The sequence below is a fragment of the Brevibacillus sp. FW301-21C12A genome, assembly GCF_058788915.1.
The window spans coordinates 1-83,725 of sequence record NZ_JBYTBG010000020.1; the positions used below are offsets into that span (position 1 = coordinate 1).

Here is an 83,725-nt window from a genome sequence, read left to right on the forward strand (position 1 = left end):
CAAGAAAATGTCTGGGCTGGAAGACCGCTTACGAATCATTCATGGAAGCTCTGTCGCACTTGTCTTGACAATTCGTCGTCAGGCTCTTCTCGCAAAAATGTAGCTATTGACATCGTTCTGCAAGCATTGGCAAACTAAGGGTAGTTGTCTTTAGGGGAACGTTTGTTGCTGTTGCATGCCTGCCTGAATCGGGATGGCGAAGCTGTCGGTCAATTCGTGGCTATCGCCAAACGGCCATCTGTACGAAAAGAGGATGAAGAATAAGCGCAGTTACTTTCTTTCGGGGAACGGAATGGAGTGGAAAATGATGAAGCAAGCCAAAACGAATGCGATGCGGATTTTGGACAAGGAAAAAATCGACTACACTATGCTGACGTACCGGACCGACGACGGGAAAATTGACGGCGTCTCGGTGGCGCAAAAAATCGGCCGGGAAGCTGGAGTCGTCTACAAGACGCTCGTTTCGCAAGGCACGAGCCGGGCGTACTACGTCTTCGTCATCCCGGTGGAGGCGGAGCTGGATTTGAAAAAAGCGGCGAAAGTGGTCGGGGAGAAAAAGATCGAGATGATCGCTGTGAAAGACATTACCGCCGTAACGGGATATGTGCGGGGCGGCTGTTCTCCGGTGGGGATGAAAAAGCTGTTCCCGACCGTCATTGACAGCCGCGCGGAGCAAATGGAGCGGATCATCGTCAGCGGAGGGAACATCGGCGTGCAGATCGAGCTTGCGGTTGACGGGCTGCTGAAGGCGACAAAGGGCCGGCTGGCTGACGTTTCTACGCTGCCAACCGCATGAGGCCGGTTTTTTTGGAGCGGATGCATGGCGGTGAAATGAACCCTGCCGAATCTGGTGCGCGGACGCGGGTTTTGCCAGCCGGGCCGGGCTGATTTTCGCAAAACCTTATTGACACATCGGAATAATAGTAATAATCTGGAGGAAGAAAACCCATTCCTGCCGATTGGTCAACCAAAGGCTCCTGTGCTTGTACAGGGGCCTTTTTGTGCGTTCCAAAACTGACGGTTGCGGGCGTTGGCGGCAAGCCGTTTGGGATCGAGGAGGAGATAAGATGGCAAAGAAAAGGCAACTGAGGCTCGGAGCCATGATTCACGGAATCGGCGGGCATATGGGCGCATGGCGACACCCGGATGCGCAGCCGGACGCCAGTGTTAGCTTTGCGTTTTACACGCAGCAGGCGCAAAAGGCGGAGGCCGGGAAGTTTGATCTCGTCTTCGTCGCGGACGGGCTGTACATCAATGAAAAATCGCTCCCGCACTTTTTGAACCGCTTCGAGCCGCTGACGATTTTGTCGGCCTTGGGCGGCGTCACCAGCAAAATCGGCCTGGTCGGGACGGTGTCGACTTCGTACAGCGAGCCGTTTACGGTAGCGAGGCAGCTCGCCTCCCTCGACCAGATCAGCGGCGGGAGGGCAGGCTGGAACGTCGTCACCTCGCCGCTGGAAGGCTCGGCGAAAAATTACGGCAACAAGCAGCATCCTGACCACGAGCTGCGTTACCGGATTGCCGAAGAATATTTGACCGTGGCAAAAGGGCTGTGGGATTCGTGGGAGGACGACGCCTTCGTCCGGGATAAGCAGTCCGGGGTGTTTTTCGACCCGGCGAAGATGCATCGGCTCGACCATCAGGGGGAGTTTTTCGCGGTGCAAGGGCCGTTGAACATCGCCCGCTCCCGACAGGGCCAGCCGGTCATTTTCCAGGCAGGCTCGTCGGAAAGCGGAAAGACATTGGCAGCCAAATCCGCCGATGCGGTCTTTACCGGACAAGAGACGCTTGCCGATGCGCAGCGCTTTTACCGCGATGTCAAGGAACGGGCAGCCGCCTACGGGCGAAGCTCCGCCGACATTCTCATTTTCCCTGGGATCAGCCCGATCATCGGGCGAACGGCAGAGGAAGCGAAGCGCAAGCACGAAGAGCTGGCCAGCCTGGTCAGCATCGAGCAGGCGCTGCATTTCTTGGGCCGATTTTTTGACCATCACGACTTTTCCCAGTACCCGCTGGACGAACCGTTCCCGGATATCGGCGAAGTCGGCAGCAACAGTTTCCGCAGCACGACGGACAAAATCAAGCAAAAGGCCAGGGAGCAAAAGTGGACGCTCAGGCAGACCGCGCTCTACACCGCGACGCCAGAGAGCGAGTTCATCGGCACGCCCGAGCACGTGGCGGATTTGATCCAGCGCTGGTTCGAGGAAGAGGCGGCAGACGGATTCATCCTCCAGTCAAACGTGCCGCGCGGGCTGGACGATTTCGTCGATCGGGTCGTTCCGATTTTGCGGCAGCGCGGCCTGTTCCGCACGGAGTACGAGGCCGACACGCTGCGCGGGAATCTCGGACTGCCGTTCCCGGTCAATCGGTACGCGCAGCCGAGAAAACCGGAGCCGCAAGGGGTGAATGCGCCGTTGTAAAAACAGGGGAGGGGCGTGGGCGTTTGTTGCTCTGAGGGGGCGAGCAGGGGGGGCTTTTGGTTCTCTCGGAAAAACAGGGCTTGCGAGCAGTCCGCCCGACAAATAGCTGCCTGGCTGCCTGCATGAAAAGTTGCCCACCGTGTAAAGCTCTGTTCTAACAGCATGCTGCTCAAAGAAACGGAGTTGTTGTACAACAAAACCCGCCAAGGACTGGCGGGTTCTTTTTGGCGAGGTAACGATCGTCTCCCGTCAGCTTAATCGGAACTCCATTTAAACATGGTGCATAAGCTTCCTTCCGATTCCCTTTTTCCTCAGCGTATCCGCCACACATAAACTGTTGACAAGCAAAACTTTCCGCGCATTCACAAATGAATTTTCCCGAATGTCTTCTTCCTGCAAAACAACGACGCCAACGATTTCCATACCGAGCGTAGCCACAAAAATATGTTGCCGATCATCGTGTAGCTGGTCATGAAACAACGCTTCCTCCACTGGAGTCGCATTCTTTTTGTAGAGGTCCGGCCGTTCGAAAACGTGCAAATCATGAACTTGCCGAAACAAAGGCAATAACGCCGCGTAATCATCTTGCTTAGCACTTCGGATCGTAATATCCATGCTTTCTCCCCCCGCCAATGGTTGCAAGCTGCATCGCTTGAAAAAAACTCCCGCTGTTTTGGCTGCGGACATTCAGCGAGATGTTCCTGTCGCTTGAGTCAATTCGCTACAGCTATTTTCGCTGATGCAGACGAATGTTTCCATTCATCATAATACAGCGATCATCTTGCGAACAGAGCCTCAAAAAACAGCCCCGCCAACTGTGGAGTCATTCCACAATCAGGGGGCTGTGCGAGGGGGACTGCGCTGTCCAACGCTGCGGAACCGCCAGCCACGTTTTTTTGCGCAAATGCCGAATGCCAATCGGCAGTCGCCAAACGCATCACTCAAGTAACGCTTAGCTCAGCAAACGCTTCGTGCAACAGTTCATAGGAGAGAAGCCGCTTGGCAAAATGTTTGATCGGAGTGTGGATCACCAGCTCTCCCACCTGATAGGTACGCGCCAGCTCCAGCAGCCGCTCGCGCACGGACTCCTTCGTTCCGGCGATGACGTTGGCTTCCTTGACCTCGATCCGAAACGATTCGTCTGCCTGCCGCCCGTATTCCTCCGCCTTTTTCAAGCTGGTGACGGTGACCGTTTTGCCGCTTTGCAGGTGGATTTTGGCGATTTTCGTTTCCGCGGCCAACTGCAAGGCTTCTTCCTCCGTCTGGGCGACGATGACGGAGACGGCCAGGATCGGGAGCGGCTTTGCCCGTTCGCCTGGCTGAAACTGCTGGCGGTACACGTCAAAAGCTTCCCGGCAGACCGCTTCGTCCTGACTGATAAAGAGGGCAAACACGTACGGAACACCGCGCTCTGCCGCAAGCTGCGCGCTCGCTGCACTCGTGCCGAGCAAATAAATGCCGACTGGCTCGCTTGGCAGGGGCACGGCGGTCAGACCGTACAGCGGATGAGTGGGGGGCAGCTCGTTGCGCAGGAACAGCGCAAGCTCCGCGAGCTTTTCTTCCAGCGATGCGCCAGGCGAACCCGTGCCGCTGTGCGGCTGTAGCGCTTTCGTCGAGAGGGGAAGCCCTCCCGGCGCGCGGCCGATGCCGAGATCCACTCGTCCCGGAGCCAGGGCGGCGAGGACATGAAAGTTTTCCGCTACTTTATAAGGACTGTAATGCTGGAGCATGACCCCGCCGGAGCCGATGCGGATGCGCTCTGTTTTCGCCAAAAGATGAGCGATGAGCACCTCGGGGGAGGAGCCGACCACATGATCGAGGTCGTGATGCTCCGCCACCCAGAAGCGGTGATAGCCCCAGTCTTCCGCCTTTTGCGCCAGCCGAATCGTATGCTGGAACGCTTCGGTCGCCGTTTCTCCTTCTTGAATCGGACTTTGATCGAGAATGCTCAATGTCAATGCCACCATGTCTCTCCCCTAACCGTGTCGAAGTACGCACAAAAAGCCCCTCAGTCATAGATCGGCAATCCGATCGGCGAAGGGGCTTCTGGTGGTCCAGTCAGCTATGCAAGCATGAAGTTGTCATCTGCTGCACTTTTAAATCTCATTTACTTAGTTGTTTACTCGGATTTTAACGATATCGCTCCGGGCTGTCAATGGGGGCAGGCAAAATGAGGCCGGACAAAAATCGCGGAAAACATCGTGGAAAAAATCCGTTGACGAGAAAGATGACGAATGATAATATCCCTAGTAATCCGATATGAATTTAAAAAGTCATCGACCAGACCACTGGAGAGACTTCCTGCTCGAGCTGTGCCAACGAGCAGGGAGTCTTTTTCTTTGCCTGGGAACAGCGTCGGAAAAATGGGGGAGGGAAAGCGAGTGGCAGAAACACAAACGAAAAAAGTCGTGGTATGGGGAAGAGAAGGCTGCTCCTATTGTGAAAACGTCAAAGCCATATTGGAAGAGCAAAACCGCCCTTACGAATGGATTGACGTAGCAGGAAAAGACGTGCTGCGCGATGTGCTGGAGGTCAAATACGGCACGCGCCTGATCCCGCTCGTGGAAATTGGCGGCGACGGCAAATACGAGGCGCTGCTCTACACCCAATTGGATCGGCTCGCAGCGCTTTTGGCCGAGTAACGAGTACAAGGTAAATACGCGGGCTGCGCCCAAGCGCTTGCGAAAAAAGCGCAGCCGGTTAACGGGCAGGCAGGCCGCTGTCTGCCCGATAAAGTTTCGCTTGGCTAGGAGGAGATTGTATGGGAATCGGAGCTGCGGCCGTGGAAGACCATCCGCCGTATGGCATCCCGGGTGAGGCGAAGGAGAGCATGATCGCCTTTCACGGCGTATCGAAGACGTTTGAGAGCGGGGGCCAGACGATTGAGGCGTTGAAGGGCGTCACCCTCGACGTGAAAAAAGGCGACATTTTTGGCGTCATCGGCTTTAGCGGAGCCGGAAAAAGCACGCTTTTGCGGACGGTCAATTTGCTGGAGCGTCCGACAGCAGGCAGCGTCATCGTCGCTGGCAAAGACTTGACGAAGCTCTCGGTCAAAGAGCTGCGAAGCGTCAAAAAGAACATCGGCATGATTTTTCAGCAGTTCAACCTGCTGGCGACGAAGACCGTTTTTGACAATGTCGCCATGCCGCTTCGACTCGGCGACACGCCGAAAAAGCAGATTCAGGAGCGAGTCGACGAACTATTGTCCTTCGTCGGCTTGACGGACAAAGCGACGAGCTACCCCGACCAGTTGTCCGGAGGCCAGAAGCAGCGAGTCGGCATCGCCCGTGCGCTCGCGACCAATCCGTCCATCCTGTTAAGCGACGAAGCGACCTCGGCGCTGGACCCGCAAACGACCGAGTCCATTTTGCAATTGCTTAAGCGGGTGAACCAAGAGTACAACGTTACGATTTTGATGATTACGCACGAAATGAACGTCATCAAAGAAATTTGCAACCGGGTGGCGGTCATGGAGCATGGCGCCATCGTGGAGCAGGGCAATGTCCTCGACGTGTTTGCGAATCCGCAGACAGAGGTGGCGCGCAATTTCGTCAAATCGGTCGTACGCGACGACATCCCGCCAAGCGTGCGCAAGCTGCTCGCGACCAAGCGCGGCAAATCGAAAATTCTCAACATCCACTTCATCGGGGAAAGCACGGGCCAGCCGCTGCTCTCCCAGGTGGCGAAACGCTTCAACAGCGACGTGAACGTCCTGTTTGGCAGCATCACCGAGCTTGCGGGCGTGCCTTTTGGCAATCTGATCGTCGAGCTTACCGGCAATGAAGCGGAAATCGTTCGCGCGTACCACTATATCCAGCAGCAAAATGTGACCGTGAAGGAGATTGTTTCGTGATGGAAGTCAGTTCTGCGCAAATCTATCAGGCATTGTACGAGACGCTCTACATGGTGAGTGTATCGTTGCTGTTTGCGACCTTGATCGGCCTGCCGCTCGGCGTCCTGCTGGTCGTGACGCGCAAAGGGCACATTTTGGAAAATCCGTTGATCTTTTCGGCCTTGAACCCGGTTATCAACGTGCTGCGTTCCGTCCCGTTCATCATTTTGCTGGTGGCGATCATTCCGTTTACGCGGTTCGTCATCGGAACCTCCATCGGAACGACGGCGGCAATCGTGCCGCTGGTCATTTACAGCGGTCCGTACATCGCGCGGCTGGTGGAAAATTCGTTGCTGGAAATCAATCCGGGCATCATCGAGGCAGCCGAAGCGATGGGGGCCACCCCGATGCAAATCATTTTTCGGTTTCTCATTCCCGAGACGCTCGGCTCGCTCATTCTCAGCATTACGACGGCGACCATCGGCCTGATCGGCGCCACGGCGATGACCGGGGCAGTCGGCGGCGGCGGGATCGGCGACCTGGCGATTACATACGGGTACCAGCGCTTCAGCACGATTACGATTGTCGCTACCGTTGTGATTTTGGTCGTGCTCGTTCAAGGGATTCAGTCGCTCGGCAACGTGCTCGCCCGCAACATTCGCAGAAAATAACCATCTTTTGCCCAAGACAGAAGAGAAGAACGAGGAGAGAAAAAACGGATGAAAAAGCTCGCCATTTCCTTGCTGCTCGCCTTCGTGACGATTGTCGCGGCGGGTTGCGGAACGGAACCGGAACAAACAGGCTTGAAAATCGGCATTCGCGGCTCGGAATCGCGGACGTGGGAGTTCGTGAAGGAACAGGCGGCGAAGCAAGGTCTCGCCATTGAACTGGTGCAGTTCAATGCAAACGTCAACCCGAATACGGTCTTGCTGGAGGGCGATATCGACGCGAATGCGTTCCAGCACGTCGCCTTTTTGGACCAGTTCAATACGAAAAACAACTCGGACATCGTTCCGGTCGGCTCGACGATCATCGCGCCACTGGGTATCTACTCGGACAAGTACAAAACCATCGCGGAAATTCCCGACGGCGCGAAAATCGCCGTGCCAAACGACGATTCCAACTGGGGGCGCTCCTTGCTTTTGTTGCAGGAAGCAGGCTTGATCCGGGTCGTGGACAACTTTGACGGCTTTGGCGGCGCGGACAAAATCAAGGAAAATCCGAAAAACCTGGAAATCGTTCCCGTCGATGGGGCGACGACCCCGCGCGTCATGAAGGACGTAGCGGCGTCGATCATCAACAACGGGGTGGCGGTCGAGGCAGGCTTTTTGCTCAAGGACGCGATTTTTCACGAAAGCAAAACCGCCAAGCCGTATATCAACGTAATCGCGACGACCAAGCAAAACGAAAACCGCGAAGACTTGAAAAAGCTCGTCGCCATTTACCAGTCCAAAGAGGTGTCGGACTTCATCACCGAAACGTACAAAGGCAACTACATCCCGACACAAGTGACCGTCGAGGAGCTGAAAAATTTCAAAGAGGCGTTTGCCAGCAAGCCGTGACGGCTGCGTGACGGACGCACTCATGCTTAGCGGAAGATCGGAAGGGGAGGGGCACCATGCCGCAAAAAAGACAGATTCACTTATCCGCTTATTTGGTCGGAACGGGCATTCACGTTGCCTCGTGGCGACTGGCCGAGGCGCGGAAAAACGCCAGCATCGACATTGACTACTACAAATATTTGGCGCAGACAGCCGAGCGCGGGAAGTTCGATATCGCGTTTATCGCCGACAGCCTGGCGGTCAACGAAGATTCGCACCCGAACATTTTGAACCGGTTTGAGCCGACGACCTTGCTCGCCGCTCTGGCTGGGGCGACCAGCAAAATCGGGCTGGTCGCCACCGCGTCGACGACGTATCACGAGCCGTACAATCTCGCCCGGCTGTTCGCTTCCGTCGATCATATCAGCAATGGCCGCGCAGGCTGGAACGTGGTCACGACGGGAGACGCCACCGGGGAGACCGGGCGCAACTTCAGCCGCACCGAGCATGTGGAGCACGATCACCGCTACGAGCGGGCGGAGGAGTTCATCGACGTCGTCCAAGGCTTGTGGGACTCGTGGGAAGACGACGCGTTTGTCCAGGACAAGGAAACCGGCGTGTTCTTCGATCCGGCGAAAATGCATCGGCTGAACTACAAAGGCACGTACTACTCCGTCCAGGGGCCGCTCAATATCGGCAGATCGAGACAGGGGCAGCCCGTCATCGTGCAGGCGGGAGCATCCGAGCCAGGACAGCGGCTGGCAGCGCGCACCGCAGAAGTCGTCTTTTCGCACGTAAAAGATTTCGAACGGGCAAAAGCGTTTTACAAAAGCTTAAAAAGCAAGCTGCCCGACTACGGGCGCACGCCTGACCAGTTGCACATTTTGCAAGGCATCTCCCCGATTGTCGCGGATACGCAGGAAGAAGCGGAAGCGATCCACCGCAAATTGCACGATCTGCTTTTGCCAGAGCAAGGGCTGCGCTTTTTGTCCGGGTACTTGGGCAAGGTCGACTTCAGCCGCTACTCGCTCGACACCCCGGCGGCAGAGGTGGAGTTCCCGCAGGACAACGGGATTCAAAGCCATTTTGAATGGATGACGGAGCTGATTCGCAAGCAAAACCCGACTTTGCGCGAGCTGTACGCTTTGCTCGAAGGCGGTGCAAACCGCGAGCTGATCGGCACGCCTGCGCAGATTGCCGACGTGCTGGAAAAATGGTTTGTCGAGGAAGCGGCGGACGGCTTCATGTTCATCGCTCCGGTGCTGCCGCAAGGGCTGGAGGCGTTCGTGGACAAGGTGATTCCGATTTTGCAGGAGCGGGGCTTGTATCGGCTGGATTACGAAGGAGACACCTTGCGCGAGCATCTCGGTCTGGAAAAGCCGTACAACCGCCTGGCCGTGCGCGATAGAGCGCTCTCGGAGGTGGAGTCGTAGAACAGATGCCAGCGCAAAAGCAGACAGAGAAAGGAGAGGTTCGGGTGCATACAGGAACGCAGGAGCTGGCAGGGACTGGCTTCGAGCAAAAGCTGATCGCCATTCGCAGGCAGTTGCACCAATACCCGGAGGTGGCCTACGAGGAATATGAAACGACGCGTTCGATTCGGGACTGGCTGACGGAAGCGGGGATTCGCCTCGTCGAGCTGCCGCTGGAAACGGGCGTCGTGGCAGAGGTGGGCGGCCAAAACGGCGGGCCTGTAATCGCGCTGCGGGCCGATATTGACGCTTTGCCGATTCAGGAGCAAACAGGCTTGCCGTACGCGTCCACGGTCGTCGGGAACATGCACGCGTGCGGACACGATTTTCATACCGCCGTCATCCTGGGAGCCGCTTTTTTGCTGAAGCAGCAGGAGGAGCAGTTGCCAGGAACGGTGCGCTTTCTGTTCCAGCCCGCAGAGGAAAAAGGCACGGGTGCGTCGCTCTTGATCGAGAAAGGGGCGCTCGCAAACGTCACGGCGATCTTCGGCCTGCACAACAAGCCCGATCTCGCAGTCGGGACCGTCGGGATCAAGCCGGGAGCGCTGATGGCGAGCGTGGACGGCTTCGAGATCGAAGTGGAAGGCTTGGGCACGCATGCCGCAATTCCGCACGCTGGCATCGACCCGATCGTCGCCGCCTCGCAGATCGTCACGGCGCTGCAATCGATCGTCAGCCGCAACGTCAGCCCGCTGGAAAATGCGGTGGTGAGCGTGACGACTATCCATGGCGGTACGACCTGGAACGTGATCCCGGACAAGGTCGCGCTCGGCGGTACGATCCGCACGTTTCAGGAAGAGGTGCGCAGGCAAATACCCGGGCGTCTTCAGGCGATCATCGAGGGAGTGGCTGCGGCATACGGGGCCAAGGCGAGCGTGCGCTGGTTCAAGGGACCGCCCTCCGTGCAAAACGATGCCGCGCTGGCCAGGCTGGCCGCTACGACAGCAGAGCGGCTCGGGTTGCAAGTCGTCACGCCGGAACCGTCTCCGGCTGGCGAAGATTTTGCCTACTACCAGAAGCACATTCCCGGCTTGTTCGTGTTCGTCGGGACCTCCGGGACGAACGAGTGGCACCATCCGGCCTTTACCGTCGACGAACGAGCGATTGCGCCTGCTGCACACTACTTTGCCAACTTGGCCGCAGATGCATTGAAAGGCGGGTGAAAACAGATGCTGCACATTTCCAATTTGAGCAAATCGTACAAAACAGCCAAAGGCATTGTGCCTGTTTTGCAAAACGTCAATCTGCACATCCAAAAAGGAGACATTTTCGGGATCATCGGCTTTTCCGGGGCGGGCAAATCGACTTTGATCCGCTGCCTGAACCGGCTGGAAGAGCCGGACGCGGGCACGATCGAGATCGGCGGTAAGGTGATTACCGATTTGCCGGAAAAAGAGCTGCGCCGGGCCCGGCAAAAAATCGGGATGATTTTTCAGCAGTTCAATCTGCTCGACGCGCGGACGGTGTTCCAAAACGTCGCTTTTCCGCTGGAGGTAGCCGGGCATCCGAAGCCGTACATCCGCAACCGCGTCCGCGAAATACTGGATCTCGTGCAGCTTGGCGACAAGGAAAACGTCTATCCGTTCCAACTGAGCGGCGGACAAAAGCAGCGCGTCGGAATTGCCCGGGCGCTGGTCAACCAGCCTGATCTGCTGTTGAGCGACGAAGCGACTTCTGCGCTCGACCCGCAGACGACTTACGCCATTTTGGAGCTGCTGCGCGAGATCAACCGCCAGCTCAACCTGACGATTGTGCTCATCACGCACGAACTGGACGTGCTGCAGCACGTGTGCAACAACATGGCCGTGATTGAAAACGGGCGAATTGTCGAAACCGGTACGGTGGAGAAGTTTTTCCTCAACCCGGAGAGCGACACGGCCAGACGGTTTGTCCACATTATCGATCATTACCGCGATAAGCGAAATGTCATGGAAGGAGTCGGAGCAGGGATATGAACAGCGATCTGATTGACTTGCTCTGGGAAGGGCTCCTGGAGACGCTCTACATGGTGTTCTGGTCGTCCCTGTTCGCGCTCGCCATGGGGATTGTCCTCGGCGTCACGCTCGTCGTCACGGAAAAAGGCGGCATTCTCGAAGCACCAAAGCTGCACAAAACGATCGGCACGATCATCAACAGCGTCCGGTCCCTTCCTTTGATTATTTTGATCGTGCTGCTTTTGCCCTTGTCGCGCCTAATCGTCGGCACGACGCTGGGGCCGACCGCTGCCATCGTCTCGCTTTCGATTGGCGCCGCGCCGTTTTTGGGCCGGATCATCGAAAGCGCGCTGAAGGAAGTCAGCGCCGGGAAGATCGAAGCGGCCAAATCGGTCGGGGCCACGCCGTTTACGATCATTTTTCGCGTGCTGATCCCCGAGGCGATGCCCGCTTTGGTGCGCGGGATTACGATCGGAATTATCGGGATTACCGAGTTTACCGCTGTAGCGGGGGCGATTGGCGCGGGCGGACTCGGCAGCCTGGCGATTCGCTTCGGCTACCAGCGCTTTCGCGAGGACGTCCTGATCGCCACCGTCCTAATCATTATAGTTTTAGTTCAACTGATTCAATGGTCAGGCGATTTCCTCGTCAAGTCGATCAACAAAAAGCGTTACAAGTTTGAGTAAGATCCAACTTTAAAAACAGAGGAACCAGGGGAGTGGAAACGATGGGAAAGAAAAAAGGTCTAGGCGTCATTTTTAGCGTATTGGTGGCATTCAGCATGCTTGTGGCAGGTTGCGGCTCAAGCGGCTCTGGCAGCCAGTCGCCCGGCTCCGGGGCACAAGCGCCGGCGACGAACACAGCGTCGACACAGGCCAGTGGCGGACAGGCGGCGGAACCGCCAAAAGAAGTGACGCTCAAAGTAGGCGCGGCCCCTGTCCCGCATGCGGAAATATTGGAATTTATCAAGCCGAAGCTCAAGGAGCAGGGCGTGAATCTGGAGGTCGTCGTCCTCGATGACGAAGGGCAGTTGAACCCGGCTTTGCACGACAAGCAGATCGACGCGAACTTTTTCCAGCACGTGCCTTACCTCGATTCGGTGAAAACCGAGAAAGGCTACGATTTCGCCGTCACGACAAAAGTGCACGTCGAGCCGATCGGCTTTTACTCCGACAAGCTCAAATCGAAGGACGAACTCAAGGAAGGCGACAAGATCGGGATTCCGAACAACCCTTCCAATGAATACCGCGCCCTGATCTTGCTGCAGGAGCAAGGCTTAATCAAGCTGCGCGACGGCCTGACAACCTACGAGGCTACGCCGAAAGATATCGCGGAAAACCCGAAAAAGCTGGAGTTTGTAGAAGCGGAAGCCGCAACCTTGCCGCGGGCGCTGCCTGATCTCGCGGGCGCCGTCATCAACACAAACGTCGTGCTGGAAGCGAAAATCGATCCGAACAGCGCCCTGTTCCGCGAAGGCGCCAACTCTCCTTACGCCAACGTGATTACCGTCCGCAAAGGCGACGAGAACCGCGAAGAGATCAAAAAGCTGGATGCGGCCCTCACTTCACCGGAGGTCAAAAAGTTTATTGAAGACAAATACGGTGTCGCGGTTGTCCCTGCTTTTTAAGCCGGAAAAAGGGAGGAGAAGCCGACGATGAAGGCGAAGCAGCAGAGAGACATTTGCATTCGCGATGCGAATAGCCAGGACCGGGAGCGGATCAAACGGCATCTGCTCGATGCTTACCAGCAGTATGAGCAGCATTTGTCGGTGGACAGATGGACACGGTACAAGGAGGAAATCGCAGAATCGGCAGAAGGACGCCAGACGATTGCGTTTCTCGTCGCGGACTGGGGCGGGGAAATCGTCGGCAGCGTCCAGTTGTTCGCTTCGTCCCAGGCGGCTTACGACCGTCCGGAGCTGGAAATTCACTCGCCGATCATCCGCTTTTTGGCCGTATCGCCGCAAGCGCGGGGCAACGGGATCGCTGCCCGGCTGATCGGAGAGGCTGTCCGCCGTTCGCGCGAGCTGGGAGCAGCCACGCTGCACCTGCACACGACAGACATGATGGAGGCGGCGGTGAAGCTGTACGAGCGGCTTGGCTTTGCCCGCGCGGCCGACAAAGACTTTTTCAACGGCGAGACGCACGTCAAAAGCTACTGGCTGCGGCTGGACGAGGCGCGCGTGAGCTGACGGCAGCTTTGCGAGTTTGGCGGTTCAGCGAGGCCAGGCAGGGGCTTTATCTGCGGCCCGGCAGCAGGTGACGTAGCGACCGCGAGTCCTGTGAACATCATACGAAAGCTATACAAAACCCACATAAAACCAACGGAAAATACACGAAAAATCACGACAATCCACACAAAGCAAGCCCTGATGACAACCGATCATCAGGGCTTTTCCCCGTGCCAAAACGCACGACTTTTCGTCATCTGTACCTGCATGACTCACTCCCCGCAGCAAGCGTTTTTCGGGAAAGCCGTTTAGCAAAAAAGCGGTCGCACCACTGTGGCGACTCTTTCTGTGGCGACTCTTCCTGCGGCGCTCTTCCTCTCGATACGACTAGCTGTACTTGCTCAATACGTCGAAAAACTCCTTCAAAAAATGGTAAAACAGCTTTTCGGAAGGCGGCAGCTCCCGGTTGTTCGGAATGATGATGCCGACGGTTCGCTGCACGAGCGGCTCGCTGATCGGGACTTTCACCGTTTCGCGCGGCACATTGTCGGTCAAGGTCAGCTCTGGCAGCAACGTGACGCCCAGACCGGCGGCGACGAGTCCCTTAATCGCGTCGATATCCTCGCCCTCGAAGGCGGTTTTGGGCGCGAAGCCCATTTGCGCACAGGCGTTCACGGCGATATTGCGCAGGATGAACCCCGGGGGAAACAAGACAAACGTATCGTCCTGCAGTTGGTTCAGCCGCAAGCTTGGCTGCTTGGCCAGCGGGTGCTTCGCGGGCAGCAGCGCGACGATGTTCTCGGCGAAAAAAATATGGCTGCGCACGTTTTTTTCCTGGGTCGGAACCGGGCCGAGAAAGGCGAGGTCGATTTCTCCGTTAATCACGGAGTCGATCAGCCCCTGGTAAGAGCCTTGCCGAAGCTGGAAGCCGATGTCCGGGTACCGCGCGCGAAAGCCGGAGATGACAGTCGGCAGAGGATTCGCGGCCAGACTGCTCGTAAACCCGACGCGAATCGTCCCGCGCTCCGGATCGAGAAACTCGTCAATTTTTTGCTTCGCCTTTTCAATCTCGTTGACGGCCATTTCCACGTGCTGCAAGAAAATTCGGCCTACTGCCGTCAGCTTGACGTTGCGGCCTTCGCGGATGAACAGGGAGACGCCAAGCTCTGCCTCCAGGTTGGCGATTTGCCGACTCAGGGCGGATTGGGCAACATGCAGGTTGTGCGAGGCTTCTGTGAAGTGCTCGCGCTTGGCCACTTCAATGAAGTATTGAATCTGTCGTAGCTCCATGAATACCCCCCATTCCCAATTGATCTCGTTTTGAGATTAATATTGAGTAAATTATATATTGTTTGTATCGTTTCACTCAATCTAAAATTGAGTTAACAGAGAGAGCAAAGGGAGTGGAGATAAATGACGAGAACCGGAATGCCTGCGAAGCAAGGACTATACGACCCGATGTTCGAGCACGACGCTTGTGGAATCGGTTTTATTGCGAATTTGAAAGCAAAAGCAACGCACGATATGGTGAAAAACGGACTGAAAATTCTTTGCCAGCTCGAGCACCGCGGCGGGCAAGGCAGCGACCCCGAGACGGGTGACGGAGCGGGAATCTTGACGCAAATCCCGCATGCCTTTTTCAAAAAGGCCTGTAAGGAGCTGAACATTCAACTGCCAGCGCCAGGCAAGTACGGTGTCGGCATGTTGTTTCTGCCGATGGAGGAGAGCCTGCGCAATGAGTACGAGGCGAAGCTGGCCGCGATTATCGAAGCGGAAGGGCAGAAGCTGCTCGGCTGGAGAACCGTCCCTGTCGATGCGACGAAGATCGGCAAAACCGCGGCAGCAAGTCAGCCTTTTATCCGCCAAGTATTCATCGGGGCGAGCGCACATGTAGCGGACCAGATGGCCTTCGAGCGGAAGCTGTACGTCATCCGCAAGCAGATGGAGCACGCAGCAGGCGCTGACTTCTACGCCGCCTCCATGTCTTCGCGCACAATCGTTTACAAAGGCTTGCTCACGCCAGGCCAGGTGGATGCTTTTTACCTGGATTTGCAAGATAATTCTTACACTTCTACTTTTTCCGTCGTGCACTCGCGCTTCAGCACGAACACGTTCCCGACGTGGGAGAGAGCGCATCCGAACCGCTATTTGATTCACAACGGCGAAATCAACACCTTGCAGGGCAACGTGAACTGGATGCGGGCGCGCGAAAAAATGTTTGAATCCAAGCTGTTCGGCGCGGATTTGCAAAAAGTCGTTCCTGTCATTGATATGCAAGGCAGCGACTCGGCTATCCTCGACAACTGCGTGGAATTTTTCTCGCTGGCGGGCAGATCGCTGCCGCACGTCGCGATGATGATGATTCCCGAGCCGTGGGATCAGGATGAGCAGATCGACGCGAACAAAAAAGCGTTTTACGAATACCACAGTTGCCTGATGGAGCCATGGGATGGCCCGACGGCGATTTCCTTTACCGACGGCCGTCAGATCGGGGCGATTCTCGACCGCAACGGATTGCGTCCGGCCCGCTACTACGTGACGACGGACGATACGATCATTTTCTCATCGGAAGTAGGCGTTTTGGAAGTACCGGAAGAAAAAATTGTGCAAAAAGGCCGCCTCAGCCCGGGCCGCATGCTGCTGGTCGACCTGGAGGAAGGCCGAATCGTCTCCGATGAAGAGATCAAGCAAAAAATCGCCAGCGAGCAGCCGTACCGCGAGTGGGTGAAAAACAACCTGCACGCGCTGGAGCAGCTTCCACAGGCAGGCGCTGCCGAGGAGCTTGACGGAAAAGCGCTGCTGGCGCGGCAAAAGGCGTTTGGATACACGCAGGAAGAGCTGGACAAAGTGCTGGTGCCGATGGTCGCCGAGCAAAAAGACCCGATCGGCTCCATGGGTGTCGATACGCCGCTCGCCGTCCTGTCGGATCGTCCGCAGCTTTTGTACAACTACTTCAAGCAATCGTTCGCACAGGTGACGAACCCGCCCATCGACTCGCTGCGGGAGGCTTGCGTGACCTCGACGCACACGGTGCTTGGCGCGGAAGGAAACTTGCTGGAGCCTGCAGCGAGCCATTGCCGCCGCATCCGCTTGACCAATCCGCTGCTCGCAAACAAGGAGCTGGCCCAGTTGCGCGCCAATCCGTACCAGGAGTTCAGGGCGAAAACGCTGCCGATCCTGTTTGCCGCAGACGGGGGAGAAGCCGCGCTGGAGCAGGCGTTGGAGCAGTTGTTTGCCGCAGCCGATGAAGCGATTGCCGCAGGCTACACGCTGTTGATCCTGTCTGACCGCGGCATCGGCGAGAAGCTGGCAGCGATTCCGGCCTTGCTTGCCACGAGCGGCCTGCATCATCATCTGGTGCGCTCCGGTACGCGGACAAAAGCCAGCTTGATCGTCGAGTCGGGCGAGCCGCGCGACGTCCACCAGTTTGCCATGCTGATCGGCTACGGGGCAGACGCTGTCAATCCTTATGTCGCCATTGCCTCTGTGCTCGACCTGATCGCATCCGGCAAGCTGAAAGACATCGCGGCCGAAGACGCGATCGAAGCCTATTTGCAAACCGCAATCGAAGGCGTCGTCAAGGTCATGTCCAAAATGGGCATTTCGACCGTCCAAAGCTATCGCGGGGCACAAATTTTTGAAGCGGTCGGGATTCACGCCGACGTCATTGACCGCTACTTTACCCGCACGCCATCGCAAATTTCCGGAATTTCGCTGGACGTGATCGCGCAAGAGACGCTGATTCGCCACGCGCAAGCTTTTTCGCCGGAACATTCCGAAGAAAAGCTCGATCCAGGCAGCGACTTCCAGTTCCGCCGCGACGGCGAGTACCACCTGTTCCAGCCAAAAACCGTTCACGCTTTGCAAAAAGCTTGCCGGGAAGGCAGCTACGAGCAGTACAAAATTTACGCGGAAATGGCAGGGGAGCAACCGTTTTCCGCCCTGCGCCATCTGCTCGACTTCAAGTCGGACCGCAAGCCGATCCCGCTCAGCGAAGTCGAATCGGTCGACTCCATCGTCCACCGCTTCAAAACGGGAGCGATGTCCTACGGCTCGCTCAGCAAGGAAGCGCATGAGACGCTGGCAATCGCCATGAACCGTCTGGGAGCTAAAAGCAACAGCGGCGAGGGCGGAGAAGATCCGGCCCGCTACACGACAGATGAAAACGGCGATTTGCGCCGCAGCGCGATCAAGCAGGTTGCATCCGGGCGCTTCGGCGTATCCAGCCACTATCTGGTCAATGCATCCGAAATCCAGATCAAAATGGCGCAAGGGGCAAAGCCGGGAGAAGGCGGACAGCTTCCAGGCAGCAAGGTGTACCCGTGGATTGCCGAAGTGCGCGGCTCTACGCCAGGCGTGGGCCTGATTTCTCCGCCGCCGCACCACGACATTTACTCCATCGAGGACTTGGCCCAGTTGATTTTTGACCTGAAAAATGCGAATCCGCGGGCGCGCATCAGCGTGAAGCTCGTCTCCAAGGCAGGGGTCGGAACGATTGCGGCAGGCGTCGCCAAAGGGCTGGCGGACGTGATCGTGGTCAGCGGCCACGACGGCGGTACGGGCGCTTCGCCGAAGTCGAGCATCAAGCATGCGGGGCTGCCGTGGGAATTGGGGCTTGCGGAGACGCATCAGACGCTTTTGCTCAATCAACTGCGCGACCGCGTCGTGCTGGAGACTGACGGCAAGCTGATGACCGGACGCGACGTAGTCATTGCCGCTCTGCTCGGCGCAGAGGAATTTGGCTTCGCCACCGCGCCGCTCGTCTCCATCGGTTGCGTCATGGCGCGTGTCTGCCATCTCGATACGTGCCCGGTAGGGGTCGCGACGCAAAATCCGGAGCTGCGCAAACGATTCAAAGGCGACCCGCAGCACGCGGTTAACTTCATGCGCCTCGTGGCTCGCGAAGTGCGCGAGATCATGGCTCAGCTCGGCTTCCGCTCGCTGGAGGCGATGATCGGCCAAAGCCAGGTGCTGACCGTGAGCGAACGGGCAAAAGCGCACTGGAAAGCAAAGCATATTGATCTGTCCGCGCTTTTGTACCAGCCGGCGGTATCCGCAGAGGTCGGCAAATACCATCAGCGCAATCAGGACCACAAGCTGGAAGAGACGCTGGACCGTCAAATGTTGCTCGCCTTGTGCAAGCCAGCGCTGGAGAAGCAAAAGCAAATCCAGGCGAGACTGCCGATCAGCAACACGAATCGCGTAGTCGGAACGATTCTTGGCAGCGAAGTGACGAGAAGATACGGCGTCCACGGCCTGCCGGAAGACACGATTCGCCTGGAGTTTTACGGTTCCGCCGGACAAAGCTTTGGCGCGTTTGTTCCACGGGGCATTACTTTGCAGCTTGAGGGCGACGCGAATGACTACGTCGGCAAAGGGCTGTCCGGCGGGAAAATCATCGTAGCACCGGCGAAAAAGAGCACCTTCTCGCCAGAGCGCAACATGATTATCGGAAACGTCGCGTTTTACGGCGCGACCTCCGGCGAAGCGTACATCAACGGGCTTGCGGGTGAGCGCTTCTGCGTCCGGAACAGCGGAGTCACCGCCGTCGTCGAAGGAGTGGGCGACCACGGCTGCGAGTACATGACAGGAGGACGCGTCGTCGTGCTCGGTCAGGTGGGCAAAAACTTTGCGGCCGGGATGTCAGGCGGTACGGCCTATGTGCTGGCAGAGGACCATGAGACGTTTGCCGCCCGTTGCAATCAGGAAATGGTGCTTCTGGAGAAGCTGACCGATCAGCGGGAGATTGCCGAAGTCAAGCGGCTGCTGGAAAACCACGCCGCCTACACAGGCAGTCCTCGGGCCCAAGCCTTGCTCGCTTCGTGGCCGCAGACGATCGCCAAGTTCGTCAAAGTCATTCCAAAAGACTACAAGCAAATCATCTCGACGATGGAGGAGCTGGAAAAGTCCGGCATGAAGCGCCAGGAAGCGATTTTGGCAGCGTTCGAGCTGAACCAGAAGAAGAGCGCAGACAAGAAGGCCCCAAAGAAAAAGGTGCCTGAGCAGATCGGAGTATCGGTAGGCAACTAAAGAAGCAGGACGGCAACTCGTGCAGCGGGTTGCCGTTTTTTTACACATACCAATGGATAAGCTGCTTATCCAGTATCGTGCAGCATAGCGAAACTTCGGGCAGGGAGAAAGCAGGCGCTGTGCTTTTTGGGTACGGACGAAGGCATTTGCCTATTTACTGGCTTGAGGCAACCGAGTTTTCTGAGCAATCGAGAATGTTGTTTCCGTGGCGAGTTGTGGGGATCAAGGCGGATTGTTAGCTTGAAAAACGGTTGATCGTAGCGGTAGTGGTGGGAGGAAACAGGAGAAAGCGCTACAGGTACTTGGGCCTCTAGCGGGGGAGCGAAGACTGTCCGCCTCCGGGGAAAAAGGAAAACCGCGTCAAAAGTAGAGGATTCAAAAGAAGGAGGTTCAGGTTGACGCTTAAAAGCGTGTTTTCCTTTTTCCCCGGAGGCTGGGTAGGAGTCCCAAAGACCTTCGCTGGCTTTCTCCTGTTTCCTCTACGAGCTGTGTCTGTCGTTCGGGGGTGGTTTTTGTGTGTAGGTCAGGAAGCAAGGTGTCCAAGACAAAAAGAATCTCAAAAGCAGTTTTTGTATTGTCAAGCGGGTAGCGTTCATTGCTCGCCAGAAGAAAGGTCCGCGAGAATGCCGCCCCCCGTTCTTTAATTGTAAAGTTTTTTGTCCTGTCTTTTCTTTCCACCTCCGACCATCCCCCTTGGCCCCTGACGAGGAAAGAGACGAAATCCGCGAAAGCTCTTTGGGCTCCCAACCGAGGCGGAGGGGAAAAAGCGAAACACGTTTTCAGCGTCCAACTCTGAGAAGCTCCCTGAATCGACCACTTTTGGACGCGGTTTCGCTTTTTTCCCGGAGCCGGGCAGTGATACCCCCAGCAGGGAGCCCAAGAAGCTACAGCGATTTCGTCTCTTTCCTCGCCACACCAAAAGCGCCGATGAAGGGGCTTTTAAAAAACAATCAACCCCAAGCTCCATCTGACTCATCCTGCCACGAACACCGCATTTCTTCTTTCACTTTCAAAAAAACGCTATTCAGCAGCTTGGCAGACGAAAAAGGCTCATTCCCCTCGGAGCGCCGAGGGAAAACCGGCCTTTTTCTGTCGTTTCAACTGCCAGACGGTTCTGTCCACTCATCCCGCAGCAAGGAGAAAATCAGCAAGTCCACAAACTGACCGTTCGACTTTTCATACTGGCGCAGCAAGCCTTCTTCCACGAAGCGCAATTTGCTTAGCACACGGATCGAGCCGCGATTGTCAGGCTCGACCTTGGCCTCCACCCGGTTTAGCCCAAGCTCTGAAAAGCCGTAGCCGATGACGGCGCGGACGGCTTCCGTGGCGTAGCCTTTTCCCCAGTAGGGAGAGCCGAGATCGTAGCCAATTTCTGTCCGGCCGTGCTCGAAATCAAACGAATTGAAGCCACAGGAGCCGACCATCTCTCCCGACTCCTGCAAGACGATCGACCAGCGGATTGCCTGATCCTCCGCACACAGCTTGTTGATGAGAAAAATCATGTCCTCCGCCTGCTTGATGCGGGTCATGGACTCGATGTTCATATGCTTCGATACGTTTGGATCAGACCAGAAGGAAAACAAGGCGGGAGCGTCAGCAGGCTGCATCCGCCGCAGCAGCAAGCGCTCCGTGGTGATGGTGTTGATCTGCATAAACGAAGCCTCCAGGAAACTCAAGTTTGCTTGCACCTGATTTGTCTGTAGCCTACGACAACAAGGAAAAGGGAGCGTTGCCCAGCCAATAAAAATCCAGGCTGGTCAACAGGATGCCCCATAGCATGAGGGCAGAGCCAATCGCGAGCGCCAAACAAGCGAGCAGCTTCCACATTCCATAAACCGAGCGTTTTCGTAAGCTTATCCGGCTCCATAACACCATCCACAGCCCGACGAATGTCTCGACGTGCTGCAAGACAGGGGAGGCGACCAGCACGAGCAAACCAGTGAGCGAGCCTAACAGCAACAGCTTTGCAGTGTGAGTCATTTTCGAGTCCTTTCCCGTTTTCTCTCGCATGGAAGACGCAAACCCTTTTTGCAATCAGGCTCTTGTTCGCAAAAAAGGCTGCTATAGATATAGCTTGAAACGGATTGGCAAAGTAACGATAGTCCTTTATGGAAGAACGCTTGTTGCAGTGAATGCATGCCAACATCGCATGGGGACGATGCCGATCGACTCACAGGCTTTTCGGAACACAACACTCTTTACGAAAAGAGCATACAATAAAGCAGGCCGAATGGAAAGGATATACAGATTTTTATCAATCATCAAACGAGATGGCTGTCTGTTCAAAAAAAGGACATCCCGCCCACGCATGGTGGATGGAATGTCCTGTTCTTTTGCCAATCGGTGCAAGCCGGTTAGATCACCAGGCTAAGCCCCATGATTAAAATGATCGCGACGACTGACAAAATCGTCTCCATCACGGTCCACGATTTCAGTGTATCTTGCACCGTCATGTTGAAGTATTCCTTAATCAGCCAGAAGCCGGAGTCGTTTACGTGCGACAGGATCAGGGAGCCTGCGCCTGTTGCCAGTACCAACAGCTCAGGGCTTGTCCCCGGCACTTGCAGGGCGATTGGACCGACGATGCCGGCTGCGGTCATCATGGAGACGGTCGCAGAGCCGGTCGCGACGCGAATCAACGCTGCGATCAGCCAGCCGAGGAAAATCGGGGAGATCGCGGACGCTTTGGCCAGCTCGGCGATGTAGTCGCCAACGCCACTGTTCAACAGCACTTTGTTGAACGCGCCGCCCGCACCGATCACGAGCAGGATGGTTGCCGTAGGAGCGAGGCAGTCGTTCGTAAATTTGAGAATGTCGTCTTTGGAAAAGCCGCGGTTGTAGCCGAGCGTCCAGAACGAAATGATAACAGCGATCAACAGCGAAGTGATCGGGCTGCCGATGAAGTCAGCCCATTGGCGCAGCATGTCTTCCTTCGGCAAGGTCACGTCTGCAACCGTTGCCATCAGCATCAACAGAACAGGCAGGAGAACGGTAAAGACCGTAATGCCGAAGCCCGGCAGTTCGCGCTCGTCCTTTGGCTCTGCCAATTGCGAAGCGAGGTCAGGCGAGATGCTCGTTTTGACGCGTTTGCCAATCCAACTGCCGTAGAGCGGTCCGGCAATGATCGCGGAAGGCAGCGCGACGATGATCGAGAGCAGGATCGTTTTGCCGACATCGGCCTGGAACAGATCAACGGCCGCCATCGCCGCTGGGTGCGGCGGCACAATGCCGTGTACGATGGACAAGCCTGCGACGAGCGGAATCCCGATTTTCAACAGCGAGACGCCTGTCTGTCTGGCGATTGTGAAGACGAGCGGAATCAACAGAACAAAACCTACCTGGAAAAAGACCGGAATCCCGACGATAAAGGCGACGAACATCATTGCCCAGTGTACATTTTTTTCGCCAAACAGGTTAATCAGCGTGCGGGCGATGCGTTCGGCTCCGCCTGATTCTGCCATCATTTTTCCGAGCATGGTGCCCAGCGCAAGGACGATGGCGATGAATCCGAGCGTTCCGCCCATCCCGTCCTTGATCGAGTCGACGACCTTGACGAGCGGCATGCCGGACGCGATTCCGACAAATCCGGCGGCGAGCAGCAGGGCGACAAACGGATTCACCTTGAAACGCGTAATGAGAATGAGGAGGAAAATAATGGATAGTAACGTAATGAGAAGTGGCATGAAAGACCCTCCTTATGGTGTCTCTAGTTGGTCAACTGCTTTTGGAACTTGGCGATCAGCTTGTATTCCTCAAGCAAGTTGTAGTAGACGCGTTCGTAAATGTAAAACAGCTCCAGATACATGCTGGATCGCTCCAAATCCGGCTCGTGCCGGTGGGAGATGTGAATCATCTTTTTCACATCGCGCAAGTCGTCGAGGGCGCCGAGCGCGTGCATCGCCAGCAGGGCAGCGCCGAAGCTGGAGCTTTCATGGCTCTCGGGAATGAGCACCTCGTAGCCGAACATGTCAGACATGATCTGCCGCCATTCTTTGGAGCGGGCAAAGCCGCCCGATGCGCGAATTTCCTTGGCTCCGCCTGCCAGGTCGCGAAGCGCGATGCCAATGCTGTAGACGCTGAACAAAATGCCTTCGAGCACGGCGCGGATGAAATGCTCGCGCTTGTGATGCAGCCCGATGCCGAAAAAAGAGCCGCGCGCCTGCGAATTCCAGTACGGAGCGCGTTCCCCGGACAGGAAGGGGAGGAAGAGCAGCCCGTCTGCGCCAGCGCGTACGTTCTCTGCTGCCTGGATCATGACGTCGTACGGGTCGACGCCAAGCTGCTTCGCTTTTTCCACTTCCGGCCAACTGAACTCGTCGCGGAACCAGCGCAGCATGATGCCGCCGTTGTTGGATGGCCCGCCGATGACCCAATGCTTTTCCGTCAGCACGTAGCAGAAGGTGCGGCCTTTCGGATCGGTGATCGGCTCGGGAACGACGGTTCTGACGGCACCGCTTGTCCCGATCGTGATCGCGACCTGGCCGTTTTCAATCGCTCCGATGCCGAGATTGGCCAACACGCCGTCACTGGCCCCGACGACAAACGGCGTATCGGGGTCAAGCCCGATTTCTTCCGCATAACGCAGCTTCATTCCCCGCAGGATATGGGTAGTAGGCACAGGCTCGCTCAAGTGCTGCTTGGTGATGCCAGCGACGGTGAGCGCCTGCTCGTCCCAGTCCAGCTTGCGCAAGTTGAACAGCCCGGTGGCGGAAGCGATCGAGTAGTCCACGACGTACTGCCCGAACAGCCGATAAATCACGTATTCCTTGATGGAAATGTACTTGGCTGTCTTCGTAAACGTCTCCGGCATTTGCTCCTTGAGCCACATCATTTTCGGCAGGGGAGACATCGGATGGATTGGCGTGCCAGTGGCGAGGTAAATCTGGTGGCCGACGCCGTCTTCCTTGAGCCGCTCCGCCTGCGCCGCGCTTCGGTTATCCGCCCAGATGATGCTGTTCGTCAGCGGATTTCCGTGCGCATCGACGGCAATCAGGCTGTGCATCGCAGTAGAGAAGCCGATCCCGCCGATTTCATGCTTTTCGATGTCCGCCTGTTCAATCGCTTGCTTCAGCGCCTGAATGACAGCGGCGAAAATCGTTTCCGGGTCCTGCTCCGCCCAGGAGGCTTTCGGAACGAGCAGAGGGTAGTCGATGTTGCCCGTCCCTCTGACGGCACCGGAAGGCGTGAAGACGATCGCCTTCGTGCTGGTTGTCCCGATATCAAGACCGATAAAGTAGGTTTGCTTCATGTCTGTTCACCCTTTTTGGATACGCTTTCAACCGAGTGGCTTGGTGATAACGCGATTATAGCGAAATTTTTTTCATTTGTTAATATAAAAGAAAAAAATTATTTCAAATTTATCTACACACCTGTAGTATTGCCAAAAAAAGCCGGAGGGTGGACAGAAAATCCGGCTCAGCACCATGGTGGCCTTTTTCCCGCTTTTTTAGCAGAGGGGCAAAAGAAAAACGCCTGATTTACAGGCGTTTGAGCGAGATCGCTTCGCGGATATGCTGAATGTTGGCAATGGTGTCGTCCTGCCGGCGCAGCGATACCGCCACGTACAGCAAATCGATCAGGCAGAGCTGGGCGAGCCGGGAAGACAAGGCTTCTGTGCGAAAAACGGTTTCTCTGGAAGTGGTGTACAGGCACATGTCGGCCTGCCTGACGAGCGGGGATTTGCCGTAGCTCGTGATCCCGATCGTTTTCGCCCCGCGCTGTTTTGCCACTTGCAGGGCGGCCAAAATATCTTTGTTGGAGCCGGAGTGGGAAAAGCCGACCGCGACGGCGCCCTCAGACAAGAGCGAGGCCGACATCACCTGGTAGTGGGCGTCGGAATGGTGAATACAGGGGATGCCTGTCCGCATGAACTTGTGGTAGGCGTCTTGGGCGATCGCCGCCGAGCCGCCAGTGCCGTAAAATTCGATCCGGGTAGCATGCTCCAGACAGTCGACAATTTTTAAAAGCTCTTCTTTGTTCATAATTTGCAAGGTATCGCGCAACGTTTCCAGGTTGGCGGTGAAAATTTTTTCCGCGATCGAGCCGATGTCGTCGTCATCGAGGTTGATCTCCTGGTAGATCGATTGTTTCGGGTTCGTCACTTCGCTGGCAAGCGCGATTTTGAACGCCTGGTAGCCGCGAAAGCCGAGCCTGCGGCACAGGCGGAACACGGTCGCGTCCGCACATTGGCACTGGTCAGCCAGCTCGGTAATGGACAGATGAACAATTTTGCTGGCGTGTTGCAAAATGTAGTCGGCGATTTGCTGCTCCTTGCCGCTCAGTTGCGTGTAGATGGCGCGCAACTGCGCAAGCACGCTCGCCGGAACGTGTGGTGTCGTTTCAGCCATGAATCGGTACCTCCCAAAAAGTGGCGCTGTGCCGTCTATGTAGCGAAAGCTTGTCTGTGTCCAAGCGCAATCGGGCAAGCGAAAACGTTTGCTTTCTGTTAGTATAAGGAAAATGGCTGTCCAATTCCTAGTTTCGAAAAAATTTTCTTCTTTTATGATGAAAGATGAAAATTTTTATCATATAATACGAGATAACGGAGATTACCCCAAAGGAGTGACGTACGCGAATGAAACTTGCGATACTCGGTTTAGGCAAAATGGGTTACAACCTGACGCTCAACCTGCTGTCCCACCAGCATGAGGTAGTGGCTTACGATGTAGACAACAGCCGCGCAGAGGAGCTCGGCCGCGAAGGAGCGATTCCGGCAGCTTCCGTGGAGGATGCGGTGGCGAAGCTGGAAGCGCCGCGCGTCATCTGGCTGATGGTTCCGGCGGGCGAGATCGTGGATCAACTGGTCGACCAGCTTTCCACCATGCTCGCGCCAGGGGACATCGTGATCGACGGCGGCAACTCGCACTACAAGCAGTCGGTTGAGCGCTACGAGCGGTTGAAAGCAAAAGGCATTCACTTCCTCGACGCGGGGACGAGCGGCGGCATGGAAGGCGCTCGCCACGGGGCATGTATGATGATCGGCGGGGATCGCGAGGCATTCGCTCATATCGAACCGATGATTCGCGACATCAATGTGGACAAGGGCTACCTGTACACAGGCGAAGCGGGCAGCGGTCACTTTTTGAAAATGATTCACAACGGCATCGAGTACGGCATGATGCAGGCAATCGGCGAAGGCTTCGAGGTGCTGGCGAAAAGCCAGTACGATTACGACTTCGCGGAAGTGGCGCGCGTGTGGGCGAACGGCTCTGTCATCCGCGGCTGGCTGATGGATTTGACCGAGCGCGCTTTCCGCAAAGACGCGAAGCTGGACGATATTCGCGGCGTCATGCACTCGTCCGGGGAAGGCAAATGGACGCTGGAAACCGCCCTGGATTTGCAAGCGGCCACTCCGGTTATCGCGATGTCGCTGCTCATGCGCTACCGCTCGCTTGACGAAGACACGTTCCATGGCAAAGTCGTAGCCGCGCTGCGCAACGAGTTTGGCGGCCACGCGGTGGAAAAAAAATAACCCGATGCTCGACAAAAAGGATGACGGCAAAGCCGCTCTCTACAAAGGAGAGGCTTTGAGGCTCATCCTTTTTTTGCGCGGCTTTCTTGTCGCTTCCGTGGAGCTCTGATACAATGCCGTCATATTGATTGAAAATGATTATCATGGGCAACATTTGGGAGTGAACGCGATTGTTTCATACACAAGTTTTGCAGCAGGTCATGGCGTACATGGAAGCGCACTACCGCGAGGAGATTAACCGCGAGATGCTGGCGCGAATGGCAGGGATGAGCGTCTGGCACTTTTCCCGGGTTTTAAGCAGCAGTTCGGGATGAGTCCCTCCGATTGTTTGAGCCAGATTCGCATCAACCGGGCCAAGGAGCAGCTTTTGACGTCGCGCTCTCCCGTCAAGGAAATCGCCGCGCAGGTCGGGTTTGCCGATGAATTTTACTTCAGCCGCAAGTTCAAGAAAACGGTCGGCACGGCGCCGTCCGCGTTTTTGGGCAGCAAAAAGTCGCACATGGCGATCATGAACTTTCCGTATGTGGGGCATTTATTGGCATTGGGTGTTGTGCCGAGCATCGGGGTGTACGACCAAAACCGGGACCGGCATCGCCGCGAGCTGCTAGGGGCCAGGTTGCACTACCCGCTCAAGCGGACGAAGCGCTTTGAAGCGCAACTCGCCGACTACAATTTGCAGGCGCTGCGCGAGTCGCGGCCGGAGCTGATCGTCTGCAGCGATTACGACAGCGAGGCGTACGGGCTTTCCACCATGCAAAAAATGGGGCCGACCGTGGTCATTCCGTGGATCTACGTAATGGCCGAGGTCGGCCTGGCGACCTGGCTGCCGACGTACTTGGTGCAGGTGAGAGGGATTGCCTTGACGGAAGGAGCCTTTTACTTGTCCGGGTTTTATCTCGTCTTCACGATAGGGCGGTTGACGGCGCACAGGTGGATCGGCCAGGAGAAGGCGGTGCTGCTGTGCTCGCTTTCCGCCATTGTGGCGCTTGCGCTGCCATCGCGGGGAGCAGCGGCACGCTCGGCTTTTTCATCGCCTCTGGCATCAGCTTCGCGGCGATTTTTCCGACGATTGCCGCCATCGCCTGCCAGCTCTATCCCGCGCACACGGGCAAAGTTCTCGGATTTTTGTTCACGGCCTCCGGCATCGGCTCCCTGCTCGCGAACGCAGCGATCGGGGCGGCCGCCAGCCAGTACGGTATGGGCTTCGGCTTTTCCCTGATCCTGATTTTTCTCGCCCTCGTCGTCTGCATGGGCAGCGTGATGAATGGGAATAAAAAGAAGCACCAGCCATTGCCAGTCGAGCCGTCTCTGGAAAACGAGTGAGCTGCGCCGGGCAACTGCACAACCGCACAGCCGCGCAACCGCGCAACCACGTCAGGCAATCGAACCTTTTCTACCGAGAAGGTTCTTTTTTTGCCCGAAAAATCCGGTTCGTAATACTTCTGCCCTGTTCATTCCAGGTGAAATGGCAGAAGATGATCCTACAGCAGCTTGGGAGGAAGGAGAGAAACGAAAATGGCCATCGTCCAATTGCGCTCGGAGAACCCGGCCTTCTCGTACCTTATCAGGAAAAATCCGGCGTCCGGACTGACGCTCCGGTCGGTTCGCAAAGGCATCGCCTACGGCTGGTATTCGGAAGCCTCCGTCTACCACGTTTATTTTAAAGACGCCGACAACGAAGTATCGTACAAACAGTTTGCAGAGGAGCGGTTTGAATACCTCAACGTGTCCCGTTACAACACGCCTTTGTTTCCGCTCAACGCGATCAATGAATTTTTTTCAACGCCGATGAAAACGCGTGACGAGCGCGACGTCGAAGGGTACACGCACACGTTTTTCATCAACATGATCCACATCGAGCTGGTGCGCTACATCGAGTTTTTCCAGAAGCACGTCCCAGACTTTTCGTTCGACATCCGGCATCACGCCCATAAAAGCTACGCCTTGACCATCCGCACGCAAAAAAGCTTGTACGACCTGCTGCATGTGGCGAGCGTGCTCTGTTTGTTTCTCGCTACGTTTGGCAAGGAGCATCTCGACATTTCCGAGAGCATTCTCGACAAATACATCAAGAGCATCAACGCGATGGATGCCCCGTTTTACATTCGCAGCCTGTTCGCGCGCCAGTTTCTGAATCGGCGGGAGCATTTTCGCAAGTACAAGTCGCAGCTTGAACAGACAGAGCGGTACGCGATTCAGCTCGAATATGGCAGCACCGGATTGCAGCGGAGAAACTTCATCGCATCAAAGCTTTCTTTTGCCCGGCCGATTCTCGACGTCGGCTGCGGCGAAGGGTTTTACGCCTTGCCGTTTGCCGCGAAGCTGGCGCATTGCTACTACGCCGTCGACATCGACGAAGAGCGGCTGGCGCTGGTCAACCGCAAAGCGGCGGCGAAAGAGGTCGACAATATCGTCCTGTTTCCGTCTGTCGATGCCTTTTTGCACGACTACAACGGCGAGCAGGTCGAGATCGTTTTGACCGAAGTGATCGAGCATATGAGCCAGGACGAGGCGCGGGCGCTCATTTTGCAGTTGTGCCGACAAGTCGATTTCGAGCGCTTCATCATCACGACACCGAATGCAGACTTTAACCCGTACTACGAGCTGGCCGGGTTTCGCCACGACGATCATCAATGGGAAATGGGCCAGGCCGCTTTTCAGTCGTGGATGCACGAAATTGTGCATGAAGCCGCCGTCCAGGCGGAGTTCGTCGCAATTGGCGACCGGGTGAACGGCCTGCCGACTACCCAAGGGGTCATTTTCAGAAAAAGGGGACGTAACTGATGCGCATTTCCACACAACTGCACACGATCTTCATGCTCGTCGGCCCGACCGAATGCGGAAAAACGACCTTTGCCACAGAAGTGCTGATTCCGCAGCTTCGCATCGAGGACGCGGCCAGACAGCTCAAGGCGAATGTGGCGTACATTTCCTCGGACGACTTGCGGCAGGAGCTGCTCGGGCATGCGTACGACAAATACGATCAGGTCATGCTGGAGGCGAGCGAGCAGGCTTTTTCGCTCCTGTTTGAAAAGCTGCGCCTCGTCACATCGTTTCCGATCAACGCGCCGTTTGTCGTGGTCGACACGACGGGCCTCGCCGAAGACTTCCGGGCCCGTGTCTGCGAAATCGCCCGCGAAAACCATTACAACCTGGAGGTCATCGTATTCGACTACCGCAAGCGCGAGGACTACTACGCCTCCGAACGGTCGAAAAAGCTGATTACGAGCCACATTCTCCGGCTGAAAAAGGAAGTGTTGCGCGCCTTGTCCAAAGAAGGGTACGCGAACATTCACCGCATCCGCGCCAAAGATTTTTACGAGCCGGCGGAGGCAAAAGCCAACGAAGCGTACCAGGTCGTGATCGAAAACAAAGCCGATTATTTGGCGACGATTCTTATCCCCGACACTCGCTACATCATCATCGGCGACGTGCATGAATGTGTGCACGAACTAAAACGGTTGCTGGCCGCCCACGGGTACCAGCTCGACAACAACCGGCTTGTGGTCACAGACAAGGTGCGCAATACCAAAGTCATTCTCGCGGGCGACTGGATCGACAAAGGCAAGCAGACCCGCGAGATCATCGAGTTTCTGTACGACAACCAGGAGCATTTTTTGCTGGTGCGGGGCAATCACGAACATTTTGTCTACCACTTTTTGCAAGGAAAAATCAAAGGAGTCGAGCCAGAGCTGCTCGCTATGTATTTCGATTCGATCGCTGTCTTGCGCGACGATTTGCTGCTGCAACAAAAGTTCAACCATTTGTGCGCGGTTTCCCGGCCTTTTTACCGTTGCATCGCGCTTGCGAATCCGTCCTACTACGTCACCCATGCCCCGTGCCAAAACAAATACATCGGAAAGCTCGATGCCGTTTCCGTGCGCCAGCAGCGAAACTTCCGGCTCGATCGATCCACTTCTGTCGAAGAGCAGCTCGGCTTTTTGCGCGAGGAAGCGGTCGGCAACCATCCGTATCACTTGTTCGGCCACATTGCGGCCAAACAGGCTTTTCGCCTGAAAAACAAGCTGCACCTCGACACCGGATGCGTACAGGGCAACGCGCTGACCTCTGTTGTGATGGGGCACAAGCCTTTGTACAAGACAGAGCGCTCTGTCCATGCGGCGCTTGTGGAGGAGTTGCCGAGCTTGTTCCAGGAACAACGGCACGTCTCGCTGCAAGACCTGGCAGAAGAAGAGCTGCGCCGCTTGCACTACTGCCTGCACAACAAGATCAACTTTATTTCCGGGACGATGCCGCCAGCGGACAAAGACGAAGCGGCAGGCGAGCTGGAGTCGCTTTGGGCGGGCTTGCGCTATTTTGCTGAGCGCGGAGCCAGGCAGGTCGTGCTGCAACCGAAATACATGGGCTCCCGCTGCAATCTGTACCTCCATCGCGAACTGGCACATTGCTTCGCCGTCAGCCGCAACGGCTACAAGATCACGCAGGTTGACTTGACGCCGATTTACGCAAAGCTTTTGGACAAATTCGGTCCGTACATGGAAGAGCAGCAGGTAAAAATGCTGCTGCTGGACGGAGAGCTGCTCCCGTGGCGGGCGATTGGCGAGGGATTGATTGAAAAGCAGTTCAAACCGATTGAAAAAGCGCTGCACAGCGAGCTGTCCTACTTGCAGGAACACGGATTTGAGCAGGCGCTCCGCAAGCTCGTGGACGAATACGAGGCCAGCGGCTTTGAGCAGGACCAGTTCCATCTTGCCAAAAGCGCTTTGACCGAGAAGTACGGCTCCACCCTCTACCAAAACTGCAAGCACGTTCGCGAAATCAAAGAAACGCTCGTTCCCATCGAGCAGCAGATGGCTGCGTATGCTACGTATGAACAGCAGCTCGCGCTGTACGGCGAGCCAGGCGAGCTGGAATACAAGCCGTTTGCCGTGCTGAAGCTCGTCTACGAAACGGGGGAGGAACAGTTGCCGGATTGGCGGACGTCGGAGATGTATCGGTTTGTCAGCGAGGATGACTGCCTCGTAGTCGATCTGGACGAGGCGGATGCGTATGAACAAGCCGCGCGCTTTTTCGCGAAAACGACGCTGGAGCAACAGATGGAAGGGATCGTCATCAAGCCGGAAGTGCCAAACGAAAAGACGGTTCCGGCGATGAAGGTGCGCAACTCCGACTACTTGTCGATCATTTACGGCTACGATTACCGTTTTCCGCACAAGTACCGCAAGCTGATGAAGCAAAAAAACATCGGCCAAAAGCTGCGGACGGCGATGAAGGAGCACGAATTGGGCAAAAGCATGCTGCTCGTCAAGTTCGCGGACATTTCGCCCGCGCACGAGGCGTATCAGCAAACGGTCGCGACGATGCTGTTCGAGGTCGCACAGGAAAAAGAGATCGACCCTCGGTTGTAGGGATTTTTTCATACGGGGGGATCGAGCTTCCAGAGGGGGAAGCCCTCGTAAAAGAGGCCAAAGGCGAGCAGCAGGAACAAAAACCAGATCACCAGACGGAATTTTTAATAAAAACGCTTCATGCTTTCCTCCAGAGCCCTTTTTCCTCAGATTATAAACCGGGGCAAGCAGGATAGGAAATTTTATCCAGACAACAACCCGGATGTGGCTTTCAACCGCCGTCCCAAAAAGAAAGCCTGGGTCCTCTTGGAAAAGGACTCAGGCTTCTTTTGTTGACGCTATCGTGAAAACTTAGCTGACGTGCTCTTTTTTCGCAGCGACCGGAGCTGCCTCCCACGCTTCCAGGTTTGTCACGCCCGGAATGCTGTCGGCGTAGAACACAGGGTCTTTGCCTGCTTTTTTCTGCACCTGATAATCACGCAGGGCGGCAAAGGCGACCTTCGACAGCATGAAAATGGCAATCAGGTTGACCACGACCATCAAGCCCATGAACAAGTCGGCCAAGTCCCAGACGAGCTGGACTTTTGCCACCGCCCCGAACATAACCATGCCGAGTACGCTCACACGATAGAGCATCAGCCATGTTTTGCTCGTTTTCAAAAACTCGATGTTCGTCTCCCCGTAGTAGTAGTTGCCGATCAATGTGCTGAAGGCGAACAGGAAGATCATGACGGCGAGCGTAGCAGAAGCCCAGTCTCCCAGGTGAATGCTGAGCGCTGCCTGGGACAGCTCGATACCGCTCAACTCGGACTGCTTGTACGCGCCGGACAGCAGGATGATGAAAGCCGTGCTTGTACAAATGATGAGCGTATCGGTCAAGACGCCAAACGCCTGAATCAGACCTTGCTTGACCGGGTGGCTCGTCGTAGCGGTCGCAGCGGCGTTCGGAGCGCTACCCATACCGGCTTCATTGGAGAACAGGCCGCGTTTTACACCGTGCATGAGCGCCGCGCCGAGCGTACCGCCTGCGACCTGGTCGAAGCCAAACGCGTTTTTGACGATCAGGGCGAGAATTTCCGGCATTTGCGTAATGTTCATGCAAACGATCAGCAGGGCGACGCCGATGTACAAAATCGCGAGCACGATGACGATGTACTCGGACATTTTGGCAATGCGCTTGACTCCGCCAAAAATAATCGCAGCAAAGGCGATCGTCATAATCAGGCCGACTGTCAGGCGATCGGTGCCGAAGGAGTTTGCAAACGCAAGCGTAATCGTGTTGGATTGCACCGCATTGAAGACCAAACCGAAAGACAGGGTAATCAGCACCGCGAACAGGGCGCCCATCCAGCGTTTGTTCAGCCCTTTTTCCATGTAGTAGGCCGGGCCGCCGCGGAAGCCGTCTTTGTCCTTGATTTTGTAGATTTGCGCCAGTGTGCTTTCCACAAAGGCGGAGGCAGAACCGATAATGGCAATGACCCACATCCAGAAGACCGCGCCAGGGCCGCCCAGCGCGACAGCAATTGCGATCCCGGTAATGTTTCCGGTACCGACACGCGCGGCCATGCTGATACAGAATGCCTGGAAAGGCGAGATGCTGTCAGCGGAGCCTTTCTTTCCTTCGCGAATCGCCTGGAGCATGTCTTTTATCATGCGGACTTGCAGGAAGCCGCCTTTGAACGTAAAGAACAGGCCGAGTACAACCAGCATGACGATCAGGACGTAGGACCAGAAAAAGTCGTTAATGGACGCTACTACATCTAACAGGAATTGTTGCATCTTGTCACCTCGAATGGATAGATTGGCTTAAAAAATACTGACATCCCACTCGTGCGCGAGCTGCTTCAGCAGCGACACGCCTGCCACGCTGTTGCCGCACGAGTCAATCGCAGGGCCAAAAATACCGATGCCGCAGCCGTCGGGAAAAGGGGACTCTCGTTTCAGGGTGGGAGGAACCAAGGTCATAATGCCGCCGGACACGCCGCTCTTGGCCGGAAGTCCGACGTAGGCAGCGAATTTTCCGGAAGCGTCGTACATGCCGCACGTCAGCATGAGCGCTTTTGCCAGCCGCACGACTTGCTTGGGCAAAATTTGCTCGCCGCGCAGCGGATGGTAGCCGTCGAGCGCGAGAATCAGCCCGATCAGCGCAATCTGCTCCGTGTTGACCTGGATGGAACACTGCTTCAAGTACACCTCCAGCGCTTCCTCGACCTCGCAATCGAGGTAACCCGTATCTTTCAAATAGTGGGACAGCGCACGGTTGCGATGCGACGTCATCCACTCGGAGACGAACACTTCTTCGTTTACGACAGGGGCTGTAGCTGTAATCTTTTGGAAAATTTTGTATAAATAGTCCAGTTTCTGTTCGGGTGTATCCCCTGGCAAAAGCGAAGATACCGTGATCGCGCCCGCGTTAATCATCGGGTTGAACGGCTTGCCCGGCTTGTGCATCTCCAGCCGGATGATCGAGTTGAACGCATCGCCAGTCGGCTCCACATCGACGCGATCCAGTACGTAGCTAATCCCGTGGTGGCAGCAGGCAGCGATGAAGCTGACGACTTTGGAAATGCTTTGCATCGTGAACGGCACTTCCCAGTCACCCGCCGTAATCTTGTGCCCGGAAGGCTCGATCATGCAGATGCCGAGCTGTGTCGGGTCTGCTCGCCGCAGGGCCGGAATATAGCTTGCGCACTTTCCTTCTGCCGCCTGCAGGCGATGGTAGGCGACCCATTGTTCCAGTTCGTCCATCCGCTTGCGGTCCCATTTGCTATTGGTCGTTGTTGCCGCTTGAACCAAACGTGCTTCCCCCCAAATCCTGTGCTTTCTAGCCTTTTTGCCTTCGGTCGAAAGCGCTTCCACGCCAGGCAAAAAACGTATATTGAACACTTTAAAACCAACCTACAAAATCAAACAAAAACCAACAAAAGCTTTCACGCATTTATATAAATATTTTTTCTATACTTGTCGTTCACGTATTTTATAGATAAGAATAGATAGGGGAAAATAGTGACATTCATCGCAGAAACCAGACAGGGAGGGGAAGCTTCGCGCATGCATTCCCCATTAAAAAAGGACGGGTACCTCCTGGCGCTCATGCTGATTACCGTGCCGCTCGCCGGTGAGTTGAAATTTTATCCGGTCAACGAGACGTTTCGGATCAGCTTTGGCGCGCCTACCTTTTTCTTCTTCTTGCTTTTGTTCCAGCGGCTTCCGGCGGTTTTGCCCGGATTTTTGACAGGGCTTTGCGTGGTCGGCTTTCGGCTGCTGCTCGATTTTTACACGCACAGCGCTTTTGATTGGACGGCTTCCATGCGGGAGCACTACTCCAGCTTTTTTTTCTACTTTTCCTACTCGCTGCTGTTTTACGTCATCCGCATGGAGCGGTTTCGCGAGCAGACGCTATTGATTGCCGGGATCGGGATGGTCATCGAGGTCGTGGCCGACTTGATCGAGCTGCTGTCGCAATACGTCCTGTTCCACATCGTCATCACGTGGGGAGCGCTGCAGGAGATGTTCGTCATCGCGCTGTCGCACAGCTTTGTCGTCCTGAGCTTTTTGAACATGATCCGGCTGTACGAGACGCAGGCGCGGGAAAAGCAGACACGCGCCCAGCACGAGCACATGCTGCTGCTCATTTCCAATTTGTACGAGGAGTCCATTCATCTGAAAAAGACGCTGCAAAACGCGGAGAACATCACCGTCAAGTCGTTTGAGCTGTACCAGGGCTTGCAGGCGTTGAAAAGCGAAGTCGGGCAAGCTGCTGTCGAGTCGTTCGCGAAAAAGGCGCTGATTATCGCCGGGGAAGTCCATGAGATCAAAAAGGACAACCAGCGCATTTTTGCGGGTCTGCAAAAGCTGATTTCGCACGAAAACAAGACGGATTTTATGGACATTCACCAACTGGTGGACATCATCATGCGCTCCAATCAGAAATACGCGAGCCTGTTGGGAAAGCAGATTGCGTTTTCCAGCACGATTTCCGGCGAGCATCCGCACTACCACGCGTTTACGCTGCTGTCGCTCATCAACAACATCGTCGCCAATGCCGTCGAAGCGATCCAGCAGACGGGGCGTATCGTGATCCACGTGGACAGAAACGGCGACTTCGTCGAGCTGAAAATCGTGGACGACGGCCCGGGCGTTCCGCCCCGACGCAAAAAGCTGATGTTCAAGCCGGGCTTTACGACCAAGTACGACCAGCAGGGGACGCCCTCGACAGGCATTGGCCTTTCCTATGTAAAAGAGATGGTGGACGAGCTGGAAGGGGAGCTTGCCGCGCACGACGGAGCAACCGGGAGAGGGACAGAGTTTTTCATCCGGCTGCCGATCAATCATGTAAGGGAGAAAGAGTAGACGATGCTTTTTTACGTAGTCGATGATGATGAGGCCGTGCGCCTGATGTTGACGGAGATTATTGAGGATGAAAATTTGGGGGAAGTCGTGGGGGAAGCGGAGGACGGATCGCTCATCGACGGGCATATGCTGACGATGCGCCATGTAGACATCTTGCTGATCGATCTGCTCATGCCCATTCGCGACGGGATTGAAGCGATCCGGCAAATTCGCCCGGCGTTCAAGGGAAAGATCGTGATGATTTCCCAGGTAGAATCGAAGGACTTGATCGCGCAAGCCTACTCGCTCGGCAGCGAATACTACATCATCAAGCCCGTCAACCGGATCGAAGTGGTGACGATTTTGCAAAAAGTGATCGAGAAGATTCGGCTGGAAAAATCGATCCAGGACATCCACAAATCGCTGCATTCGGTTTTGCAGCTCGATCAGGCGGCCACGGGCCAGACGCGCACGGCCAAAAACGAAAAGCAGTTGCGCGAGGCGGGACAATTCCTCCTGTCGGAGCTTGGCATTGCGGGCGAGAACGGGAGCAACGATCTGCTCGATATTTTGGATTACTTGTCCGACTACGAGCAAACGCACACGTTCAAAAACGGCTTTCCCGCGCTCAAGGAAATTTTCGTCGCGGTGGCCGAAGCCAGGTTGGGAGCAGGGGCAGAAGAAGCGCAGGTCATGAAGGTGGTCAAGGCATCGGAGCAACGGGTGCGAAGGGCGATCTACCAGTCGTTGAACCATTTGGCTTCGCTCGGCCTGTCCGATCTGTCCAACTGGAAATTCGAGAATTACGCGTCGCAGTTTTTTGACTTTACTTTTGTGTGGAAAAAAATGGCGGAGCTGAAAAACAAGACCGCTGCTTCCTCCGATATTCGCATCAATATGAAAAAGTTTATTCAGGTGCTGTATGCCGAGGCCAGACGCATCCAGTCGGAAGCGTGAAACCGCACGGCTCGTTTCCCGGCGTCCGCCTCTTGCCCATCACGAAAAGCCCGATCTGGTCGATCCGGGCTTTTTGGCGTTCGACTGTTTTGGACAAAAAGGGCAACGCGATCGGTCTGTAACTACGGATGAGGGCCGTCCTGGTCCAGCAGCTTTTTCAGCTTGCGGTACACCGTGTTGCGCCCGATGCCCAAAATGCGCGCCGTCTGCGACACGTTCCCGCCTGTTTGCCGCAGCACCTCGACAATCTCGTTTTTTTCAGTGTTCGCCGTCGGCGCGGCAAGCTCTATCGCTTCGGGCGGGGAGTAGCTGGACAAGATGTAGGCGGGGAAGCTCGCCTGCTCAATCGTTCCGCCTTCGGAGAGAAAAGCGGCTTCGCGCAGCGCTGCGGCAAGCTGGCGAACATTCCCCGGCCAGGAGTAGCTCTCGATCAGCTTTTTCGCACTGGCGGAAAGCGTAAGCGGGCCTGTCCCGAGCTGCGCCTCGATGCCTTGCAGCAAAAGCGCAGCGAGCTGCAGCCGATCCGCGCGCTCGCGCAGTGGCGGCAGCGTGATCTGCACGCCTTGCAGGCGGTAAAACAAGTCTGCGCGGAAGCTGCCCTCCTGCACTTTTTGCCACAAATCCGTATGGGTGGCGGTAATGATTCGCACGTCGACGCGAATCGGCTTCGTTCCGCCTACGCGATGGACGGTAAAGTCTTGCAGCACGCGCAACAGGGCCACTTGCATTTCCAGCGGCATCTCGGCGATTTCGTCGAGAAAAAGCGTCCCCTGGTGTGCCTGTTCGATTTTTCCGGGCTGACCGGACTGCTTGGCCCCGGTAAACGCTCCCGGCTCGTAGCCGAACAGCTCGCTTTCCAGCAAACTTTTCGGAATCGCGCCGCAGTTGATCGCGACAAACGGCTTGTCCGCCCGGTTGCTTTCGAGGTGGATCGCCTGGCTGACGACGTCTTTGCCCGTGCCGCTTTCACCGAAGAGCATGACGGTGTAATCCGTCTTGGCAGCCCGTTTGGCGAGGCGAATGGCCGCGAGAAACTGCTCGTCTTGCCCGTACAGCTCATCAAAAGAAGTAAGGCCAGTCCGATTAGGAGGCCGGGTCGGCTTCGGTCGGGAGGGCGGGGATGCGGCAAGCTGGGGTGGCCGTGTGTCGATCAGGACTTTGGCGTGCCAGTGGCGCTGTCCGCTGGCTTTGGCATGCAGCGGCATCGTGCGCGCTGCCGCTGTGTCTTTTTGCCTGCCGAGCAAAGGCTCGATGTCCGCTATAAGCTCGGTCAGGTGTACCTGCCCGAACCGCTTTTTGTCCAGGTGCAAAAGCTGCTGCGCCTCGCGGTTGCCGCCTGTGACGACTCCGTCCTGGTCGACGGCGAGCAAGGCGTGGTGCTTCGCGCTTTGCTCCGGGTACAGCGAGATGACCATTTGCCGATCCGGGCGGTGGATGAGCAGCCAGTCTTCGATTTTGCGCGCCATCACGTCCACCATGCCCAAAAGGGAAGGGTGGTACATGGCAGAATGGCCGCTGAAATCGAGGACCGCCACCAGCTCGCCGTACGGGTCGAAAATCGGGGAAGCCGCACAGTAAAGCATGTGGTTGGAAGGCAAGTAATGATCGGTTCCGACGACGGCAAGCGGTTTTTGCTCCACGATGACTGTCCCTGCGGAGTTGGTCCCGCGCACCTGTTCAGACCAGCAGGCTCCGCGATGCACCTGAATTTTTTCCGTGTCCTTGAGAAAGGCAGGATCGCCTTTGCTTTCGAGGATGTACCCCGATGGATCGCAAAGGACGACGATCGAGTACGAGCTTTTCAGCCAATAGGCCAAATGCTCCATCGTCGGGTCGACCGTTCTCATGAACTCTTCTTTCTGTTCCCGATACTGCCGGAACTGGGCTTCCTCCAGTATGGCATCCTTTGCTGTCAACGCATTGACTCCATTCAAGCGACTTCGTTCCCACGACTTTTTCAGCAAGGCATCAGTAGGCGCAAGCAAACGGTTCACCCCTCCGAAAGAGAAATGAGACTATCTCTTCTATATTACCACAATTTTCAAACAATATAAGAGGAGTGATGGAGCAATTGTATCGGCGAGATGGAGCAACTGTTCCAATGTACAAGGCGAAAACGATGCAAATAGCCGTTTTGAAAGCGTTTTCGTTTTGGCATGAAACATGCTTCTTATAGCGAGCGTAAGCATTTCCAAGCAAAAAAAGAGGAGGGACTTTTCGTGACGCAGACGGCAAACATCTCACTGGACCCTCGCGTGGAAGCTTTTTTGGCGGGCGGGCCGAAAAAGCTGTTCATTGGCGGGGAGTTTGTAGCATCGGCATCGGGAAAGACGTTTGAGACGATTGATCCGGCAACAGGCAAGGCGATTACTTCGGTGTACGAGGCAGATGCCGAAGACGTGGAGCTGGCGGTGCAGGCAGCCGAAAAGGCGCTTGCGGGCGCGTGGGCAAAAGTGACGCCGAGCGAGCGGGGCCGCTTGCTGTGGAAGCTGGCCGACCTGATGGAAGAGCACGCCGAGGCGCTCGCGCAGCTCGAGACGATCGACAACGGCAAGCCCGTCACGCATGCCCGCGTCGCCGATATTCCGCTGGCGATTGACCATTTCCGCTATTACGCTGGCTGGTCGACGAAGCTCGCGGGCGAAGTCATCAACAACTCGGCCGGACCGAACATGCTGACCTACACGCGCCGCGAGCCTGTCGGGGTCGTCGGGCAGATCATTCCGTGGAATTTCCCGCTGCTTTTGGCGGCGTGGAAGCTGGGGGCGGCTCTGGCGACAGGCAACGCCGTCATTTTGAAAAGTGCCGAGCAAACGCCGCTCACCGCCATCTATCTGGCTGAGCTGATCCAGCAGGCCGGCTTCCCCGAAGGCGTGGTCAACATCATCACAGGCTTTGGTCCGACGGCAGGCGCTGCGATTACGAACCATCCGCGCATCCGCAAAGTGGCGTTCACCGGATCGACAGAGGTTGGCAAGCTCATCATGCAGCAAGCCGCTGGCAACTTGAAGCGGGTGTCGCTGGAACTGGGCGGCAAGTCGCCGAACATCATTTTCCCGGACGCCGATTTTTCCAAGGCGATTCCCGGCGCGCTGATGGGCATTTTCTTCAACCAGGGACAGGTGTGCTGCGCAGGCTCGCGGCTGTTCGTCCATAAAAAAGTGTACGACAACGTCCTCGCCGACATGACGAGCTTCGCCTCGAAAATGAAGCAGGGCAACGGGCTGGACGAGTCTACCGAGATCGGGCCGCTCGTATCGAGCGAGCAGTTTGCGCGGGTGTCGGGCTACCTGCAAAAAGGGCATGAGGAAGGCGCGACCTCGCTGACGGGAGGCGCACCGCTGGACGGGCCGGGCTACTTTGTGCCGCCGACGATTTTTGCCGATGTGAACGAGCGGATGACGATTGCCCGCGAAGAAATTTTTGGCCCGGTCGTCGCAGCGATGCCGTTTGACGACGAAGCGCAGATTGCCGATGTCATCCGGCGGGCAAACGACACCGAGTACGGGCTGGCTGCTGGCGTCTGGACGACAGACTTGCGCAAGGCGCACAAAGTCGCGCACGCGCTCGAAGCGGGCACCGTCTGGGTCAACTGCTACAATGCGCTGGACGCAGCCGTGCCGTTTGGCGGCTACAAGCAGTCCGGGTACGGGCGGGAAATGGGCTCGTATGCGCTCGATTTGTACACACAGGTAAAAGCGGTCTGGGTCAATCTGGATTAATTCCCTGCGGGCAAGGCTGAAAAAAAGAACGAGAAAAAATGAAGGGGGAAACGGTACATGAGAGCGGCGCAAATATTGGAGCAACAAAAACCACTTTACATCGGGGAGGTGCCGGACCCGACGCCGGGTCCAAAAGACGTCATCGTCCGGGTAGAGGCGTGCGGGGTATGCCGCAGTGACTGGCATGCGTGGATGGGCGACTGGGACTGGATCGGGTTGAGTCCGCAGTTGCCGATTATTCCGGGCCATGAGCTGGGAGGTGTCGTCGAGGCGGTCGGCAAGGAAGTGAAAAACTTGAGTCCCGGCGATCGCGTGACCACGCCTTTCCACGAAGGATGCTCGCATTGCGCCAATTGCCTCTCCGGGCATTCCAACCGCTGCGACAACATGGCGATCTTCGGATTCAGCTACGATGGCGCATACGCGGAATACGTCAAGGTGCCGAACGGAGACTTTAACCTGATCCGTCTGCCCGACGAGGTGGACACGCTGACGGCTGCGGCCATCGGCTGCCGCTACATGACAGGGTATCACGGCGTCGTGCGCGGAAACGTCCAGCCGGGCAACTGGCTTGCCGTACACGGGGCAGGCGGCGTAGGCTTGTCCTCGGTGCAGGTCGCAAGCGCTGTCGGCGCCATGGTCATCGCCGTGGATGTAGACGACGCAAAACTGGCAAAAGCAAAAGAAGAGGGCGCCGTCGCGGTCGTCAACGCCAGGAAGGAAAACGTCGTCGAAGCGATCAAGGAAATCACGAAGGGCGGGGCGCACGCCTCGATTGATGCCCTGGGGATACGCGATACGATCCTCAACTCGGTTCTGAGCCTGCGCAAAGGCGGCAGGCATGTGCAGATCGGCCTGACGACAAAAGACGAAGGCGGTATGGTCGGGCTGCCGATTGACGCGATTACCGCGATGGAACTGGAGATTGTCGGCAGCATCGGCAATCCGCACGCCGCCTATGACGGCTTGCTGACCATGATTGCCCAGGGCAGGCTGAATCCGTCCTCGCTCGTTTCCCGCGAGGTAGCGCTCGACGATGTGTCTGGCATCATGGAGGATATGACGAACTACAACACGTTCGGGTTCAACGTCATTACAAAATTCCGGTAGGAGCAAACAGCCAGTGTGTCTTTTTGGCCGCAGCAGCGCCAAAAGACACACTGGTTGATTTTTTCTGCGCTCAAGTGTACTTAAAAAACGTTTCATAAAAAGGAAAATTGGGTCAATTGTCGAAATGTTAATTCAAAAAATGTGTCACCCACTTTTTTATACAGATAAGAATGGATAAGATTCTTATCCAGTACAAGGGCAACTAAGGCTGCGCCAACGGCTTGGCGCAGCCAAGTTTTCTAATCTGGAGGATGGAGACCATGAATCAGCGGATAGCTCTGGATAGGTTTGCTAATCTTTCACAAGAAAGAGTAAAGCTTGAACTGGAGCGGGAACGATTTGTTTCAGGAATCAGTGAAAGACCGGCCATTCGACCGCTGATGTACGAATCTTGGCAACGCTGTCAGGAGCAAAGCATCCATCCTCTGAGCAACCGAACAGCGATCACCCTGTCCCGGGAAGAGATTGAGGCCTTTTGGCAGGGTGACTCGCTTCAGCGCATACTCAAGCCGCTTCTGTTGAAGCTGAAGGATGCTTCGATGGACTCCGGCCACCTGGTTACGTTTTGCAACGCGGCAGGCGATATCGTCCATCTCGATGGCGACTTGTCGCTGATGCTGAAAGCAGAAGACATGAATTTCGTCCTCGGCTCGTCCTGGGCAGAGAATCGGGCAGGGACGAACGCCATCGGGACTTCCCTTGTGACAGGAAGCCCGGTGCAGGTGTTTGCCGCCGAGCATTTTTGCCAGGAGGTGCAAAAATGGACGTGCTCGGCCGCTCCTATCCGCGACCCGGCCACCCGCGATATTTTGGGGGTGTTCAACCTGACAGGCTTGTGGCGGGTTTACCATCCGCACTCGCTGTCAGCGGTGATCTCCGCGAGGCAAACGGTGGAAAGCTGTTTGCGCAATCAACTGGAGCAGGAGCGGTTTCGCCTGACGGAGCGCTTTTCCCAGCTCGTGTCCTCGGTTGTCGGCAGTCCTTTTCTGGTGCTGGACCGCGGGGGCAAGGTCATCAACGCTTCGAACATGCTGTACGAACAGGGCTGGATAGACAACCAACAAAATTTGATCGGCGCACCGCCAAATGTTCGGGTGGAGCGAGCAGGAAGTGATCGGCGACAAGCTGCCGACGATTCCCGATTTTTTGCAGGAAGATTATGAGAAGCTGCACGCGGAAATCGTGCGAAACCGCCATGTGACCTCGTATGAGACGGTGCGGCAGCGCAAGGACGGCACGTTGCTTAACGTCAGTACACTCATTTCGCCGCTCTCTGATGCAAAAGGCAATCTGATCGCTTTTGTCGCGATTCAGCGTGACATTACAGAGCATAAACGGATGGAGGCCGCGCTGATCGAAAATGCCAAGCAGTTGCGGACGTTAATCAACGCCATGCCCGATTCCGTCTGCTTCAAGGACGGCGAGGGCCACTGGATCGAGGCAAACGACTGCTGCCTGCGCATTTTTGAGCTGGAGCATGTCCCGTACCAGGGCAAGCACGACGAGGAGCTGGCGCGACTGTCCCCCCATTACCGGAGCGCGTTGCTGCAATGCGCCGAGTCGGACAAGCGGGCGTGGGAAGAGGGCAAGCCTGTCCGCCTGGAAGAGATCATTTTCGTCAGTCGGGAAGAATCGCGCATTTTTGACGTGCGCAAAGTTCCACTCTTCGACCCGGACGGCAGGCGCATCGGCCTGTTGGTCATCAGCCACGACATTACCGAGCTGAAAAAGACCGAGGAACTGCTGCGAAAATCAGAAAAGCTGTCTGTCGTCGGCCAGTTGGCCGCAGGCGTCGCGCACGAAATCCGCAACCCGCTGACCTCGATTCGCGGCTTCATCCAGTTCATTCAGGAGGGCAACTACAAGCGGGAGTATTTTCAGACGATCCTCTCCGAGCTGGATCGCATCCAATCGGTCGTGAACGAATTTTTGGTGCTCGCCAAGCCGCAGGTCATCAACTTCACGCCGCGCAACCTTTCGCCGCTCTTGCATCAGGTAGTAGAGCTGCTGCAAACCGAGGCGATTTTAAACAACGTCCAGATCACGGTGGAGCTGGACGAGACTGCCACGATGGTCAATTGCGAAGAAAATCAATTAAAGCAGGTCTTTATCAATATTTTAAAAAATGCGATCGAAGCCATGCCAAACGGCGGGCGCATCACGATTCAGCTCCAGCAGCTCGGCGACACCCTTTCTGTGCGCATTCAGGACCAGGGAGAGGGGATAGGCGAAGAGCGCATCCAGAAGCTGGGCGAGCCGTTTTATACGACGAAAGAAAAGGGAACAGGTCTCGGCCTGATGATTAGCTACAAAATCATCCAAGCTCATCAAGGGAACATGAAAATCAGCAGCCAGCGGAACAAGGGAACAACGGTGGAGATTACGCTGCCGGTATGTGGGTCCTTTGCATGAGCTTTTGGCGATAGCCCAGGGGGAAAGTCTCTGGGCTTTTTCGGTGGCAAAAGGTTCGGGAAGCAGCGCGACAATTGACGGGAAAAGTCGAAAAGAAAAAATGACAGAATATTGACAAAACAGAGCCCGGATGTTATTTTCTGGATAGGAAAACGTTTACCTGAATGAGAGAAAGTGAGTGAGAGACCATTTCTGTCACCATAAAAGACATTGCCCAACTCGCCAACGTCTCGATTGCCACCGTCTCGCGGGTATTGAACAACTCGAAGCCAGTCAGGCCGGAGCTGCGCGAGCGGGTTTTGCGCATCGTCCAGAAGACGGGCTTTCAGCCGAATGCGATCGCCCGCAGTCTCGTCAGCAAGGAAACCCGGATTATCGGCGTCATGATTCCGGACATCAACAACAATTTTTACTCTAACCTCACCTACGGGATCGACAGTGTCCTCAGCGAAGACGACTACAGCATGTTTTTAGCGATCTCGGACGAGGTCGTGGACAAAGAGCTGAAGTATTTGCGCCTGTTCAAAGAAAAGCAGCTCGATGGCGTCATCATCGCCAGCATTCATTTTCTGGAGAGCAGCTTCCAGACGCTCCACGACATGCAGGTGCCGATGGTCGTGACGGGGCATGACTTGCCCGGCTATCAGATTCCGACCGTCAACGTCAACAACGTCCAGGCGTCCTACGATGCCACGGCCTATCTCATCTCGCAGGGCCACCGGAAAATCGCCTGTGTCTCCGGGCCGCTGTGGGACCCGCCGTGCGGGCTGGACCGCATGGGCGGATACCGCAAAGCGATGCGCGCGCACGACCTGCCGATTCACGAGGGCTTTGTCGTAGAGGGCGATTTCACTGCCAAAAGCGGCTATGAGGCCATGCGCCGCATCTGCGAGGAAGCTGTGCGTCCGACCGCCGTGTTTGTCGCCACAGACCTGATGGCCGTAGGCGTGCTCAACTATTTGCACGACCACGGGATTCGCGTTCCGGAAGACATCTCGGTCATGGGGTTTGACAACCTGGAGCTGGCCTCCTTGACCCGCCCCATGCTGACGACCGTACACAACGACCCGTTCATGTACGGCAAGGCAGCGGCAGAGCAACTGCTCAAGCAAATCCGCAACGAGCCGGTGGAGCGGATGAGCACCGTGCCGCACCATCTCGTCATCCGGCAAAGTGTAAGCGCTGTATTTGAGGGAGCATCACGAACTGCCCATAGATGAGCCTGCAAGCTCCGCGAGAAAAAAGGAGGGGAAGCATTTGAAGCTCGGTGTGTTTACCGTTTTGTTTAGCGACAAGTCGTTTGAGGAAATGCTCGACCATGTGAAGGAGGCGGGACTGGAGGCAGTGGAAATCGGGACGGGTGGTTATCCCGGCAACGCGCACTGCCCGCTCGATGAGCTGCTGGAAAGCGAGCAAAAGCGTCAGGCGTACCGCAAAGCCGTCGAGGAGCGGGGACTGGTCATCAGCGCGCTCAGTTGCCACGGCAATCCGCTTTCGCCGGACAAAAGCTTTGCCCAGCAGTCGCACGAGACGTTCGTCAAAACGGTTCAGTTGGCTGAGTTGCTGGAAGTTCCTGTCGTCAATTGCTTTTCCGGCACGGCGGGAGATCACGAAGGCGCGAAGTACCCGAACTGGCCTGTCGCTCCCTGGCCGAATGAATACCGCGACGTGCTGAACTGGCAGTGGAACGAGAAGCTGATTCCGTACTGGAGAGAGTGGGGCGGCTACGCCAAGTCGCATCAGGTCAAAGTCGCCCTGGAGTTGCACGGAGGCTTTCTCGTCCATACACCGGGTACGCTGCTCAAGCTGCGCGAGCAAGTCGGAGACGCGATCGGGGCCAACTTCGACCCGAGCCATATGTGGTGGCAAGGCATTGATCCGGTAGCGGCGATCAAAATATTGGGAAAAGAACAAGCGATCTACCACTTCCATGCCAAAGATACGTATATCGATCAGGACAAGGTGAACATGTACGGGCTGACCGACATGAACTCGTACGCGAATCTCAATGAACGGGCGTGGTATTTCCGCACGGTCGGCTACGGACACTCGCAGCAGACGTGGGCGGACATGATGAGCGCCCTGCGCATGAACGGCTACGATTACGTCATCAGCATCGAGCACGAAGACGCGATCATGTCGATTGAGGAAGGCTTCGAGCGCGCCGTGCAAAATTTGCAGCAAGTCATTTTGCGCGAGCCGATCAAAAATCTTTGGTGGGTGTAGGAGGGAGATGTAGCGAATATGCGCACACACAAAATCGGGATCATCGGGGCAGGCGGGATCGCTCTGGCTCATCTGGAGGCAGCCAAGAGGGAGCCGCGTGCAGAGATCGTCGCCATTGCAGATGTGTCGCGGGAAACGGCAGCGGAAAAAGCCGAGCAGTACGGGATTGCGCACGTCTTTACCGACTATGAGGAGATGCTTTCGCAAGCGCCGATCGACGCGGTGATCGTCTGCGTCCCGAACTATTTGCACGCGCAAGCGGCGAAACAAGCCCTGGCAGCAGGCAAGCATCTGCTCTGCGAAAAGCCGATGGCCATGAACGCCCAGCAGGCGGAAGACATGATCGAAGCGGCGAAGCAAGCCGGGAAAATTTTGATGGTCGCGCAAAACAACCGCTTTCGCAGCCAAGCCCAGCAAGTCAAGGCATGGCTGGATGAAGACAGGTTAGGCAGCATCTATCACGCCAAGACAGGCTGGGTGCGGCGCAACGGCATTCCCGGCTGGGGGAGCTGGTTTACGCAAAAAGAGCTGGCAGGCGGAGGCCCTTTGATTGACATCGGGGTACATATGCTCGACTTGACTTTGTGGCTGCTCGACCATCCAAAGCCGGTGTCTGTACTCGGCCAGACGTATGCGCAATTCGGCCCGCACAAGCGCGGACTGTCCGAGTGGGGCAGGCGCGAGGAAAACGGCAAGTTTGACGTCGAAGACATGGCGGTCGCGATGATTACATTTGAAAACGGATTTTCGCTCACGCTGGACGCAAGCTGGGCTTCTCACATCGAAAAAGAAAACGTTTTCCTGCAACTGTACGGGCAGGCGGGAGGCGTCTCGCTCGGCTTGCTTGAGGAAAAGCTGACGCTGTACCACGAGTGGGGCGGCGTGACGGCGACGACGGAGCTGTCGCCAACGCCTTGCAACGAGCGGGTGATGCTGCTCGCCAATTTCCTCGATGCGGTCGAAGGGAAGGCGCAGCCGCTCTGCACACCGGAGCAAGCCTTGTACATCACCCGGTTGATCGAGGCGATTTACCAGTCGGCGCAAACAGGCGAGGCTGTCCGACTGTAACGGCGGTTTTACGGCCTGCTTTGGCAGGCGACATAGATCCATAAAGAGCATAGGGGGTTAAATTGCATGAAAGTTATGAAACGGCTTACATCAATGGGACTTACCTTGACAGTTGCACTCTCCTTGGCAGCATGCTCATCAGCTCCGCAACAATCCGCGCCCGCACAGGGACAGCCCGCGACCGAGGCACCGAAGACAGAACCGGCTCCGCAGCCCGCCGCAGAAAAAGTCAAGCTCGTCTACGCGCGCGGCAAAGATGCGACCGACTCCACGAAAAAGCTCGTCGAAGCTTTTCAAAACGCCCACCCGAACATCGAGGTAGAAATTCGCGAAATGCCGTCTGACACCGGACAAAGCCACGACCAGTACGTCACCATGTTCAGCGCGCAGTCCCAGGAGATCGACGTGTTTGACTTAGACGTCATCTGGCCCGCGGAATTTGCCCAGGCCGGCTATTTGCTCCCGCTGGACCGCTTGATCGAGCAGGACGGCATTGACACCGGCAAATACATCAAAGGGGCGATGGATGCCGGAAACTTCGGCGGCCAGCAGTGGACCATGCCGAAATTCATCGATGCCGGGCTGCTGTTTTACCGCAAGGACCTGGTCAAAGAGCCGCCCAAAACATGGGATGAGCTGATCGCGCAGGCGAAAGCCACGAAGGGGCAGGGCGGCACGAAATTCGGCTACCTGATGCAAGCGAAGCAATACGAAGGACTGGTGTGCAACTTCGTCGAGTTCATTGCCTCCTACGGCGGAAAAATTTTGGATGAACAAGGCAACGTGGCGATTAACAATCCGGCCACCATCAAAGGCTTGAACAAAATGATCGAGGTCGTCCAATCGGACTTCGTGCCGAGCAACATCACCACCTTTATGGAGACCGAATCGCATACCGCTTTCCTCGAAGGACAATCGGCTTTCGTCCGCAACTGGCCGTACCAGTTCGCGCTCGCACAAGATCAGGCGCAGTCCAAAATCGTCGACAAAGTAGCAATCGCTCCGCTGCCGGCAGGCGATGCCGGGTCCGCTGCGGCGCTCGGCGGATGGATGGGCGGCATCAACAAGTTCAGCAAGCATCCGAAAGAAGCGTGGGAATTTCTGAAGTTTATGACGGGGGCCGAAGGGCAAAAAATTTCGGCGGTGCACGGCGGACTCGCTCCGACTTTCCTGCCTGTGTATGAAGATGCCGAAGTGCAAAAGGCAAGCCCGCTGTTCGCCAACAAAGACTTCGTAGATGGCGTCAGCGCTGCCGTCTCCCGTCCGACTACGCCGATTTATCCGAAAATCTCCGAAGTAATCCAGATCGAGGTGTCCAAGGCTCTCGCCGGACAGCAAACCGCCGAGCAAGCTGTGCAAAACATGGAAACGAAAATGAATGAGCTGATAAAAAAATAACGCAAGGCAAGCCGGAAAGAATACGGGTCCAATGGCTTCCGGGAGGGCGCGTCTCTCCCGGGAGTGAATGGATGTCGGATTTTGCCCAGTACCTCGAATGTTCCTATCAGGATAGAAGGTGGTGAACGGATGAATCGACAAAACAAAGGGTCCCTTTCGGAAAAACAGACGGGCTATTTGCTGATTTTTCCCGCACTGCTGATTATACTCGTCATCGCGATTTGGCCTGTCATGCGATCGTTTTGGATCAGTCTGCACGACATCCGGTTGAATGACCCGACGAAGACAGAGGTCCACTCTTCCTATGGGCTGGACATGGAGCGCTACGTCAGCACGCTGCCCAATTTGCTCCGCTATGTGAAAAGAGAGGCAGAGTCTGCCGAAGGGGCAACGAAGGAACAACTGGACGCCATCCGGCAGCAGATCGAGCAAATGAATGCTTCCCTCAACCAGACAGGCGAGATCGCGAGCCGTTACCACGCCGTCGATCAGTTGCTGCTCGAATTCAAGCCGATTCCCGCCGAACTGAAATATGTGACGCTGACAGGTGAGCAGACAGATGCTGTGCGGACAACCTTGGAGCAGGCGGAGGCGGCACTCCTTGCGCTTGGCGCGCAAAAGCAACTGTCTAAGCCCGAGGGGGCGGTCGGCGTCATGGCGGGGATCCAATCCTCGCTGATCGAACCGAACTACATTGGCTTCGCCTATTACCAGAAGTTTTTGACCGACAGCCGAATGTGGGCCGCTTTGTACAACACGTTCTTTTTCACTGTCGTCTCTGTTGCGATTGAGCTTGTGCTCGGCATGGGCATTGCGCTGCTCCTCAATCGGCCGTTTCGCGGGCGGGGGCTTGTCCGCGCGACCGTGCTGATTCCGTGGGCCATCCCGACGGTCATTTCCGCCATGATGTGGAAATTTCTTTACGACGGGCAAAACGGGATTGTGGCGCATCTGTTCGAGGTGACAGGGCTTGTCTCGGACATGGGCGTGCTGCTCTCGACGAAGGCAGGCGCGATGTTTTCCGTCATTTTGGCCGACGTCTGGAAAACGACGCCGTTCATGGCCTTGCTGCTCTTTGCTGGCTTGCAGACCATTCCGCAAAGCTTGTACGAAGCCGCCTCTGTAGATGGGGCCAACCGCTTCCAGCAATTTTTCCGCATCACCTTGCCCATGCTCAAGTCGACGATTCTCGTGGCGCTGTTGTTCCGCACGCTCGACGCGTTCCGGGTGTTCGACCTCATTTATGCGCTCACAGGCGGGGGGCCAGCCAACTCGACCGAAACGATTTCCATCTACGCCTACAAAACGATGTTTGCGCAGATGAGCTTTGGTGAAGGCTCGGCGCTCGCTGTCATTGTTTTCTTGTGCGTCGCCTTGATTTCGATTGGCTACGTCAAAATTTTGGGAGCAGACCTCTTGGGTGAGGGCAACGGAAAATAAGGAGGAAACGTGCATGCAAAAAAGTGCAGGGCCCTTGTTCTACGTCGGATTGCTGCTTTTTGTCTTCGTCGTCATGTTCCCGTTTTTATGGATTTTGCTCGCCACCCTAAAACCCCCAGGGGAGCTGTTCGGTGAGCGCGCCTTTCAGTTCATCATCGAGAATCCGACGCTCGACAACTTCATCCGCGTATTCACCGAACGGCCATTTGCCACATATTTGTGGAACTCGACGGTAGTAGCGACGCTGACGACGCTGTATTCGATCACGATTGCGTCCTTTGCCGCGTATGCGATCGCCTGGCTGTCTTTTCGCGGGAAGACGATCATTCTCGGCGTCGTTTTGGCCGTCTCCATGTTCCCGCAAATCGCCACGATCTCGCCGATTTTCATGTTCATGCAGTCCGTGGGTCTGACAAACAGCTACCTTGGCCTGATTATCCCCTATACGACCTTCGCGCTGCCGCTCGCCATCTGGAATTTGACGATCTTCTTCCGCAAAATTCCGAGCGATCTCGGAGAAGCCGCCAAAGTGGACGGGGCGAGCATTTGGCAGACGATGACACGCGTGTTTTTTCCGCTGGCGATGCCAGGCGTGTTTACGACGGCGATTCTCGTCTTTATCGCCGCCTGGAACGAATTTTTGTTTGCGCTCACGCTGAATACGCAGGAAGCGATGAAGACAGTTCCGGTGGGCATCGTCATGTTTCAAGGGATGTTCACGATTCCGTGGGGGGAAATCTCGGCTGCGTCCATCATCGTGACCGTGCCGCTCGTAATTATGGTGCTGATTTTCCAGAGACGGATTATTTCCGGCTTGACGTCCGGCGCAGTCAAAGAGTGAGGCGTGCGACTTAAGTGGCACAGCATGCGGCTCGCCCAGGCTGGCAGGAATTTTCAGCAGGGGGCGCGAACTATCGAACTATGACGAAAACAAACCTGCCAGCACAGACAAAAGGGGAGAGTCCATGCCGTTTTCACCGTTTGAAATTCGCGTACAACCAGAGGCGATTCACGATGGCCATGTGAACAACGTCCAATACATGGCGTTTTTGGAGCAGGCTCGCCAGCCGTGGTATCACTATTTTTCCCGCCTTGGCTTCCGCTCGTTCGTGGCCAGGCTGCAAGCCGAATACAAAAAGGAAGCCTTTCTCGGCGACGTCCTGCTGATTCATTCGTCCATAGAGCGGGTGGGCAACACGAGCTTTGTGCTCAGGCAGCTCATCCGCAACCAGCGCGATGAGCTTGTCTTGCAAGCAGAGGTTACGTTTGTCGCCATTTGCGCAAGGACGGGCGAAAAGATTCGCGTGCCCGATGAGCTGCGGCAGCAAGCGTAAGCAGGGGAAGTCCGCTTGCTCGCCTGGCAAAAGACGCCCGTGCAGGAAAAGAGGGTCCGATCGCTTCAGAATCGGGCTTTTTTGGCGTGCCCAAACGAAAAACGACCGCTGCTTCTGGCGTCCGGGCCTTCAGTCAAACGTTTTTTGCGGAGACGGGTAAAACGGCACGAGATGGCGACGACGCCGTCTAGCCGCTAACCATGACAAAAGTTTCCGCTACAGAAAAAAAGAATGTTGAAATTTATGGCAAATTTTACTGAAATACACTTTGCGTACAAACTTTCCTCACGATTCGCTGTTGGTTTTGTCTCGTTTCGACGAAAAATCCACTCTGAACAGGAAGGAAGCGCGGTACAGAAATGAGATCCGTTGAGTTGCAGCCGCGAAACAAGCCATGTCCAGTAAAATAACGACCAGCCACATCTCGCTGCCAAAAGGGGGAGGCGCCATCCAGGGAATGGGCGAAACCTTTGCGCAGCATGAGTTTACCGGAACGTTTTCCTTTTCCCTTCCCATCCACCTCACGCCCGGTCGAGGGTGTTTTCCAAAAACTGCAGCTCGCGTACAGCTCAGGAGAGGGGAACGGCATTTTCGGTCTGGGATTCAGCCTGTCCTCCCTCTGATCTCGCGCAAAACCGCCAAAGGAATCAACGATTGCATTTCCTTGCACATCATGCCTATAATCTATATATCAAAAAAAATTGATGAATGAGGTCATCTTCCATGAACAATCTGAAACAAAAGTTGGAGCAGTATGAGAAGAAATTCAAAGCGCTCGCTGATCAGAGACGATTAGAAATTATGTATGAGCTGTGCCAGCGAGGGAAAACGTGCGTCTGCGACCTTACGGAAGTTTTTGACATGCCGCAATCCAAGCTCTCGTACCATCTCAAAGTTTTGCTGGACGCCAATCTGATTACAAAAGAGACAAAAGGAACATGGAGTTACTACGATTTGAATGATGAGGAAGTGAATCACCTGCTATCGGAAGAGCTTTGTTGCATCTTCAGGAAAGCCGGAAAAGGAAGCTGCTGCTAATTTTTTTTGATCCTTACATCAATTTTTTTTGATGAATGACTTTTGAATCAGGGGAGGAATCAGAAATGAAGTATGCGCACGTTGGAATCAATGTTTCGCATTTGGCGAAATCAGTTGAATTTTACCAGAAAATGTTTGGGGTGAAGCCTGTAAAGGTCAAGGGCGATTATGCGAAGTTTTTGCTGGAAAGCCCAGGGCTAAACTTTACCTTGAATGTTCGGGACGCGATTCGCGGTAACCAGGTGAATCACTTCGGCTTCCAGGTGGAACGCGCAGAAGAGATCGCTCTTCACAAGGAACGATTGGAAAAGGAAGGCATCCTGGTGCGTGACGAACTGGATACGACCTGCTGCTATGCTGTCCAGGACAAATTTTGGATCACCGATCCGGACGGAAACGAATGGGAGTTTTTTTACACAAAGGCTGACAGCGACCTCCGCTATACGAAACAAGTAGCTTGCTGTGTAGAGGAAAATACAGCGCGGGATACAGTTTCGTGTTGCTAAGCCAAAAAGGAGTATTTCATGAAGCCATTATCGTTGTTAGACCGTTTCTTGACCCTCTGGATTTTTCTTGCGATGGCAGTCGGCATTTTGGCAGGGACGTTCATACCGGGTTTTACGAATAGTTTGCACCGTTTCCAGATGGGCACCACCTCGATCCCGCTTGCCATCGGCCTGATTTTGATGATGTATCCCCCGTTGGCAAAAGTTCGATACGAGGAAATGGCTCGTATTGGGAAGGACAAAAAAGTTCTTTTCCTGTCGCTGCTTCAAAACTGGGTGATTGGTCCGATCCTGATGTTTTTGCTGGCCGTCATTTTCTTGGCCGATCAGCCAGAATACATGGCAGGGCTGATTGTGATTGGCTTGGCCCGTTGTATTGCGATGGTCATTGTGTGGAATGACCTCGCCAAAGGGGATACAGAATACGCGGCTGCGCTGGTGGCATTCAATTCGGTGTTCCAGGTGCTCTTCTTCTCCATATACGCGTATGTGTTTCTCACGCTCATTCCGGAATGGCTGGGCATCCAGGGAGCGATGGTGACGTTTACCATGGCGGACGTGGCAAAATCGGTGCTCCTGTACTTGGGGATTCCGTTTCTTGCCGGGATGCTGACGCGTTTTGGTCTGGTCAAAGCAAAGGGCAGGGAATGGTATGAAAAAGTATTTCTGCCCAAACTAAGTCCGCTCACGTTGGTTGCCTTGCTTTTTACCGTCATCGTCATGTTTTCGATGAAAGGGGAAAGCATCGTCAGCGTACCTGTAGACGTCGTTCGCATTGCGATTCCTTTGCTGATTTACTTTTTCGTGATGTTCTTTCTTGCTTTTTACATGGGGAGGAAGATCGGTGCCGGTTATCCGGTTACGGCGACCTTAGCGTTTACAGCAGGCAGCAATAACTTTGAGTTGGCAATCGCCGTAGCCATCGGTGTGTTTGGGATTCATTCAGGCGCAGCGTTTGCAGCAGTTATCGGCCCGCTTGTGGAAGTGCCTGTGATGATCGCCTTGGTTAACGTCTCATTATGGTTGCGCCGAAAATATTTTGCTAACACATAAAAGTTGAAAAGGGGAGGACAGGATGGAAAACAAAAAAACGATTTACTTCTTGTGCACAGGGAACTCTTGCCGAAGCCAAATGGCCGAAGCATGGGGAAAGAAATACTTGGGCCACGCCTGGAATGTGTTTTCAGCCGGGATCGAAGCGCACGGTATCAATCCAAATGCTGTGCGAGCGATGCAAGAAGTCGGAATCGACATGTCCGATCACACCTCGGATGTGATAGATCCGGTCATTTTAAACAAAGCGGACCTTGTCGTGACGCTTTGCCATCACGCGGATTCCGCTTGCCCGATCACACCGCCGCATGTAAAACGGGTTCATTGGGGATTTGACGATCCTGCCGGAAAAGAATGGGCGGAATTTCAGCGGATTCGCGATGAAATCGGTTCCCGGATCAAGAGATTCGCCGAAACGGGAGAATAAAATTTTGCCTCGCAGAAAGAAGACTAAAAGCCCGTACCTCCCCGGTAACGGGCTTCTTCCACGTCCAACCCCTCACACTCCCCCCAAATAAACCGCTTCACAAAGCGCTCTTGGCCGCCCGAGCAAAAATCCTTGGCCGAGGGGGACGCCCAATGTTTTTGCCGTCGCCAGATCGTCGGGTTCCTCCAAGCCTTCCAGCACGAGATGGGATTGGCCCCGGCAAAAGTCGACGAACAGGGAGACGAGCTTTTGCTTGTTGGGGCTGAGAGCCAACTGGTTGCCAAAGTAGCGGTCCAGCTTCACGATGTCTGGCTCGTACTCCACGATTTTTCGCAAAGATGCAGCACCGGAGCCTACATCATCAAGCGCGATCAAATAGCCGTATGCGCGCAAGTCGCGAATTTTTTGCCCGAGAAGCCGAATGTCCCACATCTTGTCTTCCTCTGTCGCCTCGTTGATCTCCAGCACGATGCGCTGGCAGCAGGCGGGATGCGCGGCCAGCATCTCCTCAAGCAAGGCGCAAAAACCCGGATGCAGCAAGGTCGAAGGAAACACATTGAGAAACAAATAAGGCGCGTGCTGCGCTTGAGACACTTCGGCAAAGTAGGCAAATACAGCTCCGCGCATGGCCGTCGTGTCCAACTCGTACAGGCGGCCGCTTTGGCGGGCCGTCTGGAAAAGCCGCTCAGGCGAAGCGCCGGATGAGCAGCGTAGCAGAGCTTCGTATCCGAAGCATTTTCCGTTAGCCAGCTCGACGAGTGGCTGAAAAACGGAATAATGCGCTTGTGGCTGGATAGAGTCGGTCATGAACAGAAATTCCCTCCTGATTAGGAGTATGCAAACGACCCCTCGTCAAAAGGGGCAAGAGAACAGAATTTTCCCTGCAGAAAAATTGTTTCGTTCAGGAAAGATTGAGTTTATTCTACAACACAATAAACGATTTTGCAATTAAGTTTACCAAAGGAAACATTTTTGGGTATGTACAAAATATTTTTTCTTCTTGTACACTGTCCTTGTAATCCACTGAACAGGAGGAATTTTCCAATGGGAGCTTTTACATTGCCACAATTGCCGTATGCCTACGATGAACTGGAGCCGTATCTGGATGCCAAAACGATGGAAATTCATCACGGGAAACACCATGCTACCTATGTCGCCAATCTGAACAAGGCTCTGGAAAACTACCCCCAGTTCCAGAACGCTACGGTGGAGGAGCTTATCTGTCACTTGAACGATTTGCCGGAAGAAATTCGCACAGCGGTCCGCAATCACGGCGGCGGCCACTACAGTCACAGCCTGTACTGGTCGATCATGAGTCCAACGGGCGGCGGAAAGCCGCGCGGGGACATCGCCAAGGGTATCGACAAGCACTTTGGCAGCTTTGCGCAAATGAAGGAAGAGCTGACGAAAGCCGCCATCAGCCGCTTCGGCTCCGGCTGGGGCTGGCTGGTCGTCGACGGGGACAAGCTGGAAGTGACGAGCACGCCGAATCAGGATACGCCGTTCATGGAAAAGAAAACGCCGATTTTGGTCGTGGACGTCTGGGAGCACGCCTACTATTTGCAGTACCAAAACAAGCGGCCGGATTTCGTGTCCTCCTGGTGGAACGTCATCGATTGGGAAGAGGTCAACCGGCGCTACAACGAGGCCATGAGGTAAACCGTGGGGATGGGAGCAGCGGCTTTTCGCGAACCGACCACCCGGCAAAAGCTATTGTTGTACATGAAAAAGCACGGGACGGTCAGCGTCCAGGAGCTGGCGGAGCATTTGCGGATTACGAAAGTCGCGGTGCGCAAGCATTTGGATGTGCTGCACCGGGAGCGCTATCTCGACGCCCAGATCATGCGCCGGCAGGTTGGCAGGCCCGTGTTCGTGTACCAACTGACGCCACGGGCCGAGCGCTTGTTTCCGACGGAGTACGAAGGCTTGGCTGTGGAGCTGCTTGGCGATATGGGCGACCTGTTTGGCGATTCGCTCGTGCATGCGCTGTTCGAGCAAGCCCGAGCATTGGGGCGGAATGGAACTCAGCCTGGAAGCGCTGTCTTCCTTGAACCCGGATCACTTGCTGCTGATGGAAAGCAGCGAGCACAAAATGAGCGACAGCAACGTCTGGAAAGGGCTCAAAGCGGTGCAAAACGGCCATGTCTACAAGATCAGCCAGGTCGATAACTACAACTATTCCTTCACCGCGATCGGGCGGATGCAGCTTTTGGACAAGCTGGGCAACCAGATTTTGCAGCGCCAGTAACGGCTGGGGGGCAGTAAAAAGCGTACTGCCTGATTTCCGGGCAGGACAGTCAGGGCGAACGACCGCCGTTTCAGCAGCGAAACAGCGCGATAGCACGCGCCGGGAAGTTGCGTACCGTCCGGCGGTCCAGATGAATCGCCGTTCTCGCCCCAGTCCGTGGAATGGCATTTGCGACAGAAAAATCCGTTTTGCAGTAGTTTCGCTCCGTCTTTAGGTGGTGGCGCCCGGCGATTTTTCCATAAGATGATGACAGCACGTTACGAAAGGAGTAGAGAGAATATGGGACGAGTACGTGTCAGTATTTTTTTCAGCGTTTTCGTCGCAATGGTCGGCTTGATGATTATCGCTCCCGTCATGCCGCCATTGATTCGCGAATTAGGACTGAGTGAGACGCATTCAGGGTTAATCATTTCTCTGGGCTCTGTCGCGATGGCTGTCATGGCGCCAGTGTGGGGGAGATGGAGCGATACAAAAGGGAGAAAGCCGGTTATTTTGATTGGCTTTTTGGGGATGTTCGTCAGCTACGTGTTGTTTACGCTCACGATGTATGCGGGGCTGGCGAACCTCATCGGCGGCAGCCTGCTGGTGACGCTGCTCATCGTGGCGCGTGGGATGGTCGGGATGTTTATTCCTGCCGTTCCATCATCGGCGCAAGCGTACATGGCGGATGTGACCGATGAAAAAGGCCGGGCGTCGGGGATGGCGCTGATCGGGGCCGCGAATGGCATGGGGCTGGTGATGGGGCCTGCGATCGCCGGGGTGTTTGCGCTCATCGGCTTGATCTGGCCGCTGTACATCGGCGCGCTGCTGCCGCTCATCGCGTTTGCCGTCGTGCTGCTGTTGATTCCGCCGCACAAGCCAATCGTCACGGAAAAAGCCCCCAAGCTGAACCCGTTCCAAAAAGGCTTGCGGCTGTATTTGTTCGCTGGACTGGCTACGATGATGAGCATCGTCACGTTGCAGGTCGTCGGCGGGTTTTACTTCCAGGATCAGTTGTCACTGACGACAACGGAAACGGCCCGGATGCTGTCGTTCGGGATGATGCTGAGCGGGATCGCGATGATCTTCACCCAAGGAGTGCAGATGAAAAATCCGAAATGGCAGCCGCGCTCGCTGATTTTGGTCGGCTCCTTGCTGGTGATTGCCGGAACGTCGCTGTTTTTGTTTGTGATCCATGCCGTCGGTTTTTACATAGCCTTCTTCCTGTTTGGCGTAGGCACCGGGCTGATGATGCCCGGCTTCATGGCTGGCGCGTCCCTTGCCGTCTCGCGTGAGCAGCAGGGGGGAGTAGCCGGACTGGTGGGAGCCGTGCAAGGGGTTTCCGCTGTCATTGCTCCGATTTTGAGCACAAGCTTGTACCAGTTGGAAAAGCATCTGCCTTTTGGCGTCGTCTCTGTAGTCGTGCTGGTGATGGCGATTACGATGCTTGTAACCAAAGCCAAAAGCGCCCCTGCAACAACTGTGCTGGCGACAAAGCATTCGGAGTAGGCAATCGAAGCAAGTCGCAAGGACCCGTTTTCTCACGAACGAGTTGGGGAGCGGGTCCTGTTTTTCAGATGTTGGTGATAATGATTATCGTTCCTACCAATCTGTCCTTTAAGAGAAAGGAGTGCTGCTTTTGTGAGTACGGAGTCGGAGATGTCTGGTCTGTTGAAAATCGCCGGAGAGAAAAAAGGGCTGTTGATCGCTGCCAGCATCTTTTCCGTCCTCTCTAGCCTGCTGCAAATCGCCCCTTTTGTGGCGGTGTACAAAATTGTCGAGGAGCTGCTCAGAAACGCGCAAAGTCCTGCCGACATCGACCGGGAGCTGGTCGTGTATTGGGGCGTTGTCGCTTTTCTCGCTCTGGTCGGGGCACTGCTCGCGCTGTACGTCGGGCTGATGTGCTCGCACGTCGCGGCGTTCCAGATTTTGTACCAGCTCCGGGTGCGGCTGGCCGAGCACGTCGCAGCAGGCGATCAACGAGCTGGTCAAAAGCAAAACGGTCATCCTGTCGCGCATCGCCTGAAGACGAGCCAAAACGCGGATAAAATCATCGTGCTGGACCAAGGCCGCCTCGCAGAAGAAGGAACCCACAGCGAGCTTGTCGCCAGAGCCGGACTGTATGCCAATTTGTGGAGCTTGCAGCAGGAAGCGGAGGGCTGGCGGGTGAACTAAAACAGACGATAATCCCGTCCAAGCGGCGGGGTTTTTGGCGTTGCCAAGCGTTCCTATGCGCCCCCACGCGCTCTCAAGCGTTCCAGGCAAGAGCAGGGTCGTTTTGCAGCAAGACGAGCAGTTTTTTTTCTGAACAGACAAGACAACCAGCGCAGAGGTGAAAACAAGCGTATGAACCAAGCAGCACACTGGTATGCGGTCGAGAATGTAGTAGACAAGCATTGTGCGCTCGCAACCTGAATGCTCTCTATCGGAACGAATCGTTCCAGCAAACCGTCGTACTCCCGGAGCAGGTCGGCACAGGCTACTGGCAGCGGACGAGCCTGAATGCCATGGTGGACGTGATGATCTGCGACATTGTTTTCCGAGAAGAGCTTGGCATGAAGAGCACGGAGCGGGACGACTGGATGAAAATTTGCTTTGGAGCTCGAACGACACCCATCTGGACCATGGCATCGCACCCGGTGAGGTGATCGCATTCGGGAGAGCAGAGACGAGCAGCACGTGTCATTTCGCAGCGGAGCGCCACTTTCGTTGTTTGACTGTCAAGCTGGACGTGCCCCAAGCTCGTGCAGGCGTGGCCGATTCCCCGCCTGGAAGCGCAGTGGAGCCGAATGGCAGCGCGCGACAAGCTGTACGACAACCGGAAAATGACGCCGCTCGTCAAGCGTATCCTCCACGAAATCATGCGCTGCCCGTATCGCGCGGAAATCCGCCGTATGTATATGGAAGGGAAAATACTGGAGCTTTTGGCCGTGTATATGGATGAAGTTTTGCTGGAAAAAGGTTCGTTGCCCCGCGATGTAGCTCTCTCGAAAACAGACATCGCCAGCTTGCGGCAAGCCAAGCAAATCGTGGACGCGAACCTGATTGCCCCGCCGAGCCTGGTTGAGCTGTCGCGGCTCATTTGCCTCAACGAGTACAAGCTGAAAAAAGGCTTCAAAGAGCTGTTCGGCCTGCCGGTACACGCCTATGTGATCGACCAGCGGCTGGAGCTGGCCCGCTGCTTGCTGGAGCAAGACGGCAGCAGCGTGACCTATGCGGCCAGCATGGTAGGCTTCAACAACCTGGGACAGTTCGCGGAAACGTGAAAGCCGACCGCTTCGGCAATCGCTTGCACGCGCTCTCCAGCCAGCAGCTTGCGCTTGGCTTCGTCCATGCGCAGACCGTCGATGTAGGCGGAAACAGACTTGCCCGCAACCCGCTCGCTCGGCAAAAGCTTCGCGATACCGCACCAGGCAGGGGCACAGCATCCTTTTTTCAAAATGCAGCGCAGCGTCAGTAACAGACCGTCCAGACAAAATCCCGTGCATGCTTTTGGGTGCTCTTTTGGTAAAATGAACAGAAGGCGACAAATCCGACCAAAAAAGGAGCAATGGGAAACGATGACCCAAGCCATTCCAGAGGCAGGCTGGCATTTTGACAATAGCTATGCGACTCTGCCGGAAACTTTTTTCACGAGACTGAACCCTACCCCTGTACGCTCACCCAAGCTCGTCATTTTCAACCGTCCGCTGGCTGCTGCCCTTGGCTTGCAAGCCGATGCATTAGATGGAGAAGCGGGAGCGGAGGTGTTTGCAGGCAACCGGATACCTCCGGGCGCCAAGCCGATTGCCCAAGCCTACGCCGGGCACCAGTTCGGACAGTTTACCATGCTCGGGGACGGGCGCGCGCTCTTGATGGGCGAACACATTACCCCGCAAGGCGAGCGGTTTGACCTGCAATGGAAAGGCTCGGGCCGCACGCCGTACTCCCGGCGGGGCGATGGACGGGCGGCACTCGGGCCGATGCTGCGCGAATACATCATCAGCGAAGCCATGCACGGGCTGGGCATCCCGACGACCCGCAGCCTGGCGGTGGTGACGACCGGAGAAACCGTCATCCGCGAAGACGATCTGCCCGGCGCGGTACTTATGCGTGTCGCCTCCAGCCATTTGCGCGTGGGCACCTTCCAATACGCGGCCCAATGGGGGAGCGACGAGGAACTGCGGGCGCTCGCCGACTATACGTTACATAGACATTTTCCGCAAGCTGCTGAGCAGGACAACCGCTATCTGGCGTTGCTGGAGGAAGTGATTCGCCGACAGGCAGAGCTGATCGCCAAATGGCAGCTCGTCGGGTTCGTCCACGGCGTCATGAACACCGACAACATGTCCATTTGCGGCGAAACGATTGACTACGGCCCGTGCGCCTTCATGGACGCGTACGATCCGGCTACCGTCTTTTCCTCCATTGACTACCAGGGACGTTACGCCTACGGCAACCAGCCGCAAATCGCCGTCTGGAACCTGGCGCGCTTTGCCGAAGCCCTGCTGCCGCTCGTGGATGAAAACCAGGCCAAGGCGGTTCAGGTGGCACAGGATGCGCTCTCCCGCTTTGGCGAGCTGTACTACCGGAATTGGCTCGCTGGCATGCGGGCCAAGCTCGGGCTGTTCGGCGAGGAAGCGGACGACGTGGCGCTGATGGAAGAACTGCTCAACTTGCTGCAAAAGCATCGGGCGGACTATACGAACACGTTCCTCGCCCTGACGTTCGATCAGCAAAGGGACGAAGCGTTGTTTGCCGCGCCGGAGTTCGCCGCCTGGCAGGAAAAGTGGCAAGCAAGACAAAAGCGCCATGCTCCCTCCGACGATGCTGTCGGGCAACGGATGAAAGCGAGCAACCCGGCTCTGATCCCGCGCAACCATCGCGTCGAAGCGGCCCTGGAGGCAGCCGTGCAGGAGGGCGACTACAGCGTGCTGGAACGGTTGGTTGCCGCGCTTGTCGATCCTTACGCGCATTCGCCGGAGCAGGCCGAGTACGCCACGCTGCCGCCAGACTCGTGCGGCCCGTATCGGACGTATTGCGGTACGTAATTCACCAGTCGGCCAGGAAGATGCCGGAAGACCTTTGCTGGGGATTGTCCCAAGCAGAGGTTTTTTCTTTTTCCCGCTCCCTGTGCTAAGATAGATTGGTTGAAAAGAGAAAATATTCCAGCGTCCCGGGCGGTATTTTTCCGGGGACGCTGATTCAATTGGGACGGGAGCGGATTGTATGCTGGAACGACTCATGCAGGAAATCATCGAACTGCTGCGGGCAGATATTCCCGGGATGGCAGAGGCGCTTCATCCGCGACACGGCGAAGGAGAAAAACTACAGCGTCCAACAGGAAGACGACCAGCTTTTCTGGAGCTATGGCCGGAGCGGCACCATCCATTTTCTCGACGCGATCCGCAAGCTAAAGCTGCCTGTTTATCAGCCGATGCGCGTCGATACGGGTGTCCACGATCCGCAAGCGTGGCTCCGTAGTCTGGATGCGGGCTGGCAGGAGCGGATCGAGCGGCGCTGCGGCTCTGCTGACGTATTTTTGCATGCCAAGCAGTTGCGGTTTATTGGCGAAGGCATTACCGATGTGACGCCGCTTCAGCATTGCCGCGAGGTGCGCGAGCTGGTGCTGACCGCAAACGAGATTCGCTCCATCGAAGCGCTCCGCGGCTGCCAGCAGTTGAAACGGCTGTATGTGCCGAAAAATCCGCTCAGCGATCTGCGTCCCTTGCAAGGTCTGGCTTATTTGCAAATTTGCAAATGGTGAACGTGTCTGCAACCGCCGTCACGGATTTGGCGCCTCTCGCCAGCCTGCCGAGACTGGCGGAGCTGGATATGACGCACACTCCCGTTCGCAGCCTCGCCCCGCTCAAGCAGGCAAAGAGCCTGAAAAGCCTGGCGCTCAACCGTCCCGATGCAGAGCAGCTTCGCGAGCTGGGTGAGCTGCATTCGTTGACAGAGCTTGCGATTGTCGGTCTTGGCGACGCGTGCGAGAGCGACTTGGCTGCGCTGGCACAGCTTGTGAATTTGCAGATGTTGCGCCTGGAGGACGTCCGCTTGCCCGATCTGGCGTTTTTGCCAAACAACCGCAAGCTGCGAAGCGTGAAGATGAACAAGACGGCGATTGGCGATATTTCAGCGTTGGCCGAACTGGGCAGTCTGCTTACGCTGGAACTGAACGATTGCCCCGAGCTGGGGAACCTGGAAGCACTTGGAAAATCAGCTTCGCTCGCAAAAATAACGGCCTCCTACCAGCAATTTGCCCGGTTGAAAGACCGTTTTGCGCGAAAAATTGATTTTTCTTCCATGACAGGCGACATGACGGACGAGGAAGAAGAGATTTGGCATGCGTATGTCCGGTCGTAGGGGGAGGGCGTGCTTGTGTACGGTGCAGGGAATCGTCAAGGGCTACGAGGAAGACAACTTCTGGTTCGTGCTGGACAATGGCAGCATCGTCGGGAAAAAGTCGAGTCTGCAAGAGGCGTAGAGGACTTCTAGCGCCGTGCCGCAGCTTTGTTTCTGTGGGGCGGATCCCGCGGCCAAGTCCAGGTCACCTCCTCCCTCGCGGCAGCAAAACCGCTGGCACAGATATCCGGCACAGCGTAGACAGCCCCAAATACCCGAACAGCGGATACAAAAACATCAGCAACTGGCTGTAGCCAATCAGGCAAAGGATGAAGGCAGCCGCAAAAAGATACAGGTAGAGCCGGGATTCCGGCTGCTGGAGCAGCTCGCGCAGTTGCTGGCCGATCCCGAACACGTTGGAGATGAGCGTGGTGAAAATCTCGGAGTAGAGGACGAACACGAAAAACAGTTGCAGCCATTCATTCCAGCGATCCGTAATGAACAGGATCGGGATGTCCATGAAGCGCACGTCGTCCCAATTCGCCAGCATCGTCGTATGCACGACGAGCAGCATAAAGCCGAGGACGACGCCTCCGATGACCGCCGCGCGGAACAGGACGACTTTTTCGCGGATGGCGTAGCCGATCGGGATCAGGACAGACTGGGCCATCGCCAGATTGAAGGAGACGTACAAAATCGTTTTCCACAAAAAGGCGTAGTCGGAAGGCTTGGCAAGCGGCAAAGGCGATTCGGCGCTGCCGTCAAGCAAAATGAGCAGGGCAAACAGCAGCATGGACGGGACGACGAGCGCATTGACCAGCAAGAGCTGCTCCAGCCCTCTTCGCAGGATGAGCAGCGCGAGCAAAACCGTGGCGGCCGTTCCGAGCAAATACGGGATGTCGAATTGCTCCTCCAGCACGGATCCCGCTCCGGCGAGCATGACGGTCGTGACACCGAACAAGGTTAAAAAGACAAGCACATTCATGGTGCGGCCAAGCATCGGCCCGAACAGCTTTTGATTGAACGATTCGTAAGAGGGCGTGCGCAGTTGATGGGCCAGCAGCATCATCTTGTAGCCCAGCCAGACGAACAGCGACGTGGCCAGCAGGATGCCGACCGTGCCTGCATGGCCATATGAGGTGAAAAACGCGAGAATTTCCTGGCCGCTCGCGAACCCGGCCCCGACCACTGTTCCTATGTAGGTTGCCGCGACCTGGATACTTTTTCCCCACAGTTTCATACGGTCTGTTCCTTTCCAAATGGGATGCTAGTACAAGTGTATGAGGCTTGGGCCAAAACAGAAGAAAAAAGTGGTTGAAGGACAAAGTTGCCCTTATTACCGGGGCCGGCCAGGGAATCGGCAAAGCGATCGCGTTGGCATTCGCCCGCGAAGGCGCCCACGTGGCGATCAACTGCTACAACCAGACTCTGGCGGAAATCGGTCGAGGTGGTTGCCCAACTGGCGGGCTGCAGCGGGCAGGTGATGGGGACGTTACCGACGTGCGCTTTGTGCAGCGTCTGGTCGACGAGACGCTCGCAAAGTTCGGACGTATTGATATTTTGGTGAACAACGCGGGCATTCTTACCCAAAGCCTGATTCACGAAATGACGGTGGAAACATGGGACCGGATGATCGATGTCGATCTGCGGTCCGTGTTCCTGCTGACGAGGCATGTGGTGCCGCACATGATCGAGCAAAAGAGCGGGCGGATCATCAATATCGCTTCGCAAATTGGCCAAAAGGGCGGCGTCAAGCTGAGCTACTACGCGGCGGCCAAGGCGGGGGTCATCGGCTTTACCAAGTCCAGGACGACGAAGCGTGACAGCAAGGTTTTTTCAAGACGAAGACAGTACTGGTTTATTCTACCGCTTGTTGCTGACGCCAAGCCTTGACCCATGATTTCACACTTGATTCTGTTTTTTCAAGCTTCTCCACCCTCTTCAACGCCTCCTGAACCTCCGTCTTCAGTTCGCATTCCAGTGCAGCCAACTTTTCCCTGCCTTTGCATGTAATCCAGTCATCGCTGATATGTCCCGTCTGCTCTAAATCCTCATGCAATTGATAAAGGTAGGACAGGTTTACCGGTTTCCCGAAATTGTCGCCAAGGTCTTTACAAGAGTGTGGGGACTTTCCATCCAGCGCGCCACGCAGTAGCAGCCAGTCGTAATAATCCGCGACACCAATGATTTTTTTCTCCTGCTCATTTTCAGGCAAAGGGGAGGGAGGGCATGGCGAGGCGGGAAGCTTTTGGTCCAGATCGTGCAAAAAATGGCGAAGCTGCTTGACTTTGGTGGGTACGGCCTTGATGACTGCTCGCTCGCCGGTGTAAAAATGGATGAGACCTTTCTCCATAACCGTATAGTGCAGGGTCGGCCGCTCTGTAGTAGACCAGGTTGATTCCATGAAGAGAATGTCTTTCTGGGCGAGATTTTTCATAATCCGGTAGACGTAGGTCTGGTTGCTGCTCATAGGGAACACATTCATCGAACTGGTCATGTCATAAATATCTTTGGCCATCCATTTTTTCTGCAACGTAAATGCATGGGCCATCACCAAATGAACCAGTTCGTTCAATGTGATTAAATTGGCGAACGGGCGCATGTGCGAATGTTTGCTCAAACCAACCACCATCCATTTGCAATTAGTTCTAAATCTACAATCAGAAGTCGGTATTCCGAAAAAATAGTGTGCCTCCTCCTTTCTTTCTCTCATCATACCGGAATCTACAGACTATTGCCAAATTTCTTCAAATAGGAGGATTGTATTCGGTTCTCTACGAGCAGTCAAGCTTTTTGGCAGGAAATTTTTACGCCGATCTTTTCCGTTTTTGCAGTTGTCGAGTCGACAAGACAGAGATCATGCGGGCCAAGGTTTCGGATGTTTATCAAGCCGTCACTTTCAGCGCTGTCCGCCAAGACTCTTGAGCGGAAGGGCAACCCGGCCAAGCGATGCCAAACCGCGGCAGCCGAACAGGGGAGAGAGAAACCTTAAAAGCTGCGAATAACAGCCGAGGCAAACACGAACGCCAAAGAGATAGAGGCAGGGGGCAGCAATCGTGAACAACTCCCTGAGCGGCTGGCTAATCCCGAAGACGTTGGAGAGGAGCGTCGCGAACATTTTCGAGTGATGCTAGTACAACTGCATGAACCGTCGGCAAAAACAACAGACGAAAAAGGCGGCGTGCCACGGCCAGGCGCCTTTTTCGCCTTTTTCGTCGTTATTTACAACAGGAACATGGCAACGATGGTCGTCACCAATAGCCCGATGGCGACGGGATACAGGTTGCGCCGCGCCAACTCGAACGGATCGACGCCGCAGATCGCCGCTGCCGGAATCAGCGCCCAAGGAATAATCGTTCCGCCGCCGACCCAGATGGCGGCAATTTGCCCGAGGGCGGTCAAAGTAGCGGCTCCGGCGCCCAGAGCAGTAGCGAAAAGCTGCGCGAGCGAACCGGCCAGCGTGATGCCGGAGAAGCCCGAGCCGTCCAGCCCGGTAATGACGCCGACAGCAGCGACAGTCAAGGCGGCTACTTCTTTGCTGATCGGGATCGTGTGGGCCAGCGCCACGCCCAAGTCGTTGACGATCCCTTGCGAGCCAGCCGGCAGCACCTCGCCGAACACTTTGACAAAGCCGCTGTCGCCCATGTAAAAAAAGGCGGCGATCGGAATGACGGGTCCGAACACTTTGAAGCCGAACTGAAAGCCGGAGATGAGATGGCTCGTCACTTGCTCCAGCCCTTTTTGCTTGTGGGCGAGCATCGTCGCGACAATCAGAATCAACAGAGCCGTTCCGCCGACGAGCGCCGTCGCATCGCCTCCGCGCAAGTCAAAAGCAAACATCGCCACGACATCAAGCGCAAACAGGACGGGAACGAGGGCAGCCAAAAAGCGGCGAGTCCCCGTAGGCAGAGGAACGCGCGCTGCGGCAAAGACGGAATCGCCCGCAGGCGTGTCGCTGCCGGACCCCGGGAGATTGCCCAGCTTCATGTCTTTTTTCAAGTACCAGAAGGCGATTACGGTCGTGACCAGCCCCATGACGACGACGAGCGGAACGCTGGCGGAAATGACGTCCTCTACAGGCAGGCCCGCCGCTTTGGCTGTCAAGGTCGGCGCTCCCTGAATGACAAAGTCGCCGGAGAGCGCAATTCCGTGTCCGAACAGGTTCATCGCAATCGCGACGCCCATGGCAGGCAAGCCCGCCCGCAAAGCGACAGGCAGCATGACCGCGCCGATCAGTGCAACCGCAGGCGACGGCCAGAAAAACCAGGAAATGACCATCATCACAATCCCGATCACCCAATAGGCCAATGTGGCGTTGTGAATCAGGTGCGTCATCGGCCGGATCATCGTCTCGTTGACGCCAGTATCTGTAAGCACATGACTCATCGCCACGATAATACAGATGACCAAAATCGTCGGCAACAGCTCGGTGATCGCGTAAATAAAGCTGCCAAAAATTCCGCCAATCGCCGTCGTCACCGATCCGGTCGCGACCAGTCCGAGCAGGGCAATCCCGACAATGCTAATCAGACTGGTGTCCCTGCGCATAACCATCATGAGAATGATGCCAATTACGAACAACACATACACGCCGTGCAACCATGCAAGTTCAATCCCCATACTGTACCTCCTCCCGCTTTTTCCTTTTGCCACACCATATGCGCGAGCAAATCTATGGGTGAACGTGCATGCGGCTGGCGAAACTGGCATTTTTGTCCACAATATGCCACTATTAAATGAGCAGGAGGCATGACAAAAAATCGGGGTCTTGATGACTTGGGTACGAGGCAAGAGAGGGGGAACGGCGCCCTTCGTTTATACGGGAGACAGGCGCCAAACGACGATGAATACGACTACACCAATCCAACGAAAAATGGACCAGGCGATCGAGCTGTTGGAGCGCCGCTTTTTGGAACGGAGCGAACTGATCCGGCTTTTGATGCTCGGGATGATGAGCGGAGAAAATGCGCTGTTGATCGGCCCGCCGGGGACGGCAAAATCGCAGCTCGCCCGCTCGGTGGCGCAACTGTTTGGCGCCGAGCATTGGTTTGAATATTTGCTGACCCGGTTTACGACGCCGGATGAGCTTTTCGGCCCCGTGTCGCTTCAACAGTTGAAGCTCGACAACTACGTGCGAAAAACAGCGGGCTATTTGCCACAGGCGCAATTTGCCTTCCTCGACGAAATTTTCAAGGCGAACAGCGCGATCTTGAATGCGCTGCTGTCCATTTTGAACGAACGCCTTTACTTTAACGGCAGAGAAAAAGAAGAGGTCCCGCTGCAGTTTTTGATTGCGGCGTCCAACGAACTGCCGGATGACGACGAGCAGTTGACCGCTTTATACGACCGCTTCCTGTTCCGCTATGAAGTCCACTACTTGCAACAGGCGGCCAGCTACGAGCGGATGTTCTCGCTGCCGACGAATCCGCTCCCGGTCGTCTTTTCCCTGTACGATATCAAGGACATTCAGGCGGCGGCGAAGCAAGTGACGATCCCGGAGGCATTGATTTACTTCCTCTACCGGATCAAGCAGGACATGGAGGAAAAGGAATACGTGCTGTCCGACCGCCGCTGGAGCAAAATCGCAGGCGTATGGCGGACGTCTGCCGCCCTGCATGGCCGCGAGCAGGTCACGATCTGGGACACGGTTTTTACCCCGCACATGCTCTGGGATGTGCCGGAAGACTTGAACGTCATGCGCGAGTTGTTCGAGCGCCAGTTTACGGAGATGCTCAAGGCAGAGCTGGAAAACGAACTGCCGCTCCAGCGCTTGCAGCAACTCGCTGATAAATGGAAGGAAAAGGAATCAGAGTTGCACGCTTTCCAATTCAAAAAAGAAGTCGGGGCCAAGCTGGGAAAAGAAGCGCTGGAGCGAAACGGGCAACTGCTGGAAGCTTGCCGCATGGAGCTGGAAGAGACGGCGCGCGATTTGCGCAACCGCCTGATGCAGTGGGAAAAGCGCGAGCATGACCTGGGCGCGTACGTGCTGGAGAAAAATCGGTTGATCCACAACGTCGAGAAGTACACGGTCAAATACGCGTACTTGCGGATCGAGGGCGAGCGGATTTTGCAGCAATTGCAAAAAACGTACCGGACCATATTTGACAAAGAGATCGCGGGGGCAGACTACGACTTTACGTTATAGGGGGGAGTGACGATGATAGTTCGTGCCAGCGGGGTCGAGCGCTATTTGTTTGAAACGTATCTCGCTTCTTCGCGCACGGCCCAGGAATGGGTGCAGGAGGCGCAGTCCCGGGCCGAGTGGTTCAATCACGAGCTGCTCGCCGACTTTTTTCTCGTTTTTTATGTGGAAAAGCCCGAGATCGACATGACCCAGGAAGCGACTCCGTTCCATCACTGGATGATTCGCACGCTCATGAAGCAATATTTTACGCGGATGATTCACCCCCGGACGGTCGGCAATGAGAGCGCGGCTTTCAAGACGGCGATCAAGGCGCTGTTGTGGCTCACGGAGACGTTCGCGGAGGAAGTGAAGCAGCGGCAAAAAGATCGCAGCCTTTCCCCGCTTCTCGCGGGCTTGCGGGAACAGCAAGGACAAGAAGGAACGAAAGAAGCGCAGCTCGCCGATTTGCTCACGGAAAAGCAAAAAGCAAAGCTGGAGCTGATCGGCTATACGCTGCAGCAAGGCAAGCGCGTAGTGGAGGACAAGCAGGAAGCCCTCGACACGAAGCCGCTCGTGCGCGCGGAAATCGTCGGGCTGCAAGCGAAAATAGAGCAGCTTCGCGAAGAGATGAGCGTGCAGTTTACGAAGCGGACGAAGCTCATGCAAAAGGTCAAAAAGCTCGAAGAAGAGCTGGCCCAGCGGGAAAAGCAGCTCGACCGACTGCAAAAACAGGAAAAAGAAGCGATAGACGCTTGGGAAAAAGAACTGGGGCAGTGGCTGGAGCAGTCGTTGAAGGGGACGTTGTCCGCCGAGGATGTAGACACGCTGTTTGTAGATGAGGTGTTTGCGGCGAGCCAGCGCTTTGCCAACCGCAGTTGGGGACACGACCTGGGCAAGCTGCGCAGGCAAAGCTTTGAGCAGTATGTGAAGTGGGTGGAAAAATTGAAGCGCCATCCCGATCTGGTGGCGTTTTTGGACGAAGTCGGCCGCCAGGTGCATCGCTTTCGCGTGCGGCGCAAGGAGATTCGCTCCCGCCATTTGCCGGAGGAATACTACGATTTGCGGCAGTCCGGCGATATTGCCCACATGCTGCCGGGCGAGGCCGTGCTGCTCGCCGATCCGGACTACGAACATTACTTCATGCTGAAATGGCTGGAGCAAAAGCTGATGACGTACGATACGTCCGGCTGGGTAGAGGAACCGCCAAAAGGCCCGGTCATTTGCATGCTCGACACTTCGCACTCCATGCGCGGGGCAAAGCTGCGGCTGGCGCAAATTTTCATCATGACGTTTGCGGCGCTGTCCATGCTCGAAAAGCGCGATTTCGTGCTGATCTTGTTCGGGGCAAAAGGAGAGCTAAGAGAGCAGCCTCTGTATCACAAGAAGCCGGACTGGGGGGCGTTTTACGGCCTGGCGCAAATGGCGTTTGGCGGCGGGACGCATTTTGATGCGCCGATGAAGCGGGCGATGGAGCTGGTCGAGACGGAAAAAACGTGGCAAGCTGCCGATCTGGTGATGGTGACCGACGGCGTGGGCGGAATCTCGCCATACGTGCAAGAAAAGCTGGTCGCGCTCGGGCAAAAGAAACAAGTCCGCCTGCACAGTCTGATCGTCGGCTCGGCCCGGCAGCATCTCGTGCAAACGTACGACCTGCTAGGCATCTCCCACCGCGTGCGCTTCGCGACGAGCTGGGAAACGGAAGGGGCGGAAAATACGGGGCTGTTGCTCGACGTATTTGACACCGCGCACCAGTCGCCAACGAAAAAGCGTGCCACACGTGCCTTGCGTTGACAGGCCGCGCAGACTTGTTCCCAACAGCAACAGAAAGAGGCTATCCCTCGGGATAGCCCCAGGCTGATGAGAAACCCCTTGTTTTTGGGGTTTCTCTTGGTTGTACGCCCAGCATGGGCGTCATCTCTAGGGTGAAAGTCCGAACGTGTGCTGGCGAACGCCTACCGTTAGCCAAGAGAAAGTTTGAACTTGTCAACAAGACGTATGAAGATCCTGAAAATATACGAGACGAAGCGTTCTTCTTGGATACACATCCTGGATGAGGTCTTTCAACGACTTGTCCCGATCTGTATTTTTCCGTTTCAGGTAAGAATAGTATCCACTTCTTGAAACGCCAAACTCAAGGATTCTGGATACGACTGAAACTTCTGACCTTTGATTGCCATAAAAATGCACCCCCTAAAATTACATCGGATTTCCCTAGGGGTTTTTCCAATGTCTATTCTAAGGGGTGCACTTCACACTATAATGGTGCTTTTTCAACTATATACCAGTTATCTATTCCCAGTATCTTCATAATTGAATCGATATCTTTCTCTGTAAACTTTTCCAGGTTTAGCTCCGGCACCATTTTTTCAAAAGGTTTTACATAAAATGCCCCGTTGCTATCCTCAACGTAGGCTAAGTATTTACTATCCACTACTTGTTCTCCAATTTGATATTGAAATTGTAATACATATATTTTTTGGATTTTGGCCTGAGATATGTCTGTTTTATTCTTAGCTGTTTCCATCCAACGTAATATTCTTTTTTTTTCTTCTTCTTCCGATAGGAAAACTAAGAACTCTGGTTGAGCTTTATATGGCAACGAATCCAAGCGATATTCTGACACTCCTATCGAATGCAGATTTTCTGCAGTAAAGTCGCTTACTAAAGACTCGTGGGTTTGATCATTTGTCATGGTTTTTTCCTTTGAAGAACAACCCCATAAGAAAAAAATAATCGTCAATGTCATGATGAGAAGTATTAGCCTATGATTCATAATCCCTCGCCTCCTTCATTTTTAGAAAAACCCCTCGTTCCAATTGGAACGAGGGGTTTGCTTTTTTCTTTTGAAAAAATTAATCCCAGTCAGTCCCCCAGTATGATTTGAAGATGCTTTGGAAGGAATAGTTCCCTCCTGTAATAGTAGGGAGATAGTTTATATCCAGTGCATGTGGAGTGTATTTGTAAAGCGCCCATGTTCCATAATTTTTTACCCAGATGTAGTTTTTGTACGTGACCCCATTAGAGGTTACCGTTTTTCCGTAGTTGATGTTGTTGAATAAGATTGGGTAAGTCTCAGTAGGGGAGTTATACCATAGATCCTTGAATAGTTTAGTTCCTTTGTCAATCTGGATATCAAATCCGCTTGTTCCATTCAGATCTCCGCCATCCGTTGCACCATAACCCATAGCATAGTAGAATCGGCGAGATGAGTAGCTGACACTACCAGGTGCTGCAGAAACAAGAGATTGTTCTTTTTGAAGGGTTGCAATAACCACCTTTGGATTCATTCTGTGTGTCTGTGCAGCATTGTAAATTGCTTTGGACGGAAGGATTGTTTTGTTGGTATTGTAAACATTCCCGTTAGAATCTCTTCTCCAAATTTGCACCGGATCTTTCAAAATAGAGTTTTTATTCTGAAAGAATGATTGGATCTCACTCTCTGTCATAGAACTATAGTTAATGAACTTATCGGATCCTGATGAACAAGGGCATGAACCCGGAACTAGATTGTTCATTAGAACGCCGTTGACATAGTAATCCTCATATGTAGTAGTACTTTCGATGCCTATGGACCTTAAATCACTCTCTGCTCCCTTCTTATTACCCTCTTCCATCTTTTCCTTCTCAAGATTCTCGTGATCATTAGTCTTGACTTCAGGAAATTTCAAATCATTACTAGAAAGGGCGTGTTTAAAAAGTTCTTTCCCGTTCTCATATTCAGTCACTTCTACGTAGTTGTCCCGTTTCACATATTTTTGTTTTCTGCCTTTGTTGTCTTCAGATTCTATCATTTTTCCATTTTTGTATTTATAGGTGACCTCAAGTCCATCCACATGAAATTCCTTATCAATTTTTCCATTTTCATCGTACAATAAAATGTTGACATTTTGTTCGTTTGCATATTGAAGGAGTTCATCAGATGTTGATGGATTTTGTTTTGCTTGAATAGGCGAGCTAAAAAACAGAGAACTAACAGAAATACCGACAGATAGCATAGATACTAACGATGCCTTAAATAATTTTTTGACAAATTTACCACTCCTTACCTATAGAGGATGTTTTATCCAATATTTACTATAACAAATTTCCAAAGAGGAAATTTGTCGGAATTTGACGCTCAAAAATAAAAAATTTTCAAGACATGATAATCGCGAAAACACTCATGTAGACCGTGTCCGAGTCAGTGAATTAATCAACATTAAACTGACGGATATCGATTTTCATTACTGCCAGATACGGAGCTATTTGAATCCTCCTGGAAAAAAATACGGATCGGGGAATCCGTAAAATTCGGCAAATACTCCGAATAATCGGGCCAACAGTAAATTTATCACCTCACAAACTTCGTCACTTCAAAGCTGGCAATCACCGTTGCACCGTTTGAATATAAATAGTAAGTTTCCGACATAATTTCTGCTACTTTGCGGGTAGTGTCAGTAAGGCTGCTACTGCCCTAATAAAGAGACATCCCGGTTCCCCTTTTTCTCGCGAAAAGGGGAAGGGATCTTCGTGTCTTTTTGCGTTAGCCGACCCTTGTCGCCAGGCTGCGGCCAAATTCAAGCTCGTCAAATTTGTTCAAAACCGTTTCCGGATCGTAAGCCCACACGGCTTCCTCCATGGAAAACTCGACAGGCACATCGCGAATGATCGTCGCCAGCTTCTGGCTTAAGTACACCTGCTCGCGATGCTCTTCCAGCTTGCTGCGCATTTTCGGCGTGCAGCTCGTCAAGTTGTCGTACAGGTTGTCCAGATTGCCGTGCTCGGTAATCAGCTTGGTCGCCGTCTTTTCCCCGATGCCCGGGCAGCCTGGAATACAGTCGGACGTGTCACCCATGAGCGCTTTGACATCTACGACCTGTTCCGGAGCGATGCCGCGCAGAGCGCGCAGGCTCGCCGGATCGTAATGCTCGTGCTTGCCGCCGTTTTTCAAGATTTTGACGCTGACGTTTTCATCGACCAACTGCAAGCTGTCGTAGTCGCCCGTCGCGATGACGATCTCATGGCCATCTGCGGCGAGGCGCGTGGACAGCGTCCCCAAAACATCGTCGCCTTCGTAACCCGGACAGCCCAGGTTCGGCACGGAAAAGGCAGCGGTGATTTCCTTGACCAGCTCGAACTGCGGAATCAGCTCGTCCGGCGGCGCCGTGCGATTGGATTTGTAGCCGTCAAACCACTGGCTGCGCACGAGCGACTCGCGTGACGCGACGTCCCAGCCGACCATCAGGTGGGTCGGGCGAACCAGCTCGGCGTAGTCCAGCATCATTTTCGTAAAGCCGTAGACCGCATTCGTGTAGACGCCTGTGGACGTTTGCCGATAAGCGCCGCCCCAGGCAGACCCGTAAAAGGCGCGAAATAAAAAGCTCATGCCATCGATGAGCAGTACTTTCCCTGTTTCATTCACAAATGGTGACTCCTCTCAGCTCCAAACTTTACGCCTCATTATAGCATAAAGCAGGGGGACAGCTTTGACAGATTTTACATTTGCAAAAGGCGTATGGACTTAGGATCTCGTGGGATGATAGTAGCACAAGAGGTTGAACCACCGCCTCTTGGACCTCAAAATCATCTTCCGGTCTCAGTCGGTGGGAGGCGAAGAAGCAGGCGGTTCAAATCCGTCCCGGGAGAAAAAAACGCGTCAGGAGGAATCAATCATGGCTAACAACAACGGAAGCAGCAACAACCTGGTAGTTCCTCAAGCGAACCAAGCTCTGGATCAACTGAAGTATGAGATTGCATCTGAATTTGGTGTAAATCTCGGCCCAGACACTACTTCCCGCCAAAACGGATCTGTTGGTGGCGAAATCACCAAGCGTCTGGTAAGCTTCGCTGAGCAACAAATGGCTGGCCGCTAAGCACAAGCTTTTGACAAGTAAATAGTTGGATGAAGAAAGGTCCCTTGCACGGGGCCTTTCTTGTTTTGGCTTGCAGCCCTTTCTTTTTGACAGGGTGCAAACACACAAGCACATTCGCGGACTAGTCATATGGTGTAACGAACAGCTCTCTATTTTGGTTGTACACGCGAAAGGAGTGACGTTTCGACGATGAAGAAAAAAGAAGTGAAAAAGCTTCTGCGGGAAAATCCTGAATTCGAAGCGTGGGTCGTGGAAGACTCCATGCGCGTCCGGGCCGTCCGCAGCAATCCCGGCATGGCCGAAGAATTGTTCAAGCGTTGGAATGACCGCAAAAGAGGGCGCCTCGATTTTGACAACATCTCGCAAAAAACAAAACGAGCCAGCGAAATGCTGACAGGCGTGCAGTCGATCATGGACATGATGGCTGATTACACGAAAAAACTGTAGGGCGCGCTGCAATGGATTGGAGAAGGCTAGTCGGATAGCCTTCTTTTTCTTTTTCCTTTCAAAGCCTGTTTTGTTATACTAGAAAATGGGAGGGAGCATGCCTATGTTTCAATCGATGGTCAGTTTGATGACGGTCGTTGCCCTGACGCTCACGTCCGGAACGGCCGCTTGCAGCCAAGTACTGGAAGGCGCTTACGCGAGTGTAGAGAAACAGCAACCATCGATTAGCGTGACGCCAGCCAGGACGAATCCCGGTGATGTCATTTTCGTGCGCAGCAAACAGCCTCAAACGGTTACACTCTTCTCGCGATCGTACCGTTTGCAGCCCTCTTCTAACGAGTATGCCCGATTTATCCCGATTCCATTTGACGTGAAGCCGGGAGATTACAACGTGCAATCAGCGGATAAAAAACTCACGGCAACCTTGACGGTTCAGCCGAAGCAATTTGCCGTGGACAAGCTGACCGTCAGCAAGCAAATGAATGCGATGCGGCAGGACACGGCCCGGATCAACGCGGATCAGAAGAAAATCAACGCCGCTCGCGCAAGCTCCCGGGCGACGCCGTACTTTAGCGAACCGTTTACGATGCCGGCAAAAGGGACATTGACGACACCTTTTGGCTATCAGCGCGTCGTAAACGGAGTGCCCGCCAACCGCCACGCAGCGATTGACATTGCGAACAAAACCGGAACGCCGATCTGGGCGAGCAACCACGGCAAGGTCGTTTTGGCCGACTCGCTCTATTTGACCGGAAACACGATCATTATCGACCACGGCATGAACGTCTTTTCGATCTATGCGCATCTGTCCAAGCTTGCGGTTGCGACCGGGCAGGAAGTGAAACAGGGACAGGTGATCGGGCTTATGGGCACCACAGGTTTTTCCACAGGCCCTCACCTTCATTACGGCATGTTGATTGGCAATACGTACGTAAATCCGCAGCCGTTTTTTGATGCATCACCTTTCCTCTGGAAGTAATTGGAGGTGTTTTCATGAGAGTTACCCATGTGCCAAGCAAAGTCTTGAACAATATGGTCCATTTCTTGGCACCGTATGAACAGGCAGTAGAGGAATTGAAGCTCAAACTGAAAGGAATCAAGTACGGCTTTCTGAAAAGCGGCCGCTATTCTCCGATTGAGTTCGTGGTGGGACGGGTCAAAAAAGTGGACAGTCTCATCAAGAAAGCCAATGAGAAAGGAATCGATTTTCAGCAAGCCAACTGGCAGGACGAAGTGGCGAAGGAAGTCCAGGACATCGCTGGCTTGCGCATAGTCTGCCGCTACGTCGATGACGTCCGCGAAGTTCAGCAGTTGCTGCAGGAACGGGAGGATATCGTCATTCATGACATCAAGGACTATATCTCCACGCCAAAAGATTCGGGCTATCGCAGCATCCATATGATCGTTTCCTACACTGTATATCACGGGAGCGAAAAGCGTACCCTTTTTTGTGAAATCCAAATTCGTACACTCGGCATGAACTTCTGGGCGACAAACGAGCACGAGCTGCGCTACAAATACGCCGGAAACATTCCAACCGACGTGATGCAGCAACTGCACGAGGCTTCGGTCATTACTCATCAGCTAGACGTGCTGATGAACAACCTGCGCCATGAAATCCTCACGCCGGCCGAGGTGGATTCGACTTTGGAAGAAAAGCTGGAGGAAATTTTTTCGCTGTACGTGAAACAAGATGTGGAGTCCGCCGCAGCCCTGTACCGCGAGCACGTCAGCGGCTTTGAAGAGGCGTTTGCAGACAATCCCAAGTTTAAAATGATTCACGATTTGCTGGGAAAGCGCTTGAAATAGCAGACTCGCGAAGCTTCCTGGAGCCAAAAGCCATACGTTAACACCCGACAAGCAAGGAAAGGATATAGACTAACATGCGTCTTCTACTAACGTACCTTCTCGTTGTGGTCACGGTTATTTTCAACCTTGACGTGCCTGTGGCTTTTGCCGAGGGATCGTCATCGATTACACCAAATGAGCTGTTTGGCGAATCGGCCATCCTCATTGATGCGACAACGGGACAAGTCCTGTTTGAAAAGAACCCTCATGTGAAGCTGTACCCTGCAAGCATTACGAAAATTGCCACTGGCATTTACGCCATTGAAAAAGGAAATCCGGACGACGTTGTCACGGTTTCCAAAAAAGCCCGATATGAAGAGGGAACCCGGGTTTATTTGGGCGAAGGCGAGCAGGTTTCGCTGCGCAAGCTGGAATACGGCCTGCTCATGCACTCCGGCAACGATGCGGCGACAGCGATTGCGGAGCATATGAGCGGGTCCACCGAGCAGTTCGCCGAGGAATTGAACGCGTTTTTGGCCGAAAAGGTCGGCGTGACCGAAACGCATTTTGCCAATGCGCACGGCCTGCACGACCCGGAGCACTATACGACGGCGGCCGACATGGCGAAAATCGCGCAGTACGCGATGAAAAACCCGATTTTCCGCGAGATCGTCGGAACGAACCGCCTCCCCTGGGACGGAAGAGAGTGGAAGTCGGAGCTTATCAACCACAACAAGCTGTTGCGCGATTACCCCGGCGCGACCGGGATTAAAAACGGCTTTACCGATCAGGCGATGCATACGCTGGTTGGCTCTGCCAAGCGCGGCGATACGGAAATGATCGCGGTCACGATGAAAGCGGCTTCCGGCAATTACGCCTACAAAGACGTGACCAAGCTGCTCGATTTCGGGCTGAACGGATACGAAACGAAACAGATCGCCGCAAAAGGCGAGCGCTATTCCGCCATTGCGGCTCCAGGCGACACAAACCAGGTGAGCTATACGGCCAAGGAAGACTTGTACGCCACGGTTCCGGTCGGGAGCGAGCCGCTCGTGGAGCTGACCGCAGACGGACAGCTTTCGGTGTCCGCCGGAGAACTGGCGATGACGTATCCGCTGGAGCGCCACGAGCCGCCTGCGCAGCGCGTGCAGGCAGCAAGCGCCGCTTTTGGCTTTGGCGCGGCGGACGACGACAGCAGCCATTCCTACGCGCGTTACGGGCTTTTGATCGCCTGGCTGGGAATGAATCTGTTTTTGATCGGCTATACGTTTTCCCGCTCGCGGCGAATGCGCCGAGTCCGGCAGCGCAACCTGGAGCGCCGTGTCAATTGATCGACCCGACAAAATCAAAAACAGGACGGAGAGCAAAGCGCCGTCCTGTTTTTTTGGCATGCGGATTTGTATGAGCGACGCGGGTATAGCAGCCGTGTCCAAACGATCAAGCAGTACGTACACTACCGATATAGCTTTACTTTTCTGGCGAGGGGGAAGGGGAAGTGGACTCTCAAAACTATGCGCAAAGCCTCGTGTCCGTCATTATCCCCACCCATGGCGGAGCCAGGAATGTGGAACGACTGGTTCACATCGCCAAACAGGTGGCTTTGGCTACAGAAGTGATAATCGTCTGCGCAGGCTTGCCCCCGCACGCGGCAGACAGCGAATACGTGTGGGGCGCCAAAGTAGTTCCGGCGAGCGAGCAGGCCACGGCCAGCGAGTGCCGGGCAATCGGGGCGCAGCACGCTCAAGGAAACGTGCTGCTGTTTTTGGAGGAAGGCATCACGCTTCCTCTCGGTTCCTTGAAAAAATACACCGCAGCCTTGCTGAAAGGCTACGACCTCGTTCTCTCCGCAGGGGGCCGCGTGTTGACGACGAAAGGCAAGCTGTCGTCAGAGCGCTGTGCCTATGCGCTATTGAACCATCTGCTCGGGCAAAAGCAGCTCGGGAGCGCTTCCTTGGAAAAAGCTCCGTTTGCCTTGAACCGCAAAGCGCTGGAAGCGATCGGGCAGCACCATTTGCACGTTCCGGCGGCTGCGCTCGTCCGCGCTGTGCAAAAGGCTCTGGCGATTACGCTCGTGACATCTGGCTCGACTGGCCAGGCAGCGCGGAAAAGGTCAGCGGCGAATCAGCCTTTGGCCAAAAAGAAAGCTTTGATATTCCAGGAGCATGGCGAAGCGATTCAACTGCTCCTGCAGGATAAAGACGTGCGTGGCGCCTTGCCTGATGGAGAGCGGCACCGCATCCTGGTGCAAGCGCCTGGACTGCTGCATTTGCGTTCCGTATTCTATCAGGAATCCCGCGAAAAGGAGGGGGATGAATGGGGTGCCAAACGGAAAGAAAGGCCCAAAAGAACCCGCAAAAGGGCGCAAAGTCGCAAAAAACGGTCGCATTAGCGATGTGGACAAATTGGAAAATCAGGACAGACTAAGCATTATCATCGGGGTGGAGCAGGACGAAGACACGATCGTCAAGGTGCTCAAGCAGGCAGAAAAGCTCTGTCCGCTAGAGATTGTCGTCGTCGTGCACGGCAGCCATGATCGGTCACTGGAGCATGTGCTCGCTTACTCGGCGTCGCCCGTCCTCCGCGTTTTTGCCTACCCGTATGCGCTCGGGGAAGACGTCTGGCGGGCGATCGGCGCGCGCGAAGCGGCAGGAGATGTGTGGCTGTTTCTGGGGGCGGAACAGATCGTCGCCGCGCAACAGCTTCAGCTTTTTGTCCGCTCCTGCTATCGCGGTACAGATATCGCGTTGCGGCAAGCGCATGCTTTTCCTGCGAGCGAAAAAATTGGGCAAGATCCGGTAGAGCTGGCGAAGTGTTTTCTGAACAACCTGCTCGAGCGAAGCGAGCTCGGCAGCTCGTCGATGGGCGATCTTCCGTTTGCCATGACCCGGGAGGCCGCGGCGTCGATTGGCGCGCATCATTTGTTCGTTCCGGCTGTCGCCCAGGCGATCGCGCTGCAAAAAGAGCTGCGAGTAACCCCCGTGCGCACCGCGAAGGAGCGCGTCTCTGCCAAAGCGGCAAAAACAGAGCAGGCGAGAGACAGCACAAGCGCCCTGACAGACTTAGGAGATCATCTGGAAGCGCTCTCCCTTTGGCAAGCACAAGCAAAGGACAAGTGAAAAACCTCAAACAAGCGATGCTGCGACAAGTATCGCTCTATATTTTTCATTTTGCAGCGTTCGGTTTTTGTAGTACGATAAGCTGGTAGGAAATTTTTTGAAAGCGAAGGAGCAAGCGATTATGAGCATACATATCGGAGCCAAGCAAGGCCAAATTGCGGACACCATTTTGCTGCCAGGCGATCCGCTGCGGGCCAAATACATTGCCGAGACCTTCCTGGAAGGTGCCGAATGCTACAACGAAGTGCGCGGCATGCTCGGATTTACAGGTACATACAAAGGGAAGCGCGTATCCGTACAAGGGACAGGCATGGGTGTGCCTTCGATTTCGATCTACGTCAACGAGCTGATGGAATCTTACGGCGTGCAAAACCTGATTCGCGTCGGCACGTGCGGAGCGATCCAGGAGGACATCAAGGTGCGCGACGTCATCATTGCGATGAGCGCTTCTTCTGATTCGCAAGTCAATCGCCTGCTGTTTAACCAGATTGACTTTGCCCCGACAGCAAGCTTCGACCTGCTGCACAAAGCTTACCAGGTCGCTTCCGAGCGCAACCTGTCAGTGAAGGTCGGCAATATTTTCACAAGCGACAGCTTCTACCGCGAGAATTTTGACCTGTACAAAAAGCTGGCCGGCTACCAGGTGCTCGCCGTAGAAATGGAGTCTTCCGCGCTCTACACGCTCGCTGCCAAGTACAAGCGCAACGCCTTGTCTATTTTGACAGTAAGCGACCATATCTTGACCGGGGAAGAAACGACGGCCGAGGAGCGTCAAACGACTTTCAACGAAATGATCGAAGTGGCGCTGGACGCAGCCTTAACCAAATAACCATCGCGAAGACTGACAACCCGCTGGCAACACGTGACAGTGGGTTGCTTCATTCTGTCGCTCACTATATCGCTTTGCTAGGAGGAATGAAGCTTGAGACAGCATTACCCGGATTTTTTCGAAACAGCGTTTACAGAAGGCTTCCGCACGGAGCAGCATAACTACGAATACCGCCTGGTGCCCCAGGAGATTGGCCAGTTGCAGGTGCCAACGGGAAAAATCGTCGCTAACGATCCGCTCGTCATGTTTGAAACCGAGCCGTTTACCGAAACATTTCCGACAGGCTCGTTTCCGGTGCAGCTTGCGATCGCCCAGGTAACGCCTTTGGACGCGGCAGGTGCGACACAAGGGGAAATGGAGCCGGATGAGCGCGTCGCGCTGGCCCGGATCGTTTTTGCCGACAGGCCGGTCGCTAGCTGGAAAATGGCTGTCTGGGAAAATTCCGATGTGACGCAGCTCGCCGCCAATGAGTTTTTCGGCTACGGCGTGGACGCCGGAACGGGAGCTTTTATGGACGAAAAGGCGTGCAAGCGCCTGGAGAGCCGTTTGGAGCAGGATGAGGCATTTTCCGAGGCGTTGATGGCGGAAATGGATCAGACGTACAAGCATACGAGAAGCTGGCTCGTCAAAGATATGGGGGATGGGTGCAACATCGCGATGTTTTCCAGCGGCTGGGGTGATGGCAGCTACGCGAGCTATATCGGCTATGACGCAGACGGGCAAATCGTTCGGCTGTTGACGGATTTTTATTTGGTGGATTGGATGGAAGGGCAAGAAGGGGAGTAAGGTGGGAGTCCTCTTGGAGTCTTATCTTTATATCTTCTGATCTGGAGAAGGGAAGCGAAGGATAGGGCGAAGGGGAAGGAATGTTCATAGTTCATATACGTCAAAACAGAGTGCCGCTATTTTTGGGCACTCTTTTATGTTTACTTTTTCTTGGCTTCTTTTTTCAGGTAGTGGGCCAGGTTGTTCAAGGTGTCTTCGTAGGAGCGTTTTTGGGAACGGGTGGCGGTTGCCGTCGAGTTTGTTTTGCTTTTCGTCATGTCGGGACCTCCAGGTGGGTGAATTTGAATTTTTAGGTATAGTGATCTCGATTATACTATATAATAATTTCCAATAAATGTAAATACAATTTTATATAATACTTAAAAAAGTTACTTTATAGTGAATTTTGACTGGAGCTTTTTCGCATCGCATGTGGTCTACTGACCGTTTTCAGGCAGCGAAAATACCGCGCGCCGAATGTGGGACCCGAGTGCGAGTATCTGAAGGGAATGGTCGAGTTTGGTGGAAGGTTGCTGATGTGGCTTATTGTCAGAACATGCTTTTTGTCATTTTTGTCAAATGAAAATTTCGTCTGAGCGTATGTTAACTGATGTATGCAGGTTGCTAACGGATAACGGATGATAACGGATATTGAGGTTTGTTCATTGAAGTTAATGTTGAGTTTGCGAAGTTTGCTGTTTGTTGCTGATTTCGTTGCTTAATCCGCAAATGCGCAGTTGGCGATCTACGGCTAGTAGCCAATCCAAGTTGTGTAGCTCTTGTAACGCAAACAGGCAATAGGTTAGCGCATCTCACTGCTGCTTTCTCCATTTTATTTTGAGTCCGATAATATATATTATGTAAACTTATAAAAAGAGCAAGAAAGGCATATGGGTATGGTTATATGTTATTGTCTGTGACGTAAATATTACTCATGTTTTGCGAAGTGAAATTAATTAATTAATGCAACTTCCTTAGGATGTGTCTGAAAACTCATTATTGAGTTAGTTTAAAGATGGACGCGACATATACAAACGCTAGGAATGATTTG

Annotated in this window: 77 protein-coding genes; 58 read left to right on the top strand and 19 right to left on the bottom strand. The window is 55.0% G+C overall.

From position 1 onward, the window contains the following. Positions 1–307: 307 nt before the first annotated feature. Together ybaK and AC3WQH_RS13940 are read left to right on the top strand one after the other, a co-directional pair. The gene (gene ybaK / locus AC3WQH_RS13935; protein ID WP_005831219.1) at positions 308–796 is read left to right on the top strand and encodes a Cys-tRNA(Pro) deacylase; all 489 of its coding nucleotides are present in this window, start codon (positions 308–310) and stop codon (positions 794–796) included. Between the two features lie 271 nt (positions 797–1,067). Further along, positions 1,068–2,420 carry an LLM class flavin-dependent oxidoreductase gene (locus AC3WQH_RS13940; RefSeq protein WP_283859239.1) on the top strand — a complete coding sequence of 451 codons (1,353 nt, stop codon included), beginning with the start codon at positions 1,068–1,070 and terminating at the stop codon, positions 2,418–2,420. A 270-nt stretch (positions 2,421–2,690) separates the two neighbouring features. On the opposite strand, the gene AC3WQH_RS13945 is transcribed toward AC3WQH_RS13940, so the two are convergent. Beyond that, positions 2,691–3,035, bottom strand: a complete 345-nt coding sequence (locus AC3WQH_RS13945; RefSeq protein ID WP_487091380.1) for a GNAT family N-acetyltransferase — start codon at positions 3,033–3,035, stop codon at positions 2,691–2,693. A gap of 326 nt (positions 3,036–3,361) precedes the next feature. Then, positions 3,362–4,387, bottom strand: coding sequence for an LLM class flavin-dependent oxidoreductase (locus AC3WQH_RS13950; protein ID WP_005831213.1), 1,026 nt, complete (start codon positions 4,385–4,387; stop codon positions 3,362–3,364). A gap of 396 nt (positions 4,388–4,783) precedes the next feature. On the opposite strand from AC3WQH_RS13950, the gene AC3WQH_RS13955 reads away from it, so the two are divergent. The 10 genes from AC3WQH_RS13955 to AC3WQH_RS14000 all read left to right on the top strand — a co-directional run bounded on the left by AC3WQH_RS13955 (position 4,784) and on the right by AC3WQH_RS14000 (position 13,390). Next, on the top strand, positions 4,784–5,062 hold the full coding sequence (locus AC3WQH_RS13955) for a glutaredoxin family protein (RefSeq protein WP_051353904.1): 279 nt from the start codon (positions 4,784–4,786) through the stop codon (positions 5,060–5,062). Between the two features lie 188 nt (positions 5,063–5,250). After that, positions 5,251–6,273 carry a methionine ABC transporter ATP-binding protein gene (locus AC3WQH_RS13960; RefSeq protein WP_025846646.1) on the top strand — a complete coding sequence of 341 codons (1,023 nt, stop codon included), beginning with the start codon at positions 5,251–5,253 and terminating at the stop codon, positions 6,271–6,273. Continuing rightward, positions 6,273–6,923, top strand: a complete 651-nt coding sequence (locus AC3WQH_RS13965; protein WP_290426859.1) for a methionine ABC transporter permease — start codon at positions 6,273–6,275, stop codon at positions 6,921–6,923. The genes AC3WQH_RS13960 and AC3WQH_RS13965 overlap by 1 nt, the downstream gene beginning before the upstream one ends. A gap of 48 nt (positions 6,924–6,971) precedes the next feature. Continuing rightward, a complete protein-coding gene (locus tag AC3WQH_RS13970; protein ID WP_122953509.1) occupies positions 6,972–7,814 on the top strand; it encodes a MetQ/NlpA family ABC transporter substrate-binding protein in 843 nt (280 codons plus the stop codon). 56 nt (positions 7,815–7,870) lie between these two features. Beyond that, on the top strand, positions 7,871–9,226 hold the full coding sequence (locus AC3WQH_RS13975; RefSeq protein ID WP_005831204.1) for an LLM class flavin-dependent oxidoreductase: 1,356 nt from the start codon (positions 7,871–7,873) through the stop codon (positions 9,224–9,226). Between the two features lie 5 nt (positions 9,227–9,231). Continuing rightward, positions 9,232–10,428: an amidohydrolase gene (locus AC3WQH_RS13980; RefSeq protein WP_429787350.1), complete on the top strand. Its 1,197-nt coding sequence runs from the start codon at positions 9,232–9,234 to the stop codon at positions 10,426–10,428. 6 nt (positions 10,429–10,434) lie between these two features. After that, positions 10,435–11,220, top strand: a complete 786-nt coding sequence (locus AC3WQH_RS13985) for a methionine ABC transporter ATP-binding protein (RefSeq protein ID WP_025846656.1) — start codon at positions 10,435–10,437, stop codon at positions 11,218–11,220. Continuing rightward, complete coding sequence (locus AC3WQH_RS13990) at positions 11,217–11,885, top strand: methionine ABC transporter permease (protein ID WP_007784756.1); 669 nt, start codon at positions 11,217–11,219, stop codon at positions 11,883–11,885. Before AC3WQH_RS13985 ends, AC3WQH_RS13990 begins: the two co-directional genes overlap by 4 nt. Positions 11,886–11,926: 41 nt before the next feature. Continuing rightward, positions 11,927–12,826 (top strand): MetQ/NlpA family ABC transporter substrate-binding protein, encoded by a 900-nt coding sequence (locus tag AC3WQH_RS13995; RefSeq protein ID WP_290426855.1) that lies wholly within the window; start codon positions 11,927–11,929, stop codon positions 12,824–12,826. A gap of 27 nt (positions 12,827–12,853) precedes the next feature. Next, positions 12,854–13,390, top strand: coding sequence for a GNAT family N-acetyltransferase (locus AC3WQH_RS14000; protein WP_197186574.1), 537 nt, complete (start codon positions 12,854–12,856; stop codon positions 13,388–13,390). A gap of 366 nt (positions 13,391–13,756) precedes the next feature. On the opposite strand, the gene gltC is transcribed toward AC3WQH_RS14000, so the two are convergent. Then, positions 13,757–14,659 (bottom strand): glutamate biosynthesis transcriptional regulator GltC, encoded by a 903-nt coding sequence (gene gltC, locus AC3WQH_RS14005; RefSeq protein WP_005831191.1) that lies wholly within the window; start codon positions 14,657–14,659, stop codon positions 13,757–13,759. A 123-nt stretch (positions 14,660–14,782) separates the two neighbouring features. Between gltC and gltB the strand changes: the two genes are divergently transcribed. Further along, the gene (gltB, locus tag AC3WQH_RS14010; RefSeq protein WP_290426854.1) at positions 14,783–19,399 is read left to right on the top strand and encodes a glutamate synthase large subunit; all 4,617 of its coding nucleotides are present in this window, start codon (positions 14,783–14,785) and stop codon (positions 19,397–19,399) included. A 1,097-nt stretch (positions 19,400–20,496) separates the two neighbouring features. Here gltB and AC3WQH_RS14015 read toward each other — a convergent pair. From AC3WQH_RS14015 to AC3WQH_RS14035, 5 genes are all read right to left on the bottom strand, one after another. Continuing rightward, the gene (locus AC3WQH_RS14015) at positions 20,497–21,051 is read right to left on the bottom strand and encodes a GNAT family N-acetyltransferase (protein WP_005831185.1); all 555 of its coding nucleotides are present in this window, start codon (positions 21,049–21,051) and stop codon (positions 20,497–20,499) included. A gap of 52 nt (positions 21,052–21,103) precedes the next feature. Then, positions 21,104–21,379 carry a hypothetical protein gene (locus tag AC3WQH_RS14020; RefSeq protein WP_007786514.1) on the bottom strand — a complete coding sequence of 92 codons (276 nt, stop codon included), beginning with the start codon at positions 21,377–21,379 and terminating at the stop codon, positions 21,104–21,106. A 374-nt stretch (positions 21,380–21,753) separates the two neighbouring features. Continuing rightward, entirely contained in the window at positions 21,754–23,082 is a 1,329-nt protein-coding gene (locus AC3WQH_RS14025) for a GntP family permease (protein ID WP_005831180.1), read from the bottom strand. Between the two features lie 23 nt (positions 23,083–23,105). Continuing rightward, positions 23,106–24,647, bottom strand: coding sequence for a gluconokinase (gene gntK, locus AC3WQH_RS14030; protein WP_007786511.1), 1,542 nt, complete (start codon positions 24,645–24,647; stop codon positions 23,106–23,108). A 229-nt stretch (positions 24,648–24,876) separates the two neighbouring features. Beyond that, positions 24,877–25,746, bottom strand: coding sequence for a MurR/RpiR family transcriptional regulator (locus AC3WQH_RS14035; protein WP_005831176.1), 870 nt, complete (start codon positions 25,744–25,746; stop codon positions 24,877–24,879). A gap of 227 nt (positions 25,747–25,973) precedes the next feature. Here AC3WQH_RS14035 and gnd point away from each other — a divergent pair, with 227 nt between their 5' ends. The 5 genes from gnd (at position 25,974) to AC3WQH_RS14060 (ending at position 32,239) form a co-directional block, all read left to right on the top strand. Beyond that, the gene (gene gnd / locus AC3WQH_RS14040) at positions 25,974–26,870 is read left to right on the top strand and encodes a phosphogluconate dehydrogenase (NAD(+)-dependent, decarboxylating) (RefSeq protein ID WP_005831865.1); all 897 of its coding nucleotides are present in this window, start codon (positions 25,974–25,976) and stop codon (positions 26,868–26,870) included. Positions 26,871–27,040: 170 nt separating this feature from the next. After that, positions 27,041–27,184 carry an AraC family transcriptional regulator gene (locus AC3WQH_RS14045; RefSeq protein WP_007786507.1) on the top strand — a complete coding sequence of 48 codons (144 nt, stop codon included), beginning with the start codon at positions 27,041–27,043 and terminating at the stop codon, positions 27,182–27,184. After that, positions 27,181–28,089: a helix-turn-helix domain-containing protein gene (locus AC3WQH_RS14050; protein WP_492332096.1), complete on the top strand. Its 909-nt coding sequence runs from the start codon at positions 27,181–27,183 to the stop codon at positions 28,087–28,089. Before AC3WQH_RS14045 ends, AC3WQH_RS14050 begins: the two co-directional genes overlap by 4 nt. A 296-nt stretch (positions 28,090–28,385) precedes the next feature. Next, positions 28,386–29,654 (top strand): class I SAM-dependent methyltransferase, encoded by a 1,269-nt coding sequence (locus tag AC3WQH_RS14055; protein ID WP_007786505.1) that lies wholly within the window; start codon positions 28,386–28,388, stop codon positions 29,652–29,654. Further along, complete coding sequence (locus AC3WQH_RS14060; protein WP_492332097.1) at positions 29,654–32,239, top strand: metallophosphoesterase; 2,586 nt, start codon at positions 29,654–29,656, stop codon at positions 32,237–32,239. The genes AC3WQH_RS14055 and AC3WQH_RS14060 overlap by 1 nt, the downstream gene beginning before the upstream one ends. Positions 32,240–32,530: 291 nt before the next feature. Here AC3WQH_RS14060 and AC3WQH_RS14065 read toward each other — a convergent pair whose 3' ends face one another. Continuing rightward, positions 32,531–33,958: an alanine/glycine:cation symporter family protein gene (locus AC3WQH_RS14065; RefSeq protein ID WP_005831873.1), complete on the bottom strand. Its 1,428-nt coding sequence runs from the start codon at positions 33,956–33,958 to the stop codon at positions 32,531–32,533. A gap of 27 nt (positions 33,959–33,985) precedes the next feature. Continuing rightward, positions 33,986–34,975, bottom strand: a complete 990-nt coding sequence (locus AC3WQH_RS14070) for a glutaminase (protein ID WP_255320482.1) — start codon at positions 34,973–34,975, stop codon at positions 33,986–33,988. Between the two features lie 255 nt (positions 34,976–35,230). On the opposite strand from AC3WQH_RS14070, the gene AC3WQH_RS14075 reads away from it, so the two are divergent. The 3 genes from AC3WQH_RS14075 to AC3WQH_RS14085 are packed head-to-tail and all read left to right on the top strand — an operon-like array spanning position 35,231 to position 37,590. Continuing rightward, complete coding sequence (locus AC3WQH_RS14075) at positions 35,231–36,532, top strand: ATP-binding protein (protein ID WP_309478999.1); 1,302 nt, start codon at positions 35,231–35,233, stop codon at positions 36,530–36,532. Positions 36,533–36,535: 3 nt separating this feature from the next. Beyond that, entirely contained in the window at positions 36,536–37,468 is a 933-nt protein-coding gene (locus tag AC3WQH_RS14080; RefSeq protein ID WP_005831877.1) for a response regulator, read from the top strand. Continuing rightward, positions 37,465–37,590 (top strand): hypothetical protein, encoded by a 126-nt coding sequence (locus AC3WQH_RS14085; RefSeq protein WP_255320403.1) that lies wholly within the window; start codon positions 37,465–37,467, stop codon positions 37,588–37,590. Before AC3WQH_RS14080 ends, AC3WQH_RS14085 begins: the two co-directional genes overlap by 4 nt. Here AC3WQH_RS14085 and AC3WQH_RS14090 read toward each other — a convergent pair whose 3' ends face one another. Then, complete coding sequence (locus AC3WQH_RS14090) at positions 37,591–39,462, bottom strand: sigma-54-dependent Fis family transcriptional regulator (protein WP_488175019.1); 1,872 nt, start codon at positions 39,460–39,462, stop codon at positions 37,591–37,593. A gap of 225 nt (positions 39,463–39,687) precedes the next feature. On the opposite strand from AC3WQH_RS14090, the gene AC3WQH_RS14095 reads away from it, so the two are divergent. From AC3WQH_RS14095 to arsC, 16 genes are all read left to right on the top strand, one after another. Beyond that, positions 39,688–41,190 carry an aldehyde dehydrogenase family protein gene (locus AC3WQH_RS14095; protein ID WP_005831880.1) on the top strand — a complete coding sequence of 501 codons (1,503 nt, stop codon included), beginning with the start codon at positions 39,688–39,690 and terminating at the stop codon, positions 41,188–41,190. 57 nt (positions 41,191–41,247) lie between these two features. After that, positions 41,248–42,300: a zinc-dependent alcohol dehydrogenase family protein gene (locus tag AC3WQH_RS14100; protein ID WP_492332098.1), complete on the top strand. Its 1,053-nt coding sequence runs from the start codon at positions 41,248–41,250 to the stop codon at positions 42,298–42,300. Positions 42,301–42,560: 260 nt separating this feature from the next. Next, the gene (locus tag AC3WQH_RS14105; protein WP_492332099.1) at positions 42,561–43,463 is read left to right on the top strand and encodes a sigma-54-dependent transcriptional regulator family protein; all 903 of its coding nucleotides are present in this window, start codon (positions 42,561–42,563) and stop codon (positions 43,461–43,463) included. Further along, positions 43,387–44,712 (top strand): ATP-binding protein, encoded by a 1,326-nt coding sequence (locus tag AC3WQH_RS14110; protein WP_492332100.1) that lies wholly within the window; start codon positions 43,387–43,389, stop codon positions 44,710–44,712. Before AC3WQH_RS14105 ends, AC3WQH_RS14110 begins: the two co-directional genes overlap by 77 nt. A gap of 209 nt (positions 44,713–44,921) precedes the next feature. Beyond that, positions 44,922–45,932, top strand: a complete 1,011-nt coding sequence (locus tag AC3WQH_RS14115; RefSeq protein WP_081414693.1) for a substrate-binding domain-containing protein — start codon at positions 44,922–44,924, stop codon at positions 45,930–45,932. 37 nt (positions 45,933–45,969) lie between these two features. Then, positions 45,970–46,938, top strand: a complete 969-nt coding sequence (locus tag AC3WQH_RS14120; protein WP_007787572.1) for a sugar phosphate isomerase/epimerase family protein — start codon at positions 45,970–45,972, stop codon at positions 46,936–46,938. Positions 46,939–46,956: 18 nt separating this feature from the next. Further along, a complete protein-coding gene (locus AC3WQH_RS14125) occupies positions 46,957–48,006 on the top strand; it encodes a Gfo/Idh/MocA family protein (protein ID WP_007787573.1) in 1,050 nt (349 codons plus the stop codon). A 66-nt stretch (positions 48,007–48,072) separates the two neighbouring features. Further along, a complete protein-coding gene (locus tag AC3WQH_RS14130) occupies positions 48,073–49,404 on the top strand; it encodes an ABC transporter substrate-binding protein (RefSeq protein ID WP_007787574.1) in 1,332 nt (443 codons plus the stop codon). Positions 49,405–49,533: 129 nt separating this feature from the next. Next, complete coding sequence (locus AC3WQH_RS14135) at positions 49,534–50,844, top strand: carbohydrate ABC transporter permease (RefSeq protein WP_005831893.1); 1,311 nt, start codon at positions 49,534–49,536, stop codon at positions 50,842–50,844. 13 nt (positions 50,845–50,857) lie between these two features. Continuing rightward, positions 50,858–51,685 carry a carbohydrate ABC transporter permease gene (locus AC3WQH_RS14140; protein WP_492332101.1) on the top strand — a complete coding sequence of 276 codons (828 nt, stop codon included), beginning with the start codon at positions 50,858–50,860 and terminating at the stop codon, positions 51,683–51,685. Positions 51,686–51,809: 124 nt separating this feature from the next. Beyond that, the gene (locus AC3WQH_RS14145; RefSeq protein ID WP_005831898.1) at positions 51,810–52,178 is read left to right on the top strand and encodes an acyl-CoA thioesterase; all 369 of its coding nucleotides are present in this window, start codon (positions 51,810–51,812) and stop codon (positions 52,176–52,178) included. Positions 52,179–52,635: 457 nt separating this feature from the next. Next, positions 52,636–52,890 carry a SpvB/TcaC N-terminal domain-containing protein gene (locus AC3WQH_RS14150; RefSeq protein WP_420796660.1) on the top strand — a complete coding sequence of 85 codons (255 nt, stop codon included), beginning with the start codon at positions 52,636–52,638 and terminating at the stop codon, positions 52,888–52,890. Between the two features lie 11 nt (positions 52,891–52,901). Then, entirely contained in the window at positions 52,902–53,216 is a 315-nt protein-coding gene (gene arsR / locus AC3WQH_RS14155) for an arsenical resistance operon transcriptional regulator ArsR (protein WP_005831900.1), read from the top strand. A gap of 65 nt (positions 53,217–53,281) precedes the next feature. After that, entirely contained in the window at positions 53,282–53,722 is a 441-nt protein-coding gene (locus tag AC3WQH_RS14160) for an ArsI/CadI family heavy metal resistance metalloenzyme (RefSeq protein ID WP_005831902.1), read from the top strand. An 18-nt stretch (positions 53,723–53,740) separates the two neighbouring features. Continuing rightward, a complete protein-coding gene (gene arsB, locus AC3WQH_RS14165) occupies positions 53,741–54,775 on the top strand; it encodes an ACR3 family arsenite efflux transporter (protein WP_238504019.1) in 1,035 nt (344 codons plus the stop codon). Positions 54,776–54,797: 22 nt separating this feature from the next. Beyond that, positions 54,798–55,202, top strand: a complete 405-nt coding sequence (gene arsC / locus AC3WQH_RS14170; protein ID WP_310670254.1) for an arsenate reductase (thioredoxin) — start codon at positions 54,798–54,800, stop codon at positions 55,200–55,202. 72 nt (positions 55,203–55,274) lie between these two features. Here arsC and AC3WQH_RS14175 read toward each other — a convergent pair whose 3' ends face one another. Next, positions 55,275–56,009, bottom strand: coding sequence for an EAL domain-containing protein (locus tag AC3WQH_RS14175; RefSeq protein WP_007787580.1), 735 nt, complete (start codon positions 56,007–56,009; stop codon positions 55,275–55,277). Positions 56,010–56,246: 237 nt separating this feature from the next. Here AC3WQH_RS14175 and AC3WQH_RS14180 point away from each other — a divergent pair, with 237 nt between their 5' ends. The 6 genes from AC3WQH_RS14180 to AC3WQH_RS14205 all read left to right on the top strand — a co-directional run bounded on the left by AC3WQH_RS14180 (position 56,247) and on the right by AC3WQH_RS14205 (position 60,695). Further along, entirely contained in the window at positions 56,247–56,861 is a 615-nt protein-coding gene (locus AC3WQH_RS14180) for a superoxide dismutase (protein ID WP_025846702.1), read from the top strand. Positions 56,862–56,870: 9 nt separating this feature from the next. Then, complete coding sequence (locus AC3WQH_RS14185) at positions 56,871–57,371, top strand: helix-turn-helix transcriptional regulator (protein WP_081494747.1); 501 nt, start codon at positions 56,871–56,873, stop codon at positions 57,369–57,371. Between the two features lie 358 nt (positions 57,372–57,729). Further along, positions 57,730–58,938: an MFS transporter gene (locus tag AC3WQH_RS14190; protein WP_007787586.1), complete on the top strand. Its 1,209-nt coding sequence runs from the start codon at positions 57,730–57,732 to the stop codon at positions 58,936–58,938. 132 nt (positions 58,939–59,070) lie between these two features. Then, positions 59,071–59,604, top strand: coding sequence for a transporter (locus AC3WQH_RS14195; protein ID WP_492332102.1), 534 nt, complete (start codon positions 59,071–59,073; stop codon positions 59,602–59,604). Positions 59,605–59,825: 221 nt separating this feature from the next. Next, positions 59,826–60,077: a hypothetical protein gene (locus AC3WQH_RS14200; protein ID WP_122952470.1), complete on the top strand. Its 252-nt coding sequence runs from the start codon at positions 59,826–59,828 to the stop codon at positions 60,075–60,077. 96 nt (positions 60,078–60,173) lie between these two features. Beyond that, complete coding sequence (locus tag AC3WQH_RS14205) at positions 60,174–60,695, top strand: helix-turn-helix transcriptional regulator (RefSeq protein WP_310670256.1); 522 nt, start codon at positions 60,174–60,176, stop codon at positions 60,693–60,695. Here the strand turns inward: AC3WQH_RS14205 and AC3WQH_RS14210 are convergent. Then, positions 60,641–60,868, bottom strand: coding sequence for a helix-turn-helix domain-containing protein (locus AC3WQH_RS14210; RefSeq protein ID WP_157179565.1), 228 nt, complete (start codon positions 60,866–60,868; stop codon positions 60,641–60,643). The genes AC3WQH_RS14205 and AC3WQH_RS14210 overlap by 55 nt on opposite strands. 121 nt (positions 60,869–60,989) lie before the next feature. Between AC3WQH_RS14210 and AC3WQH_RS14215 the strand changes: the two genes are divergently transcribed. The 3 genes from AC3WQH_RS14215 (at position 60,990) to AC3WQH_RS14225 (ending at position 63,774) form a co-directional block, all read left to right on the top strand. After that, positions 60,990–62,459: a protein adenylyltransferase SelO gene (locus AC3WQH_RS14215; RefSeq protein ID WP_492332103.1), complete on the top strand. Its 1,470-nt coding sequence runs from the start codon at positions 60,990–60,992 to the stop codon at positions 62,457–62,459. A 95-nt stretch (positions 62,460–62,554) separates the two neighbouring features. Beyond that, positions 62,555–63,175, top strand: a complete 621-nt coding sequence (locus tag AC3WQH_RS14220) for a hypothetical protein (RefSeq protein ID WP_492332104.1) — start codon at positions 62,555–62,557, stop codon at positions 63,173–63,175. Further along, positions 63,169–63,774: a hypothetical protein gene (locus AC3WQH_RS14225; protein WP_492332105.1), complete on the top strand. Its 606-nt coding sequence runs from the start codon at positions 63,169–63,171 to the stop codon at positions 63,772–63,774. Before AC3WQH_RS14220 ends, AC3WQH_RS14225 begins: the two co-directional genes overlap by 7 nt. 184 nt (positions 63,775–63,958) lie before the next feature. Here the strand turns inward: AC3WQH_RS14225 and AC3WQH_RS14230 are convergent, their stop codons facing one another. Beyond that, positions 63,959–64,993 carry a YkvI family membrane protein gene (locus AC3WQH_RS14230; RefSeq protein ID WP_007780875.1) on the bottom strand — a complete coding sequence of 345 codons (1,035 nt, stop codon included), beginning with the start codon at positions 64,991–64,993 and terminating at the stop codon, positions 63,959–63,961. A 47-nt stretch (positions 64,994–65,040) separates the two neighbouring features. Here AC3WQH_RS14230 and AC3WQH_RS14235 point away from each other — a divergent pair, with 47 nt between their 5' ends. After that, positions 65,041–65,646 carry an SDR family NAD(P)-dependent oxidoreductase gene (locus AC3WQH_RS14235; RefSeq protein WP_238504024.1) on the top strand — a complete coding sequence of 202 codons (606 nt, stop codon included), beginning with the start codon at positions 65,041–65,043 and terminating at the stop codon, positions 65,644–65,646. Here AC3WQH_RS14235 and AC3WQH_RS14240 read toward each other — a convergent pair. Then, positions 65,612–66,373, bottom strand: a complete 762-nt coding sequence (locus AC3WQH_RS14240; protein WP_429788726.1) for a hypothetical protein — start codon at positions 66,371–66,373, stop codon at positions 65,612–65,614. The two genes, AC3WQH_RS14235 and AC3WQH_RS14240, sit on opposite strands and share 35 nt — an antisense overlap. Positions 66,374–66,975: 602 nt before the next feature. After that, on the bottom strand, positions 66,976–68,373 hold the full coding sequence (locus tag AC3WQH_RS14245) for a hypothetical protein (protein ID WP_005831944.1): 1,398 nt from the start codon (positions 68,371–68,373) through the stop codon (positions 66,976–66,978). Between the two features lie 223 nt (positions 68,374–68,596). Here AC3WQH_RS14245 and AC3WQH_RS14250 point away from each other — a divergent pair, with 223 nt between their 5' ends. Next, positions 68,597–69,898 (top strand): AAA family ATPase, encoded by a 1,302-nt coding sequence (locus AC3WQH_RS14250; RefSeq protein ID WP_005831946.1) that lies wholly within the window; start codon positions 68,597–68,599, stop codon positions 69,896–69,898. Positions 69,899–69,910: 12 nt separating this feature from the next. Continuing rightward, positions 69,911–71,668, top strand: a complete 1,758-nt coding sequence (locus AC3WQH_RS14255; RefSeq protein WP_005831948.1) for a VWA domain-containing protein — start codon at positions 69,911–69,913, stop codon at positions 71,666–71,668. Between the two features lie 463 nt (positions 71,669–72,131). Here the strand turns inward: AC3WQH_RS14255 and AC3WQH_RS14260 are convergent, their stop codons facing one another. The 3 genes from AC3WQH_RS14260 to AC3WQH_RS14270 all read right to left on the bottom strand — a co-directional run bounded on the left by AC3WQH_RS14260 (position 72,132) and on the right by AC3WQH_RS14270 (position 75,278). Next, positions 72,132–72,650 (bottom strand): hypothetical protein, encoded by a 519-nt coding sequence (locus tag AC3WQH_RS14260; protein ID WP_005831950.1) that lies wholly within the window; start codon positions 72,648–72,650, stop codon positions 72,132–72,134. A 79-nt stretch (positions 72,651–72,729) separates the two neighbouring features. Continuing rightward, positions 72,730–73,872 (bottom strand): hypothetical protein, encoded by a 1,143-nt coding sequence (locus AC3WQH_RS14265; RefSeq protein ID WP_122952464.1) that lies wholly within the window; start codon positions 73,870–73,872, stop codon positions 72,730–72,732. 527 nt (positions 73,873–74,399) lie between these two features. After that, positions 74,400–75,278 (bottom strand): 5'-3' exonuclease, encoded by an 879-nt coding sequence (locus AC3WQH_RS14270; protein ID WP_005836262.1) that lies wholly within the window; start codon positions 75,276–75,278, stop codon positions 74,400–74,402. A 250-nt stretch (positions 75,279–75,528) separates the two neighbouring features. Between AC3WQH_RS14270 and AC3WQH_RS14275 the strand changes: the two genes are divergently transcribed. The 9 genes from AC3WQH_RS14275 (at position 75,529) to AC3WQH_RS14315 (ending at position 82,695) form a co-directional block, all read left to right on the top strand. After that, on the top strand, positions 75,529–75,729 hold the full coding sequence (locus AC3WQH_RS14275) for an alpha/beta-type small acid-soluble spore protein (protein ID WP_005836264.1): 201 nt from the start codon (positions 75,529–75,531) through the stop codon (positions 75,727–75,729). Between the two features lie 189 nt (positions 75,730–75,918). After that, on the top strand, positions 75,919–76,176 hold the full coding sequence (locus tag AC3WQH_RS14280) for a hypothetical protein (RefSeq protein ID WP_007786621.1): 258 nt from the start codon (positions 75,919–75,921) through the stop codon (positions 76,174–76,176). Positions 76,177–76,279: 103 nt separating this feature from the next. Continuing rightward, positions 76,280–77,155, top strand: coding sequence for a M23 family metallopeptidase (locus AC3WQH_RS14285; RefSeq protein ID WP_197186592.1), 876 nt, complete (start codon positions 76,280–76,282; stop codon positions 77,153–77,155). Positions 77,156–77,169: 14 nt separating this feature from the next. Further along, positions 77,170–77,985 (top strand): GTP pyrophosphokinase, encoded by an 816-nt coding sequence (locus tag AC3WQH_RS14290; protein WP_005836270.1) that lies wholly within the window; start codon positions 77,170–77,172, stop codon positions 77,983–77,985. A 74-nt stretch (positions 77,986–78,059) separates the two neighbouring features. Next, a complete protein-coding gene (locus AC3WQH_RS14295; protein ID WP_122952463.1) occupies positions 78,060–79,295 on the top strand; it encodes a D-alanyl-D-alanine carboxypeptidase family protein in 1,236 nt (411 codons plus the stop codon). Between the two features lie 164 nt (positions 79,296–79,459). Beyond that, on the top strand, positions 79,460–80,353 hold the full coding sequence (locus AC3WQH_RS14300; protein ID WP_221842019.1) for a hypothetical protein: 894 nt from the start codon (positions 79,460–79,462) through the stop codon (positions 80,351–80,353). 4 nt (positions 80,354–80,357) lie between these two features. Continuing rightward, a complete protein-coding gene (locus AC3WQH_RS14305; protein WP_007786627.1) occupies positions 80,358–81,080 on the top strand; it encodes a glycosyltransferase family 2 protein in 723 nt (240 codons plus the stop codon). Between the two features lie 121 nt (positions 81,081–81,201). Continuing rightward, positions 81,202–81,909, top strand: a complete 708-nt coding sequence (gene deoD, locus AC3WQH_RS14310) for a purine-nucleoside phosphorylase (protein WP_005836275.1) — start codon at positions 81,202–81,204, stop codon at positions 81,907–81,909. A gap of 93 nt (positions 81,910–82,002) precedes the next feature. Beyond that, positions 82,003–82,695 carry a DUF4241 domain-containing protein gene (locus AC3WQH_RS14315; RefSeq protein ID WP_005836277.1) on the top strand — a complete coding sequence of 231 codons (693 nt, stop codon included), beginning with the start codon at positions 82,003–82,005 and terminating at the stop codon, positions 82,693–82,695. Positions 82,696–83,725 lie beyond the last annotated feature (1,030 nt).

Coding starts and splice junctions, on each gene's coding strand:
- ybaK (WP_005831219.1), top strand. CDS start 308: ATGAAGCAAGCCAAAACGAATGCGATGCGGATTTTGGACAAGGAAAAA.
- AC3WQH_RS13940 (WP_283859239.1), top strand. CDS start 1,068: ATGGCAAAGAAAAGGCAACTGAGGCTCGGAGCCATGATTCACGGAATC.
- AC3WQH_RS13945 (WP_487091380.1), bottom strand. CDS start 3,035: ATGGATATTACGATCCGAAGTGCTAAGCAAGATGATTACGCGGCGTTA.
- AC3WQH_RS13950 (WP_005831213.1), bottom strand. CDS start 4,387: ATGGTGGCATTGACATTGAGCATTCTCGATCAAAGTCCGATTCAAGAA.
- AC3WQH_RS13955 (WP_051353904.1), top strand. CDS start 4,784: ATGGGGGAGGGAAAGCGAGTGGCAGAAACACAAACGAAAAAAGTCGTG.
- AC3WQH_RS13960 (WP_025846646.1), top strand. CDS start 5,251: ATGATCGCCTTTCACGGCGTATCGAAGACGTTTGAGAGCGGGGGCCAG.
- AC3WQH_RS13965 (WP_290426859.1), top strand. CDS start 6,273: ATGGAAGTCAGTTCTGCGCAAATCTATCAGGCATTGTACGAGACGCTC.
- AC3WQH_RS13970 (WP_122953509.1), top strand. CDS start 6,972: ATGAAAAAGCTCGCCATTTCCTTGCTGCTCGCCTTCGTGACGATTGTC.
- AC3WQH_RS13975 (WP_005831204.1), top strand. CDS start 7,871: ATGCCGCAAAAAAGACAGATTCACTTATCCGCTTATTTGGTCGGAACG.
- AC3WQH_RS13980 (WP_429787350.1), top strand. CDS start 9,232: ATGCCAGCGCAAAAGCAGACAGAGAAAGGAGAGGTTCGGGTGCATACA.
- AC3WQH_RS13985 (WP_025846656.1), top strand. CDS start 10,435: ATGCTGCACATTTCCAATTTGAGCAAATCGTACAAAACAGCCAAAGGC.
- AC3WQH_RS13990 (WP_007784756.1), top strand. CDS start 11,217: ATGAACAGCGATCTGATTGACTTGCTCTGGGAAGGGCTCCTGGAGACG.
- AC3WQH_RS13995 (WP_290426855.1), top strand. CDS start 11,927: ATGGGAAAGAAAAAAGGTCTAGGCGTCATTTTTAGCGTATTGGTGGCA.
- AC3WQH_RS14000 (WP_197186574.1), top strand. CDS start 12,854: ATGAAGGCGAAGCAGCAGAGAGACATTTGCATTCGCGATGCGAATAGC.
- gltC (WP_005831191.1), bottom strand. CDS start 14,659: ATGGAGCTACGACAGATTCAATACTTCATTGAAGTGGCCAAGCGCGAG.
- gltB (WP_290426854.1), top strand. CDS start 14,783: ATGACGAGAACCGGAATGCCTGCGAAGCAAGGACTATACGACCCGATG.
- AC3WQH_RS14015 (WP_005831185.1), bottom strand. CDS start 21,051: ATGCAGATCAACACCATCACCACGGAGCGCTTGCTGCTGCGGCGGATG.
- AC3WQH_RS14020 (WP_007786514.1), bottom strand. CDS start 21,379: ATGACTCACACTGCAAAGCTGTTGCTGTTAGGCTCGCTCACTGGTTTG.
- AC3WQH_RS14025 (WP_005831180.1), bottom strand. CDS start 23,082: ATGCCACTTCTCATTACGTTACTATCCATTATTTTCCTCCTCATTCTC.
- gntK (WP_007786511.1), bottom strand. CDS start 24,647: ATGAAGCAAACCTACTTTATCGGTCTTGATATCGGGACAACCAGCACG.
- AC3WQH_RS14035 (WP_005831176.1), bottom strand. CDS start 25,746: ATGGCTGAAACGACACCACACGTTCCGGCGAGCGTGCTTGCGCAGTTG.
- gnd (WP_005831865.1), top strand. CDS start 25,974: ATGAAACTTGCGATACTCGGTTTAGGCAAAATGGGTTACAACCTGACG.
- AC3WQH_RS14050 (WP_492332096.1), top strand. CDS start 27,181: ATGAGTCCCTCCGATTGTTTGAGCCAGATTCGCATCAACCGGGCCAAG.
- AC3WQH_RS14055 (WP_007786505.1), top strand. CDS start 28,386: ATGGCCATCGTCCAATTGCGCTCGGAGAACCCGGCCTTCTCGTACCTT.
- AC3WQH_RS14060 (WP_492332097.1), top strand. CDS start 29,654: ATGCGCATTTCCACACAACTGCACACGATCTTCATGCTCGTCGGCCCG.
- AC3WQH_RS14065 (WP_005831873.1), bottom strand. CDS start 33,958: ATGCAACAATTCCTGTTAGATGTAGTAGCGTCCATTAACGACTTTTTC.
- AC3WQH_RS14075 (WP_309478999.1), top strand. CDS start 35,231: ATGCATTCCCCATTAAAAAAGGACGGGTACCTCCTGGCGCTCATGCTG.
- AC3WQH_RS14080 (WP_005831877.1), top strand. CDS start 36,536: ATGCTTTTTTACGTAGTCGATGATGATGAGGCCGTGCGCCTGATGTTG.
- AC3WQH_RS14100 (WP_492332098.1), top strand. CDS start 41,248: ATGAGAGCGGCGCAAATATTGGAGCAACAAAAACCACTTTACATCGGG.
- AC3WQH_RS14105 (WP_492332099.1), top strand. CDS start 42,561: ATGAATCAGCGGATAGCTCTGGATAGGTTTGCTAATCTTTCACAAGAA.
- AC3WQH_RS14110 (WP_492332100.1), top strand. CDS start 43,387: ATGTTCGGGTGGAGCGAGCAGGAAGTGATCGGCGACAAGCTGCCGACG.
- AC3WQH_RS14125 (WP_007787573.1), top strand. CDS start 46,957: ATGCGCACACACAAAATCGGGATCATCGGGGCAGGCGGGATCGCTCTG.
- AC3WQH_RS14130 (WP_007787574.1), top strand. CDS start 48,073: ATGAAAGTTATGAAACGGCTTACATCAATGGGACTTACCTTGACAGTT.
- AC3WQH_RS14135 (WP_005831893.1), top strand. CDS start 49,534: ATGAATCGACAAAACAAAGGGTCCCTTTCGGAAAAACAGACGGGCTAT.
- AC3WQH_RS14140 (WP_492332101.1), top strand. CDS start 50,858: ATGCAAAAAAGTGCAGGGCCCTTGTTCTACGTCGGATTGCTGCTTTTT.
- AC3WQH_RS14145 (WP_005831898.1), top strand. CDS start 51,810: ATGCCGTTTTCACCGTTTGAAATTCGCGTACAACCAGAGGCGATTCAC.
- AC3WQH_RS14150 (WP_420796660.1), top strand. CDS start 52,636: ATGGGCGAAACCTTTGCGCAGCATGAGTTTACCGGAACGTTTTCCTTT.
- arsR (WP_005831900.1), top strand. CDS start 52,902: ATGAACAATCTGAAACAAAAGTTGGAGCAGTATGAGAAGAAATTCAAA.
- AC3WQH_RS14160 (WP_005831902.1), top strand. CDS start 53,282: ATGAAGTATGCGCACGTTGGAATCAATGTTTCGCATTTGGCGAAATCA.
- arsB (WP_238504019.1), top strand. CDS start 53,741: ATGAAGCCATTATCGTTGTTAGACCGTTTCTTGACCCTCTGGATTTTT.
- arsC (WP_310670254.1), top strand. CDS start 54,798: ATGGAAAACAAAAAAACGATTTACTTCTTGTGCACAGGGAACTCTTGC.
- AC3WQH_RS14175 (WP_007787580.1), bottom strand. CDS start 56,009: ATGACCGACTCTATCCAGCCACAAGCGCATTATTCCGTTTTTCAGCCA.
- AC3WQH_RS14180 (WP_025846702.1), top strand. CDS start 56,247: ATGGGAGCTTTTACATTGCCACAATTGCCGTATGCCTACGATGAACTG.
- AC3WQH_RS14185 (WP_081494747.1), top strand. CDS start 56,871: ATGGGAGCAGCGGCTTTTCGCGAACCGACCACCCGGCAAAAGCTATTG.
- AC3WQH_RS14190 (WP_007787586.1), top strand. CDS start 57,730: ATGGGACGAGTACGTGTCAGTATTTTTTTCAGCGTTTTCGTCGCAATG.
- AC3WQH_RS14215 (WP_492332103.1), top strand. CDS start 60,990: ATGACCCAAGCCATTCCAGAGGCAGGCTGGCATTTTGACAATAGCTAT.
- AC3WQH_RS14225 (WP_492332105.1), top strand. CDS start 63,169: ATGGTGAACGTGTCTGCAACCGCCGTCACGGATTTGGCGCCTCTCGCC.
- AC3WQH_RS14230 (WP_007780875.1), bottom strand. CDS start 64,993: ATGAAACTGTGGGGAAAAAGTATCCAGGTCGCGGCAACCTACATAGGA.
- AC3WQH_RS14245 (WP_005831944.1), bottom strand. CDS start 68,373: ATGGGGATTGAACTTGCATGGTTGCACGGCGTGTATGTGTTGTTCGTA.
- AC3WQH_RS14250 (WP_005831946.1), top strand. CDS start 68,597: ATGAATACGACTACACCAATCCAACGAAAAATGGACCAGGCGATCGAG.
- AC3WQH_RS14255 (WP_005831948.1), top strand. CDS start 69,911: ATGATAGTTCGTGCCAGCGGGGTCGAGCGCTATTTGTTTGAAACGTAT.
- AC3WQH_RS14260 (WP_005831950.1), bottom strand. CDS start 72,650: ATGAATCATAGGCTAATACTTCTCATCATGACATTGACGATTATTTTT.
- AC3WQH_RS14265 (WP_122952464.1), bottom strand. CDS start 73,872: ATGCTATCTGTCGGTATTTCTGTTAGTTCTCTGTTTTTTAGCTCGCCT.
- AC3WQH_RS14275 (WP_005836264.1), top strand. CDS start 75,529: ATGGCTAACAACAACGGAAGCAGCAACAACCTGGTAGTTCCTCAAGCG.
- AC3WQH_RS14280 (WP_007786621.1), top strand. CDS start 75,919: ATGAAGAAAAAAGAAGTGAAAAAGCTTCTGCGGGAAAATCCTGAATTC.
- AC3WQH_RS14285 (WP_197186592.1), top strand. CDS start 76,280: ATGTTTCAATCGATGGTCAGTTTGATGACGGTCGTTGCCCTGACGCTC.
- AC3WQH_RS14290 (WP_005836270.1), top strand. CDS start 77,170: ATGAGAGTTACCCATGTGCCAAGCAAAGTCTTGAACAATATGGTCCAT.
- AC3WQH_RS14295 (WP_122952463.1), top strand. CDS start 78,060: ATGCGTCTTCTACTAACGTACCTTCTCGTTGTGGTCACGGTTATTTTC.
- deoD (WP_005836275.1), top strand. CDS start 81,202: ATGAGCATACATATCGGAGCCAAGCAAGGCCAAATTGCGGACACCATT.